General features: G+C 60.3%; 85 protein-coding genes. 48 read left to right on the top strand and 37 right to left on the bottom strand.

Features of this window, described 5'->3' with window-relative positions; translation table 11 throughout:
• Positions 1–475: phosphoribosylanthranilate isomerase (locus OBACDRAFT_RS12965; RefSeq protein ID WP_043586209.1), on the top strand; the 475-nt coding region annotated here is incomplete at its 5' end.
• A gap of 39 nt (positions 476–514) precedes the next feature.
• Here OBACDRAFT_RS12965 and OBACDRAFT_RS12960 read toward each other — a convergent pair.
• Entirely contained in the window at positions 515–754 is a 240-nt protein-coding gene (locus OBACDRAFT_RS12960; protein WP_043586208.1) for a helix-turn-helix domain-containing protein, read from the bottom strand.
• 98 nt (positions 755–852) lie between these two features.
• On the opposite strand from OBACDRAFT_RS12960, the gene OBACDRAFT_RS12955 reads away from it, so the two are divergent.
• Entirely contained in the window at positions 853–1,629 is a 777-nt protein-coding gene (locus OBACDRAFT_RS12955) for a sensor histidine kinase (protein WP_125068922.1), read from the top strand.
• Position 1,630: 1 nt separating this feature from the next.
• Here OBACDRAFT_RS12955 and OBACDRAFT_RS30735 read toward each other — a convergent pair whose 3' ends face one another.
• On the bottom strand, positions 1,631–2,635 hold the full coding sequence (locus OBACDRAFT_RS30735) for an AraC family transcriptional regulator (RefSeq protein ID WP_269799068.1): 1,005 nt from the start codon (positions 2,633–2,635) through the stop codon (positions 1,631–1,633).
• Positions 2,636–2,714: 79 nt separating this feature from the next.
• Between OBACDRAFT_RS30735 and OBACDRAFT_RS12945 the strand changes: the two genes are divergently transcribed.
• The gene (locus OBACDRAFT_RS12945; RefSeq protein ID WP_043586236.1) at positions 2,715–3,977 is read left to right on the top strand and encodes an L-rhamnose isomerase; all 1,263 of its coding nucleotides are present in this window, start codon (positions 2,715–2,717) and stop codon (positions 3,975–3,977) included.
• Positions 3,978–4,051: 74 nt separating this feature from the next.
• On the opposite strand, the gene OBACDRAFT_RS12940 is transcribed toward OBACDRAFT_RS12945, so the two are convergent.
• The 11 genes from OBACDRAFT_RS12940 to OBACDRAFT_RS12900 form a co-directional block, all read right to left on the bottom strand.
• Positions 4,052–5,569 carry a class I SAM-dependent DNA methyltransferase gene (locus OBACDRAFT_RS12940; RefSeq protein WP_043586205.1) on the bottom strand — a complete coding sequence of 506 codons (1,518 nt, stop codon included), beginning with the start codon at positions 5,567–5,569 and terminating at the stop codon, positions 4,052–4,054.
• A 212-nt stretch (positions 5,570–5,781) separates the two neighbouring features.
• The gene (locus tag OBACDRAFT_RS12935) at positions 5,782–6,213 is read right to left on the bottom strand and encodes a hypothetical protein (protein ID WP_043586204.1); all 432 of its coding nucleotides are present in this window, start codon (positions 6,211–6,213) and stop codon (positions 5,782–5,784) included.
• Positions 6,214–6,235: 22 nt separating this feature from the next.
• Complete coding sequence (locus tag OBACDRAFT_RS12930; protein WP_043586203.1) at positions 6,236–6,838, bottom strand: Panacea domain-containing protein; 603 nt, start codon at positions 6,836–6,838, stop codon at positions 6,236–6,238.
• A 39-nt stretch (positions 6,839–6,877) separates the two neighbouring features.
• On the bottom strand, positions 6,878–6,997 hold the full coding sequence (locus OBACDRAFT_RS29795) for a type I restriction-modification system subunit M N-terminal domain-containing protein (protein WP_232767091.1): 120 nt from the start codon (positions 6,995–6,997) through the stop codon (positions 6,878–6,880).
• Positions 6,997–7,644, bottom strand: a complete 648-nt coding sequence (locus OBACDRAFT_RS12925) for a four helix bundle suffix domain-containing protein (RefSeq protein WP_043586202.1) — start codon at positions 7,642–7,644, stop codon at positions 6,997–6,999. Before OBACDRAFT_RS12925 ends, OBACDRAFT_RS29795 begins: the two co-directional genes overlap by 1 nt.
• A gap of 15 nt (positions 7,645–7,659) precedes the next feature.
• On the bottom strand, positions 7,660–9,015 hold the full coding sequence (locus OBACDRAFT_RS28230) for a hypothetical protein (RefSeq protein WP_157837060.1): 1,356 nt from the start codon (positions 9,013–9,015) through the stop codon (positions 7,660–7,662).
• Positions 9,012–10,400: a restriction endonuclease subunit S gene (locus OBACDRAFT_RS25395; RefSeq protein ID WP_081722028.1), complete on the bottom strand. Its 1,389-nt coding sequence runs from the start codon at positions 10,398–10,400 to the stop codon at positions 9,012–9,014. Before OBACDRAFT_RS25395 ends, OBACDRAFT_RS28230 begins: the two co-directional genes overlap by 4 nt.
• On the bottom strand, positions 10,397–10,774 hold the full coding sequence (locus OBACDRAFT_RS12915; protein ID WP_052361927.1) for a four helix bundle protein: 378 nt from the start codon (positions 10,772–10,774) through the stop codon (positions 10,397–10,399). The genes OBACDRAFT_RS25395 and OBACDRAFT_RS12915 overlap by 4 nt, the downstream gene beginning before the upstream one ends.
• Positions 10,771–13,578 (bottom strand): type I restriction endonuclease subunit R, encoded by a 2,808-nt coding sequence (locus OBACDRAFT_RS30730; RefSeq protein ID WP_043586201.1) that lies wholly within the window; start codon positions 13,576–13,578, stop codon positions 10,771–10,773. The genes OBACDRAFT_RS12915 and OBACDRAFT_RS30730 overlap by 4 nt, the downstream gene beginning before the upstream one ends.
• Before the next feature lie 96 nt (positions 13,579–13,674).
• Entirely contained in the window at positions 13,675–15,135 is a 1,461-nt protein-coding gene (gene lepB, locus OBACDRAFT_RS12905) for a signal peptidase I (protein WP_232767086.1), read from the bottom strand.
• A 23-nt stretch (positions 15,136–15,158) separates the two neighbouring features.
• Complete coding sequence (locus OBACDRAFT_RS12900; protein ID WP_198529900.1) at positions 15,159–16,703, bottom strand: PEP-CTERM sorting domain-containing protein; 1,545 nt, start codon at positions 16,701–16,703, stop codon at positions 15,159–15,161.
• 783 nt (positions 16,704–17,486) lie between these two features.
• Here OBACDRAFT_RS12900 and OBACDRAFT_RS26595 point away from each other — a divergent pair.
• Positions 17,487–18,250, top strand: a protein-coding gene (locus OBACDRAFT_RS26595) for an IS5 family transposase (RefSeq protein ID WP_088179262.1) whose coding sequence is annotated in 2 segments (ribosomal slippage) — positions 17,487–17,859 and positions 17,859–18,250 — 765 coding nt in all. Because the reading frame shifts where the segments join, the coding sequence is not laid out codon by codon here.
• A 9-nt stretch (positions 18,251–18,259) separates the two neighbouring features.
• Here OBACDRAFT_RS26595 and lepA read toward each other — a convergent pair.
• From lepA to OBACDRAFT_RS12855, 8 genes are all read right to left on the bottom strand, one after another.
• Entirely contained in the window at positions 18,260–20,053 is a 1,794-nt protein-coding gene (gene lepA, locus OBACDRAFT_RS12885; RefSeq protein WP_043586198.1) for a translation elongation factor 4, read from the bottom strand.
• Between the two features lie 298 nt (positions 20,054–20,351).
• Complete coding sequence (locus tag OBACDRAFT_RS12880; protein ID WP_043586197.1) at positions 20,352–21,911, bottom strand: sigma-54-dependent transcriptional regulator; 1,560 nt, start codon at positions 21,909–21,911, stop codon at positions 20,352–20,354.
• A gap of 136 nt (positions 21,912–22,047) precedes the next feature.
• The gene (locus OBACDRAFT_RS12875) at positions 22,048–22,665 is read right to left on the bottom strand and encodes an HNH endonuclease (RefSeq protein WP_043586196.1); all 618 of its coding nucleotides are present in this window, start codon (positions 22,663–22,665) and stop codon (positions 22,048–22,050) included.
• A 221-nt stretch (positions 22,666–22,886) separates the two neighbouring features.
• Positions 22,887–23,639 carry a hypothetical protein gene (locus OBACDRAFT_RS12870; protein ID WP_157837059.1) on the bottom strand — a complete coding sequence of 251 codons (753 nt, stop codon included), beginning with the start codon at positions 23,637–23,639 and terminating at the stop codon, positions 22,887–22,889.
• A 203-nt stretch (positions 23,640–23,842) separates the two neighbouring features.
• Positions 23,843–24,883 (bottom strand): methionyl-tRNA formyltransferase, encoded by a 1,041-nt coding sequence (locus OBACDRAFT_RS12865; RefSeq protein WP_232767084.1) that lies wholly within the window; start codon positions 24,881–24,883, stop codon positions 23,843–23,845.
• Positions 24,822–24,992, bottom strand: a complete 171-nt coding sequence (locus OBACDRAFT_RS29780; RefSeq protein WP_232767082.1) for a hypothetical protein — start codon at positions 24,990–24,992, stop codon at positions 24,822–24,824. Before OBACDRAFT_RS29780 ends, OBACDRAFT_RS12865 begins: the two co-directional genes overlap by 62 nt.
• Positions 24,993–25,009: 17 nt before the next feature.
• Positions 25,010–25,936, bottom strand: a complete 927-nt coding sequence (locus OBACDRAFT_RS12860; protein ID WP_043586232.1) for a hypothetical protein — start codon at positions 25,934–25,936, stop codon at positions 25,010–25,012.
• A 168-nt stretch (positions 25,937–26,104) separates the two neighbouring features.
• A complete protein-coding gene (locus tag OBACDRAFT_RS12855) occupies positions 26,105–27,157 on the bottom strand; it encodes a LacI family DNA-binding transcriptional regulator (protein ID WP_043586194.1) in 1,053 nt (350 codons plus the stop codon).
• 121 nt (positions 27,158–27,278) lie between these two features.
• On the opposite strand from OBACDRAFT_RS12855, the gene OBACDRAFT_RS12850 reads away from it, so the two are divergent.
• The 6 genes from OBACDRAFT_RS12850 to OBACDRAFT_RS12825 all read left to right on the top strand — a co-directional run bounded on the left by OBACDRAFT_RS12850 (position 27,279) and on the right by OBACDRAFT_RS12825 (position 37,283).
• Positions 27,279–28,022 carry a carbohydrate binding domain-containing protein gene (locus tag OBACDRAFT_RS12850; RefSeq protein ID WP_157837058.1) on the top strand — a complete coding sequence of 248 codons (744 nt, stop codon included), beginning with the start codon at positions 27,279–27,281 and terminating at the stop codon, positions 28,020–28,022.
• Between the two features lie 248 nt (positions 28,023–28,270).
• On the top strand, positions 28,271–30,310 hold the full coding sequence (locus OBACDRAFT_RS12845; protein WP_198529899.1) for a DNRLRE domain-containing protein: 2,040 nt from the start codon (positions 28,271–28,273) through the stop codon (positions 30,308–30,310).
• Entirely contained in the window at positions 30,261–31,013 is a 753-nt protein-coding gene (locus tag OBACDRAFT_RS25390; RefSeq protein ID WP_052361925.1) for a type II secretion system protein, read from the top strand. Before OBACDRAFT_RS12845 ends, OBACDRAFT_RS25390 begins: the two co-directional genes overlap by 50 nt.
• Before the next feature lie 14 nt (positions 31,014–31,027).
• The gene (locus tag OBACDRAFT_RS12835; RefSeq protein ID WP_043586191.1) at positions 31,028–33,007 is read left to right on the top strand and encodes a heparinase II/III domain-containing protein; all 1,980 of its coding nucleotides are present in this window, start codon (positions 31,028–31,030) and stop codon (positions 33,005–33,007) included.
• Between the two features lie 40 nt (positions 33,008–33,047).
• Positions 33,048–36,536 carry an alpha-amylase family protein gene (locus OBACDRAFT_RS12830; RefSeq protein ID WP_043586189.1) on the top strand — a complete coding sequence of 1,163 codons (3,489 nt, stop codon included), beginning with the start codon at positions 33,048–33,050 and terminating at the stop codon, positions 36,534–36,536.
• 156 nt (positions 36,537–36,692) lie between these two features.
• Complete coding sequence (locus tag OBACDRAFT_RS12825; protein WP_232767080.1) at positions 36,693–37,283, top strand: hypothetical protein; 591 nt, start codon at positions 36,693–36,695, stop codon at positions 37,281–37,283.
• 211 nt (positions 37,284–37,494) lie between these two features.
• On the opposite strand, the gene OBACDRAFT_RS12820 is transcribed toward OBACDRAFT_RS12825, so the two are convergent.
• Positions 37,495–39,330, bottom strand: coding sequence for a phosphoenolpyruvate carboxykinase (GTP) (locus OBACDRAFT_RS12820; RefSeq protein WP_043586185.1), 1,836 nt, complete (start codon positions 39,328–39,330; stop codon positions 37,495–37,497).
• A 250-nt stretch (positions 39,331–39,580) separates the two neighbouring features.
• Between OBACDRAFT_RS12820 and creB the strand changes: the two genes are divergently transcribed.
• Positions 39,581–40,309, top strand: a complete 729-nt coding sequence (creB, locus tag OBACDRAFT_RS12815) for a two-component system response regulator CreB (RefSeq protein WP_043586183.1) — start codon at positions 39,581–39,583, stop codon at positions 40,307–40,309.
• Between the two features lie 73 nt (positions 40,310–40,382).
• On the opposite strand, the gene OBACDRAFT_RS12810 is transcribed toward creB, so the two are convergent.
• From OBACDRAFT_RS12810 to OBACDRAFT_RS12800, 3 genes are all read right to left on the bottom strand, one after another.
• On the bottom strand, positions 40,383–40,994 hold the full coding sequence (locus tag OBACDRAFT_RS12810) for a YqgE/AlgH family protein (protein WP_232767078.1): 612 nt from the start codon (positions 40,992–40,994) through the stop codon (positions 40,383–40,385).
• Positions 40,995–41,002: 8 nt separating this feature from the next.
• On the bottom strand, positions 41,003–41,494 hold the full coding sequence (locus OBACDRAFT_RS12805; RefSeq protein WP_043586180.1) for a deoxycytidylate deaminase: 492 nt from the start codon (positions 41,492–41,494) through the stop codon (positions 41,003–41,005).
• Positions 41,495–41,570: 76 nt separating this feature from the next.
• On the bottom strand, positions 41,571–42,836 hold the full coding sequence (locus tag OBACDRAFT_RS12800) for an ArsB/NhaD family transporter (protein WP_232767076.1): 1,266 nt from the start codon (positions 42,834–42,836) through the stop codon (positions 41,571–41,573).
• A 129-nt stretch (positions 42,837–42,965) separates the two neighbouring features.
• On the opposite strand from OBACDRAFT_RS12800, the gene OBACDRAFT_RS12795 reads away from it, so the two are divergent.
• Together OBACDRAFT_RS12795 and OBACDRAFT_RS12790 are read left to right on the top strand one after the other, a co-directional pair.
• Positions 42,966–43,634, top strand: a complete 669-nt coding sequence (locus OBACDRAFT_RS12795) for a cysteine hydrolase family protein (protein ID WP_043586179.1) — start codon at positions 42,966–42,968, stop codon at positions 43,632–43,634.
• A gap of 253 nt (positions 43,635–43,887) precedes the next feature.
• Positions 43,888–45,984: a hypothetical protein gene (locus OBACDRAFT_RS12790; RefSeq protein ID WP_043586178.1), complete on the top strand. Its 2,097-nt coding sequence runs from the start codon at positions 43,888–43,890 to the stop codon at positions 45,982–45,984.
• A 187-nt stretch (positions 45,985–46,171) separates the two neighbouring features.
• On the opposite strand, the gene OBACDRAFT_RS12785 is transcribed toward OBACDRAFT_RS12790, so the two are convergent.
• Positions 46,172–47,650, bottom strand: coding sequence for a rhamnulokinase (locus OBACDRAFT_RS12785; protein WP_043586177.1), 1,479 nt, complete (start codon positions 47,648–47,650; stop codon positions 46,172–46,174).
• 138 nt (positions 47,651–47,788) lie between these two features.
• Between OBACDRAFT_RS12785 and OBACDRAFT_RS12780 the strand changes: the two genes are divergently transcribed.
• The 6 genes from OBACDRAFT_RS12780 (at position 47,789) to OBACDRAFT_RS12755 (ending at position 54,025) form a co-directional block, all read left to right on the top strand.
• On the top strand, positions 47,789–48,625 hold the full coding sequence (locus OBACDRAFT_RS12780) for a (Fe-S)-binding protein (RefSeq protein WP_052361932.1): 837 nt from the start codon (positions 47,789–47,791) through the stop codon (positions 48,623–48,625).
• A 67-nt stretch (positions 48,626–48,692) separates the two neighbouring features.
• Positions 48,693–49,865, top strand: coding sequence for a PDDEXK nuclease domain-containing protein (locus tag OBACDRAFT_RS12775; protein ID WP_081722026.1), 1,173 nt, complete (start codon positions 48,693–48,695; stop codon positions 49,863–49,865).
• A 28-nt stretch (positions 49,866–49,893) separates the two neighbouring features.
• Positions 49,894–51,312, top strand: coding sequence for a LutB/LldF family L-lactate oxidation iron-sulfur protein (locus OBACDRAFT_RS12770; protein WP_043586175.1), 1,419 nt, complete (start codon positions 49,894–49,896; stop codon positions 51,310–51,312).
• A gap of 98 nt (positions 51,313–51,410) precedes the next feature.
• Positions 51,411–52,115, top strand: coding sequence for a LutC/YkgG family protein (locus OBACDRAFT_RS12765; RefSeq protein ID WP_052361923.1), 705 nt, complete (start codon positions 51,411–51,413; stop codon positions 52,113–52,115).
• A 32-nt stretch (positions 52,116–52,147) separates the two neighbouring features.
• On the top strand, positions 52,148–53,020 hold the full coding sequence (locus OBACDRAFT_RS12760) for a DUF3108 domain-containing protein (RefSeq protein ID WP_081722025.1): 873 nt from the start codon (positions 52,148–52,150) through the stop codon (positions 53,018–53,020).
• Between the two features lie 321 nt (positions 53,021–53,341).
• Positions 53,342–54,025, top strand: coding sequence for a hypothetical protein (locus OBACDRAFT_RS12755; RefSeq protein WP_043586174.1), 684 nt, complete (start codon positions 53,342–53,344; stop codon positions 54,023–54,025).
• A gap of 82 nt (positions 54,026–54,107) precedes the next feature.
• On the opposite strand, the gene OBACDRAFT_RS12750 is transcribed toward OBACDRAFT_RS12755, so the two are convergent.
• Positions 54,108–55,472: a TolB-like translocation protein gene (locus OBACDRAFT_RS12750; protein ID WP_043586173.1), complete on the bottom strand. Its 1,365-nt coding sequence runs from the start codon at positions 55,470–55,472 to the stop codon at positions 54,108–54,110.
• 220 nt (positions 55,473–55,692) lie between these two features.
• Here OBACDRAFT_RS12750 and OBACDRAFT_RS12745 point away from each other — a divergent pair, with 220 nt between their 5' ends.
• The 6 genes from OBACDRAFT_RS12745 (at position 55,693) to OBACDRAFT_RS12720 (ending at position 63,727) form a co-directional block, all read left to right on the top strand.
• Positions 55,693–56,727 (top strand): LacI family DNA-binding transcriptional regulator, encoded by a 1,035-nt coding sequence (locus tag OBACDRAFT_RS12745; RefSeq protein WP_043586172.1) that lies wholly within the window; start codon positions 55,693–55,695, stop codon positions 56,725–56,727.
• 152 nt (positions 56,728–56,879) lie between these two features.
• Positions 56,880–58,772, top strand: coding sequence for a right-handed parallel beta-helix repeat-containing protein (locus OBACDRAFT_RS12740; protein WP_081722024.1), 1,893 nt, complete (start codon positions 56,880–56,882; stop codon positions 58,770–58,772).
• 38 nt (positions 58,773–58,810) lie between these two features.
• On the top strand, positions 58,811–60,712 hold the full coding sequence (locus OBACDRAFT_RS12735) for a beta strand repeat-containing protein (RefSeq protein ID WP_052361920.1): 1,902 nt from the start codon (positions 58,811–58,813) through the stop codon (positions 60,710–60,712).
• A gap of 17 nt (positions 60,713–60,729) precedes the next feature.
• Complete coding sequence (locus tag OBACDRAFT_RS12730) at positions 60,730–61,425, top strand: prepilin-type N-terminal cleavage/methylation domain-containing protein (protein WP_043586171.1); 696 nt, start codon at positions 60,730–60,732, stop codon at positions 61,423–61,425.
• Positions 61,426–61,461: 36 nt separating this feature from the next.
• Entirely contained in the window at positions 61,462–62,553 is a 1,092-nt protein-coding gene (locus OBACDRAFT_RS12725; protein WP_043586170.1) for a serine hydrolase domain-containing protein, read from the top strand.
• A 19-nt stretch (positions 62,554–62,572) separates the two neighbouring features.
• Positions 62,573–63,727, top strand: a complete 1,155-nt coding sequence (locus OBACDRAFT_RS12720) for a Gfo/Idh/MocA family protein (RefSeq protein ID WP_043586168.1) — start codon at positions 62,573–62,575, stop codon at positions 63,725–63,727.
• Between the two features lie 19 nt (positions 63,728–63,746).
• On the opposite strand, the gene OBACDRAFT_RS12715 is transcribed toward OBACDRAFT_RS12720, so the two are convergent.
• From OBACDRAFT_RS12715 to OBACDRAFT_RS12700, 4 genes are all read right to left on the bottom strand, one after another.
• Positions 63,747–64,481, bottom strand: a complete 735-nt coding sequence (locus OBACDRAFT_RS12715) for a type II secretion system protein (RefSeq protein WP_043586166.1) — start codon at positions 64,479–64,481, stop codon at positions 63,747–63,749.
• A gap of 34 nt (positions 64,482–64,515) precedes the next feature.
• Positions 64,516–65,931, bottom strand: coding sequence for a glycoside hydrolase family 2 TIM barrel-domain containing protein (locus OBACDRAFT_RS12710; protein WP_157837057.1), 1,416 nt, complete (start codon positions 65,929–65,931; stop codon positions 64,516–64,518).
• The gene (locus OBACDRAFT_RS12705; RefSeq protein ID WP_157837056.1) at positions 65,918–66,760 is read right to left on the bottom strand and encodes a hypothetical protein; all 843 of its coding nucleotides are present in this window, start codon (positions 66,758–66,760) and stop codon (positions 65,918–65,920) included. The genes OBACDRAFT_RS12710 and OBACDRAFT_RS12705 overlap by 14 nt, the downstream gene beginning before the upstream one ends.
• A 144-nt stretch (positions 66,761–66,904) precedes the next feature.
• The gene (locus OBACDRAFT_RS12700) at positions 66,905–67,954 is read right to left on the bottom strand and encodes a LacI family DNA-binding transcriptional regulator (protein ID WP_043586162.1); all 1,050 of its coding nucleotides are present in this window, start codon (positions 67,952–67,954) and stop codon (positions 66,905–66,907) included.
• A gap of 134 nt (positions 67,955–68,088) precedes the next feature.
• Between OBACDRAFT_RS12700 and OBACDRAFT_RS12695 the strand changes: the two genes are divergently transcribed.
• From OBACDRAFT_RS12695 to OBACDRAFT_RS12685, 3 genes are all read left to right on the top strand, one after another.
• Positions 68,089–68,508: a secondary thiamine-phosphate synthase enzyme YjbQ gene (locus OBACDRAFT_RS12695; protein WP_043586160.1), complete on the top strand. Its 420-nt coding sequence runs from the start codon at positions 68,089–68,091 to the stop codon at positions 68,506–68,508.
• A 96-nt stretch (positions 68,509–68,604) separates the two neighbouring features.
• The gene (gene glpK / locus OBACDRAFT_RS12690; protein WP_043586159.1) at positions 68,605–70,107 is read left to right on the top strand and encodes a glycerol kinase GlpK; all 1,503 of its coding nucleotides are present in this window, start codon (positions 68,605–68,607) and stop codon (positions 70,105–70,107) included.
• 68 nt (positions 70,108–70,175) lie between these two features.
• Positions 70,176–71,759 carry a glycerol-3-phosphate dehydrogenase/oxidase gene (locus OBACDRAFT_RS12685; RefSeq protein WP_043586157.1) on the top strand — a complete coding sequence of 528 codons (1,584 nt, stop codon included), beginning with the start codon at positions 70,176–70,178 and terminating at the stop codon, positions 71,757–71,759.
• Positions 71,760–71,891: 132 nt separating this feature from the next.
• Here the strand turns inward: OBACDRAFT_RS12685 and OBACDRAFT_RS12680 are convergent, their stop codons facing one another.
• Positions 71,892–72,851, bottom strand: coding sequence for a helix-turn-helix transcriptional regulator (locus tag OBACDRAFT_RS12680; RefSeq protein ID WP_052361917.1), 960 nt, complete (start codon positions 72,849–72,851; stop codon positions 71,892–71,894).
• Between the two features lie 178 nt (positions 72,852–73,029).
• Here OBACDRAFT_RS12680 and OBACDRAFT_RS12675 point away from each other — a divergent pair, with 178 nt between their 5' ends.
• From OBACDRAFT_RS12675 to OBACDRAFT_RS12650, 6 genes are all read left to right on the top strand, one after another.
• Complete coding sequence (locus OBACDRAFT_RS12675) at positions 73,030–74,337, top strand: oligogalacturonate lyase family protein (protein WP_198529898.1); 1,308 nt, start codon at positions 73,030–73,032, stop codon at positions 74,335–74,337.
• Complete coding sequence (locus tag OBACDRAFT_RS12670; RefSeq protein WP_052361915.1) at positions 74,321–75,001, top strand: prepilin-type N-terminal cleavage/methylation domain-containing protein; 681 nt, start codon at positions 74,321–74,323, stop codon at positions 74,999–75,001. Before OBACDRAFT_RS12675 ends, OBACDRAFT_RS12670 begins: the two co-directional genes overlap by 17 nt.
• Before the next feature lie 92 nt (positions 75,002–75,093).
• Entirely contained in the window at positions 75,094–75,990 is an 897-nt protein-coding gene (locus OBACDRAFT_RS12665) for a LamG domain-containing protein (RefSeq protein WP_125113794.1), read from the top strand.
• 7 nt (positions 75,991–75,997) lie between these two features.
• Entirely contained in the window at positions 75,998–77,089 is a 1,092-nt protein-coding gene (locus OBACDRAFT_RS12660; RefSeq protein WP_052361913.1) for a hypothetical protein, read from the top strand.
• Positions 77,086–79,602, top strand: coding sequence for a beta-mannosidase (locus OBACDRAFT_RS12655; protein ID WP_043586151.1), 2,517 nt, complete (start codon positions 77,086–77,088; stop codon positions 79,600–79,602). Before OBACDRAFT_RS12660 ends, OBACDRAFT_RS12655 begins: the two co-directional genes overlap by 4 nt.
• Positions 79,599–80,954, top strand: coding sequence for a trehalase family glycosidase (locus OBACDRAFT_RS12650; RefSeq protein ID WP_052361911.1), 1,356 nt, complete (start codon positions 79,599–79,601; stop codon positions 80,952–80,954). The genes OBACDRAFT_RS12655 and OBACDRAFT_RS12650 overlap by 4 nt, the downstream gene beginning before the upstream one ends.
• A 36-nt stretch (positions 80,955–80,990) precedes the next feature.
• On the opposite strand, the gene OBACDRAFT_RS12645 is transcribed toward OBACDRAFT_RS12650, so the two are convergent.
• On the bottom strand, positions 80,991–82,049 hold the full coding sequence (locus OBACDRAFT_RS12645; RefSeq protein ID WP_043586149.1) for an alkene reductase: 1,059 nt from the start codon (positions 82,047–82,049) through the stop codon (positions 80,991–80,993).
• 121 nt (positions 82,050–82,170) lie between these two features.
• Here OBACDRAFT_RS12645 and OBACDRAFT_RS12640 point away from each other — a divergent pair, with 121 nt between their 5' ends.
• A complete protein-coding gene (locus OBACDRAFT_RS12640) occupies positions 82,171–83,601 on the top strand; it encodes a glutamate-5-semialdehyde dehydrogenase (protein WP_081722023.1) in 1,431 nt (476 codons plus the stop codon).
• Between the two features lie 151 nt (positions 83,602–83,752).
• On the opposite strand, the gene OBACDRAFT_RS12635 is transcribed toward OBACDRAFT_RS12640, so the two are convergent.
• The 4 genes from OBACDRAFT_RS12635 to OBACDRAFT_RS12620 form a co-directional block, all read right to left on the bottom strand.
• On the bottom strand, positions 83,753–84,631 hold the full coding sequence (locus OBACDRAFT_RS12635) for a hypothetical protein (RefSeq protein ID WP_157837055.1): 879 nt from the start codon (positions 84,629–84,631) through the stop codon (positions 83,753–83,755).
• Between the two features lie 505 nt (positions 84,632–85,136).
• Positions 85,137–85,922 carry a TorF family putative porin gene (locus OBACDRAFT_RS12630; RefSeq protein ID WP_043586215.1) on the bottom strand — a complete coding sequence of 262 codons (786 nt, stop codon included), beginning with the start codon at positions 85,920–85,922 and terminating at the stop codon, positions 85,137–85,139.
• An 86-nt stretch (positions 85,923–86,008) separates the two neighbouring features.
• Complete coding sequence (locus OBACDRAFT_RS12625; RefSeq protein ID WP_081722022.1) at positions 86,009–87,622, bottom strand: DUF11 domain-containing protein; 1,614 nt, start codon at positions 87,620–87,622, stop codon at positions 86,009–86,011.
• Positions 87,623–87,766: 144 nt separating this feature from the next.
• Positions 87,767–90,088, bottom strand: a complete 2,322-nt coding sequence (locus OBACDRAFT_RS12620; RefSeq protein WP_081722021.1) for a beta-galactosidase — start codon at positions 90,086–90,088, stop codon at positions 87,767–87,769.
• A 205-nt stretch (positions 90,089–90,293) separates the two neighbouring features.
• On the opposite strand from OBACDRAFT_RS12620, the gene OBACDRAFT_RS12615 reads away from it, so the two are divergent.
• The 13 genes from OBACDRAFT_RS12615 (at position 90,294) to OBACDRAFT_RS12565 (ending at position 104,172) form a co-directional block, all read left to right on the top strand.
• The gene (locus OBACDRAFT_RS12615) at positions 90,294–91,139 is read left to right on the top strand and encodes a LamG-like jellyroll fold domain-containing protein (RefSeq protein WP_043586144.1); all 846 of its coding nucleotides are present in this window, start codon (positions 90,294–90,296) and stop codon (positions 91,137–91,139) included.
• A gap of 158 nt (positions 91,140–91,297) precedes the next feature.
• Positions 91,298–94,618 (top strand): hypothetical protein, encoded by a 3,321-nt coding sequence (locus tag OBACDRAFT_RS12610; RefSeq protein WP_043586142.1) that lies wholly within the window; start codon positions 91,298–91,300, stop codon positions 94,616–94,618.
• Positions 94,619–94,630: 12 nt separating this feature from the next.
• A complete protein-coding gene (locus tag OBACDRAFT_RS12605; RefSeq protein WP_043586140.1) occupies positions 94,631–95,281 on the top strand; it encodes a LamG-like jellyroll fold domain-containing protein in 651 nt (216 codons plus the stop codon).
• Between the two features lie 111 nt (positions 95,282–95,392).
• Positions 95,393–96,046 carry a type II secretion system protein gene (locus tag OBACDRAFT_RS12600; protein ID WP_052361907.1) on the top strand — a complete coding sequence of 218 codons (654 nt, stop codon included), beginning with the start codon at positions 95,393–95,395 and terminating at the stop codon, positions 96,044–96,046.
• A gap of 75 nt (positions 96,047–96,121) precedes the next feature.
• Entirely contained in the window at positions 96,122–96,361 is a 240-nt protein-coding gene (locus OBACDRAFT_RS12595; RefSeq protein WP_043586138.1) for a hypothetical protein, read from the top strand.
• The gene (locus OBACDRAFT_RS12590) at positions 96,318–96,743 is read left to right on the top strand and encodes a PIN domain-containing protein (RefSeq protein ID WP_157837054.1); all 426 of its coding nucleotides are present in this window, start codon (positions 96,318–96,320) and stop codon (positions 96,741–96,743) included. The genes OBACDRAFT_RS12595 and OBACDRAFT_RS12590 overlap by 44 nt, the downstream gene beginning before the upstream one ends.
• A gap of 106 nt (positions 96,744–96,849) precedes the next feature.
• Positions 96,850–97,698, top strand: a complete 849-nt coding sequence (locus OBACDRAFT_RS12585; protein WP_043586134.1) for a KilA-N domain-containing protein — start codon at positions 96,850–96,852, stop codon at positions 97,696–97,698.
• 144 nt (positions 97,699–97,842) lie between these two features.
• On the top strand, positions 97,843–98,151 hold the full coding sequence (locus OBACDRAFT_RS28225) for a hypothetical protein (RefSeq protein ID WP_157837053.1): 309 nt from the start codon (positions 97,843–97,845) through the stop codon (positions 98,149–98,151).
• Positions 98,152–98,203: 52 nt separating this feature from the next.
• The gene (locus OBACDRAFT_RS12580; protein ID WP_198529897.1) at positions 98,204–99,025 is read left to right on the top strand and encodes a BUD32 family EKC/KEOPS complex subunit; all 822 of its coding nucleotides are present in this window, start codon (positions 98,204–98,206) and stop codon (positions 99,023–99,025) included.
• Positions 99,026–99,129: 104 nt separating this feature from the next.
• The gene (locus OBACDRAFT_RS28220; RefSeq protein WP_157837052.1) at positions 99,130–99,300 is read left to right on the top strand and encodes a hypothetical protein; all 171 of its coding nucleotides are present in this window, start codon (positions 99,130–99,132) and stop codon (positions 99,298–99,300) included.
• A 3-nt stretch (positions 99,301–99,303) separates the two neighbouring features.
• Positions 99,304–101,205 carry an ATP-binding protein gene (locus OBACDRAFT_RS12575; RefSeq protein ID WP_052361906.1) on the top strand — a complete coding sequence of 634 codons (1,902 nt, stop codon included), beginning with the start codon at positions 99,304–99,306 and terminating at the stop codon, positions 101,203–101,205.
• Between the two features lie 287 nt (positions 101,206–101,492).
• Positions 101,493–102,527, top strand: coding sequence for a LacI family DNA-binding transcriptional regulator (locus OBACDRAFT_RS12570; protein ID WP_043586130.1), 1,035 nt, complete (start codon positions 101,493–101,495; stop codon positions 102,525–102,527).
• Positions 102,528–102,720: 193 nt separating this feature from the next.
• On the top strand, positions 102,721–104,172 hold the full coding sequence (locus tag OBACDRAFT_RS12565; protein WP_043586210.1) for a glycoside hydrolase family 130 protein: 1,452 nt from the start codon (positions 102,721–102,723) through the stop codon (positions 104,170–104,172).
• The last annotated feature ends 89 nt before the right edge of the window (positions 104,173–104,261 follow it).

The following is a 104,261-nucleotide window of genomic DNA, read 5'->3' as shown; positions in this document are numbered from 1 at the left end:
GCCGCGCCGCGTCGCCGTGATGGTGGAACCCGGCATCGCCGACCTGACCGCGGCGCAGCGAGCGGGCTTCGACGCGTTCCAAATCCATTTCAAACACACCGTGCCCCGCGCCCAAGTGATGGAATGGAACGAATTCATCGGGCGCGACCGCCTCTGGCTCGCCCCCAAGCTCCCTCCCGGCACCGACGTGTCGCCGATGCTCCTGCCGCTCGCCGACACCTTCCTCCTCGATACGTTTCATGAAACCGGCTTCGGCGGCTCCGGCCAGACCGGCGACTGGGAAAAATTCGCTCGCCACCAAGCCGCCTTCCCGGAAAAAACCTGGATACTCGCCGGCGGCCTCAACCCGCGAAACATCACCGACGCCATCGCCCGCAGCGGCGCGCGTTTCGTGGACGTGAACAGCGGGGTGGAGGACTCCCCCGGCATCAAGGACCCTGCGCTCCTCCGAGCCCTGCAGGGACTTTTGACGTAGCTCTCGCGACACCGCGCAACCCGCAGGCAAAAGCCGCTTTCAAAACAGATCCGCAATCCCCACTCCCAAGGCGTCGGCGAACGCCACGGCCTCGTAATCCAAAACGTAGCGCTCGTTGTTTTCGATGCGACCGATGGCCGATCTGTCCAGAAACACACCGCGAGCCGCCAGGCGTCCCGCCATGTCCTCAAGCGTCACCTTGGGCTCAAGCGACAAACGGATGCGGCGGACTTGGGCACCTATAAGATTGCGACCCTTGATTGCGGTAGTCTTCTTCATCTTTGGGTGAAATTCACCCATTGACATTATGCCCATGAAGGCCCTTTGGTGGGTGGACTTCACCCAAAGCTATGTCTCTCCCCTATAAATCCGCTGCCATGGCCGGTGTCGCGCCGCCCCATGCGAAGGGACATCGACTACCGTTGACAATGAAGGCGGATGCGCAGGTGGCGGAGCGCGACCGCATCCTCACGATCATCGGTCACGACCTGCGTGGTCCGGCCAATTCGCTAAAGTCGCTTGTGCAACTCCTCGCAGACAACGCGGCGACGTTCACGCCGAAGGAACTTGCCGATCTCTCACGCAAGATCGACCGGGCATGTTCGTTGCAATTGGAGTTGCTTGACAGCCTGCTGACATGGGGCCGGGCGCAGGCCGGGCAGGGATGGGAGCCGACATCGGTGATGGCAAGCGAAGCGCTGGAGGCCGCGTGGGGGCCGCTGGCTTCGCTGGCAGGTGAGAAGAACATTGGCATGACCGATGCGAGTCCGGCTGGTGTAAACGTGCTGGTCGATCCGCCGCTGTTGCAGACGATCCTGCGCAACCTGCTGGTCAATGCCATCAAGTTTACCCGCCCGGGCGGGCGCATTGAGGTGGGCGGACGTTTGCTGAAACCCGGGATGGCGGAGTTGCATGTGCGGGATAATGGCGTGGGCATCGCGCCGGAACGACTGTCCAGCCTGCTCGGCGGTGTGGTGGAGAGCACGCCGGGCACATGGTCGGAACAAGGGTCGGGCCTGGGGTTGCGCCTCTGCCGGGATCTCGCGCGCAAGGCGGGCGGCGGCATCCGGATCGAAAGCGCACCCGACCACGGGACGACCGTGTTCCTTACGCTGCCTGCCTTGAGAATCAATCCGGCAGGCAACGATCTTTGAATCACGAGGCGCCCCGTCCTTGCCGCCACGTCGCCGGGCTGACGCCAAACGCCTGCTTGAATGCCGACGACAGGTGATACGCGGACGAAAACCCCAACGCCTCCGCCACCTCCGCCAACGTTGCCCGCGAATTGCCCAGCAACCGCCGCGCCTTTTCCAAACGCAACCGCCGCACATACGCCCCCGGCGACAACCCCGTGCGCCGCCGGAACTCCCTGCGGAAATACGAATACGCCACCCCCAGCCGCTCCGCCAGTTCCGGCATCGACGGCGGCGCATCCACCTGTTCCAGCAAAAACATCTCCGCCCGCCGCACCGCCTGCTCGATCTTCAACGTCGCCGCCTCCGCATCGCGCCCGTTCCCTCCCCCCCCCCCCCCCCCCCGCCGCCGACGCGACCCCGCCGACGCGATCAACGCCGCCACCTCCCACGCCGCCGCCGACAGCTCCGGCACCGGCAACTCGCCCGCTCCCGTAGCGGACGACTCGCGCAACCGCCCGCAAATCCTCCGCAACACACTCTCCATCGCCGCTCGTTCCGGCACCACGCACGGCTCCTCCGCCGACCACTCGCCCGCCGCCTCCAACCGCGCGCACCCCGGCCCCTGCAACTCCACCCACCACTCCGTCCAACCCGTCCCCCGGTCGGGCGCATAACGATGCCACTCGTGCGGAAACAACACCAGCGCCGTCCCCGCCCCCACCTCGCGCAACGCCTGACGGCGCGACTCAAACCTCCCCCCCCCCTCCGCGATAAACACGATCTGCCACGCCGGCAGCACCCTCCCATATTCCCACGAAAGCGCATGATCCGCCGGGTGCCCGGCTGGCGGATACGCCCCGCCCGGCGCGTTGCGCAACACCCCGGCCCCCGTCACCACCAGCCCCCACGTCTCCGCCGCGGGCGGACACGGCAGATAACGAAAAAAATCACCCGCGCCCGCAATCGGCGCGGCCTTCGCATAAGATCGTCTCGACGGGCTCATTTCCTGTATGCCAAGGCTCATTCCGTGGATTCTCAACCTCGAAAAAATCGGCTACATTGCCCGCTCACGTTTCGATCAAACCCTGTATTCCACCCAATCCATGAGCACCACCAACGCCTACGCCCTCGCCCGCCAACGCTACGCCGACCTCGGCATCGACACCGAGATCGCCCTCGTCCGCGCCTCTTCGACCCCCATCTCCCTGCACTGCTGGCAAGGCGACGACGTCGGCGGCTTCGAGACCGCCGGAGCCTCCCTCTCCGGCGGCGGCATCCAGGCCACCGGCAACTATCCCGGCAAAGCCCGTTCCATCGCCGAACTCCGCGCCGACCTCGAAAAAGCCATCAGCCTCATCCCCGGCACCAAACGCCTCAACCTGCACGCCATTTACGCCGACTTCGGCAGCGCGCCCAAAGTCGAGCGCAGCGAACTCACCACCGCGCACTTCCAGACCTGGATCGACTGGTGCAAGGCGCAAAAACTCGGCTTCGATTTCAACCCCTCCTACTTCTCGCATCCACTTTCCAATGACGGCTTCACGCTCGCCAGCGCCGACAAGTCGATCCGCGAATTTTGGATCGCCCACGGCATTGCCTGCCGACGCATCGCCGCCGACGCCGGACGCCAGCTCGGCTCCCGCGTTGTCACCAATTTCTGGATGCCCGACGGCCACAAGGACACGCCCTTCGACCGCAACGCCCCGCGCCAGCGCATGAGCGATGCGCTCGACGCCATCTTCGCCGAAAAAATCGACCCCGCGCACAACGTGGACGCCGTCGAAAGCAAACTCTTCGGCATCGGTGCCGAGAGTTACACGGTCGGCTCCAGCGAATTTTTCCTCGGTTACGCCGCCACCCGCCAAAAGTGGCTCTGCCTCGACGCCGGACATTTTCACCCGACCGAATCCGTTTCCGACAAAGTCTCGTCCGTCATGCGTTACGTGCCCGGCCTGCTCCTGCACGTGAGCCGCCCCGTGCGTTGGGACAGCGACCACGTTGTCACCTTTGACGACGCCACGCGCTCGATGCTCGAAGAAGTCGTGCGCGGCGATTACCTGTCGCGCACCGCGATTGGCCTCGATTTCTTCGACGCCAGCATCAACCGCATTGCCGCCTGGGTTATCGGCACCCGTTCCGCGCAGAAGGCGCTCCTTGCCGCGCTTGTCGAACCCGCCGCGCAACTCCGCCAGGCCGAGGAAAGCGGCGACTACACCTCGCGCCTCGCCTGGCAGGAAGAGGCGAAGACGCTGCCCTTCTCCGAAGTGTGGGACGAATACTGCCGTCGCGCCAACGTCCCCGTCGGTCCCGCCTGGCTGCCCGAGGTCAAAGCCTACGAAAAAACCGTCCTCAGCCTGCGCAAGTAAGCGGACGGATGGGACAAGCGGCATCGAGGCGACGCATGTTCCTCCCCCCCCCCCCCCCCCCTCCCGACCTGCATTCAGTTATGCAGGTCGGTTTCGATTTCGGCAAATTGCTCCAGCGCAGCACGGAGGTCTTCAACGATTTCGGCGGCGATGATTTCAGGCGCGGGTAAATTCGCGCTGTCTTCGAGCGCATCGTCTTTCAGCCAAAAGATGTCGAGGTTCACCTTGTCGCGCTTGATGAGTTCGTCGTAAGTGAAGCTCTTGAAACGGTCGGTTTCTTTGCGGGTGTGACGGTTTAGAGTGGAAGCGGCATCCTGCCGCTTTTTATCCGAGCCAAGCGGCGGGATGCCGCTTCCACCATAACACGCGATAAAATCCGTGAGGTCGGCGGGCTTGAGCGGGTTTTCTTTGAGCGTGAAATGCTGGTTCGTGCGCAGGTCGTAAATCCAGAGTTTTTCCGTCCACGGGCGTTTGTCGTTCGCGGGTTTTTTGTCGAAGAAGAGCACGTTGGCCTTCACGCCTTGGGCGTAAAAGATTCCGGTGGGGAGACGAAGGAGCGTGTGGACATCCGCTTGTTGGAGGAGTTGGCGGCGGATGGTTTCGCCCGCGCCGCCTTCAAAGAGGACGTTGTCGGGCAACACCACGGCGGCGCGTCCGTGCTGTTTGAGGATGGAGAAAATGTGCTGGAGAAAGTTGAGCTGTTTGTTGCTGGTGCTCGCCCAAAAATCGTCGCGGTTGATGACGAGCGATTCCTTGGCGGATTCGCCTTCCTCGTTGACGATGGTGACGCTGCTTTTTTTGCCGAAGGGCGGATTGGCGAGGACGATGTCGTATTCGCCGTGTTTGCCGCTGAGGGCGTCGCGCGTGGTGACGGGGAGAGTTTTATCTGAATCACCGCCGATGCCGTGGAGCATGAGGTTCATCGCGCAGAGGCGCGTGACGCTGTCCACGAGTTCGACGCCGTGCAGGGTGCCGTTTTTGAGGAAGCGTTTTTGCTCCTTGTCGAGTTTGCGTTCGGGGCGGGCGAGGTAATCGTGCGCGGCGAGGAGAAAGCCGCCTGTGCCGCACGCGGGGTCGCAAATGGTCTGGCCGGGTTGCGGGGCCATCACCTCAACCATCGCGGCGATGAGGGCGCGGGGAGTGAAATATTGTCCGGCGCCGCCTTTCACGTCGGCGGCGTTTTTCTCCAACAAGCCTTCGTAGGCGTCGCCTTTCACGTCGGCTTCGAGGCTCGTCCACGTTTCCTTGTCAATGAGGTCGGCGATGAGTCGGCGGAGTTTGGCGGGGTCTTGGATTTTGTTTTGGGCCTTGCGGAAAATGAGGCCGAGCATGCCGCCGCATTTGCCGAGTTCGGTGAGGGTGATGCGGTAGTGCGTTTCGAGGTCGTCGCCGTCGAGTTTGACGAGCGCGCTCCAGGAGAATCCGGCGGGGATTTGAGATTTTTTGTTGTAGGGCGGCAGGCTCTTCTCGTGCTCCATTTTGAGAAACAGCAGATAGGTCAACTGCTCGACGTAATCGCCGTAGGAGAGCCCGTCATCGCGGAGGATGTTGCAGTAGTTCCAGAGTTTGGAGACGAGGGAGGAGGCGGTCATGCTGAGAAAGTAAGAGTTAAGAATTATGAATTAAGAAAACTGTGGTGGTGCGGCTGCGTGAGGCGGTTGCGCTTTGGAGAGATTTCCCGTCTTGCAATACCTGAAAATGGAGTTGGTTTGTCATCACGGATTGGGAATTCCCGGTCGGCTTTGGGTCTCGGTGAAAACCGGGGCCCTTTGTTTTATGGAGGAGTTTTAAGCCCATAAGGCATTCATCGGATAAGGTCTTTGTCTTCGTCTTCTATCACGGGACTGGCAAGCACTGCTGCGCGAATGCGTTCAAGCAACGCAGCGGGCAAATCCTTGCAATAACCCACTTTTTTGCGAACCACGAGGTCTGCCATTTCTGCCAGTGTGCGGCGGTGTATGACATTGCCATCAACCGCCGTGGGACACGAAAGTTCATCGTAATCGGCAGGGCCAAACTCCACCACCGTTGCCGGTCGCTCGCGATTGCGCTGGCGCACGTTTTCAATTTTCGAGGTGAACACCGTCATCAAGAGGAGCTTTTCAGAAAGCGGGTCGCGATTGAGCACGACGTAGTAGTGTGGCGCGAGCGAGGTAAGCTCGCGGGCCTGAAAATAAAAGACGCTGCCGCAACGCAAACCTAATTTGAGTTCCAATGGCAGCTTGTCCGGAGGCATGGGGCTGGCTCTGCGGACGTTCTCAGCTCAACATGCGTTCAGCGTCGAAACGCTCCTGAATGCCAGCGGCCAGGGCCGCGCGTTCATCGGACGAAAGCGCATGGCAGGGGTCTGTGCCGGGCACAGTGGAATCATCCAGAAAATCCCGATAACTCATCGGAATGCGCGTTTCGCGTCCGGATTTCAGCGGCTCTTCATGGCGCTTCCACTCGGGGTAGCGATGTGTGTATTCGGCAAGCTCGAATTCTTTCAGTTTTCCAAAATTTTCCCACGCCCAAGTGAGCGTGAGGCGGTCGGACTCGGACAGGGTGCGCGCCTCCACTTTGGCGATAGACCGGTAGCTGTAGCGGTCAACAGGGGCGAGATATTGGGCGCCATAGGAGCGCTCGGCATCGCTCATCATAGAATCCATTTCGGCCAGATCTTTCGCGCCGGAAGCGACGGGGCCATAAGGCATGGCGAGGTATTCGTCCCCGGTTATGGGACGCCCGTAACGCCGCAAATGATAGCGGTCGGCAAGGAAAACCAGTTTCAACGCCTTGAGCTTGTTGATTTCCCCGCCGGATTGACGTGCGAAGAAATTCAGCGTCTGCGTGGTTTTACGATGTGAAAAAGGAAAGGACATGGCTTGTTGTGGGAAAATGAGCAGGTAAGGGCAGAAAGGTCAAGAAGGGCACAGGTTACTGGAGGCCGTCTGCTCGACGTAATCGCCGTAGGAGAGTCCGTCATCGCGGAGGATGTTGCAGTAATTCCAGAGTTTGGAGACGAGGGAGAAGGCGGTCATTATAGAGAGTTTCGTTTTTGTGTGCGGATGCGGTAGAGGCGTTCGGTGAAGCCGCCTTCTTTTTCAAAGGCGGCGGCTTGCGCGGCAAGTTGGCGGTCGAGCAGGGCTGTGGCCACCGCTATCAGTGCCAGCGCACCGTTGGCGGCGATTTCCGGGTAGGTGGACTTTGTGGACGGAGTGGACGTTGTGGACCGAGCAGAATTCTGGATGTGTTCACCCTGTCCACGATGTCCACTCAGTCCACTTCGTCCATCATGCACCCCTCGTGCCCAGCGCGCCAGATCATCGGCGGTTTTCGGGCGCAGGGCGATCAGCCCGGCGCGGCGCGGGTCAGCCCGCGCCCAGAGGGGCAACCCGTGCTGCCGCAGGTAATCTTCGTAGTCGAGGCGCAGCTCTTCGAGGCTGGCGCGGGCGACGTTGGTGAGTTTGAGTTCGGTTTTCTTTGACGTGCCGGAGGCTTGGCTGCCCTCGGCGATGTTTTGCACGCCGGAACGCGCCGCCTGCACCATCTGGTCGCGGGTGCGACTGAATTTGTTAATATAACGCTCGGTGAAACGCACCGTCACATCGTAGGCAAGCTGCGCCACCTGAAAGCTCTTGAGCTTCCGGTAGCCGCCGTGCTGGGGGATGAGGGTGCAATCAACCATGTTGAGAATGTTTAATTAAGCCGTTACGATGACGTGGGTAATAGAGGAATGAACATAGCCATTATCACGCGGCGTCCATGTACGACGTTGGCCGTCAAAATAGTGATGTGTGCACTCTGGGAAAAAATCTTCTGGAATATGTATAAGGGCATTAGGGTTATGGAATAGCTCCATTCCATCGCTCCATTTTTCGGTATATCTCCCTACAATGACTTCTTCACAAAAAGGAGTTCCCTCAGTTGCGTTTGGGTCAAAATTATGACGTATTCCAGCTCGAAGCATCCTTACATCTTCATGGCCAAAACCAGCTAAAACACCCATCCGATTAAACTTAGCAAGAGTCGTGGAGTTCGAAAAAAGCACTACACTGACATTTTCAGCACCCGGCTGCTTAAAAAAGCCTGAAGGAATACATTTACTATTCCATTTGTGTTCAATAATTGGATGTTCAGTGATAATTAGTTTTCCATCCGATGATTTTTCCCATGTAGGCCGACTGCCATACAGATAATTACTAAGAGCTGGTGCAGACCACGTCATTGAGCCATCGGCGCAAAAATCATGAATGGCGAGTATCAACGGAACTTTCTTCATATGGTCGAGCTCCCAGTATTTTTTTTGAAGTTTAGAGTATAATGCGCTGCCAAATTTTATCGGCATATAATCTGCCCTCAATTTTTCCATTGCCTCTTTACTCTCTGGATTGGGCGGCTCTTCACCAGTAGTTGGATTGACTGTTGTAGCTTCTATTGCGAGAGGATGTCCCCATTTTGAAATCAAAAAATCAGGACGATTAAAGTCACGAATTATGTTGAATTTTTGCTCATATAAAAAGGCAAATAGTCCAAGTTCCCATAAACGGGCGTTAAACCCAGTTGTTTGGAAATCTTTGGAGTAGTTGCCATCTATATCCACAAAAGCCAACGCAATCTCCTCAATCATGCGGCGTGCTGCTAAATGATGCAGCCCTTCTGATATAATTTTAAAATTCTTATGTAATTTTTCATCAGGAATCTGTGTTCGCATGATTTCATGCCGTTTTCCTGAATTGTCATGCTGAGGGAACACATCCCCTGATGCTGCATGTTCAGTTAACGCTTGGTGCAAGGCGATGCGTGCCATTTCTTGCGTTTCAATAGAGACATTCAGGGCGACTCCACGGAAGAGACCACGTTCATCTCGCCCGAGAACAATCCACGACCAATCGTTATCGGTTAAATCCAAAAGAATGGTTCCAATTACTCTTTCTTGAGAATCTGCCCACCATTCCTTTTCTTTAGTGATGGACTCAGTGTGTGGCTGCCGTGAGTAGCAAAGTGCGTCGAAACGTGCACGAGTGATTTGTTTAACTCCGACTGGGGTATTTGTCATTTTATCCCTTCATTAAAGGTTTGTTGCAGTATTGATTGCCGCAGGTGGGTGGCGCGGGTGAGGTTGGCGGTGACGAGGGTTTCGAGTTCGTCGATGACGGAGAGGCGGCGTTCGACTTCGGCGACTATGCGGGTTTGTTCGGTGAGAGGCGGAAGGGGAACCGGAAGTGCTTCAAATCGACTTTTGTTTAATATCGGAAGCGTTGTTGCCGATGCATTGTCAATAATCTGCCGTTGTCCCAATGGACTATTGATATACCAATATACAAACTGCGATAATATAAGCTCATTAGGAACTGTCAGTGCATTGATTTGCTGATTTGTGGTGCATTGCACTCGAGCAAGTCCTGTTTTTCCAATAGTCGCACCGATACATGTAACCAAAATAGATAATGCAGGAAGAATCCTGCCATATTCTGCGCCCTTATTTGTTAATGAATCACGATACTCGCGAACATTGTAACCAACGTCTAAGTCTGAAGGCTTAAAGAATGGGATGCTCCCGCCGAAAAGTGCGGCGTTATTTTTGGGAGGGGTAAAGCCTGTGGTAGTTTGCCCAATTTGTTCGATGTTTGCCCAAGTCCAGCCTTCGGGGAGGGGCGGGAGGGTGGTGGTGTCGGGGGCGGCGGGGGGCTTGTATTTGCCTCGGCCTTGCCAGTTTTGTTTGCGGTCGCGGAGGATGCGGGCGAGGAGTTGCTCGCCAGTTTCGAAGGTGGAAGCGGCATCTTGCCGCTTGGTTTGGGAGCTTTTCAAACCAAGCGGCAGGACGTCGCTTCCACTTTTATACAGTTCGGCTTCGGTGGGGACGAGGCGGCCTTCGCAGGCGGATTTCAGGACGGCGGCGCGGTTGCGTTTGAGGTTCGCTTGCACTCGCTTCAACGCCGTCACCCCGGCGTCGAGGCGTGTGAATTGTTTTTCGATTTCGGCGACGATGCGGTGCTGCTGCGCCAAGGAAAAAGGAGGAAGGCAGAAGGAAGAAATATCACGAGGCCGAACTGCTGGATATAACGCGCCTTGCACCTTTTGGCACATGGCTTCGATAAAGGAGTTCGTTTGGACTGCGTAGAAGAGAAATTTTGATTCGGTATTTTGTGCGCGTAGAACATGAAATCCCGTGGAGCCAATGCTTCCGTCCAATTCGGGAGGAACCCATGCTACTGCATTCAAATTGGGGCGTGTCATTGAGACTAACACGTCTCCAGTCTTCAAAACTTGCTTTGCTCGGCTGGGTGCTTTCGAGGCGAGGAGAGTTTTTGCATCCTCTATCCGTTTTGTTTCCCTATTGATGCTCCCGATATCCACATAGACAAATTCCCGTCCAACGGGTCCGGTCTTCTCAACATTATCAACGCATAGTGCGCCTAAACTTTTGCAGTCGGCTTTCATTCTTTCGCCCTTTTGATAATGGTTACAAATATGGCAATGAGTTCATCACACTCTTGGCAAAGCGAAGATAATTTCATTTCCGGGACAATCTGGCTTTCTGCCAGCAATTCAAACCAGTAGGCAGTTTCTTCGATTTCACGCAGGCAATCACCTGTTTTGGCGATAAACTCAGCCTTGCTACGTGCGCGATGCGCTTCTCTATAATTTGCGCCAACGGAGGTCGCGGAACGCAAAACCTGTTTGCCCAAGATCTGTGCTTCCGTTGTCTTTGGCAGTGCGCAGAACATTCTGATTACGCGCAGAGCGAAATCTTTTGTGCGTTTTTTTAAGTCTGTTTCTTCCTTCTGCATTCTTATTTCTTCCTTGGAGTTCATGCAACGAGCACCTCATTAAGCTCTTCGAGGAGGGCGGGCAAGGTTTCTCCAAAAAGTTGGTGGGCTTTGCCCAAGCCGCCGCGTTGGGTGAAGGGGGCGTAGTCAAAATCGTCGGGGTCGATGCTGAGGGTGGTGGCGATGTGGTCGCGGATGTCGTGGAGCCACGCCAATTGGTCGGGGGTGAAGGTGATGCCGGCGGCGGCTTTGTCCGTGAGCCAGTTGTTGAAGCGGTCTTGGACGGTTTCGGCGAAGGGGCGGAGTTCGGGTTGCTTTTCGAGGGCGTAGCGGACGAGGGGGATGAGGTCGGCGAAGCGGTTGATGGCGCTGCGGCCTTTGACGCGCTCGGGGGCGGCGGTGGCGCAGGCGTTCCAGAGGGTTTCCTCGTTCCAGCGGGCGTTTTCGTCGCGGAGCTTGGTTTCGAGTTCCTTGAGGGTTTTTTCGGTGAGGCGTTGTTTGTAGGGGCGGTTGTAGAGGATTTGCAGGGCGGTGATTTTGGCTTGGTGTTGCTCGATGTAGGCGCGGAAGGATTGGAGGAGGGCGTCGGCGCGGGCTTTGGCGGCGGGGTCGAGGCCGCGGGCGATGACGTGGTCGGGGTTGGCGGTGTCGATGGTTTGTTCGTTTTCGCGTTTGGCGCGGACGAGGGCTTCGCGGAGGTCGGGGTTGGCGAAGGGGGCGCAGGCGGCGGCGGTGAGTTCGTTTTTGGCGGCGGCGAGGCGTTCGGGTGTGGTTTCGGCGGGGGTGGCGCCGGGGTGGCCGGTGGCGTGTTCGGCGATTTTGTCGGGGTCGATGGATTCGAGGAGGGCGCGGGCGATTTGGCCGAGGGTTTGGCCGGCGGTGTGCGGGAGGATTTTGGCGGCGATTTCGGCGGGGGTGAGCTGGCGTTCGAGGCGGGCGAGGCGCGAGGCGAGGGTGCTGAGGGTGTCGTCGTCGCGTTTGCCGAGGGGGATGGCGAGGAGGATTTTTTCGAGGGCGACGGCGGGTTTTTTGTCGAGGGGCTGGGATTCGGTTTTGTCGGATTCGCAGACGCCGACGGCATCGACGATGATGAAGTGGGTTTTGGCGCGGGCGTCGGCGCCGGAGACGGATTGGAGTTCGGTGGGGGTGAGGACGCGGGTGCCGCGGCCTTTCATTTGCTCGAAGTAGCCGGGGCTGCGGACGTCGCGGAGGAAGACGAGGCATTCGAGGGCTTTGATGTCGGTGCCGGTGGCGATCATGTCCACGGTGACGGCGATGCGGAGCGTGGGGGAGTTGCGAAACTCGGCGATGAGGTCGTCTTTTTTGGCGGGTTTGCCGGTGAGGTGGTGTTTGGATTGGTAGGTGATTTTTTTGCAGAAGTCGTTGCCGCGTCCGAAGACTTCGCGGGTGATGTGGACGATTTCCTCGGCGTGGGAGTCGTCCTTGGCGAAGATGAGGGTTTTGGGGACGAGGGCTCGGGCGGGGAAGAGTTCGGTGGCGAGGGCGTCGCGGAGGGCTTGGATGATGGTGCGGATTTGGGAGGGGTTGACGATGGAGCGGTCGAGTTGCGCGGGGTCGTAGGCGAGGTCTTCGTCGAGGAGTTGTTGGCGGAGGGCGCGGGTCTGGCGGTCGCGTTTGGTGACGTGGTAGCCTTTTTCGATGGTGGCGCCGTGCTCGGTGATGCGGGTGCGGATGCGGTAAACGTCGTAGCCCACGTTGACGTTGTCGGCGACGGCGCGTTCGTGGCCGTAGTCCATGACGAGGTTTTGGTTGAAGAAGGCGACGGTTTGCGCGGAGGGCGTGGCGGAGAGGCCGATGAGGTGGGCGTCGAAGTATTCGAGGACTTGGCGCCAGAGGTTGTAGATGGAGCGGTGGCATTCATCGATGACGATGAAGTCGAAGGTTTCGATGGGGATGGCGGGGTTGTAGGCAACGTCGCGGGGGCGGTTGTCGGCGGCGCTGAGGTCGGCGGCGGAGAGTTCGTCGAGGTCCTCGGCGAGGTCGGCTTCGCCGCGGAGCATAGAGTAGAGGCGCTGGATGGTGCAGATGGTGACGCGGGCGACGGGGTCGAGTTTGTTGGAGGCGAGGTGTTGGACGTTGTAGAGTTCGGTGAACTTGCGTGCGGTGTCGGGTGTGCGGAATTGGTCGAATTCGCCTTTGGCTTGTTTGCCGAGGTTGGCGCGGTCAACGAGGAACAGGATGCGGCGCGCGCCTGCGTGTTTGATGAGGCGGTGTGAGAAGGCGCAGGCGGTGTAGGTTTTGCCGGAACCAGTGGCCATTTTGAGGAGGGCGCGGGGCTGGTCGTCGGCGAAGGAGGTTTCGAGGTTGGTGATGGCTTCGACTTGGCAGGCGCGCATGCCGTCGGTTTTGAGCGGGTGCGCGACGGGCATGGCAGCGAGGCGGGCGCGGAGGGTGTCTTTTCCCGCGATAAAATCGGCGAGGGTTTCAGGACGATGGAAACTGAAAACGCGGCGGGAGCGCGGGTGCGGGTCGCGTTCGTCGCGGAACAGGGTTTCAACGCCAGTGGATTCGTAGGCGAAGGGGAGTTTGGCGATGTCGGCAGGGCAAAGCGTGGCGAGAAAATCGGGGAGGTTTTGGGCGTAACTGGCGGATTGTTCGGCGACAGTGGAGAGTGTGTAACCAACGCGCTTGGCCTCGATGACGCCGACGGGGTTTCGGTCAACGAGGAGCAGGTAATCGCAAGGGCCGGTTTTGAGCGGGACTTCGCGCAGGGCGATACCGCGCGCGGCGGAGGGGTTGAGTTTCTTGTAATCCTGCACGGTCCAGCCAGACGCTTCGAGCATGGCGTCGATTTGCTGGCGAGCTTGCTGTTCGGGCGTGGTAGGCATGAGGGACGGGGACAAGTGAAGGATTTTTGTGAGATGCGCTCAATCACAAGTTCTTGCGCCTTGCGATTTGCCCCCCCCCTCCCCCCCCCCGGCGCTTTATGGCGCGGGGCCCCAGCGGCGGGTGAAGGGGTAGTAAATCATGAGCGGGCGGCCCACGACGTCCTTGGCCGGGACAGTGCCCCAGTAGCGTCCGTCGAGGCTGTTGGCGGAGTTATCGCCGATGGCCATGTAGCGGTCGGACTCGACGGTGAACACCTTGCCGGCGGCGAGGTATTTCTCGTTGCGGTAACCGGGATAGTTGTCGGCTCGACGGGCGTTTTTGTCGAATGCGGGAGAGCCTGTAATGGGCGCGCCATTACGCAAGAGGGCATAGTCGCGGATTTCGAGCTGGTCGCCAGGGACACCGACAAGGCGCTTGATGTAGTATTGATCGGTGGGGGTTCCGGGGGATTGGTAAGCGTGGAGTGCGGTGAGCTTGTCGGTGCGGAAAACAAATCCGTCACCCACGCTGGGGCGCACAAAATGGTAACTGACGCGGTCCACAAAAAGCTGGTCGCCGGTCAGGATGTCGAAGGAGAGGAGGCGCTGGCCGGTGATGACGCTGCGGCCGGTGCGCAGGAAATAGGCGCGCTGGAGTCCGCTGGTGGTTTGCACGGCGCGTTCGACGAGTTTGCCGGAACGTCCGTGGTCGGCGATGATTTCGCGGAGGAGACGCTTGTCGCCGGGGAAAAAGGCGTCGCGCACCACCCAGTCGAAATCGAAATCCGCGGGCACGGTGACGGTCGCCGCTGTATCGCCAACATAGATACGGCATTCGCGGTGCTGGGCGGGGAGAACGACCCAGTTGCGGCCGGGCACGGAACGGGAAAGCACCTGGCCGTTGCCGCTGATGGGGATGAGGACTTCGCCCGTGGCAGGGGAGTCGATGCGACGGGTGCTGGAACCGGTGAGGACGAAGTTGGCGAGGCGCGCGAGGGAGCCGGGCTCGTCGGCGGGAGTCTGGTAAACCTGCCCGGTCATTCCATTGTAGCTGGGCCACATGGAATTGGTCGGTATCTTGAAGGGCTGCACGATGTAGGTGCGGATGCCGAGAATGATGATGGCGGCGACGAGGAAAAATTCGACGTTCTCAACGAGCCCGGACTTGGGGTAGTGGGTGCCGCCGACGCGCTTGAGGACGGGTTCGATGGCTTCGATGGCGACTTTGAGCTTGGCGGCATCAACGCGTTCGCGGAGGGCAACGCGGAGGGCGGCGGCGCGCGCCTGGAGTTCGGTGCGGAGGGCGGGGTCGAGGATGTCGCGCCGGTAGTTGTAAATTTTGTCCGCCAGTTCGAGCCAGTTGGCGGCGTGTTTGCGCATCTTTTTTTCTTCGGAGAGGAACAGGCTGAACATGGCGTGAGTGACGGAGCGGTGAAATGGTGTGACGAGGTGCGCGGCGAGTCCGCGAATCGGCGGATGAAAGCAGGGAACCGCCGATGCGCCACATGATTTTGAAGCGTCCGCCAAAGACGTTGCCACACCGTTCCAGCCCGGTTGCACGCAGGAGGCGTCGGGCACCGAGGCGCGGACCGGGTCTCCCGTCAGCGCCGTTCGTGATGGCGGCCCACCGCCATGACCACGACTCCGGCCAGCCCGGCAAGGAGCAAGGCGCAGGTTGCGGGTTCGGGAACCGTCGTCAGGTAAAGGCCGTCGTTCTCCACCCATGTGAACAGGTAGCCGGGGCCGTTGGTCAGGTTGAAATATCTGTCCGCGTCGAATCCCGTGCCATAAGCGATGTCTTCCAATTGTGTGTAGCCCAAAATCTTGAGCATTTCGCCGGCGGCCAGACCCTCAAAGTCCAGCAGCGTTACATTGATATCCGCACTGCTTGCCGAGAAATCCAAGGCCAGCGTGCCGGTTTCGATCAGGGAATAAGTCGGATCGAAGACGAGAGTCGATCCGCCGCCCAAGGTCAGCGTGTCGCCCACGTTGACGAAGGCGTTGCTGGTGGAAGAGCCTTCCATGCGGAAAACGGTGTTGCTGGCGATGTGCATCGCGCCAGTGAGGTCGAGGGTGTGGCCTGCGGTCAGGATCAGGGTGTCGGTTTCGTGGGTTAGTCCGCCGAGTGTGGAACTGGCGGCGAGCGTGAGGGAACCTGCGCCGGTTTTCGAGAGCGTGCCGACGCCGGAAAAGCCGCTGGCGATGGTGATGGTCTTGCCATTGGTGTCCACCGTGCCGCCGTTGGCCTTCACGTCGATGGTTCCGATGTTGCCGATGAAGTCGGCACCGGCATTGGCCCCGGCGCGCAGGGTGCCGCCATCGAAGCTGAGTTTACCGTTGCCAGCGCCCTTGCCCACGACCGCAGTTTCCAGAACGCCGCCGTCGAGGTTGATGTTACCGGTGCTTCCGGCGTAAGATCCCATGACGGCGGCACCGGAGATGGCCACTTCTCCTCCGGTAACGTTGAGCGTCCCCGCACCATTAATTCCGACGTAAACATGCTTTTCGGCGTCAAATTTTCCGCCACTCACATTGATCGTGCCCCGGCTTCCCGCATCGTAACCAATGTAGGTGTAGCCATGCTGGGTGATCGTGCCGTTTTCCGACAAGTTCACGGTTCCCTCGCCACCATGGCCGACGACGAGAGCGTTTTTCATCTCCATGTGTCCCGAGTCCGTAATCGAGATGACGCCACTGCTGCCGTTCAGACGACCGACATAGATGTTCCACAAACTGTTAACGTGACCGTCGCCGCCGATATTCAGCCTGCCTTTGCCGGTGTATTGGTCTGCGCCGCCAACGTATATGTCGCCGCCCTGGTCGATGCCGGACTGCAACAATCCGCCGTCGACGTGGACAACGCTTTCTTCCGTCCCCGCTCCGATAAATATCTGCCAGCCTGATTTCACCGTGCCGCTGTTCAGGACCAGCTCACCCTTGCCGCCGCCGTTGAAGCCGACACGGATATCCTGCCAACTGGTCAATTCGCCGCCATCGTTGACGGTCACCCTGCCATAACCATCGACGCCGCCGTTGCGACCGCCGATAACCACGGTGTTGTCCGACCAATTGTCGCTGGCACTGACCTTGCCGCCGTCCAGTATCAGGTAACCGGTGCCGCCGTGGCCCACACGAAGATGAGACAAGGCGAGTTCCCCGTCGCTTTTCACCGCCGTCCCGCCGTTGTTGATGAAGATGTTATCCCATGCCCCAGGAATTCGTTCCAGATTCCAATTCTGGGAATCCGACCAGTCTCCTGTTCCCGGATTCGTCCACTGCAAATCAACCGCCTGTGAAGGGACGATCAGAGAGGAAAGGCAAACGATGGCAGCTAGAGCTGAGGCTAGTTGGCTAAATTTCATCACGCCATATTGCCTGAAACCGATAGATCGAATAAGTCAGGTAAAGACCTGATTTTTAATCAATTCGATTAATTTAAATCCCTACATCAAAACACCTAGATAATGACGGAAACTCCTATGATAGAATAGGATGAAACCACTTAAAAACCTCAAAACAATCGCCAAAGCATCTCAAATTGAGATGTAGTCGTTGCCCTACCGGATAGGATCGGGCTACGACTTTCTTGAGATTATTCTAAAACATGAGGGCGGCGAGGATGCCATCATCTCATCGAGAGTGTAGCCGTCGTCTTAACGGTAGGGAGGCCTTTGTGCCCTTTGCCGAGGGCAGCCCTTCGGGCCATCGCCTTCGGCAATGCCATCTCCGCGCTGCTGCGCTCCGTCCGAGGCCTCCGAAACCACGCTCCATCTACCTATGAATTTCGCATCCTCACACTACGCACGGCGGAGGCCTCGGAGAGGCCTCCCTACCAGGTATCAAATGGCTACAGCTTAAATGAAACTGCTTTAGGGAGTGTAGTCACGAGATAAGATTGACTGAGTTTTTTTGTGATGGAGAATGTCAGCATGGCGAAAGATCAACACCGTCACGACATTTCGGACCGAGTTTGGAGCGTTCTGGAGCCGCTGCTACCTGGAAGGAAAGGAGCGTGGGGAGGGGTGGCGGAGGACAACCGCAAGTTCCTCAACGCGGTTCTGTGGATTTTACGCACTGGTGCGCCTTGGAGGGATCTTCCAGAGGATTACGGAGGGTGGAGCAACACGCACAGGCGTTTTTGTCGCTGGAGAGACAAGGGGCATTGGGAGCGCCTGTTGTCGGAACTGATGAACGAGCCCGATTTTGAGTGGCTGATGATTGATGCCAGTCATGTCAAAATCCATCCGCATGCAGCGGGAGCCAGAGGTGGAAACGAGGCGATCGGTCTGACAAAAGGGGGCGAAACACCAAACTACATTTGGCCGTGGATGCGCATGGTATGCCGGTGCGAGTCATTGTTACAGCGGGTTCCACGGCTGATTGCACACAGGCTGGCAGGTTGATTGAAGGCATTGCCGCAGACCATCTGATCGCCGACAAGGGATATGACACCAACGCCATCATCGAAATGGCGCAGGCCGCAGGCATCTGCCCGCAGATTCCTCCAAAGACCAATCGCATAGAACAACGCGAATATGACCCTTATCTTTATCGGATCAGGCATCTGGTAGAAAATGCATTCCTACGACTCAAGCAATGGCGCGGCATCGCAACCCGATACGCAAAACGAGCCTCCTCTTTCCTCGCTGCCGTCCAATTCAGGTGTGCCATCCTCTGGGCTTCAATCTCGTGACTACACGCTCTAGTTCTTCAAAACTTGAATGAAGGCATCCGGAGGGATGGAGACTTTGCCGATGAGCTTCATCTTCTTTTTGCCTTCCTTCTGCTTGTCGAGGAGCTTGCGTTTTCGGCTGATATCGCCGCCGTAACACTTGGCGGTGACGTCCTTGCGCATTTCCTTGACGTTGTCGCGGGCGATGATCTTGCCGCCGATCGCCGCCTGGATCGCCACCTTGAACATCTGGGCGGGGATGATGTCGGCGAGTTTTTCGCAGAGTTCGCGGCCTTTGCCCTCGGCTTTGTCGCGGTGCACAATGCTGGCAAAGGCATCGACTGGGTCGCCGTTGATGAGGATGTCCATCTTGACGAGGTCGGCAGGACGATATTCGCCGAGTTCGTAGTCCATGGAGCCGTAGCCGTGGGTGACGCTTTTGAGGCGGTCGTTGAAATCGACAAGGATTTCGTTGAGGGGGAGGTGGCAGGTGAGCATGACGCGCGTGGCGTCGAGGGTGTCGGTGTGCTCGACAGTGCCGCGCTTTTCCATGACGAGGGCGAGAATGTCGCCCATGCTGTCGTTGGGGATGTGGATGGCGGCTTTGATGGTGGGCTCGGAAATGTATTCAATGGTGCCGGGGTCGGGGAGCATGACGGGGTTGTCCACTTCGATTTCGTCGGCGCCGTGGGATTTGACCCGATAAACGACGCTCGGATACGTGGAGATGATCTCGACGTCGTGTTCGCGGCGAATGCGCTCCTGGATGATCTCCATGTGGAGGAGGCCGAGGAAGCCGCAGCGGAAGCCGAAGCCGAGGGCGACGGAGCTTTCGGACTGGTAAAGAAAAGCGGCGTCGTTGAGTCGGAGGCGGCCAAGGGCGGCCTTGAGTTTTTCGTAGTCGCTGGATTCGAGCGGGTAGAGGCCGCAGAAGACCATGGGACGGACTTCCTTGTAGCCGGGGAGCATTTCGGTGGCGGGGCGCTGGGTAAGGGTGACGGTGTCGCCGATTTTGATTTCGGAGGGGTCTTTGATGTTGGAAACGAGGTAGCCGACGTCGCCCGCGCTGAGCGAATCGAGCTTGGTCATCTTGGGGGTGAAGACGCCGACTTCCTTGATTTCGGAGCGCTGGTTGGTGCTCATGAGCGTCATCTGGTCGCCGGCCTTGAGGGAACCGGAGAAAACGCGGGCGTAGGTGATGACGCCGCGGTAGGAGTCGTAAAGAGAATCGAAAACGAGGGCGCGCGTCTGCGGGTAATCCGCCCAGCGGGGGGGGGGGATGCGCTGCACGACGGCTTCAAGAATATCCTCAATGCCGATGCCGGATTTACCGCTGGCGAGGATGGCCTCCTCGGCGGGAATCATGAGGATGTCTTCGAGTTGCTGCGTGCAGAGGTCGAGATTGGCAGAGGGGAGGTCGATCTTGTTGATGACGGGGATGATCTTGAGGCCCTGCGCGGTGGCGAGATGGGCGTTGGCCACGGTCTGGGCTTCGACGCCTTGGCCGGCATCGATGAGGAGGACGGCACCTTCGCAGGCGGCGAGCGAGCGGGAGACTTCGTAGGCAAAGTCCACGTGGCCGGGGGTGTCCATGAGGTTGAGTTTGTAGCGATGCCCGTCCTTGGCGGGGTAGGTCATGGCGACGGGGTGGCTTTTTATTGTGATGCCGCGCTCGCGTTCGAGGTCCATGGCATCGAGGTGCTGGTCGGTCATGACGCGTTGCGCGACAGTGTTGGTGTATTCGAGCAGCCGGTCGGAGAGCGTCGTCTTGCCGTGATCGACGTGGGCGATGATGCAGAAATTGCGAGTGAGCGAAACGTCCATGAGTGCAGTATGTGTGACCGCAACACCGGCGAGGCGGAGAGGCGGGCGTCAAATGAAACCTGTCAGCGTGAGGGGTGGCGGGCGGCTTTCAAGCGGCGAAATTGAGGTGGTCAGTTTTGGGGTGCGATAATCAAAACCGATGTCAAGACGCCGGAGGGCGGGTTTTGCTGCCAATCCCCGCCAGACGCGGCGCAGCCGCGCCCATCCGTATCGTTAATCCTGTATTCGGATGGGCGAGGCTCGCTGATGCGAGCCTCGTCGGCGGGTCAGGAGACCCGCCCTCCACTAGCAAACGCAATCAGAGGGCAAGTTCTTCGAGGCGCTTTTTAAGAGTGGGCCGGGTGATGCCCAGCAGGTCGGCTGATTTGGCGATGTTGCCATCGGTCGCACGATAGACGCGCGCGATCATCTCGCGTTCGAGGCGTTTGAGGATCGGTTCGATGTCGGCCGTAATGGTCAGTTCGTGATGCAGAAAATCCAACGCTGACTCCAGTGTGGGCGTTGCGGTGGTGGACGGGGGGGGGGGGGGGGACGGAGCGGCAATGGTGGCAGGGGAGGCGGCTTCGCCGTCGAACACTGAACGCTGAACGTTTAACATTGAACGTTCAATGTTCGGAGGGGGGGGGGGAGAGGGCGTGGTCGTCGAAACAGCAGTCGCAAGCGGAGGGACGGCGTCGCGGATTTCGACGGGCAAATCCTTGGGAAGTATCATGTCGCCCTGCGCGATGACGGCGCTGCGATAAACGACGTTTTCGAGTTCGCGCACGTTGCCCGGCCAGTCGTGGCGGGCGAGGATGTTCATGGCCTCGGGCGAGACTTTGCCGACGCGCGCCTTCTTCTGCTTGACGAGGTTTTGCAGGCAAAAGTCCACGATCTGCGGGATGTCACCGGTGCGCTCGCGCAGGGGCGGCATTTTGATGCGCACGACGTTGAGCCGGTAATAAAGATCCTCGCGGAAAGTCTTGGCCTTGACCATGGCTTCGAGGTCCTTGTTGGTGGCGGCGATGATGCGCACATCGACCTTGATCGTGTCGGTGCCGCCCACGCGCTGGATTTCGCCTTGCTGGAGGACGCGCAGGATTTTGGTCTGCGTGGCGAGCGCCATGTCGCCAATCTCATCAAGAAAAATGGTGCCGCGGTCGCAGAGTTCGAACTTGCCGATGCGCTGGCCGGTGGCGCCGGTGAAAGAGCCTTTTTCGTGACCGAAAAGTTCGCTCTCGATCAGATTGTCGGGGATGGCGGCGCAGTTGACGGCGATGAAGGATTTGGCGGCGCGGTGCGAGTGTTTCCAAATGGAGCGGGCCACGAGTTCCTTGCCCGTGCCGCTCTCGCCGGTGATCATGACGGTGACGTCGCTGGCGGTGACTTGTCCCACGATTTTGAATACATCCTGCATCACAGGCGACGCGCCCACGATGCCCTCGCGGTAGTCGTCCACGTTGATGGTCGGCTTGTATTCGCCGGCGGCGCGCATGTCGTGGTGGGCCTTGAGCGCGTTTTCCGCCAAGGCGAGCACCTTGGCCGGGTCAAACGGTTTCATGATGTAGTCGAACGCGCCAAACTTCATCGCCTCGATGGCCGTCTGCGCCGTGCCGAAGGCCGTCATGAGGATCACGAGCTGGCGCGGGTTGACGGAGCGGATGTGCTGGAGCGCCTCAAGTCCGCTCATGCCGCCCATGCGCACGTCGAGAAAAACGACATCGGGCGCGGGGCCTTTTTTGACCAATCCCACGCCTTCCTCGCCGCTGGCGGCTTCGACGACCTGGTAGCTTTTGGATGAAAGAACGCGACTGAGCGAATAACGCACCTCGGCGTCGTCGTCGATGACAAGGATGACTGGCGGCTTTGAGTCGGGCATGACAATCGTTGAAATCCCAAAAATCCAAAAGAACAAAGCTCAAAAGGAGTCCCGCGCCTTGGGTTTGGGGCACGCTGTGTGCCTTTGGGATTTGTCCGTTTGCTTGTCGTTTGGGATTTACCGGCGCAGCCGGTTTCTATTCTTCCAGTTCCACGTTCCAGTAGGCCAGATCAAGAAAGTCCTTCCAGCGTTCGCGTTGCTGGTTGTTGAGCACGAGCGAGATCACGGGGCGCCACTTGGGTTTCACGGGCTTGCGGATGAGCCGCATCCTCGCCTCGTGCGGGAGGCGGTTGGCCTTGTGGCTGTTGCAACGGATGCACGAGCAAACGATGTTTTCCCAAGTGGTGCGCCCGCCGCGGTCACGCGGGATCACGTGGTCGAGGTTGAGGTCCTCCCGGTCAAACACGTTGCCGCAATACTGGCACGTGTCCTTGTCGCGCTCGAAGACATTGTTGCGCGTCAGCTTGAGTTCCTTGCACGGCAGCCGGTCAAACCACGTGAGCAAAATCACCCGCGGCAACCGGATGGCGGTGCGTGGTGTGTGGACCACCTCCCATTGCTCGACGGGCGGGTTGTCGCGCGAGAAATCCATCCAGTCCAGAAGACTGAATACGCGAAAATCGTCCTCATGATGGTGCACGACTCCGGCATGCCCGCGGGCGAGCAACGCAAATGCCCGCCGTGCCCCGACGACATTTACTGCCTGCCAGAGGCGGTTAAGGACCAGCACAGGTTGTTCAAGCACGTCCTCCATATCGGGCCCATTCGGCTAAAGACTGTCCCGCACCCTGTCAAGAAACCCGTATTCGTATCCACTTTTACACGACTGCATGACTGGCGCGCTGAGAAATGCCCCCGGGTTACCGGGGAAACGTCCCCCCCCCCCCCCCCTGCCCTGCCCTTCGTTCCTGGACAACCCACAAAAAAAAGCCCGGGCAAAACCCGGGCTTTTGAAAAATGTGACTGGCGTCCAGATCAGCTCGAAGGGCTGACGACGATATCGGGATGGTCGAGCTCGTTCGAGAATCCGGTGGCGTAGCGATGATTCGTGAAGAGAGGGGGGACGACGATCAGGTGAACCTGCCCGGTGATGTTGTCATAACGGGCTCCCGTGACGTAGATGCTGCCCGCACGGATCTTGTCTCCGAGGGAGGGATTCGTCGCGATGAGGTCGGAGATGGTCTGCAAAACGACTTCATTGACCAGTCGTTCCATCTGTTTTTCCGGACTGGTGGAAGATTTCTTGGCCGTAGCAAGGGCATCGGCCAAAGGACCGGCCGGAGGAGTGGCTGTGCCATTGATGTAGGACTCGAATGCAGGGGTGACGTGGCCCATGACCACCAGCATGGGGGCCTTGGTCTCCGTCATCAGTGAATCAACCTTGGCCGCTTCCTCAGCAGAAGGAGCAGGGAAAGAGACTCCCGTTGTCGACAATGATTTCGGCTGGGCATCGAACACTTCGTCCACCACCTGCACCATTTCGTTGGTGGTGACGACGAGCGCCCTTACTTGGTTGGCGGCTGGGATCTGGCCAAGACCAGCCTCGGCGGAGTATTTGGTTTGCCCTGCAATCGTGCGGGCATTGCCGTCCATCATGGCGATGAGGCTTTGATCGGCGAGAAGCTTGACCGCCCGGTTCCGCTTCGTGAGAGGATTACCTTCGGCAACATTGAGGTAAGGGCCGGAGCCAACTTGCATGTTATCCGCCGGCACGGTGAGAGTGGACACTAACGTGGCAGCCAGAGTTATGATGAGTCTGTTGAATTTCATGGCCCTCATCCTACCCAAAATCGGGGGGGGGGGGTAGTCGGGCAAAGACCTGATTTTTTGGGGGGTTCCGAAATTCTACTAATCGAATCAGCAAGTGCGCTTCGATCTATCAGTTTCCAAGATACAACATCTATCAACCCTTAAATAAACAGGTTAGAACGTCACCTAGACGGAGATGATTGTGTAACTACCAGTTTTGGCATCGGTTCGGACGTAAGACGAGTTCCAAGAGGCAAAAAAAAGCCGCGAAGGAATTCTGAGGCTGGCAACATGCGTCCTCCCGGACGCTGCAAAGCGTGCAAACGAAGCACTCCGGAACCCGTCGCCACGCACAGGTACTCGCCGCCGGGAGAGCCGTCAGGATCACCGCCCCTCGTGTCTGCGGGAGGCACGATTGTGCCAGGAAGAGTTGTGCCGGAGCGTTCTTCGATGATTACCGACGAGGATGAAGACGGTAAGGGTTTACCCGAATCGGTGCCCGCCGGGTCCGGCGCAGTTGCGCGGTCCACACGATGGTTGTCCGTGCTGGTGTCGGTGCCGATGCTGTCGGCGCGACCCAGTTTCACGCGCTGCCCGTCGATCTCCACGCTGCACGCAGGCCAGGGAAACAGGCCGTTGATGCGGGCGGCGAGGACGGCGGCGGGAGCGGAAAAATCGAGCACGCCGTCGGCTTTGGTGAGCTTGCGGCAAAACGTCGCGGCAGCATGATCTTGTTCGCGGAACTCCAGCGTGCCGGCGGCAAGGCGCGGCAGGGCGCGGGCAACGAGCGGCACGCAGGCGGCGGACAACCGCGCCTCCACCTCAAGGGCGGTGTCGAGCGGGCCGATGGGGACTCGCTCGACATCCGCAATGGGGCCGGCGTCGAGTTGGCGGACGATGCGCATGAGCGTGACACCGGTCTCGCGTTCACCGCAGGCCACCGCGGTCTGGATGGGAGACGCGCCCCGATATTTGGGGAGAAGCGACGTGTGGAGATTGAGCGTGCCGAGGCGCGGCGTGGCGATGAAGGCATCGCGCAGGATGTGTCCGTAGGCCATCACCAGCGTCACGTCGGGCGCGAGGGCGGCGAGTTCGGCACGCGTTTCGTCGGTCAGTTTTTCGGGCTGGTAAACAGGAATGCTGCGGGACTGCGCCCATATTTTAATCGCGTTGGGTGTGACCTTTTGGCCGCGACCGACTGCGCGGTCCGGTTGAGTAAACACCGCCACGATCTCCGCAACACCATGTCCTCCCCCCCCCCCCCCCCCCTGCCAGCCAGTCGAGCAATGGCAGGGCGATGGCGTCGGAACCCATGAAAACGAGGCGCAACATCGGGAAGGGAGACGCGGTTACTTTTTGAGCGTTTTGATCCACTTGCCGACCTCGGCGGCGAGTTTGGCAAACGCGGCGTCGTTGTCGGGCCGGGCAAGGCCGTCGAGCAGCGTCCAGTGTTCGACGTGTTCGACAAACGCTCCGGGCTCCAGACGGGTGAGCGGGCTGAGGGTTTCAAACTCGATCATGGTGCCGTTGGTAAACGTCTCGAAGGCGCATCCAAAGTCCGGATACACGATGCCGGCGCCGGAGAGAACCGGAGCGTATTTCACGAACGTGGTGCCATCGACCCAGTAGGCGGACCAGCCGGGATAGTTGGTGATGCCAAACTTCTGCGGCGCGGTGGCCTTGGGCACGTCGATGCCGACAAAATCGCGGTGCAAGTCCCAAACCGGAAGCGAAAGGTCGGTGTAGGTCCAGGGCACGAACGAATAACTGGGCAGCAAGTCGCCCGCCTTGTGGTCGCCCTTGGGCAGGAGCGGGAGCACACCGTAGCCACCGGCGCGCATCATGGTGAGTCCCCAGGCGGCGGTCTCGATGGCCCACAGGCCGTCGTTGGTGAGGGCGTGGGTAAGCTTGATCGTGCGGGAGCCGAGAACCTCGATCTTGATCGCCTTCTGAATGCCGGTTTTGGCCTCGGTGGGCTGGGCGAGGGCAATGCCGTTTTTGAGAGGTTTGACGGCGAGCGGGTCGTCGTCGGGCTGGTAGCTGCGCACGACGTGCTCGGGCGAATGCCAGAGGCGGTGGCCGCCGCGCAGGAGGTAACCATTGAGGCGTTGCTCGGTCTTGGCGTCGAGCGAGAGGAAGAGGTTGCCCGCCTTGCCCTTGGTGGAGCGGAGCGAAACCACGCGCGGACCGACGTCGGTGGTCACAGCCAGTTCGAACGCGGGCGTGGAGAGAACATGGGCGTTACCGCCGCGATAATCAGTCTTGGAGTGCTTCATGATGGATTGGATCGGATTGGAAACAAAAACCCAACAAACCAATGGCCGCGAAAAGGCACAAGATTTCTCGCCGCGCATAAAACCTCACAGGCGCGACGGCGAAACGGTCCGCCTCCACCGGCGCGTTTGCGTGCTCCGAGATCGACACCGCGCGCGCCGCGATTCCCGTCAATTCGCAACCGGCGTTCGTGTCGGCGGCGCGCTCGGTCCCTCCACCCAACTCCCCTCGATCATCATGCGGATCGGGTGGGCGGGGATGCCGCATTCGTTGCGTTGCAACATGCCCGCCAGCATGTCCACCGCCGTCGCCCCGATCACGTTGGAATTTTCATCAATGCGCGCATAAAACTCCTCCTTCGTCGAATCGCCGCACAACGCAAACGCCATGTCCTCCGGCACCCGAATGCCAGCAGCCTGCGCCGCCTCGGCCACCAGCGGATCGATTGACACCACGGCGTCGGGACGCCAGCGCCGTATCCATTTTCCAACCACATCTGGTCGCGGCGGACCGCCTGTGATCATCAGCGGATCAATCCGTTTCTGCTTCGGCAATGTCTGCTGTTCCACCAAAAAACCGGCGAGCCAGTGACGATGCACGCGCTCGTTGGTGGCGGCGCTGAGGGCAAAGCCGATCCGCTCGCAACCACGCTCCCGCAGTTTCTGGATCACCATCAACACCGACTGATAATGATGGTTGCACACGGAATGAAAACGCGGACGGACCAGCGTGTATCCAAAAGTAACGACAGCAAACCGCGCCCAGTCCAGATGCAGTTCCATGTGCGCGTCGGGCTGGGGCGGCAGCAGCAACCCGGTGATGTTGCGCGCCAACAGGATGTCCGTCATCCGCTCCTGCGACATGTCGGGCGCGCCGAGCCAGAATTTTTCGAGCTTGTAGCCCAGTTGCTCCGCACGCCGCGCCGCGCCCTGGTGATAAACATTGAATGTAGGCACCGCCCGCAGTGGGTGATCCGGCGCAAAATTGTTCACCCACGCCAGCGTCCCCTGAAAATTCACCTGCCTGCTGTTGCGCCGGTAGGAGTGAAACGCGCGCAACACCGGGTCGGGCCGGTAGCCTAATTCGTTGGCGATGGTTTTGATGCGCAGGCGCGTGGCTTCCGGGATGCTCGCATGGTCGCGCAACGCCAACGATACGGTCATCGCGCTGACCTTCGCCTTGGCGGCGATGATACGCATGGTGGGGCGGGTGAAGGATGGCATGACCTCGACTATGCTCAATTCACTTTATTTGTAAAGCATCGGCCCGCTTGTCGCCTTTCGGCATTCGCGGATTATTCGCTTTGTGAAAACACTTCCTTATCTCCCAAACCACTCGCAACGCTTGCAACACTCGCAGCACACGCACATCAACCGGATCTCCAAGTGCCTCCGCGCACTGGCCCTCGTTTCCGGCCTCGCCGCTGCCGCGACGCTCTCCGCCCAGACCATCGTCAACGTCCCCATCACCAGTCCTGGCTTCGAGGACATCTCCAGCGGCAAGCCCACAGGTTGGACTCATGACGTCAATAGCAACAGCACCGGGAAACTGTGGGATGCCACCAAAACTGGCGAGGAGGGCATGGTTCACTCCGGCAGATATGCCTACGGAATGACCGTGCCAAGCATCACCTCAAATTATGCTACCATCCGGCAAGGTTCCACCGGCCGCTTTGACGTGGAGCCGGGCACAACTTATACGCTCTCGCTCTGGGCGCGTGGTGACAACCTCGACCTCGTCACCGACAAATTCGATGTGGTGATCCAGTGGTATAAGGCAGATAATTCGACGACAGCAGGTTCCAACCGAAGCACACTTCTCTCATTTGATGCAAACGGCGCGTGGCAGCAATTTAGCATTACAGGCACATTTGTTGCCCCGGCGGAGGCGGCTAAAGGCGCAATCTATATTTACGCCAGACGCGGTCAGGGCGGCACGAGCACATCCACGACAGCGACCTACACCTTCGACGACCTCGCGCTCACCTATCAAACTGCCTCTGTTCCCGAACCCGCCAGCGTTGCGGTGTGGCTGGGTGCGTTTACCGTGCTTGCGGGCCTCCTCGCCGCGCGCCGCAAGCGCCGCTGAAAAAGTGGCGCGGGCGTCCCGCCCGCTTTCGTTTTCGTTGCCACTCCGTCCGAACGTAGCGCAGGCATAGGGTCAGGAAAAAGCCTGCAATCCAATTTCATGCGCGAAGCGCCGCTTTTCCCGACACCACAACAACGACACCAAAAATGACCGCGCTTCGCGCAATGGACTCGATGGCAGGCAAGATGCCTGCGCTACGTTACCGCCACGTTTGACCTGAGCACTCCCCCCCCCCCCCCCCCATGAACATGACAGCATTCCAGACGCCACCCGCGTTCGCCCTCTCGCTCCTGTTCACCCTCGCCGCGCTCTCCCCGATCCTCGCCGCCGCCGCCGATAACAACGACAACAGCAACGACGGCGCGATGGTCACCGGTTCCGATTTTCAGACCCTCATTTTTCGTAACGGCGACAACGCCTATGCCGGCGCCACCGAAGCCGCGCTCGTGAAAGACGAAACGCTCACTCTCTCGCCGGACGCGCCCAACCTTCCGATTGAGCACTCGACAACCCCGCGCACCGGCAAGCCGCTCACCGACAAACAAACACTCCTGCGCTTCGACGATATTTTCGGCGGCCAACCCGCGCAAATCCCCACGAACGCGCCCATCGTGAGCGCGACCCTGCGACTCCACACCGCCAAAGGCGCGCGCACACGAGTCTTCTTCAACCGCCTGTTGCAGCCATGGACCGACGCCGCGCGGGACGGCAATGGCATTCAGGCAAACGAACGCGAAGCCCGCGCCGAGCCGGACACCATTGCCTATTTTCTCCGCGACAACGCAGCCGTTGACGTGAACCTCACAAAATCCCTGCGCGCGTGGACCTCCGGAAAAAACGCCAACCACGGCTGGGTGCTGCGACACACCGGCGCGAAAGCCGACCCGCTCTCGCTCGTTTCCTCGCTCTCCGCCGACCCCGAAAAACGCCCGCGCCTGAGCGTCACCTTTGACGCCCGCCCCGGCAACCCGCCGCCAACCGCGAGCGAACTCGCCGCGACACGCAACGCATCCGCCAGTCCCGCCGCGCCCGCCGCCGTCACCCTCTCGCTCCGCGCCAACCATCCCGCGCAACGCGAACTCACCGTCACCTTTCACGCCCGCAAACAAGCCGCCGCCGCGCCGGATTTTGAAATCATTGTCCTGCCCGACACCCAGTATTACACACGCGGCGGCTTCAAGGGCAGCACACCCGAAATCTTCGACACGCAGACCGCGTGGATCGTCAAAAACCGCCGCGCCCGCAACATCGCCGCCGTCCTCCACCTCGGCGACATCACCGACCGCGGTGACGTTGCCGAGTCCGAATGGCAAAACGCCGACCACTCCATTCGCCTCCTCGAAGACCCCGTGACGACCGGCCTGCCCGACGGCATCCCCTACAGCCTCGCGCTCGGCGACCACGACTCCATCCACACACGCCCCGACGGCAAACAAACCGGCGGCGGCCCCGCCCTCTTTTACAACCGCTATTTCGGCTCCGACCGCTTCGCAAAACGCGCCTGGTACGCCGGCCATTTCGGCGACAAAAACAACAACAACCACTGCATCCTCTTTGAAAGCGGCGGCGAACGCCTCATCGCCATCTCGCTCGAATCGCAAGTCGGCGGACGCACCCCCGCCGCCCTGAAATGGGCGGACGCCCTGCTGAAAAAACACGCGGATCGCCGCGCCATTGTCACCTCGCACAACATCATGTGGCCCGGCCCCGACGGCAACCATTCGCCCTATCCCGATGGCAAGGCGATTTACGAAGCCCTCAAAACCAACAAAAACCTGATGCTCCTCATCGGCGGACACCACACCGGCGTCGGCCACCGCGCGGATGTTTTCAACGGTTCGACGGTTCACTCGCTCGTCAGGGATTTTCAGAGCGACGACCGCGGCGGCACCGGCTTCTTGACGATCCTCCGCTTCTCGCCGCGCAACAACCAAATCCACGTCTCCAACTATTCCCCGTTGATCGACCGCCACGACGATTACAACGACGGCGAGCAGACGCTCGACTACGATTTCAGAGCGAATCCCGGCGCGTTCAAAAAAATCGCGACAACCCAAATCCATTCCGGCGAGACGGCCACCTGCCGTCTCGAAACCGGCGCGGACAGCGCGGCAACATGGGAATGGTTCGCCAAAATCAGCGACCCGACCGGCGGCAAAATCCTCCGCACCCCCACGCGCGAAATCCCGCCCGCAACCATCGCCAAACGCTGCCCCCCCCCCCCTGCCTGTCATCAAAATGAAAATCATCCCCGCACCAGCCGTCCGTGCCGCCTTCACCCTCATTGAACTGCTTACGGTCATTGCCATCATCGGCATTCTGGCGGCGATCATCATTCCCACCGTCGGCAAAGTCCGCGAGACGGTGCAGAGCGCAACCTGCATCTCCAATCTCAAACAACTCGGCATGGCGGCGCAGGCTTACGCGGCGGACCACAAGGATGCCACGCCCGGCAAAAACTGGCTTTATCCCACAACGGCAAGCAACATCGACAAAAGCGGCTCGCTGATGCCCTACCTCGACGCCGGCGCAAAATGGGGCGTCAACACGAAATCCGTGACCACCTGCCCGATCATGGTGAAAAAATTCCCGCCGAAAGAAGACGGAAACCAACAATACACCTATACTCTCAACAGCTACACAGCCAGTCGCGAAAACCCCGACACAGCGGGCAGCAACGCCAACCCCGACTGGTCCCTCCCACCGACAACCAGCAACGGCAATCCGCGCACCCTGAGGGTGTCCGACTCCAACGCTCCCTCCCGGCAGGCGCTCTTCTTCGACGGCCTCGCCCAGAATGAAAACGCATCCACTCACCAGCACCCCTATATCGTGGCGGGGGACGCGGGCAATTTCGCACAGTATCAACGTTTCCCTCACAACGATTCCCTCAACATCGTCTTCCTCGACGGTCATTGCGCAAAACTCAAAAAAGACCGCACCGAATTGTGGGACGCGACAATGGACACCTTCTGGACCGGCGACCGCTGACAGAAACATCTGACATGCGCCCGCAAAACATCTTCCTCTCGCCGCCCTCGCGGGAAACGCTCGCCAAAGTTTTCAGGCAAAACGCCCCCGCCTCCCCGTATCCTAAATTTGGCGACGCGCGCTGGGCGGAAATCTTTGCGCGCCCGCGCCTCGCGCCGGTGATTGCCTGCGTCGTCCGCCAAGCCTCCGCCCCCGCCGAGAGGGACGCCCCGCTGCCGCCGCTCACCGACGCGCTCTACCGCCAGTTCGCCGCCACCGGCGTCCGCCTGCCGTTTGAAAACATCTATTTCGAGCGCCGTCGCCACCTCGCCCGCGCCGCGCTCACGCTCCTCGCCGCTCCCGCCTCCGCCCGCGACCCGGACCCGGATAAAAACCCCGCCCTCCGCTCCCTCGCCTCAAAAATGGAGCAAACCCTCGCGGAAGACTCGTGGACGCTGCCCGCCCACGCCCCCGAATCCCCCTCGGGACGCGACCCGCGCCGGGTTGACCTGTTCGCCGCCGAAACCGCCAGCCACCTCGCCGACCTGCTTCACGTCTTCGGCGAAATACTCCCCAAAAAACTCCGCGCCGGCATTCGCGCAAAACTCCGGCGCGACATTTTTGAAAACTACCTGACAGGCGGAGAATTTTTCTGGTGGACCCAACAGCGCAACAACTGGAACGCCGTCTGCCACCAGGGGATTGTCGGAGCCGCGCTCGCCGTCGAGGACGACGCAGGCCTCCTTGCCGCGCTCGTCGCCAAGGCATCAAAACACCTCCCCGCCTTCGTGGACGCCTTCGGCGACGACGGCGCGTGCTCGGAGGGCCCCGCGTATTGGGAATACGGATTCGGCGCCTTCTCGCTCCTCAACGAACAACTGGAAAAACGTTCGCGCGGCGCGCTCTCGCTCTTCGCAAACAATCCGAAAATCGCCCGCATCGCCGCCTGCGGCCCCGCCATGAGCTTGAGCAACGGACGCGTTGTGAACTTCGCCGACTGTGCCGCAGAAACCGTCCTGCGCGCCTCCACGCTCCACTACCTCGCGGACAAATTCGACTCCGCCGCCTGCCGTCAACAGGCCGCGCTAAACTACGCCCTCCTCACACGCCCCGAAAACACCAACGCCCCGTTTTACGAAAGCCCGCGCACCGATTTTCTCTTTTATCTCCACTTCTTTCTTCACGCTCCGGGCGACGCTGAAATCGCCGCCGCGTTCACCCCCTCCCCCCCCTCTGCCGTGGCCGCCGCAAGAGTGGACGTGTTGCCGACGCTCGGCATCCAGGTTGCGCGCGGACGCGACACCTCCGGCAACCTTTGGGAGTCCGCCGCCAAGGGCGGGAACAACGCCGAGGAGCACAATCACAACGATGTCGGCAATTTTCTCCTCAACCTCAACGGACGACCCGTCGTCGCCGAAATCGGGCGTCCCGAATACACCGGCGCCTATTTTCAAAAAGACACCCGTTACACCTTTTTCGCCGCGCGTTCGCTCGGCCACTCGCTTCCACTGATCAATGGTTGCGAACAGGACGCGGGCGCGGAACACACCGCCAAAATCCTGCGCGCGGATACCGCGCCGGATGCCTCGGGCCGGATTTTGTTCGAGGCCGACCTCACCGACGCATGGCCGGTGGAGGCGGGCCTGAAACGGTTTGTGCGGCGTCTTGTCCCGAATCCGTCAGCGGGCATTTTCCGCTGGGAAGACATCATCGAACTCCGCGCACCCGGCAACGTGGAGTCCGGTTTCATCACCGGTTGCGAGGCCATCGAAATTCTCACGCCGCTCCACCTCGTCATCACCGACGGCCGACAAAAAATCCACTTCCGCTTAATCACCGAAACCACCGCCGAAAACTCAAACGTGCTGAAATGGACGCACGTTGACGCGCATGACTGCGCCATGCTCGACGGGCGCATCCAGACCTGGCGGCGGATCGTTCTCGCGCCTGCCAGAAACGCGCCACTCGCCGCGCGCTACCATGCCGAAGTCGAAATCTCGCTCCGCCCCGACTGATCCCTCCCCCCCTGGCCTCCGCGCAATTGTATTTTTTATCATGACACAATTCCTCCCCCCCTCCCCCCCCCATGCGCGCACCGGGAAAATGATTCCCCTGCTTTGCGCGTTCATCGTATCGGGCATGGCAATTGCCGCCACCGTGCCGGAAACGATTTCACTCGCCGGCTGGACCGCGAAAACAGACGCCAGGGCCACTGCAAGCATCGCGACGGAACCGCAGGAACTGGCACACGCGGCAAACACGATGGCGGCGGATCTTTTTCGCGTGAATTACCATTCGCCGGAACGCGCCAATATTTCACTCGTGCCACCGGAGCCGGTTCCACTGCCCGACGACCTCAAAAACCTCACCCTCTGGTTTGCCCGCGCCGAAGGCGACTTCACGCTCCTCTTCAACATCCGCGACGCCGCGGGCGCGCACCACGAACTCAAAGTCAACACCAGCCGCCTCCCCCACGGCGGCCCCGTCGGCTGGAAACAACACCGCGCCCGCGAATGGTCCATCTGGAGCCAGGCAACCTCCTACCGCATCGACACACCGGCTGACATCGCCGAACGCGCCCAGCCCGAATACCAGGACGCCACCCGCGCCCTCGTCTGGCCGCGCCCGCTCTCGCTCGCCGGCATCACGATAAAACCTGCCAAATCCCCCGCTTACGACGCCCTCGGCGCCGGCCCCGCCGTGAAAGCCGGCACCGGCAGCCTCTTTCTCGCGGAACTCACCACTCTCACAAAAAACGGTTTTGAAGCCGCCTGGTCCTGGACCTTTTCCTCCCGCTGCCGGCAAGGACGCGACACCCCCCCCGTCCTCTTTCTCGACGACCTGACCCTCGCCGACGCCGACACCCGCTACGAAGTCACCCTGCATCGCGGATACCAAGGTCCCGTCATCTGGAGCCGCGGCGGCGAAGCCTCCTCCAACCGCAAAGACCCCGTCACACTCTTTCGTCAACGCATCCTCCTGCCGGAACTGCCACGCGGTCGTTATTTTCTGAATACAAAAACATGGAAACCCGACGGCACGTTTAACGAAGACCGCCAGTTTCTCGAACTCGTCGTCATCCAAAACCGCGACACGCCCCCCCTCCCCCCCCCCGGCGCGCAGCCGGATTCCGGTTTCCAACTGCGCAGCGACATGCCCTCGCACGTTTTCCCGCACACTGTCGCCACCGCCGCGCTCCGACTCACGCTCCCGGCGGCGCGGACCAACGCAAACGCGACTGTCCACGTTCGCATTGTCGATTACAACAACCGCGCGCTCATGCGGAAAAACTTCCCCCGGCCAACCGATGGCGACGACCTTCGCGTCTCCCTGCCCGTCGAACCGGGCATGGAGTATTTCGCCACTGCCGAACTCCTGGACAACGGACGCCTGCTCGACCGCGCCCACCTCCATTTCGGCGTCGAGAGCCCGCCCGAACCCTCCGCCACCCGTGTGCCCGACAGCGTTCCTGATCGTGACGCCGTGCTGTCAGGAAAAGTCCACTACAACGCCGAGTATTGGGAAGGCGACCGTCCCTCGCGTGTGTTCCCCTGGATTAACAACATGGAACCCGCCGCCTTTGAACTCTTTCTCCAGCAAGCCGTCCGTGCCGGAGCCAAAAGCGTCAGCATCGGCGACCTCTGGGGCAACCACGAGATGCTGCCCGGCGTTTACCAATGGCATGAACTCGACCGCCGCATCGAACGCGCCGCGCATCACGGCCTCAAAGCCTTCCTCGCCTACACCGGCGACGGCTCGGAAGGCCGCCAGTTCTCCTTCCCCCTCTGGCTCGACGCCGCCATTCGCATTGATCAAGCCGGCGACACACCCTCGCGCACCTTCGCTCCCTCCTGGTGGGACCCCGCCGTGCGCGACGGCTGGCTGCGTTACTACAAACGCCTCGTCACCCACGTCCTCGCCAACCCCAATGTCATCGGGTATCGGATAACCAACTACCAACTCGCCGGCAAAACCGCCGGCTGGGGCGTGGACCCCTCCCGGCTCGATTACTCGGCCCCGGCCCGCGCCGAATTCGCGCGCTGGATTGGGTCTTTGAACAAAACACCGGACCGAAACGCTCTCCCTCCCCCCCCCCCCCCCAACATGGGCGCGCTCTTCAGCCTGCCCGGCGTCAACGAGCGCGACCTGCCCGGCCCGGACCTCTCCGAAGCGTTCCAGAATTTTGTGAATTTCAACACCTACAGCCATCATGCGCGCCTCGCTGATTTCTTCGCGGCGATCCGCTCGCTCGACCCACGCCGCCAGATTCAGGTGGACCAAAAACCCTTTCCCTACGCCATCGAGCGCAGCATCCCGCTGCTGCGCGACGGCGGCGTGTTGAAAAACGAGGACTCGCCCAACTTCAATGCCGCCGTCCTGCGCAGCATGTGCGTGCAGGCGGGCGTTCCTTACGCCGAGGAATTGCACAACCACATGCCCACCTCGCGCTCCATTTCCGACGCGACCAACTTCTGGAGTTCCTACCTCTCCGACGGCATTTTCTGGCTCATGCGCTGGCACTCGCGCATGATCGTGAAGAACGAGACCACCCCGCCCGCCGGCGGCTTCAGCCAGAACACCGCCGAATCCATGCTCGATTACCAGCGCGACACCCTGCCTGCATGGGAAGAGTGGATACGCGCCCGACAGATCGAACCCGAGGTGCTGGTATTCGGCAGTCGCGCCCAAGGCCTGCTCGCCAACTGGCGCTCGGGAGGCGACTACGACATCGAAGGCATCCGCACCTTCAACGCCCTGTTTGCCTGGCATCAGGTGCCCCCGCACTTTGCCAACGAATACACCGACTGGGTGCGCCTTGACCGCTTCAAAACCATTTTTGTCTGCGGCGAAGTCATGCCGTTGCGCGCCATCGAACGCCTCGTTGCCCACGTCCGCGGCGGCGGTGGCGGCGGCAACAAAATCGTGCTCGTGGGCAATCCCGGAAAATACTGCCCCGAACGCCCCGCCGAACGCGACCTCTTGCGACGCCTGTTGCGCGACACGCCCGGCATCGACTTCACCGCGCAAATCCGCGAAATTGCCGAGCCCCGCCGCCAACCCGCGCCCGGCGTGCCCGAATGGCAGGCCCCGTTCGGATTCCCCGCGCAGGAGCTGGACGCGATTCTCGCCTGGGCGGGCGTGACGCGGCGTGTATCCGTCAAAGGAGGACAACGCACCGGCCAAGCCACCAACACCAGCGGTGCCGCCGACGCGCGTTTTGAGTGCCAGTTGCGAGCATCGCCCGACGGCAATCGCGTGTATGTGGCAATCATGCGCAAATGGACCGGCGGTTATCTTGGCAACATCGATTACGAACGTGTATTGAAAACCAAATACGGCCTCGCTCCGGGCACCGTCACCCTCGCCGGCCTCGGCAACGGACGCTGGCGCGTGGAAAAATTCCATCGTGACGTCCGGGACATTGGCTCGCTCGATGTGACAAACGGATCAGCAACTTTTGAAGCGGACGCAGCACTGGCGGGCGAAGTTCAGTTGTTCCGGCTGACAAGAGACAGCGCCTCCTCAGTCTCTCTCACGCCATGACCAGACGCACCTGCACCGCCGCGTCCGTCATCCTGACTGTCATGCTATCCGCAATACCGCCACGTGTTTTGTCCAGCGAGCCGCCCGAACCTCCGGCCACCGCTGCCACCGTCACCTGCGCCGCCGGTATCACCGGCATTCCAGACGCCGCCGCCCTTGTCCGAAAGATTGCGCCTCATCCGAGACTCTTGGCACGCGACAACGACTGGACGGCCCTGCGAACCCGCATCGAGACCGATCCTGTTCGTCAAAAGCACGGCAGCCACGCGAGACCCGCTGATCCTGTGCGCCCGTGTTCGCGGTGGTTGGGTGTTCTCCGGTTTCACCCCCGTCACCACCACCACGCTTCGCTGGCGTTTTCCGCAAGGCGTTCCGATTCCTGTTGGCTGCGATGTCCGCCTCACCGGATCAAACGCCGATGGTCAAACCGCTGTCGGCGAAATGACGCTGCCCACGACATGGCACCGGGAGTGCCGGGTGTTTGTCGAGCAATCCGGGCCCGCTGACATTATCTGCCGCGAACAATACTCCGGCGAAATCGGCATCATCCGCCGCCTCCGCATTGGGGGGCTGAAAAATGCAACCGTGACCTTTTTGCCAGACCCTGATTTCCCATCCGACACCGTCCGCATTCAGCAGAACGTGGGCTATTTCGTAACAGGTCCGGCAATACCCTTCCACCGCACATCGGAAGGGTATTGCGTGACCATCGAACCTGTCTCCGGGGAAATTTTTTGTTCGTGGTAACCTGCCTGCATCTGCAAGGGAATTTTCCCTTGGGCAAATTGCGACCATGGCGGAAAAAGAGAATTGTGTGTGTGGGGGGGGGGGGGGGGAGGGAGGAAAAGGGCGGGAAGGGAGGACATATCCCTCAAAAAAAGCGGACCGGCCTGTGAGGGCCGGTCCGCGCTAATGTCATGAAAACAACAATACTAACAAGTATTCGTTACTCGCTCACTTAGCCGAGGCGGGCCTTGAGGGCGTCGCGTTCTGCATTGAGTTCAGCCGGGAGCTTGGTGCCAACCTTGGCGAAGAAGTCAGCCTGATCGGCGACTTCGGCTTTCCACTTGGCAACGTCAACGGCCTGGAGTTCGTCGAACTTGGCCTTGTCGAAGCTGGCGCCGTCCCAATCGATGTCGGCATAGGTGGGCTGGAAGCCGATAGCGGTCTCGGTCGCCTTGGCGCAATCGCAGCCGTTGGCGCGGCCAACGATCCACTTGAGCACGCGGGCGTTTTCGCCGAAACCGGGCCACATGAACTTGCCATTGGCATCCTTGCGGAACCAGTTGACGTGGAACACGGCGGGCATCTTGGCCTTCTTGGCCATGTTGAGCCAGTGCTGGAAGTAGTCACCAACGTGGTAACCGCAGAAGGGCAGCATGGCCATCGGGTCGCGGCGGACTTGACCCACGGTGCCGGCGGCGGCGGCGGTCATTTCGGAGCCCATCGTAGCGGCGATGTAAACGCCCTGCGCCCAGGTCTTGGCCTGGTAAATGAGGGGCATGGTGTCCGGACGGCGGCCACCGAAAATGAAGGCGCTGATCGGAACGCCAGCGGGATCTTCCCAAGCGGAGTCGATCGTCGGGCACTGCGAAGCCGGAGCGGTGAAGCGGGCGTTCGGATGCGCGGCCTTGGCGCCGGTTTCCTTGGCGATGGCGGGCGTCCACTTGTTGCCCTTCCAGTCGATGAGCTCGGCGGGAGTCTCGTCGGTCATGCCTTCCCACCAGACACCACCCTCGGGCGTGAGGGCAACGTTGGTGAAGATGGTGTTCTTCGCCAGCGAGGCCATCGCGTTGGGGTTGGTCTTGTTGGAGGTGCCGGGCGCAACGCCGAAGAAGCCGGCTTCGGGATTAATGGCGCGGAGGACGCCGTTGGCGTCGGGCTTGATCCAGGCGATGTCGTCGCCGACGGTCCACACCTTCCAGCCTTTCTTGAGAAGGGCGTCGGGCGGGATGAGCATGGCGAAGTTGGTCTTGCCGCAGGCCGACGGGAAGGCGGCACTGACGTAGGTGCGGTCGCCCTTGGGGCTTTCGACACCGAGGATGAGCATGTGCTCGGCCATCCATCCTTCGTCGCGAGCCATGTTGGAGGCGATGCGGAGGGCGAAACACTTTTTGCCGAGGAGGGCGTTGCCGCCGTATCCGGAACCGAAGGACCAGATTTCGCGGGTCTCGGGGAAGTGAACGATGTACTTCTCCTTGTTGCAGGGCCAGAGAACGTCTTTCTGACCGGCAGCGAGAGGAGCGCCCACGGAGTGGAGGCAGGGGACGAAGGGTTTTTCACCTTTGTCGATTTCCTTGAACACGGCCAGGCCGATGCGGGCCATGATGCGCATGTTGACGACAACGTAGGCGGAGTCGGTGAGCTCAACGCCAACCTGGGCGATCGGGGAGCCGATGGGGCCCATGCTGTAGGGGAGCACGTACATGGTGCGACCTTTCATCGAGCCCTTGAAGAGGCCGGTGAGCTTGGTGCGCATCTCGACGGGATCAGCCCAGTTGTTGGTGGGTCCGGCGTCGTCCTTGGACTTGGAGCAAATGAAGGTGCGCTCCTCGACGCGGGCAACGTCACCGGCGTCCGAGCGAGCGTAGTAGCAGCCGGGCCAGAGCTTTTCGTTGAGTTTGATAAAGGTGCCGGCTTTCACGAGAGCCCCGCAAAGGGCGTCGTTTTCTTGCTGGGAACCATCGACCCAGTGGATCGCGGCGGGCTGAGTGAGTTCAGCCATCTTTTTTACCCAGTCGAGCAGGGTGGGATTGGTGCTGAGAGGCACAGATGGGTCGCGTGTGGTGGACATAGGAGTCGCAGTTTGAGACATACAGTGGATGAGTAAACCGGAAAGGCCCCCGCCCCGACTGCCTATTATTTCTCCAACCTTGCGCAAAATTTGTGAAGTCGGGGGGATCTGGCCGCACCGCATTAATGGAACTGGTTTCAAGAAACATCGTTGCACGCCAGACGCCACGGCAGCCAACTTGTGAGGGGGGGCCGGTTTTGATCGTTCCGCCCGTTTTTCCCCTCCATTTGATATTTTTTCACAACGTCCCGTGCCGCCCTCCATTCTTATCATCGAAGACGAACCGGCCATCGCCGACACGCTCCTCTACTCGCTCGCGTCCGAAGGTTTTCGTCCGCAGTGGCGTGCCACGGGGCGGGAGGGGCGCGAGGCGCTGGAACGCGAGACGTTTGCCTTGGTGATCCTCGATGTGGGGTTGCCCGACATCAGCGGATTCGCGCTTTGCCAGGAAATCCGCCGGTGCTCGTCGGTGCCGATCCTGTTTCTCACCGCGCGCAACAACGAGATCGACCGTGTGGTCGGCCTTGAGATGGGCGGTGACGATTATGTGGCCAAACCCTTTAGTCCGCGCGAGGTCGCCGCGCGTGTGCGCGCCATCCTGCGTCGCGGGCCGGCAGTGACGAATGCGAACGCAGACGCCGGCGTAACGGTGAACACGAACGCGAGCGCAAAACCTCATGACAACGGGCAACGGTTCACGGTGGACGACACGCGCTTTCAAATCCGTTTTCTGGATACACCGCTCGATCTTACCCGGATCGAATTTCGCCTGTTCAAAGTGCTCCTCTCGCAACCGGGCCGCGTATTCTCGCGTGAACAATTGCTCACCGCCGCGTGGGACGAACCCGAGGCCAGCCTCGATCGCACGGTGGATGCCCACGTCAAGACCATCCGCGCCAAGCTGCGCGCCGTCACGAACGAGGCCGACCCGATCATCCAAACTCACCGTGGCCTGGGGTATTCGTTGAGGGAGGATTGAGCGTATCGGTTTTGCTTGTGGTATTGGTTTTGATCCCTCCCCCCCCCCCCCCCTGCCTCCCGGCTTCATCGGATCAATTCACCGACGGATCATCCGGTTCGTTCGCGTGCAGGCGCCACTCGGCATTGACGTTCCCAAGCACTTCACGCCACAGGCGGACATCAGGCGACGTCTCCATCAAGGTCGGAGGCAGGTTGCTGACCACCCAGGTGTCGGACTTGAGTTCTTTTTCCAACTGCCCGGCGGACCAGCCTGCGTAACCCAAAAACGCGCGCAGCCCCACACCCGGCTGGCCGACGAGTTCGGCGGCCTTGTCGGGATCGATGCCAAACATCAGTTGAAACCCTTCCGACTCGCCGCCCAGTTGCGACCGCCAGGCGCAGAGCAACACCTGTTGCGGCGCGACGGGGCCGCCCTTGAAAAGCGGCACCTCGGAAAGCGGCCCAAGGGCAAACTCGCCGCCCAGTGAGCCGAGCGACCGGTTCATGGGCCGGTTGAGCACGATGCCCAGCGCGCCCTCGGGATCGTGCCCGGAAAGCAGCACGACCGTGCGGCGGAACCCCGGGTCGCGCAACACCGGGTGCGCCACCAGCAGCGAACCGGCGTGGCTTTTGGGTTTGGATTGGCGGCGGGCGTTCATGGAGAAGGCGGGAGCACCGAATGCAAAGGGGCTGACGATTGGCAACAAAATCGTCAACCTCCGCCCAGTTTGCAAATCGCAATGCCCGCGTCGGCCAGCAACGGCTCGACCAGCGGATCGTTTTTGTAGTCGGACCGGAAACGAATCTCCGCAATGCCCGCCGCCGCCAGGATCTTGGCGCAATTGATGCACGGAAAATGCGTTACGTAAGCCACGCAGCCCTCCAGCGAACTGCCGCGCCGGGCGGCGTCGGCCACGGCGTTTTGCTCGGCGTGGACCGTCGCCTGCTCGTGTCCATCGCGCACGCGCGACACATGCGGCGTGCCGGGCAGGTAGCCATTGTAACCGGCAGCCACGAGGCGGTTGGGACGCGCCCCGCCGCTCACCAGCACACAGCCGACGTGCAGACGCTCGCACGGACTGCGCGTGGACAAGAGCACGGCGGTGGCCATGAAATAATCGTCCCAAGACGGGCGTTCGCCAAACTGGCCGGTGGCCTGGGCAATGAGATCAACGGGAGAGGCAAGAGGCGCGTGGTCGCTCATGCGTCCACTGGCTAGGCGGCGCTTCGCCGCTTGTCACATCCGAACTTTGGCCGGGGCATTTTGCAGACAAGCCTCTCTAACGCGACAACCACGCCACCGCCAGCAACAGGGTGAGCACGGCGATGGGCAGGCCCGCTTTCAGGTATTCGACAAAACCCAGGCGCGTGCCGTGGCGGCGCGCAATTTCCGCCACGATGAGATTCGCCACCGAACCGAGCAGCGTGAGGTTGCCCGCCAGCGTGGTCGTTGCGGCGAGCGTGAGCCATGCGCCATGCGGATCAGGCAACGCCGGCACGATCGGGCGAAACAACATCACCGCCGGCACGTTGGAAACGATATTGCTCAACACCACCGCCACCGCCGCCAGCGCCCCGGTGCCGTGCCCGGCGAGCGGTTGCAGCACGGCAAACAAACGCATGCCGAGCCCTGAGTGTTCGATCGCGCCGGTGACCACAAACAGTCCGCAAAAAAACACGAGCAGCGACCAGTCGATCTCCTGAAAAACCGTCTCCGGTTCCGTCCGCCGGCTGATCAGCAGGAGCGCCGCGGACAACGCCGCCGCCAGCGGTACCGGCATTCCCGATACGAGAGCAACTATCAGCACCGCGCTCGCCAAAAGCGACTTTCGCAAACGACGCGGCTGGACAAGCTCCCGCCGCTCCCCCTCCCCCCCCGCCGCAATGTCCGGCGCATGCTTGTTGTCAAACACCTCCGCGCGAAACTCCCGCCGGTACACGATCACCAGCACGCCCCACGCCACGGCCAGCCCGGCGAACGCGATGGGCGCGAGCGCCACGGTGAACTCCACAAACCCGATGCCCGACGCCATGCCCACGAGCATATTTTGCGGATTGCCCGTGATGGTGGCGACCGAGCCGATGTTGGCCGCCGTCACCAAGCCGACGAGATACGGCAACGGATTGCGCCGCAACGCCGCCGCCATTTCCAGCACGAGCGGCGTGAACACGAGGACGATGGTGTCATTCAAAAACAACGCCGACAACCCGCCCGACACCGCGAGCAACAACGCCAGCAAACGCCGCGGCGTGCGCGCCAGCCGGAGAACGCGTGACGTGACAATTTGAAAAAACCCGGCGGCGCGCAGATTGACGTTGAGCACCATCATGCCGAACAGGAGCAGAATCGTATTCCAGTCCACGGCGCGAAACGCGTCCTCCAGTCCGAGCGCGCCGATGACGACGAGCAACGTGGCCCCGACGAGCGCGATGGTGGCGCGGTTCATCTTGAGCGCGGGCAGGCGTCCGATGGCGACTCCGACGAGTGTGAGCGAAGCGATGATGGCCGTGACGATTTGTATCCAGCTCATGGATGAAACATGCATGCGGTGATGGACCGGCGAGCCGAACCGCAAAATCATGAGGCGTCAAACGAGGTCTGAACAACGAACCAACCCACGATGAAACGCCTGAACATTGCGCCGATTCCAAAACCGGCATAGATTTGGCGCACCATGAACCCTGCAAAAACCGCACTCCTCCTTATTGAGTTTCAAAACGACTTCACCACCGCTGGCGGAGTCCTGCACGACGCCGTGAAAGACGTCATCAATTCCACCGGCATGCTTGCCAACGCCACCAAAACCATTGCTGCCGCACGCGCCGCCGGAGCCACCATCATCTTTTCCCCCATCAGTTTTGCCAAAGGCTACCATGAGATCAGCCTCAAACCCTACGGCATCCTCAAAGGCGTCGTGGACACACAAGCCTTCATCAAAGGAACCTGGGGAGCCGATTTTACCGACACCCCTGCTGCCGGCCCCGGCAACACAGGCGGCACGCTCAAACCGCAGGACAGCGACATCGTCATCGAGGGAAAACGCGGCCTCGACGCCTTTGCCTCCACCAACCTCGATTTTATCCTGCGCAGCCGCGGCATCACCGACCTCGCCGTGTGCGGCTTCCTCACCAATTGCTGCGTCGAAAGCACCATGCGCACCGGTTACGAACGCGGCTACCACATGGTGACGCTCACCGATTGTTGCGCCGCCACCAGTCAGGCCGAGCACGACGCCGCAATCCGTTACACCTTCCCGATGTTTTCGCGTCCCCTGACGCACGACGCCTTCCTCGCCGAACTCAGCGGCAGTAATGCCACTGCCGATACAAGTCGCGCTTACTGACACCCGCTACGCCAATCATTCCCAGCGACACGGAAGCGCCCTATGGAGTGCGGCGATTCATCGCCGCTTTGTTCTGCGTGCTTTAGCACGCTGCACGCTTACAGGCGAACCGTTGAAACGGTTCGTCAAAAGCGGCGATGAATCGCCGCACTCCATAAACATCCCACCACCTCCCGCCATATCAACATCCCGACATCTCTCTCAAAACGTCGAAGATTGCCTTAGCCTCTTGGCGGAGCAATCTCCTCGTTCAATGCACCCCCTCACCCACACGCTGCGACTAGCATTCAAACACACCCTCGCCCTCTATTGCGGACTACTGTTTGTCGGCCTTGCAAAAAGTTCGGAAGCCCCCCCGCCCTCCCCTGCCTTCGTCAAGCTGATGGCGATGCGGAATATTGAAGAAGTTGTGCAAACCCTCGTAGGTTCCACGTGGGGAATCGGACCCAAGCTTGATATGACCAGCGCGGAATGGTTCGCCTTTCTAGAACGGGCCATGCGTGAAATCCCCGCCGAGAAAGCCAGCTTTTCGCTCATGGAGCGTGTCGACGCCTTTAACCTCGCCTGCCTGCACGGCGACCGCGACAGGCTGCCCAAATTGCTGCACATCTTTGTTTCCTCCGACTTCTCGTTTCAGGAAAAAGAATACGCATTCAAAGGTCTCGCACAACTCTGGCTGCGCTTGAAAGCGGAAGACTGGCAAACCACGCCACCACCCGCGCCTCGTTTTCCTGACACCGGGATTGATGACGCCGCCATCCAAAATCTGTCACCTGACCAGCAGCAGGCTTGGCAAGCCTATCGTCGCGCGGCCACTGCCAGAAACGCTCTCGAGCCAAGCTACCGCACATGGGCGGATCAGGAAAAAGCGCCCAACTACATCAGCGACAGAACGGTATTCTGGTCGCTATTCGGTGACCTGTTGGCAGACACCCGCACCGTCTCCGCACGCGAAATTCTCAACTACACTTGGGGCTCCTCCTGTGGCACAGGCTCCCAAAATTTCTACTATGCGCGAGAACAAGCCGCCCTCATTGCGCTGGCCCGCGCCGGACAAACAGCCGAGTGCATCGGATCTATTTTCCGACAACCTTTCGATTACATGCCATCCTTCTTCGGATTCGTCCCCTCTTACGACGTCAACATGCGCCTTCTGCGTTTGTGCAGTGGCAGCGCCACCGAGGCGGAAAAACTCTGTCTCGGCGCACTCGTCGATGCCGACAACAATTCCACAACTTTCAACAACAGCCTGCTGCGCAAAAACGCCCTTCTTATGCTCCTCGTCGAAAGCGAAACCCGCCCCGTTGAACTCGTGTTGAACATGGCCCGTCGCGCACCGACAAAGGCCATTTACGACTACATGAAAGCACTCGCGCCACTGCTCCAGTCGCATGAGCAACGAAAGCAACCCCAGATACGCAGTTTTTCCCTCCCTCTCCCCCCACCCCTCCCCGACGGACCACTCCGCACGGAAATCGTCCACTTCTTCGCCGGACAAGCCGCTGTCTCTCCCACCAGCCTGACCGTTGACCAAACCCGCGAAACGATCCGCTGGCTTGAGGACAACCACGACCCCGTTGTCATCAAAACGCTGCACAGCCTGCTCGCCCACCCCTCTTCCAGAGTCGCGGATGCCGCAGCAGCAGCTCTCAAAAGACTCGGCATAAACGCCATCGTTCCCAAAAAGCCAAAGTCCGCCCCGCTCCGTTACCGGCTTCTGGTCAATGGCCAGCCACAACCCAATCTGGAAGTTAGATGGACGATCACCCGACAGACGCCCACCACTCGTGACTCTATCGAGGGAGTCAGTTCACACACACGCACCCATTCTGATGGCGTGCTGGAAATCTCACGCGATTACTTGATCGATGCCGATGGCGCCCAAGTGAGCATCCAGCTCGATTCCGGCATCCGCTTCGCTTCGCTCCAGCCCGGCGGACTTGACCAACCCATCTTCTGCGTGCTTCTGCCCGCCCCCCGCCAGTCCGATGACGGAACACCAACCGACGCCACCGACGCCACCATTGACGTTCCCCTCACGCTGACGTCAATGCGCCTGAAAATCGTGCTTCCGCGTCCGGCCTCGGAATTTGCCGGACAAAAAATGCACGTCTCACTGCGTCCGGGAAAAGATGCGTCTAAGGCAGTGTCGTTCTTTTTTTGCGACGCCGAACTGCCAGTCGCCGACACCGTGGACATCGCCTTGATCATGGCAGGCAAACACACGCTAAGCCTGTCCATTCCCGACGTCGCGACCTGGAGCGGTCAAGTCGATCCAAGTGACCCCGGCACACACACCCTCACGCTCAAGCCACAACGCCCCCGATCTGCGTCCGCGCCGACGCCGTAAAAGGGTTTGTAAGTGGCGCGGGCGTCCCGCCCGCTTCCGCTACACGTAGCGTAGGCATTACGGAGCGGCGTGTTTTTTCCTCCAATCCGCCGCGCTACTCCCACTGGAGGGCGGACACTCCTGTCCGCCCTCCATCCAAGACAGTCGTCCACGTAACTTCTGTGATCTCACTACGCTGACGGCGTCCTCAGCGCGGGTTATAAACCGTCTGCTTGAGATGTTTGCCGGAGAGGGCGCGGAACTCCGCGATGTTTTTCACCGCACCGAGCGCCACAAGCTGGTTGGCGAGGTTGCCGACTGCGGTACCCTCGAGGCTGAACGACACGACCGGGATGCCCGCCGCGTCCGCCGTGGTCTGGCAGAGGAGCGGGCTGCGCGAACCGCCGCCGACAATGAGGATGCGCTTGAATTTGCGTCCGGTGAGCTTTTCGAAAACGCGGATCGCATTGGCATGGCCCTGGCCGAGTGAGTCGCAGATGAGGCGCATGTAGCCGGTGATGTTTTTCGGCGGAGCGGCCTTCTTTTTGCGTAGTTGCCCGTCAATGACAGCCTTCATCGAGGCGGGGTTGGCAAGGGCGGGGTCGGTGACGTCGATCAGAACTTTGGAGGGGGGGAGTTTCGCGGCGGTGGCGATAAGCTTGTCCCACGCTTCGGGCGTCTTGGGACGGGCGGAAGGACCGAGGTCGAGCATGGTGCGTTCAAGGAGCCACATACCAATGACGTTGGTCAGCGGACGATAGCGTCCGTCGCCAATGCGTTCGTTGCAAATGCGGTTGGCCATCGCCTCAGAACCGAGGACGGGCGTGTCGCTTTCAAAACCGACGAGCGACCATGTGCCGGAGCTGAGGAAGATGTCGCCTCCCTCGGGCGCGGCGGGCATCGCGTCGTAGGCGCAGGCAGTGTCGTGACCGGGAACGACGATGACTTGCGTGCCTTGATCGGCAAGGGGCGTGAGGGCGGGGGAATGGGTTGCGCGGATTTTGCCGAGTTTGGTCCCGGCGAGCACGGGTTTGGTAAGCCAGTTGGCAGGCACGCGAAAGTAGTCGAGCGCGGGGCGCGACCAGTCGCAGGAATGCACGTCGAGGAGTTGCGTGGTGCTGGCAATGGTGAGTTCGTTGGCGGCGCGACCAGAGAGGAGGTAGTTGAAATAGTCGGGCAGGAAGAGGCAGCGCGTGGCGAGATCTGTAATGGCAGGGCAACTACGAATCGTTTCTTCAAGCTGGAGGGACGCGTTGTAGAAAACGTTGGCGATGCCGGTGGCTTCGTAGATGCGGGCAAGCGCGGCCCGGGTGTTGGCGAGACGCTTCAGGCCGGCCTGGGTGCGGTTGTCGCGGTATGCGTGCGCCGGATACACGAGGCGTCCGGCGTCGTTGAGGAGCACGTAGTCCACGCCCCAGGTGTCCACGCCAACGGAGGAGAGACGGGCGCCGCGCGGGAGGGTTTTTATTGCTTTGGCTAGGCCGGTTTGGATCTCGGTCCAGAGTCCGGCGATGTTCCAGTAATCGTGTCCGCCGATGGATTGGAAGGCGTTGGGGAAGCGATGAACTTCGCGCAGGGTGAGCTTGTTTTTCGCCCAAGTGCCGAGAATCACGCGCCCGCTGGTGGCGCCAAGGTCGATGGCGGCGGCGTGAACGGGGGGGGGGGGGGGGAGGAGTTTTTGAGCCATGATGGAAAGCGCAGGACGTTGCCCGAGTCGCCTTCCGAAATCTACCAAAAACTCTCAAATTCTACCAGAACGTGTCAGAAACAGGTTTGCAATCCATGCCTCCGGGCCGCCTCAATGAATGCCGACCTGACCTCCCGCATGAGCTCCCATCACCACCGCGCCCCGCGTCCTAACGGCAAACGCCTGCAACTCATGGCCACGTGCCTGTGCGATGCCATCTACGACGACGTAGCCATCGCCACCGTCGAGGTGCTCGAATACCTGGGTTGCGAGATTTCGTTTCCCGAGGCGCAAACCTGCTGCGGCCAACCCGCGTTCAACGGCGGCGACTGGCCTGCCTCGCGCAAGGTCGTGCGCCACACGGTGAAGACATTTGCCAATGACGCCGCAGCCATGAGCACCGCTGGCGATGCGAAGGCCATCAACACGACTGCGGCGGACGTGCCCGTGATCGTCCCTTCCGGTTCGTGCGCGGCGATGATGTTTCACGGCGCGTTGCTCGAATTTGAGAACGAGCCCGATCTCCCCGAAGTTGCCGCGCTTGGTGCGCGTACTTGGGAATTGACCGACTACATCGTCAACGGCCTCGGCGTCACTTCGTGGCCGGGCAAGTTCGATGGCAAAGTGGCGTTTCACCGCTCCTGTCACTCACGCGGCACGCCGACCCCCGCGGCGGTGCACACGCTCCTCAACACCATCACCGGCCTGCAAGTCCTGCCCTTCGGCGAGGCCGAGCAATGTTGTGGTTTCGGCGGCACGTTCTCGGTGACCTTCCCGCACATTTCAAAGGCGATGGGAGAACTCAAACTCGACCACATTCTTGCCGAGAATCCGGACTACATCGTGTCGATCGACATGAGTTGCTTGATGAGCCTCAGCGGCCTCGCCGCCAAAGGCGGACGCCCGATAAAAATCATGCACATCTCGCAACTGCTCCGCGACTCCCTGCGCAACGCTGGCGTGCTCAAGATGTAACAAATATTGATTAAAAAATCTAAATTGTGGCGACACTGTCGCACCAATTTAGAGAAATTAATAACAAATGCCTCCGACCTCCAAAAACGCCAAGTCTGCTAAGCCCGCCACGTCCACCAAAACCAGAGCCGCCAAGCCCGACAGGACTGGTAAACGTTCGCTTGTCATCGACGCCATTACGCAAGCGGCCTCTCCCCCCCCCCCACCCCCCCCTTCCCTCTCTACGTCCGAAGCCTCGTTTGCCGAACTTGTTGGCCTGATCCAGACTGCGCGCGAACGGACTTTTCAGGCGATCAACAGTGCGCTGGTCGAACTCTACTGGCGCGTCGGAGAATATATCAGCAGCAAACTTGCCACCGCCGAATGGGGCGAAGGAACCATCCCCCAACTCGCTGCTTACATCGCCCGACGCCACCCTGATATCAAGGGTTTCACCAGAAGTAACCTGTTTAGAGCCAGACAGTTTTACGAGACATATGAGAACGATTCAATTGTCGCGACACTGTCGCGACAATTACCATGGAGCCATAATCTGCTGATTCTTTCCCGCGCCAAACGCCCCGAAGAACGCGAGTTTTACCTTCGCATGACCCTTCGTGAGCACTGGAGCTACCGCGAACTCGAACGCCAACTCAACAGTGCCCTTTTTGAGCGCACCGTCCTATCCCCGCCAATTACCTCGGCGCCCCTGCGAAAACTGCATCCCGACGCCCTGAGCATTTTCAAAGACAGCTACCTGCTCGATTTCCTGAACCTCCCCGACAAGCACAACGAAGCCGATCTGCACCACGCCCTGGTGCAAAACCTCCGCCGCTTCCTGACCGAACTCGGACGCGATTTTTGTTACATTGGCAGCGAACACCGCCTCCAAGTTGGCGGCAAAGACTTCGCCATCGACCTCCTCTTTTTCCATCGCGGCCTCAACGCCCTTGTGGCCATCGACCTTAAAATCGAGGAATTCCAACCCGCGCACATCGGGCAACTCGATTTTTATCTCGAAGCCCTGGATCGCGACGTTCGTAAACCCCATGAAAACCCCTCGATCGGCCTCCTCCTCTGTGCGACCAAGGACAACGAAGTCGTTGAGTACGCCCTCAGCCGCAGCCTCTCCCCCGCGCTTGTAGCGGAATACGAACTACAACTCCCCGACAAAAAATTCCTCCAAGCCAAACTCCACGAATTCTACCAACTCAGCGCCGCTGCCCTCCCCCCCCCCCCCTCCTCCGCTGCCGACCTCTAGCAAGCAACCCATTTAACCCAATTCCACCATGCGCCAGCCCATTGACCAATTTGCCGCCCGCCTCGCCGCCGACAAACCTGCCACCCGCGCCGCCGTTTACGACGGCTCCAAATCCGGTTACGACGCCCGCCTCCGCGCCCTCACCAACAGCTACACCACCCCCAACAAACTCCGCCACCTCGCCGGACGCATCAAACAACACGTCGTCGAAAACCTCGACACCTACCTCCCCCAAGTCGAAGCCCGCCTCACTGCCAACGGCGCGCAAGTCCACTGGGCCACCGACGCCGACGAAGCCTGCGCCCACGTCCACCGCATCATGCAAGCCCGCGGCGCCACCAAAATGGTGAAAGCCAAAACCATGGTCAGCGAAGAAATCCACCTCGCCGATTACCTCGAAAAACGCGGCATGGAATGCCTCGAAACCGACCTCGGCGAATTCATCATCCAAATCGACCACGACCACCCCTCGCACATCGTCAAACCCATCATCCACAAAAACCGCCGCGAAATCGCCACCTCCTTTGAGAAAAACGGACTCGGCGCCTACAACGACGACCCCACCACCATCACCCGCCGCGCCCGCCAGCACCTCCGCCACAAATACCTCGCCGCCGACGTCGGCCTCAGCGGAGCCAACTTTGTATCCGCCGAAAGCGGACGCCTCGTCCTCGTCACCAACGAAGGCAACTCCCGCTTCTGCCTCGCCGCCACACCCGTTCACATCGCCCTCGTCGGTATCGAAAAAATACTACCACGCGACCGCGACCTCGGCGTCTTCTTGAACCTCCTTGCCCGCTCCGCCACCGGCCAGCAACTCACCTCCTACACCGAATTCATTCGCGGCCCCAAGTCTGCCAACCAACCCGACGGACCCGATGAAATGCACGTCATCTTTGTGGACAACGGACGCAGCGACGTGCTTGCCAGCAACTGCCGCGAAATCCTCCGCTGCATCCGCTGCGCCGCCTGCCTCAACGTCTGCCCCGTTTATCGCCAAGCCAGCGGCCACGCCTACCGCGCCGTCTATCCCGGCCCCGTCGGAGCCGTCCTCTCACCCCTCCTTGCCGGGAAAAAATTCCCCGAAATGGCCGACCTCCCCAAAGCCTCCAGCCTCTGCGGCGCGTGCAACGAAGTCTGCCCCGTCAACATCCCCATCCCCGACCTGCTCCTCCGCCTCCGCGACCGCGCCAAACAAGAAAAAAGCAAAGTCGCCGCTGCTGACGTTCCCCCGATGGGGGCCTTCGGCCTCCTCGCCACCAGCCCCACCCTCTGGAAAACCGCCATGGCCACTGGTGGCCTCTCCAAACTCGTGCCCACCGCCCTCATGCCCCGCGCTGGCAAAACCTGGGTCAACACCCGCGGCCTCCCCGAATGGCGCGGCGGCAAATTCCGCAAATGGTTCCGGCAACACCAAAAAACGAATACACCCACACCCAACTCTTAGACAAAACAGAACGAACCACAAAAAACAGACAACGCACTAAACAATAGCTAATTACAATTCCGACAATTCTCTAAATTCTGTTAATTCTGTCTAAAAAAATGACTGCATCATCCTCCTCTCCCGCTTCCCCCGCCGCTCACGCCTCCCCCGCCTCCCGTTCCTCCCGCGACACCATCCTTGCCCGCGTCCGCGACGCCCTTGCGCCCATCGCCGAACGCGCCGCGTATCCAGAATTCCCCGACGACGTTGCTGTCTCCCCTGCAATTGCCTCCGCACTCACCGGCCCCGACGCCGACCTCTGGCGCGCATTCAGTGAGCGCGCCAAACTCGTTCACGGCACCCCGCTCGCCGGAGGTCCCGCCGCACTCGCCGCCTGGCTCCGCGAGAAAAAACTTACTCACGGCTACTGCGACCCCGTCCTCCTTGCGCAATTTGCCCCCGCGCTCACCGCCCCCCCCCCCGGCGCTGAGCCCATTACGCTCGAGACCACCTTCGACCGCACACGCGTTGACGACTACCAATTCGGCATCACCCGCGCCCTCGCCGCCATTGCCGAAACCGGCTCCCTCGTTCTCGGCGACCTGACAACCAGCAGCCGCCTCGCCGCACTCGCGCCCTGGGTACACATTGCCACGCTCACCCGTGCGCAACTCCACGCGACCGTCACCGATGCCATTGCGGCCTTCCCCGACGACCCCAACCTAATCTGGTGCACCGGCCCCTCACGCACGGCGGACGTCGAAGGCATTCTCATTGAAGGCGTCCACGGCCCCGGCGAACAAATCGCCCTCCTCATGGACTGACGAAAACCACTCCCTCCAGCTCAATCCCCAACATGCCTCCCCGCATTCGTACGCTCAACCTGCTACTTGCCTGCAACCTAATCGCTTGCACGACGCCCCCCTCCCTACCTGCCGCCTCTCCCCCCTCCCCCCCCCCGTCCTCCTCGCTCGAACGCATCTGCGATGGCGAAGAATTTTATTTCAAAGTAAAATGGGGCCCCCTTGGCACAGCAGGCGGCGTACACGTATCCGCGCAAGCCGACGCACAATCCGCAACCCCGCAAACACGCATCAAAATAGTGACCGCCTCACGCGGACTGGTGCGCACACTCTATGCGTTTGACGGCACCGCCGAGTCACTGATCGACCCCCATGACGGCCGCCTCCTCATGGCCACCGCCACCACCCGCTCCCGCACCAAGCGCACCAGCATGAACATCCTGTTCGACTACGCTGCCAACGAAGCCAACTACACCGACAACCTGCGTCCCGAACGCAATACGCACATACCCCTGCCCGATGACAGCCAGCCCATGGAATTCATTACCGCCCTTATCCAAGCCCGCGCGTGGAACCCACACCCCGGCGACACACGCACCATCCATGTGATCTTCGACAACCGCATCTATCCCCTCACCCTTCATGCGTTGGGCTACGAAAAAATCCCCACCGCCACATCACGCGCACAAGAAGCCCTCTTGGTGCTCCCCCAAATGGAAACCAACCCACAAGGGATTTTTAAGAAAGGCGGTAAAATCCGAGTCTGGCTCGCCTGCGACGAACGACGACTGCCTGTGCGCTTCGAAGTCAAATTACCGATTGGCACTGCCATTGGACTGCTCACCCGATACCGCTCCCCCACCACCACACTCGCGACCAACACCCAACTCGAAGCAAAAAACGGCGACAAAGACCTCCTTGACTGATGTTAGGCAGGAACGGTAGGGAGGCCTCTCCGAGGCCTCCGCCGCGCCTGTAATCCGTGGTGAAAAAGATTTCGGTTTTGGCAGAGCCAACCTGAGATATCCGTAGTCAAAAATGGATTTTATTCGCGATCATTCGCGACCATTGGCGGTTGGTTTGGAGATCGGGATTGGGGGATTAGACGGCATTGTCTCTAACTCGAAAATTCCGTTCATGGCATACTGTCGCTTCGCGTGAAACTGTCTGAAAATTAAATCCTGTTGGTATCACATCTCCAATGATCTTGAAAATTTGGATACAGGAGAAGTAGCGTTTCCCCAACTATGAATTTGCGGGACTCTCTTAAAACGGCGGGCCAGGCGGCCCGGACCAATCTGCGACCAGGCGCGGTGCTGTGGGCGCTCCTGCTCCTCTTCATCACCGCGTATTCAACCAACGACTACTTCCGGCACGCCCTGCAACAAGTGGCCGATTTCAAAACCCGCGTCGGCTACCCTTTTTCATTCTGCATTTACGTGCTCTCTGCGGGTCTTCTGCCCGAACTCCTGCGAGTCATCTTCTTTCAACGTGGCCGTGCCACTTGCCAGAACCTGCGCGACTTTTTCTTCGGCTCTCTCGTCTGGGGATGCGCCGGAATGGCGTCCGACTGGTTTTATCGCTGCCAGACAATCTGGTTCGGCGCAGGCAACGACTGGCCCACACTCGCCAAGAAACTCGTTGTCGATCAACTCGGTTACAGCCCGATAGCCAACGGCCTGATCCTGATCATCTTTGTCTGGCGCGAAGCGAATTTTTCCGCCTCCGCATGGCGTAAAATCTTCACCAAAGACTTCCTCTTCGACCGTTATTTCCCGCTCATTGTCGCCGTAATGTCTGTCTGGATACCAGGCGTGTTGGTGATCTATTTCATGCCCCCGGCGCTGCAACTACCGGTGGCGGCAATCATCGTCTGTTTCTGGGTGTTGATCTTCACCTTCATGTCAGGGAAAGACCGCACCAGCCGGTAGCAAGCCACCGCCCCTTTGTCCAGTATTTCGGGGATGCGGCTTGTTTTGAGTCGGATGGAGCGGCGACGTCCCGCCTGCGTCCTTAGCGGCCAATCATGCTTTGCAGGTCGGCGATGTAAACGCGGCGAACGCCGGCATCCATGCCGTTGAATGCGATGTAACGCCAGGTGCGGTCCCACGCCGGATGCGGGTCGCAGCGGAGCACGGAATGCGTGGCGGATGCGGGGTTGAGCGTGTCGATGCGAACAAGGCATTTCTCGGTGCTGGTTGGCAGATTGATCCAGCGGAGCGGCACCGTGCCGTCACCAAAGGCGGTGCGCTCGTTGGTGTAGGTATCCGTGAGAATGTGATGCCCGTCTGGATACACCGTTGGATGGCCGGAACCTGGGATTTTGGGCGTGTCGGTGCCGGGAATGATGCGCAGACCGGTGCCGTCGGCATTGACTTCGACAAGACGCAATTCGTTGCCGGAACCGGCGGCAGGAATCGCAAGGTTTTGCGAGATGCGTCGGCCATCCGGGAACCAGGTGGCGTGGTGTCCGGGGTGTTGCCAGAGTTCGGGTCCGGTGGCGCAACGGAGCGTATCCAAATCGGTATTACCCGTGACGGGATCAATGCGGAGCGTGACCCATGCGAAGTTAACGGCCTTGTAGTTTTTCTTGAACATATCCCAGCCGGGTTCTTCGCCCGCAGTGAACCAGCGGAGGCTGAGCATGAGGGTGTCGCCTTGCGGATTAAATTTGCTGTGGAAACCGATCATCTCACAAGCCGCCGGATCAGTCGGCACTGCGGGCGCGTCAAAACGAATGGGCGCAGGCGAAGCGGCGGTCCGCTTCAGTATTTCGCTGATGGATACGAGGAGGCGTCGCTTTCCAGTGCGTGTGTCGGTGAGCCAGAAACCGTCGTCCGCCGCCGGACCCACGCGCCAGGGAGGACAAGCGGCATCGGGGATAAGAACGCCGTAGCCGCATTGGGTTTTGCGGGTCGTGGTGAGGTTGGACGAGATGAGCCAGCGTCCATCGGGCGAGGCGTGGTAAACGGTGCCCTCCATGCGTTGGCGAGCGCCGGTGAGTGGATCGAGTTTCCACGCGAAAGGCGTCCAGGTGGCCGTGTCCACGTCGTTGAAAAACAGTTCGTGATCGGTGCCGCCCCAGTTGATGTTGGCGCCGAGTTGGTGTTCCCAACCGCGAGTGTCGGCGATGGTGGTTTCGGTGCCAGTGTGGAGGTCCGTTAAGATGACATGCGCCGTGTCGCCGGGCTCGGGCTGGCGATCTTCGAAGGGGAAGCGGAGGGTGGCGAGGTAACGTCCGGAGGGGCTGATGGGCGTTGTATCGAAAAACCGGATCGTGTTGTGTCCGGCGTTCGGTGTGACGCACCAAACGGGAACGAGCGGGTTATATTTTTCGTAACGTGGGAAGTGGCGGTCGAGGTGAGTGGCGAGATTCATGAGAAAGATTGGAACTCAGCCAGTAATAACCGGCAGGCACAACGTTGATTTATCCCACCAATTCTTTTGTCTCCCGCCGTTCTCTCCCCCCCCCCCCCGCCGTTCTCTGTTTTTCTCAGATCGTTTTTCAGCGGGAGAATTTGTCCTGCCATATTTAGTTTGCGATCACACACGCGTAAGAACTTGAATGTAAAAAACTCCACGATCTTCTCTTTAGCGCATGCCCAAAAAAAATCCCGTCGTCCGCTCCACTGCTGAACTTGCTGATCACCTCGGCCTTTCGCGTTGGACTGTATCGCACGGACTCAATGACCGCCCGTGGGTCAAGGAGGAGACTCGCCGCCTCATTCAGGACACAGCCAAAGCACTCGGCTTTACACCCAATCCCCTCGCGCGCGGTCTGCAAAACGGACGCACCGGCATGATCGGCGTCTGTTTCAACGAACTCGAAAACCCCATCATCGTTAAAAAAATCTCCATCCTGCAGCGTCTTCTTTTGGAACGTGGTTATCAGGGGCTCATCGAACTCACGCTCGGCAATCCGGAGATCGAACAACGCGTCATCCAACACTTCCTCGGGATCCGCGTCGAAGGCATTGTCACCGTCAATTCGCGCTTCGATCCCGCAAAACTTCTGGCCGCAGCCGGAGCCAAAATCCCGCTCGCTCACATTGACCCTTACGACGAATCGCTGCTCCCGCACGTACGCATGGACCGCGCCGCCGCCATGGAATTGCTCGTGTTGCACGCCGCGTCACTAGGCCATCGGCGTTTTGCGTTGCTTGGGATGCCCGAAAACGAATTTGGCGAACGTTGGCGCGGCCTCCATGCCGGTTTTGCCAAGGCTGGCATCAATGAAGGGCGCGATGTGCGCAGCATTAACCGCGGCGACCCCAACCCGCCGGATTACGAACACGGACGCGCCCTCGCCGCTGACTTGCTTGAGAGTGATTTCGTGCCGACCGTTATTCTCGCCGTCAACGACCGTGTTGCCATCGGCGCCATGAATTGCCTCACGGAGGCAGGTTGGCAAATCCCTCAAAAATGTTCGGTTACCGGCTTCGACAACCTGGACATTGGCAACCATTGGCGTCCACGCATCACCACGATTGATCACCAAACGGAAGACCTTCTCGTGCGCGGCATAGAACTCCTTTTCCGTCGCATCAACCGACCTCGTTCTGCGGCCAACTACGTCGAGACCATCCCCCCGAGCCTCGTCACGCGCGAATCAACGCAAGTCGCCATAAATTAGCCTGTTCTGATATTTTAATTGGCAATCAGGAAGCTCATATCACGAAATCACATTCGTGTGTGATTAAGCTTGCAATATCCCTCCAAAGTCATCCTGATTCGAGTCAGTTCTGCTCAGTATCCACATCCTGCACGTATCCCAAAGTCCCCGTCATGAACCATCCTCGGCGCCTCCTTCGCTTCCGCTCATTTCTCCAGTCGCGTCAGGCAATTCTGGATACAGGACGATTGCTGGCCATTGCCATGATCGCTGGTTTTGGTGGAACGCATCTGGCCGCCGGAGCCACGCTTCTAGTTGCTCCAGCCGACGCCACAATCAGTGCGTCCGAAAATCCGGGGTCCATCTCCGACGGGGCAAATGGAGCAACACCCCCGCCCCTCTATCGCAGCATCCAGTCCGCCATCGATCACGCCCGCCCCGGCGACATTATCCAAGTTTCTCCCGGCGTTTATCACGAGAACCTCCAGTTCCCACACAGCGGACGCCCCGCAGAACCCATCACGCTCACGGGTGCTCCCGGAGCCATTATTGATGGCGGCACCACGCAAAAACTCGACTGGCAACCAGCGCCCGACATCGCGCCTGGCGTTTGGCGCACGCCGCTTGATTTCCCCGTATTCACCATCGCTGCCAATGGGAAGCTTGTCACCACGCTCGACGAAAAGCGCACTGATCCCGACCGCGAACATCGCCCCCGCGACAACATTCGTTGGCCCGACGCCTTCCGCAACGGCATCGGTCCCTCTGGATGGGACGGCGTCAAGGCACTTGCCCTCTATCGCCACAAAGCCCGCGAACTCCTCCTCCGCTTTCAAGGTGACCTTGATCCACGCACCATCGATCTGGCTGTCGCGCCACGCACACCACTCATCACGATCAAAGGAGCCAGCCACATCGTGATTCGCGGCCTGGCCCTGCGCAACGCCGCCTACGGCGTCCACGTCACCGATGCGACCGACATCGTGGTCGAACAATGTGCCATTGGTCCCATCGACTTTGGCGTCCATCTCGACGAAGGCAGCGAACGCGTCACCATCCGCCACAACGAAATCTGGATGGCTCCTTACGCAGGTGCCGATCCTCGTCAACCCGGCCAATGGGATGCCTGGTCAGCCTGCAAAAACGGCGGCTTTTACGACCGTTACGCAGTCCGCATTTGCAACAGCCGCGGGCATCACGAAGTCCACGACAACCTCGTACGCGACCACTGGGACGGCATTGAGTCGGGTGCTCCCGGCACCCCTGAACAAAACCCCGACGTTCACGTTCACCACAACCGCCTCGTCAACATTTTCGACGACGCCTTTGAAACCTCCGGCGGCCAGATCGGCAGTCGCTGGCATGACAATATCATCGAAAACTCTCGCGTCGCCATTCGCATCAAAGACCCCGCAGCCGGCCCCCTCTACATTTACCGCAATCTCTTTTTCAACAACCAGCAGGACATCCGCAATTACGCTGGCAGCAAAGGCGCCGTGCCCGGTGTCGAAGTTTGGGTCTATCACAACACCTCCACATCCATTGCCGCCTACAACATGAACTACGTTGCAGGCACCACGATCACTGCCAACGGATTCCATTTTCTCAACAACCTCTACTGGACACGCGCCTGGCTCCACAAAGCCAATAGCTCCAAGACCGCCTATCCCCCCCCCGACTGGCAGGGCGACTACAACCTCTATGCACGCTCCACCGCCGCGCATCCCCGCCCCGGCGAGCCTCCATTTTCCCCCAACGATCTTGCCAGCCTCGACAAACAATGGGCCGAGGCGCTCGACATGGCCCGTATCGCCGGACGCGATACACATTCACTCTGGCTCTCCCCCCCCCCCCCCCCCGGCTTTACTAATGCAAGCGCAGGCGACCTTTCACTTAAAAACGATAGCCCGGCCCGCTCCGCCGGTCTTGATCTCTCGACAATCACCGAACGCCAACTCCCCGATTGCCAGCCCGGATACTTCCAAGGCGAACGCCCCGACATCGGTGCGCTCCAATATGGCGAACCGATGCCCCGTCTTCCGCGCCCCGCTCCCGTATCAAAATAAAAACTACAATTTAACCCAACCAAACCACACGTCATCCAATGAAAAAAACAAACCTGCTCGTCTCGATTATTCTGCCACTCGCCCCCGCACTCCTCTTTGCCCAGACTGCCATTTGGACGGGAGGAGGGGCCAACAACCGATGGTCAACCGTTGGCAACTGGCAGGGCAATACTCCCCCTGACTCCACGCGTGACGCCATCTTTGCTCCTCCTGCAGCTCTTACCGTTAACCTCAACAGTGAGAACGTTACCGCCAAATCCCTCGATATTACCCTGACGAACAACATGACCATCAGTGGCGGTGGATCGCTCACCTTGACGAGCGGCAATCTCACCACCAAGGAGGGGGGGGGGGGGAGTCTGACAATTTCGTCGGATGTCGTGCTTGGTGCCTCTGGCGAATGGAATTTGACCCGCAATCTTACAGTCAACAACGCCATCTCCGATGGCGGCTCTGGCTTCGGTATCAAGAAAACCGGTACAGGCTATCTCTACCTTTATGGAGCTTCCACGTATTCTGGCGGATTTGAAATGAATGGTGGCAGCATTTACATCTACAACAATGCCGCCTTTGGCACTGGAACATTTAAGGTTAGCGGAGGCAGCATATTGTCTCTTAACACGGACACCATTGCCAACCGCATTGAATTGGCTCTGACCGGCAGTCCCGACTGGCGCATCGGCACTGCTGCGGGTTTCGGACGCGAAGTAACAATCTCCGGTGCGATTACTGATACCGCGACAAGCAACCTTCGTGCCCGCAGCGATGGCGGCACTTGGCGTTTCACCAATTCCATTACTATCAAAGGTGGACTCAGTTTTGGTTCCAACGCCACCGCTGCGAGTGCCAACACCTACATCCTTTCTTCAAATCCCTCGCTCAACAGCGGTGCGGCTAACATCAGCCTCGGTCTCGCCGACTCCTTCGCCAACTACAACCTCCTCTTTGATACAGCCGGAACATACAGCAATTTCACCCATATAGTCGTGGCAGCCAACCTTGCTCGCAACACCATTGGCGGTTCGCACACAAGCGGCACGGTGACGATTGCACCTTCTGGCGACATCCAAGCGAACAACTCTGGCGCAGGGGGCAGCACCAACTTCGCTACCTTGAACAAGGAGGCCACCACACAAATCGGTGCCCGCATAACAGGCGCGGCTCCCATTTCGATCAACGCCTCATGGCAGCAAGTTGACGCCGCTGCCACCGCTGCGGCGAACACCACCAATGCGGCAATCCTGGCCAATTATAACCCCCTTGGCGTTGTCGAATTCAGCAGGGCTGCTGGCAACACCTACACTGGCGGCACAACGGTTGAGGCCGGCACACTTCGAGTCAGCAACACCAGCGGCTCGGCCACAGGCACCGGCGCAGTGCTGGTCAACGCGGGAGCCCGGCTTGACGGCACCGGCATCATCAAGCCCACCGGCGCCAATGGCGTAAGTATTGCCAACGGCGCTACACTTGCCGCCGGCGGCTCTGATGCGCCAGGCATCCTTCGCTTCGACGGCTCCGGCACCTCCGGCGCGCTCCTCACGCTTGATGCAGGCGCAAGCTTGGAATTCCGTCTCGGCGCACCCGGCTCCAGTGATCAAATCGCGCTCTGGAACTACACAGCCGGCGATCTCGTTCTTTCCAACAACACTGTCAACATCACCAACACGACTGGACTCACCGAAGGCACCTACACCCTGTTTTCCTTCTACGCTGATTCCGGCATCAACACCTCGGTCGTCAGCGGTATTCTAAATGGCCTTACAATTGGCACTGGACTGGAGGCCTTCACCAACAGCCGCATCGAATATCTCGATAACCGCATCAACCTTGTCGTTGCCGCATCATCCGCCATCCCCGAAACCGCCACCTGGCTCTGGATCGCCATTCCCGGCTTATTGGGAATCGCGATCCGTCGTATGGTCCGCCCTTCCAAACCCTAAACTATCCCGACCTCGCCATGAAACGCTCCGTCCACTCGCACCGCATCTGCGCCTTTACGTTGATCGAACTGCTCACGGTCATTGCCATCATTGGCATACTGGCAGCTATCATCATTCCCGTGACAGCCAAAGTCCGCAACAAGGCGCGTGGCATGCAGTGCCTCTCCAACCTGCGCCAACTACAGACGGCCAACATCCTCTATGCCGAAGAACACCGCGGTGCCTACGTCATTATTCGTGACGACGACTATGCTATTTCAAACACTGGCAGTGGTAAATGGTGGTATAGCAATTATGACTTTCTCGCCATTCTCAGCCCTCGCAGCCAAATGATTGAACAGCTAAAATGTCCTCTTGGTAAGGCAACCTACAGCACTGTTGGCACAAATGAAAAGAGCACCGCTTACGGGGCCAACATAACCGGCGTCCCGGACACCGGAGGCGGCAAAACATTCTACCAAGTAAACGCCAGCCAAATCCTGAATCCCTCACGAAAACTAGCATTCCTTGACGGACTTAACGTTACATTAACCTACACACATTCGAACGAATACAATGGGGTTGAAGTAGGCGGAACAGACACGCCTGCCTATCGTCACGACGGCGGGGCCAACGTTGTTTTTTACGATGGACACGCTGCGTTTATGAAGCGCGACAAAGTTGCCAAAGATGCCGCCGACCTCAACAAACCCCAATGGGATTTGAGTAGGTAATTGACCTTTGTGCTGCTTGATTCTTGAGCAATCCCCATGCCCGACGCACAGGCTCAGATCCAGAAACAGCTCGACCAACTCATTAACGAAGACCGCGAATGCGGGCTCCAAGTTGCCGCCTATCACAAGGGCAAACTCATCATCGACGCCTGCGCTGGTCACACCGACGCCAGCCGAAATACTCCCGTCAACGCCCGCACCCTCTTCCCCCTCTTTTCCTGTGGCAAAGGCGCCACAGCCACCATTGTTCACCGCCTCGTTGCCCGAGGCATCCTCGATTACGACCGCCCCATTGCCACTTGGTGGCCTGAGTTTGCCGCCAACGGCAAGCACGCCATCACACTCCGCCACGCACTCGATCACACGGCTGGCCTCCCTTACCTGCCTCCCGAAACCGATCTCACCAAACTCTGCGATTGGGACGCCATGTGTTCCGCCATCGCCCGCCTCGCCCCAGCCTGGACACCCGGCACTCGCTCAGAATACCACGCCATCACCTTTGGCTGGATCGTCGGCGAAACAGCCTGTCGCGCCACCAAGCTCTCCTTCCAACAACTGCTCAAACAGGAAATCCTCACGCCACTCGGACTGCGCGATTTCTTCATCGGCCTGCCCGAGACCGAGGAAGCCCGCGTTGCACAACTCGAAAACGCCACCCCTCTTGCGCCCCTGCCGCCGCCACCTCCCCTCGGCCAACTCGAAGCCATCCCGCACTGGCTGTTCCCCCTCTCGCACTGGATGAACCGCCCCGACATCCACCGCGCCTGCATTCCAGCCTCAAACGGCATCATGACCGCCCGCGATCTGGCCCGACACTACGCCGCCCTGATCCCCGGTGGCGTTGACGGCGTTGAACTCCTCCCGCCCACCAGCCTCCGACGTATTCTGGAATCCAATACAGAAGGCCACGGATTTGGCTATGCCCGTGGCCGTGCCGACTCCGCGATGGGCTCGGCCCGCCCCACCTGTTTTGGACACGGCGGACACGGCGGTTCGCTTGGCTTTGCCGACCCCGACCATCACCTGTCCGTCGCCTTCGCCTGCAACCGCCTGCACACGAGCGACAGCGGCGAATCGCGTAGAAAAATCATCAAAACCATCCGTCAAATTCTCCACGCTGAAGACTAGGCCAGAAAACACCCGCAGCATGTCCTCCCTCCCCCCCCCCCCCCACCCCTCCAGCGCCGCCTCACCCGCCACGACGCGCGGCATTGCCGCCATCGGCGCAGGCCACATGGGTATCGAACATGTCACTACACTGGCCAGCGACACCATGACACCCCGCTGGCGCCTCCTCCACATCTGCGACCTCTCGCCCGAACGCCTCCAACTCGCCCGCGAAATCGCACCACAAGCCACCGCGCATACCAGCAACCTTGACGCCCTGTTCAACGATCCAGCCGTCGCTGCCGTCAGCATCAACACGCCCTCTGCCGTCCGCCCGCAACTCATTCTCCGCGCCCTCGCCGCAGGCAAACACGTCCTCTGCGAAAAACCCCTCGCACCCACGCCTGCCGCCGCCTCCCGACTCGCCGCCGACATTGCCCGCCTCCAACAATCGCGCGCCCTTGCCGGCCTGCCCCCGCTGCTCCTGACCTGCAACCTCTTTAGCCGCAATCTCCCTTGGTTGCGACGCGCACACGACCTGATCCGAGATGGTGCCATTGGCCGGCTTGCCATTCTTCGCGTTGCCCATTGCACGCCCAAATGGAAAGACCCTGCCCGCCTCACGCGTCCGCGCCCCGAAGGCCACACCCTGCACAACTGCGGCATGCACTACATCGACCTCATCCGCTGGCTTGCCGCCGCCGATTTCACCGAAGACGCCACTTGTCGCGCCACACGTTTTTGGGGCGGAGAACACGAACTCCATTTCATGGTGCAAGGCCGCATGAGCAACGGCTGCGCCTACGACCTGCACAACAGTTTTTGTTACACCTCTCTTGCCGCGAAACCTCGCAACTGGTCGCTTGTCGAGTGTATCGGAACACGCGGTACGATAACGGTGCGTCATGATTTTCACACTACGAGATTCGAGGTTCGTGGAAGCGCCCTTACGCTTGACGAAACGTATCCATACGAGAGCAAACAACTCCCGGTCTATTATGCCGATTTTGCGCAGGCGCTCGACACGGGCGATCTTGGGCGTCTGCCTCGCATTGAGGACGCGGTTATTGCCTCCGAATTCAGCCAGCGCCTCGTTGACCAAGCCCTTGCCAACCCCATCCCCAACTTTGGCGATGTGACGGATTTCGCTGACACTCAAACAATCCCGACAAAGCCTGCGATATCAGCATCATAAACATCCTGCCTCGTCTTCATCACTCAATGACGATGTTGCGATACTTGAGTTCGCCGATGCGGAGGATTTTTACGTGGCCGTCAACAAAGAGGAATTTGGCGGCGGTGTTGTCGCGAAGACGGTATCGGGGATTGCGTTTGGCGCCATCGCCGTCGCGGTTATCGCCTTCGGGAACCGCTTCGTCAAAACGGTCATAGCCGATCGTCGCGATCCCGGTGAATGTTGAGGAATCAAGTGATGCGTTCGCCGCGTTGCCGTTCACTTTCTGTGGGATGTCCGCAATGATGACTTTCTGCGAAGCGTTTTGAACGGATGACAGCGAGGTCTGCGATTTGTCGTTGGCTTTCCATGGCATCAGCGCGGGGCTCACGCCGAAATGGCAGTAGCCACCGGGAACTTTGGCAGCAGGGTCTTTGAATATAGGATGGACACGCTGGCTCCAGCCGGTCGTTGAGTAATTCCAGTTTTTGCCGACAAGGTAGCCAGAAAGTTCGATGCACCACTCGGTAGAGTCCGTGACGCCGGACCAGGGAAGTTTGTCGCGATTGTCGTTTGCGTAGGTGCGCAGGGCGATGCCGATTTGGCGGAGGTTGGAGACGCCTTGGGCGGCGCGGGCGCTTTCCCGAACGCGACCGACAACGGGGATGATGATCGCAGCAAGTATGCCAATGATGGCGATGACGGTGAGGAGTTCGATCAGGGTGAATCCTGAGGGGTGGCGAGTTGCGGGTGGTGAGTAGCGAGTGGTTTTCATGATGTGCGGGGGGGGGGGGGAATGCGCTGGTGTTTTATTCGGTGACGAGGAAGGGGATGTTGCGCGTGCTGCCTCCGCCGTGGGTGTCGCGGACGAAGACGAAGAGGCGGTAGGCGCCGGGTTCTTGCGGCGTGCGGATGGTGATGGCGGGGCCGTTTGTCGCGGTGCTTCCGGCCGGGGGTTGGATGCAGCCGGGGAGGGTGGGGGGAACTTTTTGTTTGTCGCCCTGGCCCCAGCGTTCGCCGCTTTCACGGATGATTTTCCATTCGCAGGTGAGCGGGGAGCCGTCGTGCGAGGTGGCGAGGAGTGTGGCGGGAAATTCAGTGGCGGGCGGGACTTCGGCTTGGTCGAGTGGCGTAGTTAGTTTTTTGATACGCGGGGCTGGATGCGGGAGGGTTTTCCCGGTCCAGAGTTTTGTCATGGCGTCAATGGCGGTGGTGCGTTCGCCGGTTTCCAAAAACATGCCATACCAGGTGCCGGTGGCTTCTTGTTTTTGTCCCCATAGGAAGGCGGCGGCGCCGAGGACGCGGCCTTTGGGGTCGTTGGTGGAGGCTGTCCAGCCGCGTGCGTAGGTGTCGGCTTTTTCTTCGCTGGTTTGTTCGATGGGGGCATCCCAGGGCGTTTTGGGAACTTCCCAGTGGCCGAGGGGGCCGTATTCGCCGAGGAATACGGGGCGGGTCCAGCCGCCGCGGTTGAGGTGGTCGGGGAGGTTGAGGGCGGCGCGGTAGGCGTTGATGCCGAGGATGTCCACGTCGGGGCAGTGTGTCTTGAGCGCCTGGATACGCCAGCGGGCGGTGCCGGCTATGGTGACCATGACGGGGTGGTTGGGGTCTTCTTCTTTGATGATGCGGGCGAGGTGGTTGATTTCGCGCCAGAGGGAGGCGTGGATGGTTTTGGCGAAGGGGTGTTCGGTTTCGTTGCCGAGTCCCCAGATGAGGAGGGCTGGGTGGTTTTTGAGGGTTCGGGCGATGGAGCGGATGCGTTCGCGCTGGCGGGCGAGAGGCGGGTTTTGCTCAGGGTCCGTGTTGTTGTAGTCGATCCATTTGTCCTGACGGTTGAGCCAGATGCCGGGAATGACGGCGAGGTTGAGGGCGTGGAGGCGGTCGAAGTAGTCGAGCGTGGGTTTGAGGATGTCGGGGCCTTTGTCGGTGGTGGGGTCGGGGATGGCGTAGGTGCGAATGGCGTTGGCACCAGTGGCGGGGATGAGTTCGAGGTGCGGGGTCTGGCGTCCGCTGGCAAGGGCTTTGATGGGGGACATGGGAACACCGTTGCGCAGGAGTTGCCATTTGCCGTTGGCAGCTTGGTGGACTTCGACGCGGGCAGGCGTGTCGGCGGCGTGTGTGTGCGTTGCGAGGGTTGTGAGGGTTGTGAGAAAAAGCGCGGTGGCGAGGAGGCGGCGGCGTTGCATAGCGAGGGGGGGGGGGGGGGAGGGGCGTTTAGCGCAGGGCACGGGGGTGCAGCGGGCGGGATGAGCGCGTCACTTTTTTGAGCACGGTGGCGAGGAGGATGAGAGCGCCCGCGAGGGCGGCGGTGGTGGCGGGTTCGGGGACGGCGGCTTCGATGGCGAGGTTGTCCATGCGGATGTAATTGTAGGTTTCGCCGCCGGACTTGGCGAGCCAGCCGATGCCGGTGATGGCGGTGCCGGTGAGATTGGCAGAGAGGGCAGTCGTGACGATGCCGCTGCTGGTCAGCTCAAATTTTTGCCAGGCGGTTTGGGCGGTGGAAAAGGTGAGGCTTTCCTTAATATCGGGGCTTCCGGCATCACTCCAGGCCGCCCAATTGCCAAAGGTATGTGAAGGGGTGATTGGAGTGGTGGAGATGAACCAGTCAGCGTTGTCGATCTGGATGAGGAAGGTGATGCTGCCTTTGGTCTTGGCTTGCACGATGTCTGCGGAGATGGCTCCGACCGTGGCGAGCGAAATGCTGGTTCCGGGATTGTCCTGATTGTTTGTGATGCCGGTGCCGCGGGAGACGTAACCAGCGGATGTGGGATAAATATAGACGACGCCCGGGGTGGAGGAGGGGCCGTTGGCGATTTGGATGCGGTTGTCGGCGGTGACTTCGGTGGCATCGGCGGCTTTTTGGGTCGTCCATCCGGCAAGGTAAGAGATGGCTTTTTCGGAGCCGCTTGTGTTGTCAAAGGGTTGTTTGTAGAGGGCAGTTGCGGTGGCGGCGCGGGCGGTGTCGGGGCCGACGGCAAATGCGGCAAGCGCGAGGGCGGCGAGGGCAAAGGCTGTCGTGATGGAGGAGAGAGAGCGGCGAATGGGTTTTGTGTTCATGGAGATGATGGATTCGGAGCAAGGTCTCTGAAGCGGCCGGGCAACAAACTCCATTCCCCGTGTTGTAATACTGATAAAATGCGGAAGCTCTTTTATGTTTTTCCTCTCTCCCCCCCCCCCCCAACACACGCAGGGGTTCTGTTTTCAGGCGGAGGGGCGGATGGTTTTGCCTTCGGTCCATGTGCTTTCGATGAGGACGCAGGAGGGGTGTTCGGGGATGCCGCGTTCGCCCCGGTGAACCATTTCGACGAGGCTTTCGAGGGCACGGGCACCGACGACTTCGGGGTTTTCCCACATGCCGGCGAGCGTGCCGTCGCGGTGAGGGATGGAGAGCATGGCTAGGCCGATGTCGGCAGGGACGCGCAGGCCGGCGTCAAGAAGGGTTGGCAGGGCAGGTTCCCAATAGGTTGCAATGGCATCAGGTTTGTATCGGCGCATCCATGACAGGAAATTGGCCGGGGTGAGCTGGCGTTCGCCGAAGATGGGGATGCGCGACGAGGCGGGCCAGTCGCTTTGTTCGCGGAGAAAGGCGGAACCGATGATGCGGTCAAAGCGGAGGTCGTTTTCGGCTTCGAGCGCGAGGCCGATGCGCCGGTAGCCGCGCGCGCGGAGGGTGCGCACGAGCACTTCCATGCCGCGAAAGTGGTTGTGCGTGACGAGATGCAGGCGGGGCGCGGCGAGGGTGTAGCCAAAGGTGATGGCGGAAAGGTGGTCGAGATTGAGCGGGAAGCGGGCGCGGGAGCCGGGCTGCGGGGCGATGAGGATGCCGGGGATGTTGCGGGTTTTTAAGATTTGCGACATGCGGGCCGGGGTCATGTCTGGCGTGGCAAGTTCGAAGGCTTCGAGCTGGTAGCCGAGTTCGTTGGCGCGGCGGCTGGCGCCTTCAAAATAGTGTTGGAAAGTCGGAATATCGCGCCAGTGCCGGACGCCGGGTGGATAGCTGCTGACCCAGGCGAGAGTCGCCTGGTAATTGGGACGGCGGCGTTGCTTGCGATAGGCGGAGAGGCCGGAGAGGTATGGGTTGGGCCGGTAACCGAGTTGGCGGGCCACGGCCTGAATGTGGTCACGAAGTTTGGTGGAGAGGCGCGGGCTGTTGTTGAGCGCAAGCGAGACTGCCCCCTGGCTGGCCCCGGCAGCCCGGGCGATGTCGCGCTGCGAGGGAGGGATGTTTTCGGGATGGATATGGGTGGACATGTCTGTGACGCAGCAGGGCTGTGAATGAAAAATGTCCGCACCGTCGCCAAGCAGCAAGTGCCGGATGCGAGACTGCCATCCGGCGCCCACTTCGGACTCGAATCCGTCCCCGCCTTCCCGTCAGATTGGCGGGCATGAAATCGTATCGCAAAGAACTCTGGTTCGACATCACCCGACGCCGCGAATTCATCAACATCACACCCGACGTAGAGGCTTGTCTGCGCGCAAGCGGCATCCGCGAAGGGCTTGTATTGGTAAACGCGATGCATATCAGCGCGTCGGTGTTCATCAACGACGACGAGTCCGGCCTGCACGCCGATTTCGAACGCTGGCTGGAAAAACTCGCCCCCGAAAAGCCACATTCGCAATACGACCACAACCGCACCGGCGAGGACAACGCCGACGCCCACCTCAAGCGCACAATCATGGGCCGCGAGGTCGTCGTCGCCGTCACCGAAGGGCGGCTCGATTTCGGCCCGTGGGAACAAATCTTTTATGGCGAGTTCGACGGCCTCCGCCGCAAGCGCGTTCTCGTAAAAATCATCGGCGAGTGACGGCCATACCGTCCGATGCGCCACGCCCTGCCGCCAACCCTGCCCGCAACCCCGCGCCCCAGCGCTCAATCGTAATCAAATTCTAATTACAAACCCATGAACCCCACTCAATACATTCTTGCTCTCGACCAAGGCACCACCAGTTCCCGCTCCATCGTTTTTGACCACTCGGGGAAGATTGTCTCCGTCGCCCAAAAGGATTACCAGCAACACTACCCGAAATCCGGCTGGGTCGAGCACGACCCCTTCGACATCTGGTCCAGCCAGAACTCCACCGCGGCGGAAGCCATTTCCAAGGCGAACCTCTCCACGGACGAAATCGCCGCCGTCGGCATCACCAACCAGCGCGAAACCACCATCGTCTGGGACCGCGAGACCGGGAAACCCGTTTACAACGCCATCGTCTGGCAGGACCGCCGCACCGCCGACTACTGCGCCGACTTAAAAAAACAAGGCGTCGAGCCCATGATCCGCGAAAAGACCGGCCTGCGCATCGACCCCTATTTTTCCGGAACCAAAATCCGCTGGATTCTCGAAAACGTGAACGGCGCGCGCGCCCTCGCCGAAAAAGGCCGCCTGCTCTTCGGCACCGTGGACACCTGGCTCATCTGGCAGCTTACCGATCGCAAAGTGCACGTCACCGACGTCACCAACGCCTCCCGCACCCTCCTGCTCAACATCCACACCTGCGAGTGGGACGACGACCTCCTCAAACTCTTCAACATCCCCCGCGCCATGCTTCCCCAGGTCAAATCCTGCTCCGAAGTTTACGGGCACGTCCACACCACTCTCTATCCCGGCGGCGCACCCATCGCAGGCATTGCGGGCGACCAGCAAGCCGCCCTCTTCGGCCAGGCCTGCTTCAAATCCGGCATGGTCAAAAACACCTACGGCACCGGCTGCTTCACCCTCATGAATACCGGCACCGAAGCCGTGCTCTCCAAAAACAACCTGCTCACCACCATCGCCTGGCGCATTGGCAATCGCACCGAATACGCCCTCGAAGGCTCCGTCTTCATCGGCGGCGCCGTCGTCCAGTGGCTGCGCGACGAACTCCGCATCGTCTCCACAACACAGGAACTCGACCAACTCGCTGCCTCGGTGCCCGACGCCGCCGGTCTCTACATCGTGCCCGCCTTCACCGGCCTCGGCGCCCCGCACTGGGACCCCTACGCACGCGGTATTGCCATTGGCATTACACGCGGCACCAACCGCGCCCACTTCTGCCGCGCCGCCCTTGACGCCATCGCCTTCCAGACCGCCGACCTCATCTCCTGCATGGAAAAAGACAGCGGCCTTCCCCTCGCCGAACTGCGTGTGGACGGCGGTGCCAGCCGCAGCCAGCCCCTGCTCCAGTTCCAGGCCGACCTGCTCGGCAAACCCGTTGTCCGCCCAAAGTGCGTTGAAACCACCGCCATGGGTGCCGCCTACCTCGCCGGCCTCGCCGTCGGCTACTGGACCAACCACGACGACATCACCAAAAACTGGCAGGTTGACCAACAGTTCACACCGCAATCCGGCCACAAGGACATCGCCGCGCTGCGCAACGGCTGGGAACGCGCCCTCGAACGCGCCAAAGGCTGGGAAACCACCGGGTAACCTCCCCCTCCCCCCCCCGTACGCGCAAATCATCAAGTAATTAAACTGCCACTACACGAACCATCATCATGCAACGATCCACAAATCTCGATCGAATCGCCTCGGCCACCGAACCCTTCGACATCGCAATCATCGGCGGCGGCGCCACCGGCCTCGGGGCTGCGGTTGACGCCGCCTCACGCGGCCACCGCGTGGCCCTCTTCGAACAGGCGGATTTTGCCAAAGGCACCTCCAGCCGTTCCACCAAACTCGTGCACGGCGGCGTGCGTTACCTCAAACAAGGCAACATCTCCCTCGTCCTCGAAGCCCTCCGCGAACGCGGACGCCTCGCGCGCAACGCCCCTCATCTCGTGCATGACCAGGCCTTCATCATTCCCAACTACTCGTGGTGGGAAGGCCCCTTCTACGGCATCGGCATGAAAGTTTACGACCAGCTCGCCGGCAAACTCGGCCTCGCCCCCTCGCGCATGCTCAGCCGCGAGGAAACCATTGAACGGCTCCCCACCGTGGAACAGGAACACCTCGTCGGCGGCGTCATCTACCACGACGGCCAGTTCGACGATTCCCGCCTCGCCATCAACCTCGCCCAGACTGCCGAAGACCTCGGAGCCATCATCCTCAACTATTGCAGCGTCACCGGCATCATCAAAGAGGCCGGCTCCGTTGCCGGCATCGAAGTGCGCGACGAAGAGACGGGGCGCGGCTTCACCGTCCGCGCCCGTTCCGTCATCAACGCCACCGGTGTATTCGTTGACGGGATACGTCGCATGGACGACCCGGCCGCCAAGGACATCGTTGCCGTCAGCCAGGGCATCCACCTCATCCTCCCCAAGGAATTCCTGCCCGGCAACGCTGCCATCATGGTGCCCAAGACCGCCGACGGTCGCGTCCTCTTCGCCGTGCCCTGGCACGGCTGTGTCGTCGTCGGCACGACCGACACCCCCCTCCCCGTGCACAGCCTGGAACCGCGCGCGCTCGACGAAGAACGCGACTTCGTCATGGAGCACGCCCGCAAATACCTCACCAAGGACCCGACCGACTCCGACGTGCTCAGCATCTACGCCGGCCTGCGTCCCCTCGTCAAAGCCGGTGACGGCAAGGACACCGCCGCCCTCTCGCGCGACCACACCATCATCGTCAGCGAAAGCGGCCTCATCACCATCACTGGCGGCAAATGGACCACCTACCGCAAGATGGCCGAGGACGTGATTGACCACGCCGAGACCGTGGCCGGCATCGACGACCGCCGCTGCCGAACCGTGGACCTGCAAATTCACGGCTGGACGCACGCCACCATCAAAGAGCCCAATCTCGCCCCCTACGGATCGGATGCCCAGCGCATCTCCCGTCTGATCCAGACCGACCCGGACCTTGCCGAAAAACTCCACCCTGCGCTGCCCTGCCAGCGCGGCGAAGTCATCTGGCACATCCGCGAAGAAATGGCCCGTACAGTTGAGGACGTCCTGGCCCGCCGCACGCGCGCCCTGCTCCTCAACGCCAAGGCCTCGATCGAAGCCGCGCCGGTGGTCGCCGCCCTCCTCGCCAAGGAACTCGGCCGCGACCAAGCCTGGCAGGACAAGCAGGTGGCGGACTACACCACCCTCGCCCGCGGTTACGTCTTCACCGATCCAAGCAGCCACGGCCACGCATAACCCCGACGCATGCGCCGGCTACGCAGTCATATCCAACAACAACAGCCAGAAAGACGTCGGCCATCGAGAGGGCGGCGTCGCCTTGTCATGGTGCTCGTTGGAACCTGGACCTGGATTCGTCCCTGACGGTACTCACCCACGAACCGCCCGCTTCCGCTTCGGCGCATCAACAGCCCAGTTTGTTTGCAGTCCCACCCGATACGCCCTCGGCGTGATGCTGGTGTGCTTGCGGAAGACATGGATGAAATACGCCGGACTCGTAAACCCACACATCCATGCAATCTCCGCGATATTGTAACGCGGATTGGTCAGATGCGTGCGCGCCAGCGCGATCCGCTCCGCCACGATCCACGCCGCCAGCGTCACCCCGCGTTCTCCGTGAAACCGCCGCGACAAATGCGCTGCCGAGCACCCCAAATCCTTCGCCAGCCTCGCCACCGTCAACCCTGGATCACCAAACCGCGTGCGCGCCAGTTTCTCCGCCTCCATGACCAACGACAACGCCTCCGGCACTGGCGGTGACGCGTGCGCAGCATGCCGTTTCAATTCACTAAGCACGGTCAACAGAAACGCCTCCAGCAACGCCGCCACATAACGCCGCCGCTCCCCCCCCTCGATTCCGTCTGCCGCCGCAATCTCGTCCAGATGATGAAACGCCGCGCAACTCCGTTGGTTTCGCAAATCTGTTGTCTCATAACCCCGGATACAATGTCCGCTTCCCGCCGCACCTGTCATGGTTCCCCCCTCCATCCGCCCCCGATGCAACAGCAACCCGTCACGCGCGTGCATGCACACAAGCACATCGTAGGCGGTACGCCGGTTGACCGGCGTCTCAGCGTGAGGAACCCCGGCCGGCATCACACAGACTTCGTTCGTCTCCAGCCGAAACTCATCCAACGGACACACAAAATCCGTTGCTCCACCTGTCTGGATAAAAAGCTCCGGCGTCGGGTGAAAATGCGCATTCGGCTGAGGCCGGTGTAACCCCGCGGCGCATGGGATGCGCACCCGCAGCTTCTCCGAGCGCAGCCGCAACAGCACATTTCGCAAATCACATTCGAGGCGGCGATGAATGGAGTCCGGAACAGACATGATCAAAAAAATGATATTTTTCTAACTGAAATGCAATCAGGCAGACTTGTCCAATCAGTCCCCAAATCGAAGCATGCTGTCACAATAGACATCAGACCTTCCCCCCCTCCCCTTTTCAACAGCAGCAACAACCTCCAGCCAAAATCACAACGCCACGCACCAGCACATGCGCCATTACATGACACCCCGACCGGCCATCCCTTTGTTTCTTCTGACCGCGCTTCTCGTTTCCCTCACACCGGCACGCGCAAACACTGGTCGTCCGCTGCAAGACACAGAATGGATCGACCCCGAAACTGGACACCGCGTCATCCTCTGGTCGCGCCTCCCCGGTCGCAGCAACACCCTTTATTTCCACCAGCACGCCTTCACCGAAAAGGGCGACCTCTTCGTTTTCTACAACATCAACCAAGACGGCCAGCGTCGCCTTCATTCGCTCAATCTCTTCACCCGCGAAATCACCCGTCTCAACGACCGTGACACCAGTTGGTATTTCTTTCCACAAGTCGCCCCCAAATCCCGCCAGGTAATCGTGCTCAGCGGCAACCAAGTGCTCGCCATCGACCTCGACACGCGGAAATCCCGCCGCATCGCCACCATCCCGCAAGAGTGGACCAGCGGACGCGGCTGGGCGCTCAACAGCGACGAAACCCTCCTCGCCGCCTGCGCTGTGATCGGCGAACGCGAACTCACCCGCACTCTCCCGCGCGAAGGTCGCCTTCGCAAAATCATGGAAGCCGGACTCCACAACATTCTCTACACCATCGACCTCAAAACCGGCGAAATCCGCACCCTTCTCGAAACCCGCAAACACTGGCTCGGACACGTTCAGTTTTCGCCCGTCGATCCCGCCCTCCTCATGTATTGCCACGAAGGTCCTTGGCGCATCGTCGAGGACCGCATGTGGACCCTCCGCACCGACACCGCGAACCCCGCACCCAAGCCCGTCAACCCCACCCTCCTACGCGGCATTGAGGCCAATGGTCATGAGTTTTTCGATACAGATGGCGGTGGCGTGTGGTTCGACCAATGGATCTACGATGACGCCCGCCCCGACGCCAAAACCGACGCCCTTGGCGGACGCGATTTTTACCTCGCCCGCGTCAACCTCTCCGACGGCGCCATGACGCACCGGTATCCAATTCCCAAGGACGCCTGGTCCTACCACTACGCCATCTCCGCCGACCGCACGTTCTTTGCAGGAGATGGCAACCACTCCGGCCCAGGAAGCTGGATATACCGTTACACGCCCGCGACAAACACCCAGGCTCGACCAACCCTCAACATCGACAAACTCGCCTCGCTCGCCGGCAACAAATACCCGCTCGAACCCAACGTCCGCTTCACTCCTGACGGCAAGTGGGTCGTTTTTCAGAGCAACGCCAGCGGCGACAGCCAGGTTTACGCCGTCGAACTCGCAAAACCATCCCCCCCCCCCCCCCACTTCACACACGCACACACCACGCCCCATGACCACTCACCATAAATTTCCCCCCTCCCCGCCTCTCCCCCTCCGCGCCTTTACGCTCATCGAGTTGCTCACCGTCATCGCCATCATTGGCATCCTGGCAGGCATTCTCATTCCCACCGTCGGCGCAGTCCGCAAGACCGCGCGCACCGTCACCTGCGCCAACAACCTCCGCCAGATTTTTTTCTCTATCCAGCACTGGGCCACTGAACACAAGGGAGTCTATCCGCCTGCCGCCGCGTCCACTCTGCCCGGCGAAAACTGGGACGGCAACGGCGGCGGCGTGTGGTATCAACGCACCTCTCCCTTCACCGCCTACCTGCTCAACGACTCAGGGCGCGCCAGCCAGATGTTTGTCTGCCCGGAAAACCTTGATCCTGCCGCCAATTCCACCACCGGCATCGGGTTCGGTTATCCTTACGTTGCCAACTACCACATCCTCTACGACAGCAACAAACCGCCCCAAAACATCAACAGCACCCTCCCTTTCTCCACACTCATCATGCTCGCCGATTCCTCCACCGGCACGAACTGGGGACGCGGATTCAACGATCCCAACAGCGGCTGGGCGCGCGTCGGCGAACCGCACCGCGGCAAAGCCAACATCCTCTGGTGCGACGGACACGTCTCGCTGAAAACGAAAACCGAACTCACCAAGGACAACTGCAAACCCATCCCCTGATGTCCGTCCGCTGCCATCCTTCCTCCCCCCCCCCCCCCACACACATTCGCTGCCATTTTTTCTCCGATCTTTCACCCGCAACCAATGCCATCATGAAACATACACCACACCAACAATCCATCATCGCCCGCCATTCCATCCGCGACATGGCAGTTCTCTTGCTTCTCATCGGGCTCGGCCTCACTGCCGCCCACGCCGCGCTTCCCGATCCACTGATTCAATTCGATTTCAAGAACGGCTCTCTTGCCAACGCCGGCTCCATCAGCACCAGCCTGACGATCAACTCCCCCGCCGTGCTCAGCGCTGACAAGACCGGCGTCTCCAAACTCCCCGGCGACCAAGCCCTTTCCAACACGGTTGCCGATGGCATGGGCTCCTCCGCGAGTGCGACAGGCCGCGATGGCGTCGCCACCGCAGCCTTCACGCTTCCCGCATCCAACACATTTACCATCACCGGATGGTTCAACGCCGAGACCCGGCTCAACTCTGCCGCCCGCATTCTCCAAAAAACGAATACCAACGCCGGCATCAGCCTCTATGGAAACAACGGCGCGCTTGCCGTGGAAATAAACGGCAAAACCGCCGTCACCTCCGATGCCGTTTTTGGTGAAACGGGGAAATGGGTTTTCTTCGCCATCACGTATTCATGGAACAATGACACCAGCACCGGCTCGGTTAACTTCTACACCGGTTCGACGGCAGCCGGCAGCATCGCCACGGCAGGCTCTGTCGCCGCCACCAGCGGCACAGGGGCGCTCGCCGCCACCAGCAGCGACCTTCGCATCGGCAACGATCCCGGGAAAACCCGCCCCTTCGACGGACTCCTTGATGACATCCGCATCTACAAAGATGCCCTCGACACCACCCAACTTGAGCAAATCCGCCTGAACGCAGCGCCCATCCCCGAACCCTCGCACCTTGCCCTCGGCGTCGGCGCCACCGCTCTCGCGCTCGGATGCGTATGGCGGACACGCATGAGTAAAAATTAAGCATGCCATGCGCCACGCCATTCTATTCCTGTTCACCCTCACATATTTTTCACTACAAACGGCAGCCTCATCCTCCGCCTCCGGACGCTGGCTGCTCGTGGACGCGCGCGGCACAACCGACGCAAACGATACCGCTGCCTTTACCACGCTCCGGGATGCCGCCGCCTGTGTCCGTCCCGGTGACGTGATCTGGATTGCGCCCGGCAGCGGTCCCTACCGTGAAGAACTCTTCATTCGCACCTCCGGCACGGACGAAGCACCTATTACCGTCGAAGGCAACGGCAACGAAATCACCGGCTTCGCCCCGCTCGCCTTCCTTTCCGTCACCGCCACCAACGCGGCAAGCACCGGCCATCGCGTCGCCGATGTCACAGTGCCGTATCCCTTCGTGCTTCGCCATCACGGCCGACGCATTCCCGAAGATGCCGCCACGCATCGCTTCGCCGGCCCCGTAATCTGGGATGCCACACAAAAGACTCTCACGTTGACCGATCCTGCCGCCAGCGCCAGCGACTGGGAAATCTCCGCCCGCACCTTCGCCGTTCGCATCCAGGACGTCTCCCATCACCGTTATCGCAACATTGTTGCCAGCGGTTCCCTCAATGACGGCTTTAACCTCCACGGCATCGGAAAAGATCTCATCTTCGAAAACATCACCGGCTGCGACAACCTCGACGAAGGATTCTCCGCCCACGACGACATTAGCTGCGAAATCCACAAGGGCCGTTTTTACGGAAACGACAACGGCATCTACAACATTCAGCGATCTGTCATGCGTATCCAAAACGTGGATATATTTCAAAACCTGGGCCTGGGCCTTGCCCTCCGCGAAGCCTCCATCGAGGCTGACAACGTCCGCGTCTGGTCCAGTGGCATGCGCCAGCTCCACATCGAACAAAACGGCGTCTTGAGCGGCCGCCTCATCATCATCCACCGCCTCGCCCACACCACCCGTCCCTGGCTCACCTACAAGGAATCCGCCGGCCTTAACGCCATTGCAACCTTCAGCGGTCAGGCACGCGACCCTGCCCCCCCCGCCCTCGCCGGCGCCGGCATCATTCACCTGCCCGCCCCCACTCCCTTCACGTCAAAACCGTGAACACGCTCGCTCTTTCCTCCCTCCGCTGGATGTTTCGCGAACGCCCGCGTGGCCCTTGGCTTCCCGCTTGTGTGCCAGGTTGCGTGCACACCGATCTGCGCGCCGCGGGTCTCATACCTGATCCCTTCCACGGCACCAACGAACTCGATTTGCAATGGATTGAGGAACGCGATTGGGAATACCGCACTCGCTTCCACGTCACGCCATCTTTCCTCGCGGAAGAGCACGTTCAACTCGTTGCCGACGGCCTCGACACCCTTGCCACCCTCTACCTCAACAACCGCCAGGTGGCCGTCACTGACAACATGTTCACCGGCCACCGCCTCGACATAAAATCCCTGCTCCGCCCCGGCACCAACGAACTCCGCCTCATCTTTGCCAGCGCACTCAAAACCATCCGTTCCATCCGCCTCGAACACCGTCCACCCGAAAGCAATGATCCCGTAGGCCGCTGCACCGTATTGCGCAAACAGCAATGCCAGTTTGGCTGGGACTGGGGACCGCGCTTCGTCACTGCCGGCATCTGGCGCGACATCCGTCTCGAAGCCTGGAGCCACAACCGACTCGTCAACGTCCGCATCACACAGGACCACACCGACGACGGCGGCGCTGTCACGCTCACTCTCATTCCTGAACTCGCCACCGCAGTTCCCGTCACCATCGAAGCTAGCGTCGCTCTCAACGGACGGATCGTGGCGCGAGCCTCCCGCTCGTTTCTCCCCACTCCTGCATGTGGCACGCCCGCGCCACTCACCCTCCACATCACCAACCCGCAACTTTGGTGGCCGGCCGGCCAGGGCGCGCAACCGCTCTACGACATCGAAATCACCGCCACCAATCCAGCCCCCTCCTCCCCTCCCGGACTCAAGCTCACCCGCCGCATCGGACTGCGGACCATTACACTCGACCGCAGTCCGGACCAATGGGGCGAATGTTTTCGTTTTCTCGTCAACGGTCGCCCCATTTTCATCAAGGGTGCCAACTGGATACCCGCCCACACCTTCGTCGCCTGCCTCACGCGCCGCGACTATGAGCGCGACATCCGCGCCGCCTCCCTCGCCCACATGAATCTCCTCCGCGTCTGGGGTGGGGGCATCTACGAAAGCGAGGACTTTTATGATCTCTGCGACGAACTCGGTCTCCTCGTCTGGCAGGACTTCATGTTTGCCTGCACCCCGCCACCACACGACGAGGCATTTCTGGAAAGCGTGCGCACCGAGGCGGAGCAACAAGTCGCGCGCCTCCGTCACCGAGCCAGCCTCGCCCTCTGGTGCGGCAACAATGAAATCTCACAATTCACCGAAGCCCTCCGCGATCCCGCCATTAAGCGCGGCTACGAAATCATCTTCCACCACCTCCTTCCCGATGTCGTCGCACGGCAGGACGGCATCACCGCGTATCATCCCAGCTCTCCGTGGCGCGGGCGTTTCGACACCGATCACGCCGAAGGCGAAAAGCGAGGAGACACTCATTTTTGGGATGTGTGGCATGCCCGCCACCCTGTGAAGGATTACGAAAAATGGACCTTCCGCTTTGTATCCGAATTTGGGATGCAAAGCTATTCCTCATCCACCACCAATGCCACCTTCTGCCCGCCGCAGGATGGCAATGTCTTCGGACCCGCAATGGAGAACCACCAGAAACATCGCGGCGGCAACCAGATCATCCTCGACTATGTGGCCTGTCGCTACCGTTTCCCAAAAGATCAGGACGCCCTCATCACCCTCTCCCAACTCAACCAGGCTCACTGCATGCAAACCGGCGTTGAACACTACCGACGCCTCATGCCGCGTTGCATGGGATCAATCTACTGGCAGCTTAACGACTGCTGGCCCGTTGCCTCCTGGAGCTCCATTGAGTTTACCGGACGCTGGAAAGCCCTTCATCATCTGGCCCGCCGTTTTTACGCTCCAGCGCTAGTCAGTGCGCATGTTCCCGGTGACGATCATGTCAGCATCGGCAACTACCGTCGTTCAAATGTGGATACCGTGAATCTTTACACCGTTTACGACTCCCCGGCCCCCACCCGGGGCACATTGCGCTGGAGCTTGTTTCACCTCGACGGCACGCGCCTCCTCACCGGTCGTAAATCCGTTCGCCTGCGCCCCCTTGAATCCATGCTCCAGCGCACACTCCGCCTCGCTCCTCACATCGCCCGCCATGGACGCGATCATCTGTACTTGCGCATCGCGCTCGATATCGGTGGCAGCGCTGTGAGCGAAGACACCGTCCTGTTTTCGTCTCCGCGCTTCATCCCTCTCCCACGTGCCAAGACTACCGTATCCCTCCGCCTCACCTCGCCTCAAACCGCCCGCCTCATCTTTCATTCGTCAGCATTTCAGCATCGTTTCCATTTCGATTTTCCCGGCATGGATCACACCGCAAGCGACAATTTCTTTGAACTCTACCCAGGGGAAGCCAGACGCATTGACGTAAGCTTCCGGCAACCAGTCACCAAGTCCGCCCTGCTAGCCGTCCTGCGTCATCAATCACTCCGCGACACCTACGCATGACCACGCTCCTCCAGCAACGGACACCCATTCCCGCCACGGACGCCTCCGCAATCGATGACACATCATGGCGCGAGGTCGAAGCCTTCATTCACGCACATTGGAACAATACGGTGCGTCACACACCAGACGATAGCGGCACGCTCCTCGGTCTCCCGTTTCCCTACACCGTGCCTTGCCGTGACAGCACGTTTCAGGAAATGTATTATTGGGATACTTATTTTGCGTCACTCGGTCTCCTCGACTCCGGGCATGCCAGCCTCGCCGTGTCCAACGCCCGCAACTTCTTCGCCCAAATTGCCCGCCACGGCTTCGTGCCCAATGGCAACCGCACTTTCTACACCAACCGTTCTCAACCGCCCTACCTCGCCGCGCTGGTGCAGGCAATTGACGTATCTGAAAAACAATCACAATGGTCTGAATGCAAACACACCGGCTGGACGCAGGATGCCGTCGCCGCTTTGCGCACCGAACACGCATTCTGGACCACCCGGCGCGCCACGTCCTGCGGACTCTCACGATATGGTCACAATGACGACGACGACGGACTTTGCGAATTTTACCCCGTGGTGGCGGCGCGACTCGGCATGACGCAACCGCCGCGAGAATTGCTGCCCGAACTCTCCCACGCGCTTGCCGAAGCAGAGTCGGGCTGGGATTTCACCCCGCGTTTTGAACATCGCTGCGAAGACTTTTGTCCTGTTGACCTGAATAGCCTCCTGCATCTTCACGAGCTGTATCTGTCAATCAATGATAACATCGGGAACCGGAAATTTTGGCGCGGGCGCGCGATGCACCGGCGGCAGTTGATTCACGATTTTTTGTGGAACGACGAACGCGGCGGTTTTTTCGATTACGATCACCGCCACGACCGGCGTGGTGACAGCGTATCGGCGGCGGCATTTCATCCGCTCTGGGCCGGTATCGCAACGCCGAGGCAGGCGGCGCGAACCGTTGAAAGGATGCTGCCTCTGCTCGAATTTCCCCACGGCCTCGCCACCTGTGCGCCGCCGGAGCCAACATGCAACGGCTCCAAGCAGAAACTTCGTCAATGGGATTTCCCAAACGGCTGGGCCTGCCTCCAATTGATCGCCTACCGTGGACTGGCCCGCTACGGTTACACTACGCAAGCCGTGCGCATTGCACAAAAATACCTGAATGTGGTGAGTCGGGGTTTTGAGGAGACGGGTGATCTCTGGGAAAAATACAATGTCGAGGATGGTACAGTCTCCCGGATCAACGAGGCGGGGTATTTTTCGGACACCGGCGATCCGGCTCCCGCGATGATGGGCTGGACGGCAGGCGTGTTCATCGACGCGCTCGCGTTTCTGCGAAAACACAGGACGCTGGTGTGATTTGCCATCGCCCCGCAGGCTAAACGCCACCGCGCTTCAAGCCAGCGCCGGGTAATCCGTATAACCTGCCGCCCCCTCGGCGTAGAATGTTTCCTGAACTGGCGTATTCAACGGAGCATTACGGCGCAGGCGTTCGGGCAGGTCGGGGTTGGCGATGAAAGGAACTCCAAACGCCACCGCATCGGCTTCGCCAGCGGCGAGCACCTGTTCGGCTGTCGCCTTGGTGAATTGTTCGTTGGCGATGTAGATGCCGCCAAACGCCTGCTTCAATTGCGGACCGATGCGAGGCGGGTTGCCCTCCAGCGCCTCGCGGGCGCAGATGAAGGCGATCCTGCGTTTGCCGAGTTCGCGCGCCACGTATCCAAAAGTCGCCAGCGGATTGGAGTCGCCCATCGAATGCGCGTTGCCACGCGGCGCGAGATGCACGCCGACGCGATTTGCGCCCCACACGGAAATCGCGGCGTCGGTCGCAGCGAGCAGAAAACGGGCGCGGTTTTCGATGCTGCCGCCATAGCTGTCCGTGCGACGATTGGTGGCGTCCTGCAAAAACTGGTCGGGCAGGTAGCCGTTGGCTCCGTGGATTTCCACGCCGTCGAAACCGGCGGCCTGCGCATTGGCGGCGGCGCGGCGGTAGTCCTCGATGATGCCGGGAATCTCATGTGTCTCCAACGCACGCGGCGTGACAAAGGGCGTGATCGGACGCACCTGACTGACGTGTCCGCCGGGCGCGATTGCACTGGGAGCAACGGGCAGCGCGCCGTTGAGAAACATCGGATGCGAGATGCGTCCCACGTGCCAGAGTTGGGCAAAAATGCGTCCGCCCGCTTCGTGGATGGCGCCAGTTACACGTTTCCAGCCCTCAACTTGCTCGGCGGACCAAAGGCCGGGCGTGTCACGGTAGCCGACACCTTGCGGCGAGATGGCCGTGGCTTCGCTCAGAATGAGACCGGCGGAAGCGCGTTGCACGTAATACCCGGCCATGAGCGCATTGGGAACGCGCCCGGCGCTGGCCCGGCAACGCGTAAGCGGTGCCATGATGATGCGATTGGGCAGTTGGAGGTCGCCGATGGTGACGGGATCAAAGAGCGTTGGCATAATGTTTGCGGATGAGAGACCGGCAATGTGATGCCACAACGTTTCGCACGCAACTCGGGGGCAAACAACCGCAAGATATGCACAAGTTTTGGAGGGCAGGCTTCCTGACCTGCCGACGACGATGAAGCTCGCAACAGTGGACCTCACCCATTCGGAAGGCGTGGCGTCGCCACGTCCGGCGGGTCAGGAGACCCGCCCTCCACATGCAAAAGTCCAGTTGCACGGCGCACAATACTGGCAAACAGTGAACCCTTCATCCGCGAAAGCCATGTCCACCGATTCCACTGATCTTGCCGAACTCGTCACCGATCTCGCCCGCCGCGCCCGCGCGGCCTCGCTTGTGCTGGCCACGGCTCCTGCGGAACAAAAAAACGCCGCCCTCCTCAAGCTCGCCGATCTCCTCCCCGCCGCCACCGCCGACCTGCTGGCGGCCAACGCCAAAGATCTCGCCAGCGCCCAGACCGCCGGCCTGAGCAAGGCCATGATCGACCGCCTCACGCTCACGCCCGAACGCATCGCGCACCTCGCCGAATCCGTCCGCCAGGTGGCCGCGCTCGCCGATCCCGTTGGCGAAACGCTCGACGACTGGACCCGTCCCAACGGCCTGCGCATCCGCAAGGTGCGCGTGCCCATCGGCGTCATCGGCATCATTTACGAAGCGCGTCCCAACGTCACCATCGACTGCGCCATTCTCTGCCTCAAATCGGGCAACGCGAGCATCCTGCGCGGCGGTAAGGAGATTTTCAATACAAACACCGCCTTCGCCGCCCTGCTTCAGCAGGCGCTCGCCGCCGCCGGCCTGCCCGCCGACGCCGTGCAACTCGTGCCCACGACCGACCGCGCCGCGCTCAACACCCTGCTCAAGCTCGACACGCTCATTCACTGCATCATCCCTCGCGGCGGCGAATCCCTCATCCGCTTCGTCGCGCAAAACAGCACCATCCCTGTCATCAAGCACTACACCGGCGTGTGCTTCCTCTACGCCGACCGCGCCGCCGATCCCGCGATTGCCGAGTCCGTGCTCATCAACGCCAAGACCCAACGCCCCGGCGTGTGCAACACCGTTGAACAACTCCTCGTCCATGCCGGCGCCGCGCCCGCGCTCCTGCCCCGCCTTGCCGCCGCGCTGGTGGAGCGCCGCGTGCAACTGCGCGCCGACGAACGCGCCGCCGCCATCCTCGCCGCCGCCGGCATCGCCCACACGCCCGCCACGGCGGCGGACTACACGACGGAGTTTCTCGACCTGATCATTGCAGTGCGCGTCGTCGATTCGCTGGAGGACGCCATCGCCACGATCAACTGCGACGGCTCCGGCCACAGCGACGCGATCATCACCACGGACGAGACGGCCGCGCAGCGTTTTCTCGCCGGTGTGGACAGCGCCACGGTTTACTGGAACGCAAGCACGCGCTTCACCGACGGTTTTGAGTTTGGTTTTGGCGCCGAGATCGGCATCTCAACCGACCGCCTGCACGCCCGCGGCCCGATGGGACTCGCCGAACTCTGCAGCTACAAATACCTGCTCACCGGCAACGGTCAGGTGCGCGGATAGGATAGGGATAAAACGTCCGCGCCCCCTTTGGCGTTACTCGATCCGTTTTACGGGCTGCCACCCTTTTATGTTACGGACATTGTAGTAGAGACCCACCGCGACTGTTTCGTAAACAGTCGGGGACACACGAAAAATCTGCTCATGGTCATCCTCAAAATAGGAGCAGAGCAGGTAATGGCCCGATGACTGCGCAATCTTGGATCGCACAATAAAGAAGCCTTGCGCGGGCAATGCCACCGCAGGCTGCGCGGCGGCAGCGGCGGCAACGACGGTGGACGATTCTGTCGCGGCTGGCGGCTCGGATGCGATGGCGGGCGCAGGTGCAGGTTCGGACGCAGGCACGGAAACAATGGCAGGAGGCGGTTCGACGACAACAGGCGCGGGCGCGGGCGCGGCAACGACAGTTACGGGCTCCGCCGACACCTGTATGGGAGCCTGCGGGGGGGGGGGGGGGAGGGGGGGGCACCGCTGGGGCAGGATCGGAAACCGGGGCGGAATGAGAAGACGAGGCCGAGGCGCGTGGAGGGAAGGCAATGACGGGTGGCAGAAGGATGCTCGGGTGGGAAACGACGCCAGCGGTTGAGGCAGCCGGAGGCGCTTCCTGCACGGTGACGGTGCTGCCCGGTGCAGGAAATTCGATGGTCGGAGGAACGTCGAAAGTGGCGACGCCGGTGGGCGGCGGGACGTCGGTGAGCGCAACGGCGCCGGTGGCGGATGTCACGGCCACGGAGGCGGAGTCGGGAGCGGTTGTCTCTGAAAACCGGATACCAGAAGATGAAGGCAGTGTCGTATCCTGAGCCACGGGCTCAAGCGGGGTGACGGTTATCGGCGTGGTTTCGGCCACCTGATCGGGTGGCGCGGATGCCGGCGGGGCTGCCGGTGCAGGTTCCTGTGCGTCCGGGATGAGGGCGGTGGGAATGACGGAAACGGCATCCTGCCCGCCCAAGGGAGTCTCCTCGGCAAGTTCGGGAGAGGAAGGCAGAGGAGGATTGTAGAAACGCCAGATGAACCAGGCTGGAGTCAGGACCAAAACGAGAATGAGCAGAAGGATTTTGGACGAGTTCCTGGAATTGCGTCGGGAGGAATGGTTGTATCGTCGGGCCACGGTGTTTGGAGGAAATGTTTTGGACGAGAGTTGCAGTGATGATCCGGTTTCAGAATCGACGGTTTCCTGGCCGCTTGCAATTGCCATCTTAATGCAAAACATCCCTCCCCCCCCCCCCCCCCGTCGGGCAATCCAAAAAAGAGCGGCGGCACGGATACCACCGCTCTGTCTGACCAAGGAATGTGACGCGATTGAGTGTAGCCCGTTGTCTTAACGGTAGGGAGGCCTTTGTGCCCTCTCTCTGCCGAGGGCAGCCCTTCGGGCCATCGCCTCCGGCGATGCCATCTCCGCGCTGCTGCGCTCCGTCCGAGGCCTCCGAAACCACGCTCCGTCTACCTATGAATTTCGCATTCTCACACTACGCACGGCGGAGGCCTCGGAGAGGCCTCCCTACCAGGTAGGTGATGGCTACAGATTTCTTGATTTTACTCTAGAAGTTATAGGTGACGCGTCCGGTGCCCCAGAACTGCGAACCACCGTTGCCGAGCGTTTCGAGACCGCTGGTGTCGCTGTATTGCACACCCAAGGTGATCGTCAGCTTGTCGGTGAGGCGGTAGGGAAGATCGAACGAGGCTCCGTAATAAACGTAGTTTTCACTGATATCCGGGCCGGCAGCTTCGGGCGTGAAGTCGCTGCCGTCCACGTAGCCGGTGAAGATGCTGAGGCGTCCACTGAGTTTTTCGACGATGTGGCGGGTGTAGCTGGCGGCCAGTTCGGCGGTGAAGGCGGTGCGCTCGAAGTCGAAGTAGAGATAACCGGAGACGGCCAGCCCCTTGACTTGCGGGATGTTGGCAGTGAGGCCGAAGTAAGGCTCGAATGCGCTCTGGATGGTGTCGCTGAGCTTGTTCGGGTAGTAGTAGTAGGTGAGGCCGAAGTCGTAGTTGAGCCAGTCGTTGAGCTTGTCGGTGATGCCGAGATACACGTCGAATTCGCTGTTATCGGCGCCGTCGAGCGGTTGCACGGTGTAAAGGCCGCCATAAAGGTGCTGGTCGGGAAACTGGACCAAAGCGCCGGCGGTGATGGCCTTGTTGGAATACTTGAGGCCGCGGAAGACGTGCTTGGTGACGATGCCGACATCGGCCGTGTAATCGATGGTGAGCTTGTTATCGTTGCCGACTAGTCCGGTGGTCGGAGTGGTGGCAACTGCCTGGGCGACGAGACCCGTGGCGCCAAGGGAGAGCGCGGTGAGGAGGAGCGTGGTGGTTTTGGCAAACATGATGATGGTTGGTTTGGATGTTGGTTGGGTGGCGTTGCAGGGGCGTCGCAAGCGACGCCCCTGCGCGGCGGACGATCTCTAGTCGATCAGTAAACGAACGTGGACTCGTCCTTGATGACGGGTTCGTCGAGGAAGGAGCTCATGAACTCAAGGCGGGCGCGGCCGGAGCCGGGCTGGACACCCTGGGCCTCGATGCGGAGCTTGGTGGTGCCGCGAGGATCAAGGAGCACATCCGGGAAGGTCACGACCTGGCCCTCGATGGTGCCTTGCGCATCGCCGCTGGTGGAGACGGGGCGCAGTTGCTTGCTGAGGGTGACCTTGAACTGGCCGTTGACGGGCTTGAAGGAGCCTTGGTTGGAGACGACAATCGTGTAGATGGTGCTTTCGCCGACACGGACAGGGTCCTTGTTGTCGGTGATTTCGGTCATCACGCCGGGAGCGCCTTCCCACTCGGTGAGGGCGTCGGCCTTGGCGGCGAGGGACTTGCCGGTCGGGGAGTTGGCGGTGGCGCTGACGGAGTTGGTGGTGTCGCCCGGCTTGGACGCGGTCAGCACGACGTTGAAGGTGCGGCTCTGGCCGGGAGCAAGGTCAGGGAGGGTCCAGGTGAGACGGCCACGGCTGGGAGTGACGGCGGGCTCGGAGGAGACGACTTCGGTGCCGGAGGGGAGTTCGTCGGTGACAACAACGTTGGTCAGCGTGGTGTTGCCGGGGTTGCTGACGACGATCTGATAGGCAGCGTGCTTGAAGATGTAGGAGCGCGTGGTGCCGGTCTTGGAGAGACCGAGCTTGGACTCGACAACGTTGAGGACGGCCTGGGCCTGCACGGGCTGGCCGCCGTCGTGAACGGCGCTGGCGATGTTGGTGAGCGAACCGCCCTTCTTGATGTTGCCTACGACAGTGATTTCGCGGACTTCACCGGGCTGAAGATCGCCGATGACGGGCTTGAGGTTGCTGTCGCTGGTGATGCCATCTGGCAGGGTGTCGGTGATGACGACGTTGCGAGCGACGGCGGTGCCGGCGTTGCGGACGGCGATGCGGAAAGGCACGACGTCGCCGAGTTCGGCCGTGGCAACAGCGGTCTTGGTGATCTCAAGCCGGGGCGAGCCGGCAAAGAACGGAAGGACAACAACGGGATCGACGCACACGGTGCTCGTGGTCACGAAGTTGCCTTCGGTTTCCGGGCGCACGGTGACGAGGAGGTCCTTGACGTCGCCCTTGTTGAGCGAGGGCCAGGACCAGTTGAGATTTTGTCCGTTGACCTTGGCCTGCGGCTCGGTGCCGACGAGGGCGAGGCCGGCGGGCAGGTGCTCGGTGGCGGTGACATTGGTGACGTTCTCCAGCGCGGTGACGCGGAGGCGGTATTGATAAGCGCCACCGACTTGCGTGGAGGAGAGAAGCGTCTTCTCAACCGTGTAGAGGTTGGAGGTGAACTTCGAGGAAGGCGCAGCCGAGACGGCGGGCGCAGGAGCGGGTGCCGCGGCCTTGGGAGCGGCGGCCGGGACCGGAGCGGATTGCACGGTCTGAGCCGGAGCGACGCCGGTGGGGGCAATGGACGGCATCGACGGGTAGTTTTGCGAGGGCGGATTGGCCCGGTCAGAAGCGGCGTGAGCGAGAGTGCCCAACAAAGTGAACAGGCTAATTGCAGATGCGGCTGCGATACGAGAGACCGAGCCACGGAGGAATGTCCGTTTGGTTTTCATGGTAGTGGTAGGTGGTTTCCTATTGTCCCCTCTATTTTTAGAAGAGAACGCCGAGTATATGCACAATCGGCTTCTTGTCGAGCGTTTGAAATAAGTATTACGCAACCCAAATGCCATGCCCTGTCGGAAGGACAGGGCGGGCGGTCAGAACGTGGCATCCGTGAGAATCGCGACGCCGTGGGAATCGGTGACGAGATCCAGGAAAAATTCGCGGTCCGCGTCATGATTAACCGGATACACGCGGTCTGAAATCAAATCCGTGAGAGATGCGTCACTGGAGCTGGATCGGGATTTGGATCGGAACAAAACCCCGGGGCGAATCAAGAGGCGGGCCCGTGTCATTCCATCCGGCAAAAACACGCAGGCCAGCCGCCTGCCGCCGCCGGCGCCCATGCGAATGTAAACAGGAGTATCCGCAGCCGGCATGACAGTCACGGGGGGGACAACCCCGGCGGACGCGCAGCACCATGCGAGAAACTCAACGAGCCCTGTTTTTCTGTCGTTATTATCCAGACAGGCATCACCCAAAAACGTACCGACAAATACAATACGACCACCGCCGTCCCCGGCATGAGCCTCGCCGACGAGCACGCCGTCGGGGTGACGGGCGAGCACCCGTGAGTCCCCTGATGACGGAAATCCCGCCCAAGGCGTCACCCACTGGCGGGCTGGCAGGCGGATTGGTTTGCGAGACACGACTCCTTCTGGGAGCTCCGCGACCACGACGCCCTCCACCGGCAAATCTCGGCGCCCCACTTCGCCGCCAGGCAGCAAACCGAGACGCGAGAGAAACCGCCCCGCGGATTCACGATAAATGCCCTCCGGCGTGAACGCGCCGCACTCCGATTCGCACACCAGCGTGCCGCCACGCCGGACGAAGGCGGCGAGAGCATTTTCGAGTTTTTCGCTGGCCACGATCATGCGTGGCAGGAAAAGCACGCGCAGTTGAGGGCGCGCCTCGCACGCAGACGCGGGCGCGGCGAGTGCGGCGAGGTGGTCTTCCTCGATGACGGTATAGGGAATCGAAAGGCTCACCAGCGCCTGGCAATACCCTTCCAGCGCCTTGCGCGGCGTGGCCGCATTGCCTTCGAGCGACCAGTGCAGATAATAACTCGACGGGCTGAACAACACGCCCACCTCCGGCGCATCCGGTTCGTAGGCGGCGAGGAGTTCGCGATGCCGGGCTAAAATCGCGCCCGTCTTTTTCATCGCAGCGATGCGCGCCTCGGCATGACCATCGTTGCCGATCAACCCAAACCCCGCCGACTCGCGCCCGAACACTTCATCGCGCCAGCACCAGAACAACAGCTTGTCCGCCCCGCTTGCGAAACCGCGCCAGATCCAACGCTGCTGCGACGCCGCATCGACAACGGCGGTCGGCTGAAACCCAAGCGACCCGCGCCCGCCCTGCACTTCACTGAGCCAGAATTTCTTCGTTCCCGTAGGGGCTTCGCTTGCGAAGCCCGCGCCTGCCTTCTGGGCGGCGATATTCATCGCGGGCTTCGCAAGCGAAGCCCCTGCATTTACCCTTCCCGCACCCGCCGCCGCCGACCGCGCAAATTCCACCCGCGCCGTGAACACCGTATCGTCCATTCCGAACAACCGCGGAAAACTCGAACACCCCACGCCATCCAGTTCGTCCGCGAAAACCCAGTCGTTCCCGCGGTCCAGAGCATAGGAATGCGGCGCATCCGCCCGCCCCGACGTCAACGGCGACGGGTCGCCCGCATGAACCGTCACCGCCCGCTGCGGATCGAGCGATTTGATCAGATCGTAACGCCGCTTGCCGTGACGATTGGCCTTCCACGTCACGAACCGCTGCCACGCCATCATCTCGGTGAACGGACGCCAGAGTAGTTTCCCCGGCATGACCTCGCCCCAATTTCCATAACGCCGCTGCCACGCCGCATTCAACCCATCCAGCCCGCCGTATCGGGAATCCAACCACGCCCGAAACTCCCGCAAACAATGCGGACAAAAACACACCAGCGCATCCGACTGCTCATGCCAGCGCAGTTCGTTCCACGCATCCCAGCCGGCAAGATTGGCCGCGCCGCGATACCGCAAAACCACCTCGCGCAGAAATCCAGCCATGCGTTCCCACACCTCCGGATTCTCCGTGCAACCGCCCGGCGTGAGTCCGAAGTTGGACTCCTCGCGCAACGACGACACCACCCGATGCCCGAAGTTGTCGATCATCTCGCTGCCGGGGACCACATCATGAATCCAGTGCGGCTGGAGCTCCGCGATTGTGCTCAGGATCACGTCGAGCCCCGCGTTCGCCGCCATCTCCATCAGCCGGTCGTAGTCGTCAAACCGATACTCACCTGGCTTGCTTTCGACCCAGGCCCAGGTGACCCAAAGCTGGAGCGTATCGAGCCCCGAATCACGGATCCGTTTGATGTCGTCGGCCCAAAGTTTTTGGACGGGAAACGGAGGACGGTAGTATTGGACGCCAAGATTCATGAGAGTTTTGTTGATGAGAGAAAATCGATAAGTTCGCGCGCTGGATGGCATTTCGGTTTGTTTCGCCGAAAGTTTCGGAGTACCGATTCATCGGGCGGTTAAAAACCTGTTGACATCATTCCCAAAAACTTTTCCTTCCGTCAACGAAACTTAACGAAATAATTTTGTTTAAGTGTATCCGACCCGAAAATCACCTCCGTCATCCATGAAAACCAAATCCAGATTTGCATCCTCTTTCGTCGCCCCTTGGTGCGTCTTGATCGCCATCTTTGCTGCAAGTGCCAGCTCTGCGTCCGCGCAGACGCTCATTGCCCACTATAACCTCTCCCCTACCAACCCCACCGTCGGGAACCTGTTCACTGATTCGAGCCCCACTACCGAACAAACCCCCTCGCTAACGCTAAGCTCAGCGGGGGGGGGCGCCATCCGGAGCACCACCGTTTTAAGCCCTGACCCCACTGCCACTACCGCGGCAAGCGCGTTCTTTGATGGCAATGGGGGCCGTTATGTTAGAAATGGGACAGATTTCACCGGCTACACCGCCCTGACCTTTGACTGGCACATGATGTCAACCGGCACAGCCGATGGCGTACATACGGTCTTTGGTTCGGGTTCGAGCATGAACAATGCCGGCAGTTTTAGAGTTAACATCAACCCAGACCAAGAGACGTTAACCGTTCAACATAGAATGGCGGCGGGGGTCTTGGCACAAAGCACCTACAGTGTGGCCGGTCTTGATGACTGGCAGCATTACACCGTCACAATCGACAATTCCGTTGTTACAACCGACGGGCACCTTTCATTGTGGGTTGGCGGGCAGTTGCAAACACCCACAACAGCAACTATTTCCGGCACTGTCACTGGAGCAGCATTTGGATCCTCGTGGTTTGTCGTAGGCAGATACGCAGACGGCCTCACAGGGAACTTCACTGGCTATCTTCAAGATTTTAAGATCTACTCTGGCACCCTCATTCCCGAACCCGCCTCCATCGCCCTGTTTATCGGACTGGCCGGAGCGGCCATGGTGTTCGTTGTTCGTCGCCGCCGCTAAGGCTCGGCGACCATTCGCAGCGTCCCTTCGATAAAACGAAGGGACTCCCCCCCCCCCCTTCACTCTCTGCTTCTGCTCAAGCTAGAGGCAGGTATTCTTGTGCTGCCCCCAATTCTTACCTCCGTCATCCCTTCAATCTCTTTCGCTCGCTCTATTTCATGACATCCACGACCCCCATCTGGCAAAGCGTACGCCGCTCTCTTCTCGCGCTCGCAGCCTCCTCAATCCTCATTGCCCCATTTGCCATGGCCGCCGCTTCCAGCGGAACCAACTTACCCGTGCTCAAGGCCGAACTCGATCCCCCGCGCCGCTGGGTCGCATGGAGCCCCGACGAGATCGCCTCAATCACGACCTCCGAGGCTGACAAAGGCAAATCCACCACCGGCCTCCTCGACGGCAAGCCCGGCAGCTCCTCAATCTTGAAGCAACTCAAAGGCAGCACCACCACGCTCGTCTTCAAACAAGCCCGCGAAATCCGCCAACTCGCCTTCGTGCAAGGCGGTGCAAAACAAAGCTGGGTGCTCCCCCTCGAACTCAAACTCCGCATCGACGGCCGGGACGCCGCTCTCGTCACCCTCCAGAACGCCCCCGGCAAAATCCAATCGATTCCTCTCGGCCGGACCGTCACCAAACTCGAAGTCCAAGTCCTGCAGACCTACAGCGACGCACAGCGCAAGCAACCCTGGGGCGGCTTCTCCGGCATCGGCGAATCCCTCTACGGCATCAACGAGTGGAAGTTCACGCCCCCGCTTCAAGATCACCAACGCGACCTCCGTCTCACCATTGAGACACCCGTTGCCAACACCGCCACCGCCTGGATCATGGTCGGCTCGAAACTGCACTTCGACCTTCCGCCCCTTTCGCTCAAAGCAGGCAAACACACCTACACCGTCTCGCTCGACACCCTCAAACCCGCCCAAAACTACGGTTACGAGTTCCGGCCCCGCCACATCGCGAAATTCGTTCTCTCCGGCCCCGACGGCTACACCCCCATCCAACTTCACTCCATCGACGCCGTTCAGGCGCGAGTCGCCGAAGACCCATGGGAAGCTCTCCCGCCCATCGCCTTTCCCTCCCGTCAGATTGACGGCAAGACCTGGACCGAAGGCCACAGCTACCGCACCGCAGGACGCTTCGGCAACTCCACCTACAACGGCCTCGTCAACGAAGTTGTCAGCGGAAACTGGATACGCACCTACACCGCCCACGGCGGCAACCTTCAGCGCCGCCAGGACTTCGACTTCAGCATCGAAGGCTTCGAAATCGACAGCACCGACAGCACAGGCGAACTCTGGAACGTCAAACGCCGCGCTTGGAATCCCGATCGCGAAAAAATCTCCGCCAACTGGACGACCATGATCTTGGAACGTCCCGGCAAGGATGGCGCCAGCGCCCGCGTCACGACCGGCCTGCTCGCCCCCGGATTCCTCATCGACGCACCCAAAACCCTCATCTTCAGCTCCCGTGGCGGCGGCAGTCTCCCCGTCCGCAGCGGCGCACCCGACGAGGAAGAGGCCCGTTTCATGGCCCCCGAAATCTCCGGCTCCGGCAAACCCATGATCGGCCCCTCCGCCATTCTCACCAGCCAAGGGCTTCTCACCAAGCCCCAGACCATCCGCAATCTGCGTGAACCCTGGATCGTTGCCATCTGGGGCATTGCCGACGGCAAACCCACCTTCTGGGGAGACAAGGCCGTGGCCGTCCTCCTCACCGCCGACACCACCGGTTCCATCGAGTGGACCTCCTCCAACCTGCGCCTCCCTCCGGCCCGCTGGGGACTCTCCACCGCCTTCCACGGCCTGCTCAACGACGGCTGGAAAGCAAGCGACGTATCCAATCGCGCACGACAACTCACGCGCCTGCTGCGCACCTACCCCGTCGATTGCCGCGAATACTATCTCGTCGAAGACGGCGACGTGCGCATCCGCAACGAATTCCGCTACGACCGCTGGGGCAACCCCGCTTGGCAAAACCCCGACTATGCCCCCCTCCCCCCCATCTACAGTTGGGCACGCGACTCCGTTGCTTGGCAGGGCATCCCGGCTGGTTCCGCCTCCAGCAGCGAGGCGAACATCAAGACCCCCATCGGTCCCTTCCGCTGGGCCGACGGTGCCACGCTCGAATACACGCTTCCCCGCACACCCTCGCGCCACGCCGCCTGGCCGCGCCGGGAGGAATTCGTCGAAACCTATCAGGCCATGAGCGACGAAATCGCCACCCGGACGGCCTCCTCCTCCGGTCCCAGCCCAAGCAATCACCCTTGGATCATCGCCTACCATCACAAGTGGTCGCAGGGACTCATCGGCGGCAGCTACCATCAGCCGGAAGCGTTTAAAAAACTCCTTGATGTGGCCCGCACCAACGTCGAATGGCTGTATGCCCCCTCCTCTTGGATATTCCGCCGCGAACTCTTCACCGGCGAGCCGTATCAAATCTATGGCTGGCTCGACATGTCCACGCTCCCGGTGATGTTCGGCGATCCCAACTCCAATGTCGGCCAAGCCGCGTATTCACTTTATCTCTACGCCCTCTATTCCGGCGACTGGGCAACCGTCCGCCGCTTCTGGCCCCGCGTGATGGAAACCCTCCGCATCTTCGAAGTTCTCAACGACTGGGCCATCCCCGGCACCACTTCTCGCGAGGCCGTCAAATACGGCTCCATCGACATGGACACCATTGCCTACGCTGGCGTTGCTGCCATGCGCCGCATGGCCGAAGTCATCGGTGAAAAGGAGGACGCCGACCGCCTCGCCTACATGCAGGCCAAGATTGCGGGCGCCACCGGCTTCCGTTTCAACTTCCCCCGCTACCTCGACCCGGAGAACAAGCACCCCCGTCTCTACGGAGTCGGTTTCGCCGAGGACGGACCGGCCATCGAACGCGCCTCGCTCAAGAACACCGTCGCTCTCGACCACATCGCCATGGTCCTGACTTGGAGCGGCGAGATGCCCGAGATGTATGACTTCTACCTGAACCTCCTCGGCCCCGACTTCTTCACCCGGTTCCAACGCGACTTCATGGACGTGCATTTCAGCGACTGGCGGCAAATGGCCCACAACCAAGTCAGAAGTGCCGCTCACATTGCCAACCGCGCCTGGCTCCCCGACTGGCCAGCCGACGGCCTGAAGGCCGACCTTGATGCCTGGCTCGCCCACATCAAAAAGAAACATGCCCGTTACGAGACAGCCGGCATGTTCGGCACCTACACCGCCCACGAAACCGGGGTATATTTCGTCGGCTGGGAACCCTCGCGCTTCATCAGTTCCCGTTACGATCACGCCACACGCACCCTTACCGTGGAACTGGAGAACGCGCAGCCATTCGAACTCAAAGTGCATTCGCCGTCACCCGTTTCCTCGTTGAAACTTGATGGCAGCCCGCAAGCCCTCACAGGCATTCGCTCCTCTGGCAATCACCACACCATCCCCCTCGCCCATGGAGGGAAAATCGAAATCCGCTTCTCAACCGCCACCCACTAACCCACATCTCCCATGCGTTTTCTCCACTCTCCATTCCTGCTCCGGGCCACTGCGCTGTCCGCCATCCTTGTTTTCGGCGGCACCAGCAACGCGGTCGCCGAGGGATGGAGCGTCACCTTCGACAAAAAATTTGTCGCCAGCACAGGCCAGGCTCCGTCCAACGCATGGAAAGCCCAAATCAGTCCGAACGGCCGCAAGGGTCCCGCCGTTCTTTTGGAGAAAGACGGTCGCCTCACCTATTCCTCCACCGATAAAGACGGAGCCGCCATCATCCCGCCTGTCACGGGAAAGATCGAATTCGATTTTTTCCCCGAACCCGGTCGGCACCCCTCGTATGCCGCCTTTGATTCTGGCAACATCCTTCTGTTCGGCCTGCGGGGTGACTCCCGCCTCCGGGCCGCGATCAAGCTCAGCGACAAGACCGAACTCAAACTCGTTTCCCGGGAGGGACTCCCGCTTCGTCAGTGGACGAAAATCACCCTCGAATGGAATCTCACCAAACCCGCCGATCAGATCACCCTGTCAATCGACGGAGAGGTGGTGGATCGCAAGACAACCGTCGCCACCCGACTCAAAGCCCCCGCTGACATTTTCACTTGGGGCATGTACAATTGGGGCGGCCGCGCGTGGAACGGAATGTATGATAACCTCACAATAAAATAACATATTCACTTTTAAGCTGTTAGTTATTGACGCAGCCGCTTCATTCCCCCTCCTCCCCCCCCCCCCCCACACACACAAGCTTCCGCTCTCATCCCCAAAACCAACATCAACATGACTTGCACATTTCCCAAAACCATTTGCCGGCGGTCTGAGTTGGCCGCTTTTACCCTCATTGAACTGCTCACCGTGATCGTCATCATCGGTATCTTGGCGGCGATCATTTTGCCTGTGATATCGCGGGTCAAACAATCGGCACGCGAGACCCAATGCACCGCCAGGATTCGCCAATGGGCCTTCGCCACTCAACTCTACGTCATCGATAGCAAGGGTATTTTCCCAAACACAGCCGGCAGTTTTGCCCACCAAGCTCTCATTCCTTACCTGAATACTAAGATTGAAGGTGCTAACTATGGTGAGCGAAGAATCTATTTCCTCGCGTGCCCGGCACCACTCGAGAAAAACGGGAAAGATACGTATTGGATGTACGGCTTTAATGAGTCCATCTCCCAACAACCCGCATCCCTCATTACGCAACCATCCCGACTCATTCTCGCAGGCTGCTCATCTAGCCAATGGGTGAATAAAACTCGTTGGGCAACGACCCCCAAGCCACATCGCGGCAAAGTAAACATTGTACACCTTGATGCATCCGCTCGGCTCGCGAAAGTCAGCACCCTGATGAAGGCCGACCTCAGCCGGGAAACCCCAAGTTACAGCGCAGGTGACGAAAACTCCCCCTTGGGAGACCCCGCCAACGACAAGTAGCCCCTCCTGAATCCCTTGCCTCCCCCCCGCACCGACCTTGACGCACCAGCCAATCAGATTATCTGATTCGCGCCAATGAACACGACCCTGACTGAGTTCCAACGCAGCTTCAGAACCGCACGGGAAGCTGCGGACAAAGGTGAAAGCGTCATCATTGAAGCCGGCAACCAACGCTACGTATTCGAAACACTCGGCGAACCACGAAATCCATTTACAGGAATGCGAGGCGTGTTTGGCGCGGTAAAATTAACCGGGAAAAAAGGCGCACATCGTGAGCAAATCCGCCGCAGTCTGGCCAAGAAGCATCGTGGTTGATTCCGGCGTTCTGGCTGCAGCGATTGACGCCGGTGAATCCGCTCACGAATGGGCCGTTGCCGCGTTGCGCCGCCACAAAGGCACGTTTTTCACCTGCGAAGCCTGCATCGCCGAGGCAACCCACATCCTCGAAAACGACGCCACGGCCATGCGCGCACTGTCACGCCTGATCGCCCCCATGCGTGTTATCAGTTTCGCCGACGATGCCTCCTCCATGCTCGTTGCCATGACGCACCTATCACCACGCATGGATTATGCGGATGCCTGCGTGGTACGCATCGTAACAGAACGCCGGGACGCCTTTGTGTTGACCGTCGATTACCGTGATTTTGCCACTTACCGGGTCCCCTTTTCCTGCCCTCGCGGGGATTTTTATTTGTAGCCCTCCCCCCCCGCTCTCTCTCCTCCAAAGACATGCTCCCCGCACGGACTCTCTCGTTGTAAAGAACGGACGAATTTCATTCAATTTTGCGTTCCCTTACCTGCTCATGAGCAAACCCGAAAAATCCACCATCGACGTTCAGGGCATCACCGTGTCCGTCGTATCGCAAAAAGAAGAAGACTACGTCTGCATCACCGACATCGCCCGCTACAAAAACCCAGAGCACACGGACGACCTAGTGCGCAATTGGTTGCGCAATCGGAATACCATCGAATTCCTCGGCGTCTGGGAACGACTCAATAACCTGCATTTTAATCCCGTCGAATTCGACGGGATTAAAACACAAGCAGGGCTCAACAGTTTCACGCTGACTCCCAAGCAATGGATCGAGAAGACCAATGCCATCGGCATCATTTCCAAGGCGGGCCGTTATGGAGGCACCTATGCGCACCGGGACATCGCACTCGAATTCGCTTCGTGGATATCAGTCGAATTCAAACTCTACCTCATCAAGGAACTTCAACGCCTCAAAGAAGACGAAAGCCGCCGTCTCTCGCTCGCGTGGAACCTCAACCGCACACTCTCCAAACTCAACTACCGCATCCATACTGACGCCATCAAAGCGCACCTCATTCCGGCGGTGGTGACGCGCGAACAAGCGGCGGTTGTTTACTCCAGCGAAGCCGATGTGCTCAACGTCGCCCTGTTTGGGCAAACCGTCCGCCAGTGGCGCGACACCAACTCGAAACTCGATGGCAACATGCGCGACCACGCCTCTATCGAACAACTGCTGGTTCTGGCCAACATCGAAGGGATGAACGCCGAGTTTATCCACATGGGTCTGGCGCAAAACGAACGCCTCACCCGACTCAATGCCATTGCCATCCGCCAGATGGAAACGCTCGCCGGACGAATCGCCACGCTGCCCGGTGAAAACAAAAACCTGAAACCCTGACCCGCCATCTGTCCCCCCCCCCCCCCCCCCGCCGCCTTCCCGCCCTCCTTTTCGCCCTCCTTCGCCATCACAAGCGATGCCGGAGTCTGACAGCAGCGGAAGGCCGATTTGCATTTTGTTCAACCGATGTTCACGCTGTTCTCCATGAGCACTCTAACCACGCATCATTCCCCCGTTACCCTCAATGGTGAGGAAGGACTGGTCCTTCGCGGAGAATTTCCCGGAACGTTTTGCTTTGTCCCGAATGACTGCGCTGAAATCCGTCCAGATACTCATGTCGTCGTATTGCGATCGCGTTATCTGATGAGCACTTGGGCGCGACGGAATGTCCGTTTGAATCCTGGACGCACAGTAGGCTCACATCTATTTCCGGAAGAAGGTGCCGAGCCGTTGTCAGCGGACGAGGCAAGCGTTCGTCGTTTTCTGCAATCCGCGGCTAAAATCATCGGTTGATTCGCTGATGAATACACTCGTGGACAATCGGGTTCAGTGTATTCGAAAAGCCGTGCGAACCGCCACAGGCAGTGATTCGCCAGAGTTGTCATCCACGCTCCGGTTCCTCGAACAACACGGTTTCGACCTCCATGATGAACATGAGGATCTGGTTCTCTATCGGGTTTATCGTGACGAAATGTTTTCGGGAGAAGCCCGCACCTTCGCGGACATCGTTATTCCGGGCATTGAAACACGAAAAGCGTTTCCTCCCACCAACACCTACGGCATTCATTTCAGAAAAATTTACACCCCGGCCTCTCCTCCCATTGGACGCGGAGAAACACCGGAAGTGGAGTTTGCACGAACGATACGCGCATTGTCCAAAATTCCCACAGACTTGGGCAACCGGCTCAAACCACTGGCGCACGAATCGCTTGTCTATCGCAGTCGTGTGGTGCCGGGGCAGACCTTTGCGGCAATGAGCCCATTTTCCGATCTATCGTATGAGGACGCTATCGCCGCCCCCTTGATTCCGGAAGTCGCCGACCGTCTGGAAATGAGAATAAGCGCAAGCTATGACGCGACTCTGCGCTTGCACAAAGCGGGCGTATTGCACGGCGACCTCCACCTCGATAACATCATGTGGATTGCCGATGATCCCACCGCTCCGGTACAGCCAATCGACCTTGCTTCGACAGTCTTCAAGGAGGACATCAGCGCACAAGAATGGGACATGGGTGTGTTTGACGATTTGAACGAATTCCTCCGCGAAGCTGGATTGCTCCAGCTCAATCAAAAGCGACGCATTATCGGATGCTGTTTTGATGAAGCCCGAAAACTAGCGTCCGAATTGTTCCCCGAAGACATTGCCACCGCGCTAAGAGCACTCTGAGCCTCGAACAACCGACTCCGATAAAAACAAAAGACTAAAACCCTGTCTCCCCCCCCCCCCCCCCGCCCTCCCGCCTTCCCGCCTTCCTCTCCACATTTCCACCCATGCCACGCAAGCCCAAGCGCACTACTGTTTACAGCCTCGGCAACGAACTCGACGTCTCGGTCGCCACCATCAGCAATGTATTCACAAAAACGGTAGGATTAGCGAAGGGAAGAAGGTTCGTAATCCCGCTGTTGAATGCATCGGGGACCAAAGGCAGGATGCCACTTTGAAACATGGTTACTTTTGACGATATTTTGCAGGCCGCACGCATCGGCGAGAATTCCGACTGGGAATTCAAATCGGCCTCCGGCGGACTACCGGGCAGTCTTTGGGAAACCTACAGTGCCATGGCGAATACCGAAGGCGGCACAATCGTGCTCGGCGTATCGGAAAAAACAGGACAAACGCGTCTGGATGGCCTTTCCGCTGAACAGGCGGAACACCTCCGGCGTGATCTCTGGAACACCGTACGAAACCGGGGCAAAGTGAACATTGATCTACTGCGCGAGGAGGATGTGCAGGTCATCCCGGCAGGTTCCACGTTTCTCATCCTCATACGCGTGCCGCGGGCGAGTCGCACCCAGCGCCCAGTTTACCTCAATGCACAGCCTCTGGGGAACACTTACCGACGACGCCATGAAGGCGATTTTCGATGCACGGAAGAAGAAGTTCGCCGGATGTTTGCCGATGCCGGGACTACTCCTCCTGACTATCGCGTTTTGCCCGGTTTCAGCCTCGCAGACCTTGATCCCACCAGCCTCACCCAATACCGGCAACGGCTCCGATCAACCAAAGGCGATCATCCATGGCTGGCACTCGATGAGCAGGCGCTGCTGGAAAAACTCGGCGGATGGCGCATGGACCGCGAATCAGGTCAGTCAGGACTGACGCTCGCCGGATTGCTGATGTTCGGAAAGAGTGAAGCCCTGCGCGATCCGGCGGCGCTGCCTCGCTTCATGGTCGATTACCGGGAAAAACTGGAGCCGGGATTACGCTGGACAGACAGAGAGCATCCAGACGGAACATGGGAAGGAAATCTGTTTCAGTTCTACCAACGCGTCTGGCCCAAACTGGCCCGCGGCCTGTCCGTGCCGTTCAAACTGGAGGACGGTCAGCGCAAAGACGAAACACCGGTGCACGAAGCGTTGCGGGAAGCTTTTGTCAACGCACTCATCCATGCCGATCACTCCGCTCCAGGCGGCGTTGTCGTGGAACGTTACGCAGACCGCTACGTTTTCGAAAATCCCGGCACACTGCTCGTCTCCTTCGATCAATTCTGGCGCGGCAACCTGAGCGAGTGCCGCAACAAGGCACTGCAACAGATGTTTTTTATGATCGGTGGCGGTGAACGCGCCGGATCGGGCGTGGACAAAATCAAGGCCGGTTGGAAAAGCCAGCACTGGCGCGCCCCGCAACTGGAAACATCCATCGGTCCCGACCGCGTCCGCTTGACCCTGTTGATGGTGAGCCTGATTCCAGATTCCACCTTGAATGAACTCAAAACTCGCTTGGGAAATCGTTTCTCCCACTTGAGCCCTCAAGGACTGCAAGCCCTCGCTACTGCCCATTTGGAAAACTCCGTCACCAATCAGCGACTACAACAACTCTTGGATGACCATCCGACTGACATCACCTACCTTCTGACCAAACTCTGCGACCGAGGACTGCTAGTGTCAGACGGGAAGAGACGCTGGACACGCTATCGTTTGCCTTGGATGCCAATGCCTTCCTCCTCCGCCTTCCCCGTGGACTCCTCACCTAAGCCTGCGAGCTCCTCACCTAAGCCCTTGGACTCCTCTCTTAAGCCAACGAACTCCTCTCTTAAGGATGCGCAACCTGACACTTGGGCTCAGTTGGAAACACTAGCAGCGCCCGTGGCGAAATCGAAACGCTCGACGGTAACACAGGTCCGCCAAGCAATCTTGGAACTGTGCTCCCAAAATTTCCTCACGCTCGGAGAACTGGCGGAACTCTTGAAACGCCAGCCCAATCCACTTCGGAACGACTACCTCAGTCCGCTCGTGAAAGAGCGCCACCTGACCCGACGTTTCCCCAATGACATCAATCACCCGCAACAAGCTTACCAAACACTCGCCCCACAACCGACTCCGATAAAAACAAAAGGGAGGTTCTAAAAATTGAAAAATCACACAGAGGACACAGAGAAAACACAGAGATATGGGAGGACAAAACGACTCCGCACCTTCTCCCGTTAATAAAGATTTTCTATTGAAAATAAATGGCTTACAGAAAAATCACCTTGCAGAAAAAACATCCGATAATCGGACAGTCCTCCCCAATCTCTGTGCCCGCTCTGTGTCCTCTGTGTAATTCTTAGAAGCTCCTAAAAGACTAAAACCCTGTCTCTCCCCCCCCCCTCCCGCCTTCCCGCCCTCCCGCCTTCCTCTCCACATTCCCTCCCATGCCACGCAAACCCAAGCGCACTACTGTTTACAGCCTCGGCAACGAACTCGACGTCTCGGTCGCCACCATCAGCAAAGCCCTGCGCGGGTCGCCCGAAATCAGCGTCGAACTCCGAAAAAAAGTCCGCGATCTCGCCGCCAAACGAAATTTCAAACCCCGCGTCGTCAGCCGCAAAGTTCCCAACATCTGCGTGCTCATTCAGCAATACCCCGGCCACACCCTCGACTTCGGATTGTTCCTCTCAACCGTCATGGAAGGCGTTGCGCAATACGTGCAGGAGGAGGGCCTCGAAATGAGCATCTTCGCCGATACCATCGACAAGCTCAACGCCTGCGACATCGTCCGCGAACTCCGCCGCCGCTCCATCGACGGCGCCGTCATCCTCCGCTCCAACGACGAAAGCACCTACTTCGCCCAACTCGACGCCGAAGGATTTCCCCACTGCGCGCTCCTCAGCACCACGCCCGCGCATCGCGACAACGTCATCACGGTCAACAACGACGAAGTCGGCTACCGCGCCACCCGTCATCTGATCGACAAAGGCCACCGTGAGATTGGCGTTCTCGTCAGCCCGCCCGCCGGTGTATCCGGTCAGGCACGACTTTCCGGCTACCGGCGCGCACTCGCCGAGGCTGGCATCGCCTTCAACGAACAACTCGTCGCCCACGAAGTCCCGGACAAAACCGGGCTGCAATTTGGCAGCGACGCCGTGCAAACCCTCACCCGCGCCAACCCGCGCATGACCGCCCTCTTTGTCATGGACCACGCTGTAGTTGTCGGGCTGCTACACGGAGCCTCGCGTATCGGCCTCTCCATCCCGCGCGACCTTTCCGTGATCTCGTGTGACGACTATCCCGAGACCGCATTTCTCCAACCTCCCGTGACCGTGATCGACATCCCCAACCGCGCGCTCGGCTACGAAGCCGCCCGTCAGGTTTACCGTCTGATTCGCGGCCTCGCCCCGCTCCCCATCGACACGCACATCGACCTCAACGGCCGCCTCATCGAACGCGAAAGCACACGGACGATTTGACGGAGGGCGGCTCTCCCCCCCCCCCCCCCCTCCGATATTCAACATTCAACGTTCAATGTTCAGCGTTCGACGTTGGATGTTGGGCGTTGGACGTTGGACGTTCGGCGGCAAAGCCGCCGCCCCTCCTTTGCCCGCCGCGGCATAATCAGCTTCCCCCTGCGGCATTCGCGTTTCACTCTTGGACTTTCTCCGCATGAAAGTTCACCGCACACGACTCATTCTCCGCCCCGATGCCAAACGCGTCTTTTTCCGCCCCTTCGAAATCACAGACGCCGCGCGCATCAGCCGCATCGTGGCGCGAGTCATGTCGATCAACGAACGCGAAGCCGAGGCCGAATGCCGCTTTGTCCTCAGCCATTTTGTGGACCGCCATACCCGCCTGCGCGACTACCTGCTCGAACGCTTCGAATCCGTGCGCGACCACCTCATCACGGACAAACCCCTCAGCGAATCGCGCCGCCTCCTGCTCGGCTCGTATTTCACCCAGGAATACTCGCTCGAAGCCGCCGCGCTCTTCAACCCCTCCATCGTCCCCCACCCCGACCAAAGCGGACTCGACGCCGGCGCGCTCCGCTTCGTGCTCAGCCTGCGCGCCGTCGGCGAAGGCCACATCTCCTCCATCGTCTTTCGCACCGGCATGATTGCGCCCGACGGCACCATCTCCGTCAGCGAACCCACGCCCTTCGTCACCGCCGCCACCCCCGTCCCCGAAGCGCGCCACGACAAAGCCGGCTTCGAACGCCGCCTCTCCGAACTCGGCCTGCGCACCCGCCACGCCATCGCGCTCCTCGCCGAACTTGGCGACTCCTTCACCGCGCAAGACCTCGAACGCGTTGTCTCCAGCATCCGCCGGCGCGACCGCGACTTCGCCGTCCGCAGCCAGGAAACCGTGCAAGGCATGATCGCCCTCGTCCGCGCCAACTACGAAATCACCTTCGACCCCGGCAGCCGCCTCTCCGAACGCGTTATATTCCCCTCCACCGCCGCCGAAAGCCGAGGCATTGAGGACGCCCGCTTCGTCCTCTTCCGCGAAGACGACGGCTCCGTCGCCTGGCACGGCACCTACACCGCCTACGACGGCCGCGTCATCCTCCCCCAACTCGTCACCACCGACGATTTTCTGCGCTTCCGCATCGCCTCGCTCAACGGCCCCGAAGTCCGCAACAAAGGCTTCGCCCTCTTCCCCCGCCGCATCGGCGGCCGCTACGCCATGCTCTCGCGGCAGGACAACGAAAACATCCACCTGATGTTCTCCGACAGTATCCATTTCTGGGATACCCGCCAGACACTCCTCCGTCCCACCCACCCCTGGGAGTTCGTGCAACTCGGCAACTGCGGCTCGCCCATCGAGACCGAGGCCGGCTGGCTCGTGCTCACGCACGGAGTCGGCCCCATGCGCCGCTACACCATCGGGGCCATACTGCTTGACCGCGACGATCCCTCGCGCGTTATTGGACGACTTCGCGAGCCCTTGCTCGAGCCCATCCGCAACGAACGCGAGGGCTACGTTCCCAACGTCGTCTATTCCTGCGGCGCTCTCGTGCACGCCGGCCGCCTCATCCTCCCGTATGCGATGAGCGACCAATGCGCCAGCTTCGCCACCGTCCCGCTCGACGAACTCCTCGCCGAGCTCACGGACAATTAACCGCAACCCACGCGTCCAAACCAAAACAAAATTCACCACAAAGACACGAAGACACAGAGCAAAAGCGCACGAAGGATCCTCCCCCCCCC

Source organism: Geminisphaera colitermitum TAV2, assembly GCF_000171235.2.
Lineage (GTDB): Bacteria > Verrucomicrobiota > Verrucomicrobiia > Opitutales > Opitutaceae > Geminisphaera > Geminisphaera colitermitum.
The sequence above is the reverse complement of the archived record's forward strand: the minus strand, read 5'-3'. Positions and strand labels throughout refer to the sequence as shown.

Coding starts and splice junctions, on each gene's coding strand:
- OBACDRAFT_RS12960 (WP_043586208.1), bottom strand. CDS start 754: ATGAAGAAGACTACCGCAATCAAGGGTCGCAATCTTATAGGTGCCCAA.
- OBACDRAFT_RS12955 (WP_125068922.1), top strand. CDS start 853: ATGGCCGGTGTCGCGCCGCCCCATGCGAAGGGACATCGACTACCGTTG.
- OBACDRAFT_RS30735 (WP_269799068.1), bottom strand. CDS start 2,635: ATGAGCCTTGGCATACAGGAAATGAGCCCGTCGAGACGATCTTATGCG.
- OBACDRAFT_RS12945 (WP_043586236.1), top strand. CDS start 2,715: ATGAGCACCACCAACGCCTACGCCCTCGCCCGCCAACGCTACGCCGAC.
- OBACDRAFT_RS12940 (WP_043586205.1), bottom strand. CDS start 5,569: ATGACCGCCTCCTCCCTCGTCTCCAAACTCTGGAACTACTGCAACATC.
- OBACDRAFT_RS12935 (WP_043586204.1), bottom strand. CDS start 6,213: ATGCCTCCGGACAAGCTGCCATTGGAACTCAAATTAGGTTTGCGTTGC.
- OBACDRAFT_RS12930 (WP_043586203.1), bottom strand. CDS start 6,838: ATGTCCTTTCCTTTTTCACATCGTAAAACCACGCAGACGCTGAATTTC.
- OBACDRAFT_RS29795 (WP_232767091.1), bottom strand. CDS start 6,997: ATGACCGCCTTCTCCCTCGTCTCCAAACTCTGGAATTACTGCAACATC.
- OBACDRAFT_RS12925 (WP_043586202.1), bottom strand. CDS start 7,644: ATGGTTGATTGCACCCTCATCCCCCAGCACGGCGGCTACCGGAAGCTC.
- OBACDRAFT_RS28230 (WP_157837060.1), bottom strand. CDS start 9,015: ATGACAAATACCCCAGTCGGAGTTAAACAAATCACTCGTGCACGTTTC.
- OBACDRAFT_RS25395 (WP_081722028.1), bottom strand. CDS start 10,400: ATGAAAGCCGACTGCAAAAGTTTAGGCGCACTATGCGTTGATAATGTT.
- OBACDRAFT_RS12915 (WP_052361927.1), bottom strand. CDS start 10,774: ATGAACTCCAAGGAAGAAATAAGAATGCAGAAGGAAGAAACAGACTTA.
- OBACDRAFT_RS30730 (WP_043586201.1), bottom strand. CDS start 13,578: ATGCCTACCACGCCCGAACAGCAAGCTCGCCAGCAAATCGACGCCATG.
- lepA (WP_043586198.1), bottom strand. CDS start 20,053: ATGGACGTTTCGCTCACTCGCAATTTCTGCATCATCGCCCACGTCGAT.
- OBACDRAFT_RS12880 (WP_043586197.1), bottom strand. CDS start 21,911: ATGCCCGACTCAAAGCCGCCAGTCATCCTTGTCATCGACGACGACGCC.
- OBACDRAFT_RS12875 (WP_043586196.1), bottom strand. CDS start 22,665: ATGGAGGACGTGCTTGAACAACCTGTGCTGGTCCTTAACCGCCTCTGG.
- OBACDRAFT_RS29780 (WP_232767082.1), bottom strand. CDS start 24,992: ATGTTGCGCCTCGTTTTCATGGGTTCCGACGCCATCGCCCTGCCATTG.
- OBACDRAFT_RS12860 (WP_043586232.1), bottom strand. CDS start 25,936: ATGAAGCACTCCAAGACTGATTATCGCGGCGGTAACGCCCATGTTCTC.
- OBACDRAFT_RS12855 (WP_043586194.1), bottom strand. CDS start 27,157: ATGCCATCCTTCACCCGCCCCACCATGCGTATCATCGCCGCCAAGGCG.
- OBACDRAFT_RS12845 (WP_198529899.1), top strand. CDS start 28,271: ATGACAGCATTCCAGACGCCACCCGCGTTCGCCCTCTCGCTCCTGTTC.
- OBACDRAFT_RS25390 (WP_052361925.1), top strand. CDS start 30,261: ATGAAAATCATCCCCGCACCAGCCGTCCGTGCCGCCTTCACCCTCATT.
- OBACDRAFT_RS12835 (WP_043586191.1), top strand. CDS start 31,028: ATGCGCCCGCAAAACATCTTCCTCTCGCCGCCCTCGCGGGAAACGCTC.
- OBACDRAFT_RS12830 (WP_043586189.1), top strand. CDS start 33,048: ATGACACAATTCCTCCCCCCCTCCCCCCCCCATGCGCGCACCGGGAAA.
- OBACDRAFT_RS12820 (WP_043586185.1), bottom strand. CDS start 39,330: ATGTCCACCACACGCGACCCATCTGTGCCTCTCAGCACCAATCCCACC.
- OBACDRAFT_RS12805 (WP_043586180.1), bottom strand. CDS start 41,494: ATGAGCGACCACGCGCCTCTTGCCTCTCCCGTTGATCTCATTGCCCAG.
- OBACDRAFT_RS12800 (WP_232767076.1), bottom strand. CDS start 42,836: ATGCATGTTTCATCCATGAGCTGGATACAAATCGTCACGGCCATCATC.
- OBACDRAFT_RS12795 (WP_043586179.1), top strand. CDS start 42,966: ATGAACCCTGCAAAAACCGCACTCCTCCTTATTGAGTTTCAAAACGAC.
- OBACDRAFT_RS12790 (WP_043586178.1), top strand. CDS start 43,888: ATGCACCCCCTCACCCACACGCTGCGACTAGCATTCAAACACACCCTC.
- OBACDRAFT_RS12785 (WP_043586177.1), bottom strand. CDS start 47,650: ATGGCTCAAAAACTCCTCCCCCCCCCCCCCCCCGTTCACGCCGCCGCC.
- OBACDRAFT_RS12780 (WP_052361932.1), top strand. CDS start 47,789: ATGAGCTCCCATCACCACCGCGCCCCGCGTCCTAACGGCAAACGCCTG.
- OBACDRAFT_RS12775 (WP_081722026.1), top strand. CDS start 48,693: ATGCCTCCGACCTCCAAAAACGCCAAGTCTGCTAAGCCCGCCACGTCC.
- OBACDRAFT_RS12770 (WP_043586175.1), top strand. CDS start 49,894: ATGCGCCAGCCCATTGACCAATTTGCCGCCCGCCTCGCCGCCGACAAA.
- OBACDRAFT_RS12765 (WP_052361923.1), top strand. CDS start 51,411: ATGACTGCATCATCCTCCTCTCCCGCTTCCCCCGCCGCTCACGCCTCC.
- OBACDRAFT_RS12760 (WP_081722025.1), top strand. CDS start 52,148: ATGCCTCCCCGCATTCGTACGCTCAACCTGCTACTTGCCTGCAACCTA.
- OBACDRAFT_RS12755 (WP_043586174.1), top strand. CDS start 53,342: ATGAATTTGCGGGACTCTCTTAAAACGGCGGGCCAGGCGGCCCGGACC.
- OBACDRAFT_RS12750 (WP_043586173.1), bottom strand. CDS start 55,472: ATGAATCTCGCCACTCACCTCGACCGCCACTTCCCACGTTACGAAAAA.
- OBACDRAFT_RS12745 (WP_043586172.1), top strand. CDS start 55,693: ATGCCCAAAAAAAATCCCGTCGTCCGCTCCACTGCTGAACTTGCTGAT.
- OBACDRAFT_RS12740 (WP_081722024.1), top strand. CDS start 56,880: ATGAACCATCCTCGGCGCCTCCTTCGCTTCCGCTCATTTCTCCAGTCG.
- OBACDRAFT_RS12735 (WP_052361920.1), top strand. CDS start 58,811: ATGAAAAAAACAAACCTGCTCGTCTCGATTATTCTGCCACTCGCCCCC.
- OBACDRAFT_RS12730 (WP_043586171.1), top strand. CDS start 60,730: ATGAAACGCTCCGTCCACTCGCACCGCATCTGCGCCTTTACGTTGATC.
- OBACDRAFT_RS12725 (WP_043586170.1), top strand. CDS start 61,462: ATGCCCGACGCACAGGCTCAGATCCAGAAACAGCTCGACCAACTCATT.
- OBACDRAFT_RS12720 (WP_043586168.1), top strand. CDS start 62,573: ATGTCCTCCCTCCCCCCCCCCCCCCACCCCTCCAGCGCCGCCTCACCC.
- OBACDRAFT_RS12715 (WP_043586166.1), bottom strand. CDS start 64,481: ATGAAAACCACTCGCTACTCACCACCCGCAACTCGCCACCCCTCAGGA.
- OBACDRAFT_RS12705 (WP_157837056.1), bottom strand. CDS start 66,760: ATGAACACAAAACCCATTCGCCGCTCTCTCTCCTCCATCACGACAGCC.
- OBACDRAFT_RS12700 (WP_043586162.1), bottom strand. CDS start 67,954: ATGTCCACCCATATCCATCCCGAAAACATCCCTCCCTCGCAGCGCGAC.
- OBACDRAFT_RS12695 (WP_043586160.1), top strand. CDS start 68,089: ATGAAATCGTATCGCAAAGAACTCTGGTTCGACATCACCCGACGCCGC.
- glpK (WP_043586159.1), top strand. CDS start 68,605: ATGAACCCCACTCAATACATTCTTGCTCTCGACCAAGGCACCACCAGT.
- OBACDRAFT_RS12685 (WP_043586157.1), top strand. CDS start 70,176: ATGCAACGATCCACAAATCTCGATCGAATCGCCTCGGCCACCGAACCC.
- OBACDRAFT_RS12680 (WP_052361917.1), bottom strand. CDS start 72,851: ATGTCTGTTCCGGACTCCATTCATCGCCGCCTCGAATGTGATTTGCGA.
- OBACDRAFT_RS12675 (WP_198529898.1), top strand. CDS start 73,030: ATGACACCCCGACCGGCCATCCCTTTGTTTCTTCTGACCGCGCTTCTC.
- OBACDRAFT_RS12670 (WP_052361915.1), top strand. CDS start 74,321: ATGACCACTCACCATAAATTTCCCCCCTCCCCGCCTCTCCCCCTCCGC.
- OBACDRAFT_RS12665 (WP_125113794.1), top strand. CDS start 75,094: ATGAAACATACACCACACCAACAATCCATCATCGCCCGCCATTCCATC.
- OBACDRAFT_RS12660 (WP_052361913.1), top strand. CDS start 75,998: ATGCGCCACGCCATTCTATTCCTGTTCACCCTCACATATTTTTCACTA.
- OBACDRAFT_RS12650 (WP_052361911.1), top strand. CDS start 79,599: ATGACCACGCTCCTCCAGCAACGGACACCCATTCCCGCCACGGACGCC.
- OBACDRAFT_RS12645 (WP_043586149.1), bottom strand. CDS start 82,049: ATGCCAACGCTCTTTGATCCCGTCACCATCGGCGACCTCCAACTGCCC.
- OBACDRAFT_RS12640 (WP_081722023.1), top strand. CDS start 82,171: ATGAAGCTCGCAACAGTGGACCTCACCCATTCGGAAGGCGTGGCGTCG.
- OBACDRAFT_RS12630 (WP_043586215.1), bottom strand. CDS start 85,922: ATGTTTGCCAAAACCACCACGCTCCTCCTCACCGCGCTCTCCCTTGGC.
- OBACDRAFT_RS12625 (WP_081722022.1), bottom strand. CDS start 87,622: ATGAAAACCAAACGGACATTCCTCCGTGGCTCGGTCTCTCGTATCGCA.
- OBACDRAFT_RS12620 (WP_081722021.1), bottom strand. CDS start 90,088: ATGAATCTTGGCGTCCAATACTACCGTCCTCCGTTTCCCGTCCAAAAA.
- OBACDRAFT_RS12615 (WP_043586144.1), top strand. CDS start 90,294: ATGAAAACCAAATCCAGATTTGCATCCTCTTTCGTCGCCCCTTGGTGC.
- OBACDRAFT_RS12610 (WP_043586142.1), top strand. CDS start 91,298: ATGACATCCACGACCCCCATCTGGCAAAGCGTACGCCGCTCTCTTCTC.
- OBACDRAFT_RS12605 (WP_043586140.1), top strand. CDS start 94,631: ATGCGTTTTCTCCACTCTCCATTCCTGCTCCGGGCCACTGCGCTGTCC.
- OBACDRAFT_RS12600 (WP_052361907.1), top strand. CDS start 95,393: ATGACTTGCACATTTCCCAAAACCATTTGCCGGCGGTCTGAGTTGGCC.
- OBACDRAFT_RS12595 (WP_043586138.1), top strand. CDS start 96,122: ATGAACACGACCCTGACTGAGTTCCAACGCAGCTTCAGAACCGCACGG.
- OBACDRAFT_RS12585 (WP_043586134.1), top strand. CDS start 96,850: ATGAGCAAACCCGAAAAATCCACCATCGACGTTCAGGGCATCACCGTG.
- OBACDRAFT_RS28225 (WP_157837053.1), top strand. CDS start 97,843: ATGAGCACTCTAACCACGCATCATTCCCCCGTTACCCTCAATGGTGAG.
- OBACDRAFT_RS28220 (WP_157837052.1), top strand. CDS start 99,130: ATGCCACGCAAGCCCAAGCGCACTACTGTTTACAGCCTCGGCAACGAA.
- OBACDRAFT_RS12575 (WP_052361906.1), top strand. CDS start 99,304: ATGGTTACTTTTGACGATATTTTGCAGGCCGCACGCATCGGCGAGAAT.
- OBACDRAFT_RS12570 (WP_043586130.1), top strand. CDS start 101,493: ATGCCACGCAAACCCAAGCGCACTACTGTTTACAGCCTCGGCAACGAA.
- OBACDRAFT_RS12565 (WP_043586210.1), top strand. CDS start 102,721: ATGAAAGTTCACCGCACACGACTCATTCTCCGCCCCGATGCCAAACGC.